Consider the following 115,343-nt stretch of genomic DNA (forward strand, 5'->3'; position numbering starts at 1 on the left):
GCGCGCGTCCTGCTCCGCAGGAACGACGCGCCGACGCTACGCGTCGGTTCAGCCCCCGCTCCGCGGGGGCTGGGCTCGGTCCCTCCGGGACCGGATCCGCTCCGCGGATCGAGTTGGGTCGTCGGTGCGGTGTCCCGATCGCTCCGCGATCGTGCCTCCTCCCCGACTTGCCTTCGCTTTCAAGTCCAACTTGACTGAGGTACAGGTTAATTCGGCTAGCAGTAGGGCCGGCGGTCGCCGGTTCTGCCCGACTGGGTGCTTGGTGACGGCTCGTCAGTTACGACCAGAACGCCGTGCCGTGCCAATCCTGTGTGCCGCTGCTTCCTTGTCTCCAAAACTTTGGAGTATTGGAGTTCTGCCACTCCCCCGCATTACAGGAGATGGGACCCGGGGCGCCGCGAAACGAGGCTGCCGCCGCACTGAGCTCAGCGGCCAAACCTCAGCCGTTTGATGGCCCGACGGTCCCGGGAGCACGGACCAGATCGATGCCGTGCTCGGCAAGGGTGGCGGACACCAACTCTTTTTGCTCTGAGGGAAGTTGATCAGCGTTCAGCTTAGTGCGGACCTTGGCGAGCCAGGGACCGATCATGACACGGTCGCCGTCCACCTCGATCCATTCTCGGGCGCCGGGAGTGCGTCCCCATCGTGCCACGAAGAGCCCGAGGATCTCGGCGGTTTGCGCGAACGTGCGCCGCCGCGGTGTGCCCGGCCGGCCCGCGGCGTGCCCCTGGTCCAGGAGGGCGCGGTCGGGGCTGATTCCGATGCGGGCGAGCAGGTCGCGCTGGCCGGGGTCGAGGTCGGGCCAGCTGGTGAACTGGCGATGCAGCCAGCTGCCCGCCTTCACCCCATGGATGACTGTGTCGCGGCGCAGCGTGCTGGGGTGGTTGCCGGCTTCCAGGTGGCGGCGCAGCAGATGGTACTTGCGATGCCAGTCGGGGCCGTAGGGGAGTTTCCAGTCTGGGTCGAGGGCGGTGAGTTGGTTGTCGCGGTCGAGGGTGAGGCGGTCCTTTCGGGCCAGGGAGCGCTGGTCGGCAAGGAACTGGCCGCCGGGTTGTTGGGTGGGGATGGCAAGGTGGCCGTGTTCGGCGTGGAAGGCCTCTACGGTGGCCAGGTGGCCTTGCCAGGTGGCCTCGTGGTCGTCCCAGATCATGCCGAGATCCTCGAGCTCGGCGATCCATGCTGGATGGAGGGCGCCTGCCTGGTAGGCGGTGCGCTGGCTGGTGATGAATTGCCCCAGCCGGTAGCCGTAAGCGTCCTCGTAGTCGGCGCTCACGCGCAGGTGGCTGTGTTCGCTTTGGTAGCGGATGGCGGCGGCAAGGCCGGCGCGGCGGGGGGCGGACAGGACGGCGCCGTGGGAGGGCCAGACGAGCAGGTCCAGAGCGCGGGCGATCGCGGTGGGGTCGAGGGTGTGGTCGAAGCGGAAGCGGCGGGTGATGTAGGTGTGGGAGTCGCGGGCGGGATGCTGGTTCTTGGCCCGGGGGGCGCGGGCGGCGATGGTTTGGTCGTGGTGGCGCAGGGCAGAGGTGACCAGCCAGAGGGCTTCGTAGGGGGTGCCGAGGAGGTCGGTGGGGTCGGCACCGGGCGGGATGTAGGCGGGGACGACGAGGCTGGCCGTCTTCGTCGTGGCGGTGGGTGGTTTGCGCAGGGCGCGGCCGAGGGCCTGGACGATGCGGCGGACGCTGGCGGTGCGGTCGGCGAAAACGACGGCGTCGACGGCCGGCAGGTCGACCCCTTCGCCAAGGACCTTGGCGTTGGCCAGCACGGCCCGGTCGGCGTCGCTGAAGCGGGCAATGATGTCGGCGCGCCGGCGGGGGCTGTGGGTGCCGTCGATGGACTGCACGACGACGTCGTCCGCCCAGTCGGGGCGCAGTTCGTCGGGGAGGGTGCGCAGGGTGTGGGCGAACTGGCGAGCAAAGTCGGCGGCGTCGGCGATCTGCTGGAAGTAGACGAACACGTGCCGCAGGTCCTGCTCGCGCATGGCTTTGAGGATGGCCACGTGCAGGGCGGTGGTGCGGCGCGCGGTGGGCCCGGCTTCCGGATCGGTGAGCGCGGTGTGCAGTTCAGTGTCGGTGACGGTGGGGACGACGAGCTGGTAGTCGGCTAGGACGTCGTCATCGATGGCGTCGGCGTGGGAGTAGGTGTGCAGGCGGGGGCCGAAGATCTGCGGCTGGTCCATGGTGGCCAGCAGGGCCGGGTCGTCCCAGGCCGGTGCTGTGGCGGCGGTGCGCTTGGGCTGCGCCCTGGTGGTGGGCAGCTCGGTCAGGCGTGGGGCTTCCCACACATACGGGGTGGCGGTGAGGTAGAGGCGGCGATCGGCAGGGATGCGTTCGTTGTCGTGCAGCGCGGTCCAGTTCTTCTCCCAGGTGCCAGCCGTGGCGTGTGCTTCATCCACGATCAGCAGGCCGAAGACGGGGGCGGGGAAGATCGCGGAGTGTTGGGCTTCTTCGATCTTGGATAGCGAGTCGTAGGTGAAGAAGACCGTTGCTTTGGGGTGGCGGGCGAGCCAGTAGGCCAGGTACTCCCCCGCGTTGGCCGATTCGACCTTGGCCTCTGCGAGGAGCGGGTGTGATTCGGCGCGTAGCGAGGAGACGGTGATCATCGACTCCTGGCGGCCGTCCGCGCGAGCCGCTGCCGCCCACTGCGCGACCAGGTCCAGGCTGGGCACTGCCACTGCCAGGTGTCGCACGCCGAGTTCTTCGGCGACGCGCAGTGCGAAGAGGGTCTTGCCGGTGCCGCAGGCCGAGACGACGTGTCCGCGGGTGCGCGGGCGGCGCAGGTGGCGGATTGTGTTGGCGAGGCCCTCTTGTTGGTCGGTGCGCAGGGCCAGACGCCCGGTGTGTTTTGTTGCGGTGGGACTGGCGGTCATCGCGCGTTTCCTCGGCATGCGTGAGGGGCTGACTCGCGTTCATTCTCGCGTACGGAGGGGGTGTGGCGCAGTGTCTCTTGGTTGCCGGGGGCGCGCTGTGGGCCACGCGCGCCCCGTGATCTGCGTCGTCGGTTGTGGGTCACGGGCGATGATGGCGGCTAGGTTGCGCCGAGAAGAGCGCGAGTTGATCGCCGTGGGGCCCAGAGAGGGCCGGTCTTCCTCTTCTTGATTGCGGGCGTTCCGATTGGTTGTGTTTTGTGAGGGTGAGTTCTCTCCCTCTTGATTTCATGCGGCCCGGCGGAGGGCTGTCTTGCGAGCCGTAGGCAGCCGCAGAAGGTCTTGGAGGGGCGTGCCGTGTTCGGCCCATCGGCGCAGTCGGTCCCGGTCGACCCAGTGCACCTGGTGGCGTTCGCCCCATGTTTTGGCGTCCCGGGTGAAGGAGCCGTTGGTGACCACGACTGCGGTGTCGGCTCCGTGCACGGGGCCTGCGGTGCCTTTGACCTGGTACATCACTGATGAGCCGACTTTGCCGGCGACGGTGGTGTGCTTGGCCTCAGAACGATTTTGCCGAGTTGGCGGTCCTCGCCGATGACGTCTGCGGCCTGGTCTCCTTGTCGGCCGACCTGTCGTGCGTTCCAGCCGTCTCGGAGGAGCAGGTCACGCAGGGCGAATTCGAAGGCCCGGTCGTCCATGGCGTCGAGCTGTGCGAGCGTGATCCGCAGCCGGGCCAGCGTCTGGGCCCGCACCTTCTGGGCCCGTACCTCGCGCATGAACTTCCAGGCTGCGTACCCCAGGGCGAGAGCTGCAAGCAGGGCGAGCAACGGCCAGATGCGGACGGCTGCCTGCCATGTGGCTGTGGCGATCTTGGCCAGCAGCCAGAGTGCGGCGCAGGCGACGGCCGCGGCGGCGGCCTGTTCCCTGCCGCCGCGGGGTGGGCGCAGCCGGGGCGAGCGGCGGGGCATCAGTGGCCCACGCTCGATGAAACTGATGGGGTAGGGGTTTGCGGTGTTGTCGGGGAGGCTTCTCCGAAGCCGATGAGCTGGCTCCATAGCCACACCACCGCGATCAGCCCTGCGATCGACCAGCCGCTCAGTTTCTTCGCGCTGGGGCGGGGTTTGCGCCGGTAATGACTTCGCACCTTGTAGTAGCCCTCGGGCGGCTTCGCCACTGCTTCCTCCTCCGTGTCGTCAGGCCGTCAACTGCGGTCTGACCTCTGGGAATTGGTGTAGCAGCGGGCACTGACAAATCCGCCGGTTTGATCAGTGGAGGCCTTGGCAGTGCCTCGAAAACGCGCCGTGATGCGGTCATGGGTCCGGCAGTGTTCGAACATGCGGGACAGTGGTGCTCGGGTCTGCGGAAATTCCTGTCATGCGGACTGGACTGGCGTGTTCTGGTACGGCTGTGGTGGCCGATGCAGGTGCTCATGCACCGCAGTTCTCTGTTTCCGTCACTTCGATCACATGCAGAAATGGCATGAAGCAGTACGTGTTCGATGCGCTCCTTATGGGAGGCCGGTCGGGTGCCTTCAGAGATGGGGGCGGCTTCGACGCGGGGGCGCTGTGGGGCTGCCTTTCTCGGCGGGGCCGAGAGGGGTACGGGCAGCCCCGGCGGTTGTGGCTATACCTTGGGCCGACGGCGGGTTGCAGATCGGTGAGTGTGCGCGGCCTGGGGCTTGCGTTTCGTCGGCGAGGGCGGGTCGGGCGTCCGTCGTGGGGTCATTCGGCCGCTTCGGTGAGGTGTGTGAGGGTGGAGCCGTCGATGTTCTTGGAGATGTGCAGGCGTTGGGTGATGCGGCGGCGCAGTTCGGGGACGTGGCTGATGAGTCCGACGGTGCGGTCGTGGGCGCGTAGGGAGTCCAGGACGTCGAGGACTTGGTGGAGGGTGTCTTCGTCGAGGGTGCCGAAGCCTTCGTCGATGAAGAGGGTGTCCAGTGCCTGGCCGCCGGCTTCGGCGGTGACGATGTCGGCCAGGCCCAGGGCGAGGGCCAGGGAGACGTAGAAGGATTCGCCGCCGGAGAGGGTGTCGGTGTGGCGTTTGTGTCCGCTCCAGGCATCGAGGACTTTGAGGTCCAGGCCTGATTTGGCGCCTCGGGCGGCTCTGTCGTCGGAGTGGACGAGGGTGAAGCGGTGGTGGGACATGCGTGACAGGCAGGTGTTGGCGGCGTCGACGACGTCTTCGAGACGGGCTGCCAGTACGTAGGACTCCAGTTGCATGCGGAGCTGGTTGCTGGGTGAGCCGCCGCTGATGAGGCCGTGGAGGTGATCGACGGTGCGGTAAGTGTCCTCGAGGGGTTCCAGGCGCTGGATGTGGGTGTCGAGCTGAGCGGTGAGGGTGGCCAGGGCGGTTGCGCGGTCGGCGGCCTGGGTGGCGAAGGCTGCCGTGCGGGAGTGGGTTGCGGTGGCGGTATTCAGTTCGGTGACGGCGTGCTCGAGGTCAGCCGGAGGCTGGGCGATGGCTGCCTGCAGTTCGGGTTCGGCGAGCCGGGCGGTCAATACAAGGCACTGTTCACGCCAGTGGGTGATTTGGCTCTCGATCGCGGTGAGTTCGTCGTCGGGCAGGAGGGCGGCCGAGGCTTCGGCCGGGGAAGTGAAGCCTGCCGCGTGCGCTGCCTGCTCCGCGAGAGCGGCGGCGCTGTGGCGGCTTGCGGCGGTTGCTGTCACGGTGGCCGCGCACGCGGCGGCGGCCTCGAGGCGGCCGGCGTGCTGGGTGAGGTCGGTGATGCGGTCGGCGAGTGTGGCGTGCCCGTTGAGGGCGGTCGCGAGGCGGTGGGTGAGCTCTTCGCGCTGCGTGTGCAGGCTGTCGTAGGTGGCGTCGGCGGCGCCCAGGCGTGCGGTTGCGGTGTTGCGGGTGTGCTCGGTGTCAGCCTGTTCCTTTTCCAGGAGGGCGAGTTGTTCGCCGGCCGGTCCGGCATCGGATGCCTGGGCAAGGGCGTCAGCGAGGTGTTGTTCGAGGGTCGTGCGGTGGGCGGTGAGGTCAGCAAGGGGGGTGTCCCCGCCGGCCTCACCGCGGGCCGTGGCGGCCTGTTCGTTCAGCTGGGCCAGGGCCTCTTTGGCCTTGTTCTCGTTCTGCTGGGCGCGGGTGTGGGCGGCTTCGGCGGCCTGTTCGTCGGCGGCGGTGGGCTGGCCTGGCTGGGCGGTGGCGGGTGCGGGGTGGGTGGGGGAACCGCATACGGGGCAGTCTTCACCGTCGACGAGCCGGCCAGCGAGCTCGGCGACGATGCCGTCCGTGCGACGGCGCCGGATGTCGATGTACGTTTTCGCGGCTTGCTCGGAGTCCTTCTCGGCCTGGCTGAGGACTTTGTGGGCGGCGCTGATCTGCTGGTCGAGGGCGTCACGGCGTCTGGCGGCTTCCAGCTGCTTTTCGACGAGGTTGAGGGTGGGGGTGAGTTCGCGGCTGGTCTCCTGTGCCCTGCGGGCGTCTTCCAGGCGTGCGGCAAGGTCGGCGCGGCGTTGGGGAAGGTTGTTGAGCCGTTCCTGGGCGTCGGTGAGGGTTTCGGTGAGTTGCTGGCGCTCGCGGTCGAGTGCGTCCAGTGCTGCCGTGTGGCGCTGGAGGGTGGCCTCGTCGGGCAGGAGCGCTTGGACGGCGCCGGTGTCGGCGTGCAGTTGCTGCGCGGCGTGAGTGAGGGCGGCGGCGTCGAGGGGTGCGTGTTCGGGCAGTAGAAGGGCGCGGGCGCGGCTGTCGTCGTCCAGGGCACGGGTGTGCTTGAGGTCGGCGGTGTGTGCGGTCTCCAGGACGGATTGCAGTTGCTGGGCTTTCACGGCGCGCTCGCGGCGGTCGGCGAGGCGGTCGTGGTGGGCGGTCTGCTCGTGGAGCAGGCTGAGGTCGTGTGCGGTGGTGCGGTGGGTCTGCTGGAGACGGTGGAGGTCGCGGACGGCCTGTTCTGCGATGCGGGCGTGCGCCAGCTGCTGCTCGGCGGTCTCGGTGGCGGTGGTTGCGGCGTCTTGGAGGGTGAGGGCCTGGCGGTGCAGGGCGCTGGCCCAGGCGCGGGCGGGTGCGGTGAGGGTGGCGGGGTCGTCGGCCCGGGGGGCGTCTTGGGCGGGTTCGAGGTCGTCGCCGGCTGCCTGCTGGATGCGTTCGGCCAGGCGCAGGACGTCGGCGCGGGCCTCGTCGCGCATCTTGGCGGTGAGGGTTTTGCGGGTGGCGAGGAATTCTTCGATGAGGCCGAAGCGGCGGGTGCCGAAGAGGGTGCCGAGCAGGATGCGGCGTTCGGATGCGTCGGCGCGCAGGAACTTGGTGAACTCGTTCTGCGGGAGCAGGACGACCTGGCAGAACTGCTGCCGGGTCAGGCGCAGGAGGGACTTGATCTCTTCTGCGGCTTCCTTGTGGGACTTGGTGATGCCTTCCCACTGGCCGTGTCCGTGTTCGTCGAGGACCCACTGGTGCAGGTGGGTTTCGGCCTTCTGGTCGACGAGTTCTGCGCTGTTGCGCAGGTGGGGTCGCTTCTGGGCGGGGATTCTGCGGATCTGCAGGCGCTTGCCGGCGAGGGTTACTTCCAGGGTCACTTCGGTCAGCAGGTTGGCGGGCGCGTGATCGCTGCGCAGCCGCATGTTGCGTTCGTGAGGCGGCAGGCCGTAGAGGGCGAAGCAGATGGCGGCGAACAAGGTGCTCTTGCCGGCGCCGGTGTCGCCGTGCAGGAGGAACAGGCCGTCGGCGGACAGGGCGTCGAAGTCGACGGTGTGCCGGCGGGCGAAGGGGCCGAAGGCCTGCAGGCGCAGGGAGTGCAGACGCATGTCAGACGGTTTCCTTCTCCTGGGCGCGCACGCGCATGTCGTCGACGGCTTCTTGCAGGAGGTCTGCCTCTGCGGTGGTGGGTGGGGTGCCGCGCACGGCGGTGATGAAGTCGTGGGCGATGTCGAGGTCGCCGCGGCCGCGTACCCGTTCGCGGTAGGTGGGGCTGTCGGTGGCCTGTGCCGGGATGCCGGCGGGTACGTGCCGCATGTCCAGCGTCTTGGAGAAGCGCTGTCTGAGTCGTGCCATCGCCTCGTACGGCAGGGCGGTGTCGGTGAGGGTGACCTGCAGCCAGGCTTCGCTGAGAGGTTCGTGTGCGGGGTCGGTCAGCAGGTCTTCGATGCGGCCGGTCAGCCGTGCCAGCGGCAGGTGGAGGCCGGCCGGGATGTCGTGGCGGGTGATCGTGGGGGCGCCGTCGGCCGGCAGGTCGGCCAGAGTAAGGGATTTGGTGTGGTTGGTCTCGGAGAAGGAGTAGGCCAGTGGGGAGCCGCTGTAGTGGATGCGGTCGTTGACGCTCTGCGGGCGGTGGAGATGGCCCAGGGCGGTGTAGTTGATGCCGTCGAAGAGGTCGGCGCCGGCGTGGGCGATGCCGCCGACGCTGATGTCGCGTTCGCTTTTGCTGGTGGTGGCGCCGGTGATGAAGGCGTGGGCGAGGACGACGGAGCGGGTGCCCGGTCGGGTGGCGAGGTCAGCGCGGATGCGGTCCAGTGCTGAGGTGAGAATGGCCTGGTGGGAGGCTGTCTCGGCGTCCAGCTGGGTGCGTGCCAGGGCGGGCTCGAGGTAGGGCACTCCGTAGACGGCGACGGGGCCGTGCTCGTCGTCGAGGAGGACGGGGCGGGCGGCGTCGGCGGGATCGGTGCGCAAGTGGACGCCGGCTTTGGCGTACAGGCCGGAGCCAGTACCGAGACGGTGGGCCGAGTCGTGGTTCCCGCTGATCATGACGGTGGGGATGCCGAGGTCGGCGAGCTGGTGCAGAGCCCGGTCGAACAGGCGTACCGCGTCCAGGCTCGGGATGGCACGGTCGTAGATGTCGCCCGCGATCAGCAGGGCGTCCACCTTCTGGGTGCGGGCGGTGGCGCAGATGTGGTCCAGGACCTTGCGCTGGTGGTCGATCAGATCTTCCCCGTGGAACCGGCGGCCGAGATGCCAGTCCGAGGTGTGCAGGAACCTCATGGGCACAGACCGTAACCAGAGTGGTGGGAGCTACGGGCGGTTTTCCCGATAAACGGTCTTGTTTTAGAGGCTTGGGGACACGTGAGGGAAAGGTTTCTTCGTCTGCGTGGCCGGGTGGCGGAGCCGGACACGGCTCGCAGGGTGATTGTCAGTGGCAGGAGGCAAGATAAGCAGTGGGGGAAGGAGGATGTGATGTCGTTATCGCGTTCTGCCAGGACCGAGCACACTGCGGCGCCCGGGGGCTGCCGGTGGTGCGGAATCGAAGCCCGCGCGCACGCGCGGCAATGGACTGCGGAGGCCGGATGGCACGCCTGGACGGCGCCGACCACTGAGCAGCGCAAGGAGCGCATGCTGCAGCGGCGAACGCAGCAGCAGATCAGCAGGCGAGGGCCTGCACCTCGGTGAAGATGTCCCGTAGCTGCTGGGGAACCTCTTCCGGGGTGGTGAGCATGGACACCAGTGCGTAGAGCATGTCGGCCTTGCCGTTGGGGCTGCTCTCTGCGGCCCGCTGTTTGATCATGTAGAGGATGCGTTCGCTGAACTTGCCGCCCCGGTGTTCGGTGAAGTCGTCGGCGCTCCACAGCTGGCCCTGGGGGCGGGGCCAGTGGGCGTTGGCGGCGGCCGCCCACTGGAGGTCGCTGAAGAGCTCCTCCAGCTCGTTGTAGCCGTCGCTCTCGCCGACGTAGGCGACCTGCTTGGTGAGGTCGAGGCCGGCTTTGATGAGTTTCTCGGTCTTGAAGTGCTTATTGGTGCGGCTGTCGGCGTCGACCATCAGCATGACGGTGCGGTGGTGCTTGACGAGGTAGCCCGCGAGGTGGAGTGCTCCTTCGTTGTTGTCGCAGGCCCACAGGGCGATGCCGGCCGCCTGCAGGGGCAGTCCCTGCGAGAGGCGGAAGAGCAGGGGCACGCACTGCTGCTCGGTGGGGCCTTCGACTGCCAGGAAGCAGCGTTCGTGCAGCAGGACGGAGTTGCGCAGTCCCACCGCGGCGGCGATCTGTCCGAGGTGGAAGTCGATGCCGTCGTGGGTGTCGTCGTCGAGGCGCTCGACGAGGGTGCGGCCGCTGTCGCTGAGCTTGAGGTGGACGACGTCGGCGATGTCGACGCCGTCGATGAGGTTCATCGAGTGGGTGGCGACGATGACGCTGACGTGGGGCAGGGCGCACTGTTTGCGGATGATGTCCATGACGGTGCGCTGGTGGCGGTAGTCGAGGTGGGTGTCGGGCTCGTCGTAGACGACGATGGTCTGCGTGGGCTGCGGCTCGTCCTGCTCGCCCGTCGCTGCGAGTTCGCTGCTCTCGAGGAGGCTGCTGGTCCACTCCCACACGGCGAGGGCGATGCGCCGGGTGCTGCCCTGGCCCGAGCGGGTCAGGTCCACGGGCTCGCCGTCGGCCCTGGAGACCTCCAGCGGCGCTCTCTTGAAGCCGCCCTTGAAGGAGACCTCGGGCTTGACCTCCACGCCGACGAACTCACGGCAGTGTTGGCGGATGTGCCGGCACAGGGAGTCCGCTTCTTTCTCCAGCCGCTGCGTGATCTCCTTCTCGATCTCCCGGACCTGTCCCTGGAGGGTCTCGTCCTCCAAGTGGGTCTCATAGCAGCTGTTCAAGGCGGTGCGCACCGCGTCGTCCGGGCTCTCGTCCTTGCCGCCGAACGCCAGCAGCCGTGGCAGACGTGCCTCGAGGTCTTTCGGCAGCGGCTGCCACTGGTCGGTCTGCGGGACGGTCGTGGCGTGCGCGGTGAGCGCGGCCAGCAGGTCTTCCTTCAGCATGCCCGACGGGATGAGCCCGAACTCGGCGACCAGTTCGGCCAGGTCCTTCTTCATCAGCCGGCCCAGGCCCTGCAGACGGCTGTCGGCGGGCTGCGATCCGAAGAACTCCCAGCACGCCGCCTCGCCGGCCCGTGAGCGACGCCGGATGCGCAGTTCGGCCGGTAAGGGGGCGGCTGCGGCCTGCTCGGCCGTGTCCAGGCGGAAGACGCCCTCCACCCATGTTTCCGCGCAGCGCTGCCCCTTGACGCCCTCGTCCTGCTGATAGGTGCGGTCCTCGTCCGTCAGACGGTGCTCGCCCAGCAAGAAGCCCAGCGCGGCCAGGACCGCGCTCTTGCCGCCGTCGTTGCGGCCGGCCAGGATCGTCGGGCTGCTGACCGGGATGTCCTGCACATGGGTCAGCGAGCGGAACCCGCACGCCGAGAAGCGGATGAGGTGCACGGTCGAGCTGCTCCGTATCTCCCCGCTCCGCCGGGCGACGGACAGGGGTGTGGCGTGCGGGCGTTACGCGTGCGGATGAGACGTCTGAGCACTCATCGCAGGCAGTCATCCTAGAGGGACGCAAAGCAACAGCTCCCCTTTTTACGCCAGTTAGCGTCTCCCTGCTGTGAGGCTCACGGTCGGGCGATCACTGTGCGTACAGGCTGGGCGCATGCCACACGGTGGTCATCTCACGGGGCAAGTCATCAGGACCACACCGTACGGCTGGACGGGCGTGACCTATGGTGGCCGAGGGAGAGGGGGCCGGGTGGGGAACGACAACGCCTACTGGGACTGGCGCGATGAGCAACTGAAGGCCAGCGAGCGCGCCAAGGGCGGAGAACCGTGTCAAGTCTGCGGGGAGCCGGTCCCGGCCAGGGCGCACTGGAAGCACCGCGACCGGCACGTGTGCTCGCCCCGCTGCAATCTGACTCTCAATCGGCGCTTCAACCGCCGCATCGAGCGCGGGGAAATCACCCGGCCGCCCGTGTTCTCACCCGATCCTCAAGGCGCCCGGCCTGCGCGGGCGTTTCGCACTCTGCCTGCTGACTCGCTCTTTCCGTATGAGATCCAGGGCTACTCGCCCAAGCCGGGCGACGTGGTGGAACGGCACGGCTCCGTCGTCGCCGTCCACCGCGCCGTCGATCTGCCGGATTACGCCATCCCCTGGCAGGTGAGACCGCACAGGGGCAGCAGCTGGCAGCTGGAGCAGGTGGCGCTGTCCGTCCACGTGCAGACCGGCGCGGCGTTCTACTACGTCACCGACCACACGTGGACCCCGACGTCTTTGATCCTGGGGGCCTTCCTGGGCCTGAAGCCACTGGATGACACCTTCGGGCCCTTCGAGGCAGAGGGCGGGACGTGGCGTTGGTACACGGAAATCATCCGTGATGTGGACGAGGCGGACCAGGAGTACACCTGGACAGCCTTCGTATGCGGCAAGGAGTCCGTGCCTCGGCTGTGGACACCCGCCTACGCAGCCCGGTCCGAGCGCCTGCAGCGCGTGTCGCGTGCGGCCAGCAGCTACGCCGCCCGGATGCGCGAGCTGGGCCTGGAAGCCACCGTCGAGCGTCTGGATCCTCTCGCAATGTACGAACGCGACGGCTGGATCTGCCAGATATGCAAGACGGCCGTCGAGCGTGAACGGGCCTGGCCCGACATGTGGTGCGCAACCCTCGATCACCGCATCCCGCTCACCGCAGGGGGCGAGCACACGCTGCTCAACGTCCAGCTCGCCCACTGGATCTGCAATCTCCACAAAGGCGACTACTTTCCAGTGGACTTGTAGTCCGTCTGCCGGACGGCAGTCGGCCGGGCACGGCCAAGGAGGCCGACCAGCTCGCCTGGCGGCGACCGGAGCGGATCGCCTACCAGCCTCGTTCGCAGAGGTCCGAACTGTACGACAATCAGTGCCGGGCCTCTCGTGCAGCCCATCGAGTTGCGGACGGCGCTGGAGGTCGTGCCGACGCACAGTCCGCGCACCTGCCCCTCCCCGAAGCTGCCACGCCGACCACACCCCACCGCCTTCTTCACTGTGTGCAGGGCTGGGCGGCCGCTGAGGGGATGTCACGCCCCCCCGACACGCCCGCGTATCCATGGTGACCTGTGCCGACACGGCGACGGCGCCAGGCGGGAGAAAACAGATGGCGCGGTGAGTATCGTCCAGGGAACGCGAAAGAGCCCGGATCGTGTAGATCCGGGCTTCTTCGGCAGTAGCGGGGACAGGATTTGAACCTGCGACCTCTGGGTTATGAGCCCAGCGAGCTACCGAGCTGCTCCACCCCGCGTCGGTGTCCCCTACCATACGCCATCCCAGCAGGCGCCGAAGACCACGTTTCGGCGCGGGCTCTATGCGGCGAAGCCGACATTAGTGACGTACTCGTACTGGCCCCACTGCGAGCCGAGGTCGACGATCGTGTCCTGCCACGCGGCGTCGAGGCCCTGATGGTCGCCGGCCGCCCAGGAGCCGACGATGCGGTCCCAGCGGCGCACGTTCATCGTCCGGTACTCCACCACGCGCTGCAGCTGCTGCGGCACCTGGGACTGGTTGAGCGGGTGGATCTCCACCCGGGTGCCGCGTCCGTCGCGGTTGAGGCGTCTGAGGAGATGGCGGGCGACGTTGTGACGGCGCACCGTCCGGTACGCCTGGTCGATGCGTTCCAGGCTGGTCTTGGAGGGGCGGCGTTTGCCCTCCAGCCAGGCCTTCAGCGTCCGGCGGGTCACGGTGAGTCCGGCGTCCTGCGCGGCCTTCAGGGTCTGGGTCGACTTCGTCAGGTAGTGCAGGCGCGCCATCCAGCCGCGCTTGGCGGTCACGGGAGTGGCGATGCCGCCCGCGAGTTCATCGAGTTTGCGAGCGACGGCGTCGCTGCCCTTGATGCCCTGGGCGCCGAACCGTCCGAAGTCGATGTTCTTCTGCGGCACTACTCCCCCTCGCCTGCGTGCTCACCAGCGTCGGTTCCGGCGGTGTACGTGTCCTTGACCTTGACCTCGGTAACAGCTCGGCCTTCGGGGAAGACACGGCGCCAGTCACCGATGACGTGGAGTTCGTCGGTGCCCATCGCCCGGACGACGGCCAGGCCCTCGTCATGGGCCTTGAGTGCCTTGAGCCAGAGGTTGGCGAAGGCCTGGCTTCGGATGAGGTGCATCCAGTCCGGGCGGTAGAGCTCCCGGTTGTAGTTCGATTCCCCCATGGTGGAGACGAACTTCGAGTACATCGCCTTCACGTACTCCAGCGTCACCGTGTCGCCCTGCTCGATCGCCGTGTCGCGGGCGTCCTTCAGGGCGATACGGAACTTCTCCAGCAGGTTCTCCGTGGCCCCGGAGGTGTACGACTCGTGGATCTGAGGAGGCTCGCACAGCTGGTGCCTGGGGCCGGACAGGCGCAGCAGGAGGCGGAGCGTCGGCTCGGTGACCCACAGGGGACCGGGCTCGTCCCGCTGGCCGATCGGATTGGGCAGCACCGCCTCGTGCTCCCACTCGGGCGGGGTGATCAGGTGGACTCCGGAGCGGCGGCGGTCGTGGGCGAGGCCGGTGGAGTGCTCGAGCTGGCCCAGAGGGAGGTGCGTCTTGAGGGCGGAGAGGTAGGCGCCGTTGATGTCGAGCGCGGTCACCTGATGCCGGCCGGGCGGGAGTTCGTGCCGGGTCCACTTGGGGCGGGCTTCCCAGATCTGGTCCGCGCCGCGCGCGGTCTGCTTCTTGAGGATGTCGGGGATCCAGGGGTGCGCGATCACGTCGTAGCGGGCGCCCTTACGAGTCTCGTCCAGCAGTCGCATCGCGTCCGGGATGGCCCGCTTCACCAGCGCCGCCGTGGCTGCGTCGACGTCGCCCCGGTGCTCGGCAAGCGCACCCTGCACGGCCTCGCGGATCAGGTCGACCGGGCCGGACGTCTCCTGGAACGCGTGGCGGGCCGGGCCCTTGGAACGCTCCGCCGCACGTGCCGGACGTGGCGTGCGCAGCGGCGCTTTCAAGGTGTGCGTAGTGGGCTGTCCGGCTGGCGGGGCAGCTGGGGCCCCGGTGGCGGTGGGCCGGCAGTCGGCCGGGGTCAGGTGCTGAGCGAACCCCGCCACGCGTTGTCCGGCGGGATGGCCGCACAGCACACAGGGCTCGGGGGCGACGAGCAGCTCCACGTCGTCCCCGTCCTCGTCCTGGCCGAGGTCAGGCGAAGACAAGGAAATGGCGGTCGGGGCCGTGCCTGACGTAACGGGCTGCTCCGCAGCCGGTGCCGCCTCGGTCTCGGTCTCGGGCTCGGTCTCGGTGGCGAGCTTGGCGTTCAGTCCGTCCAGCAGATAGGCGTATTTGGTGCGGATCTCGCCGGCCGGGTCCCGGCCGCTTTCCCATCCGCTGAGGGTTGAGGGGCTCACGCCGAGCGCGCGTGCCACCTGTGCCTTGGACAGCCGGGCCCGCTCCCGCAGCTCGCGGCGCACATGGGAGGGCGGGAGTTCGGCCTGGGGGCCGACGGTGTCAAGCAGCGAGTCGATCGCGTCGAAGTCGCTCACCGGTCCGTCCCCCTCGCTTCGGTCCGCCCGGTACGGCGCCTGTCGGCGGGCAGCGCCTCGCACGCTCTGGTCGGACCCGCCAGGAGATCCAGCGCGCTGATGCCGTAGTGCTCGGCCAGGACGTCGACGTCGCGCAGGCTCCAGGAGATGGCGCCCGACTGCCGGCGCGACACCTGTGTCTGCGTCAGCCCCAGCACCCCCGCGACCGACCGCTGCGATTCACCCGTTACCTGCATCAACGCGGCCACCGTCAGCCGCAGCGACTCCTCCAAGTGCAATCCCATGCCACCATCTTACCCGAATCTATGCAACTTCCGCACCGAAATCAGCTTTTCACTATCGCCAATGCAGAAAAGCTTTCAGTGTTCTGAGGGAGCTGAAGATTCTCGGGCACCCGGTGTGTCAGCGATCCACGCCGCCGGGATCACGCGGAAGCCGTCGGGCCGCGCGCCGGGCTTCCCGATTTGCCTGGCGCGCCTGTTCCACCGCACGATCGGACAGGCACCGCGGGCACACGAGATCCACGACACGGCGGCGCAGGGCCCGGCGCAGCCGGAGCCCGGGCGGTGGCGGCCACCCACGGCAGTGGCGGCGCACCGTACGCACTCCAGTGCCCAAGAGCGCGGCGACCAGGGAGGCGTTGCCGGCGTAGCGGGCCAGGAGGAACGCCATCTGCGCCTGGTGGCCGGCCGGGAACCGGGCCGCGAACTCGGTGCGCTCCTCGGGCTGGAGAAGGGCATCGTGGCGTTCGCAGCGCGGCGTCTTCTTGTTGTGCCGGGCGATACCCGGCGAGCTGATGTCCATAGCTCAAGAAGCCTGCCGGGGCCTCCTGTGGACAGCGGGCGGCCATTGAGCAGTGTGCATCGTGAAGTTGCTGGTCACGGGTCTGGTGTGTGCGGGGTTCGGGATGCTCGTGGTGGTCGTGGGTGGATGACTTCGGTGAAGATCGTCGGTCACCGGGAAACTTCGCGGTTTGTGAGGACGCGCAGGGACCTGACCAGGGCGGTCGCCCACGTCGGGTCGGTGCGGACCTTGCCGAGCACGCGCCAGTTCTTGAGGTGGGCGAAACCGTGCTCCACCGGTGCCCGGACCGCTGCCAGTGCGGTGTTCGACAGCTTCTGGCCGCGGGTCAGGGGCCGGTTCCGGGCGGCCTTGTAGCCGGTGATCACCGCCAGGTCGGCGTCGGGACTGCTGTCGTCGAGCCCGACGAAGCCCAGGTCGGCGATGGCGCCGAGGCCGGCCGCCCGCAGCTTGGCGGTGAGCTGGTCGTGGCGGCAGGCGGTGATCTCCGAGGTGCGTCCGGGCCGGGCCGCCGAGACCCAGAGCAGTCGGCCGCGGTCGTCGGTGAGCGAGATGACGAGCAGGCCATGGCATTTGCTCTTGCCGGAGTAGTTCTTCCGGTTCTCTTTACCGGTGCGCCGCCGGGTGCGATTCAGCGTGCCGTCCAACAGCACCACCCCGCCACCCTTGTGGGCGATCTTTTTGAGGGCGCGGTCCAGGCGCGGAGCGCGGGCGGCCAGCAGGCCGACGACTTCCCGCACCCACCTGGTCACGGTGGTGCGATGTATCCCGTTGCCACCGGCCAGGTCGCCCGACCGCTGGTCACAGCGCAGTACCGCGAGCACGATGGCGGCGATCTTCCCCGAGGGGCCCGCCACCGTGAACTGATCTTCTTGCAATGGCCGCGTATCAGATCTGCGAGCCAGTTCAGGGTGGCACTCGGCAGCAGCAGGCGGGCAATGTAGGCAAGGCCGTCAAGGCCCTCGACGGGATGGTTGTTTTTCTTCACACCAAACTCAACTGCCGTCGGCGGCAGGCGAGTTACGCCCCGCCGGCGCACGCCTCCCTACGCCTGCGCGCGTGCGGTGAACCTGCCGTCGGGACGCTTGTGCAGCCAGCCGCGGTCGGCGAGCTTGGTCATCTTCGCCCGCAGCGGCTCCAGCTTGCCGGACACCGAGGCGTCCAGGCCCAGCCGTTCGCCGACCGCCCTGACCTGCACCGGGCCGTCGGCCTCCCGCACGATCGCCAGGACCTTACGGTAGTCGCCGGGCAGCGCGCCCTCATCGGCCGCGTCGCTGCGGTGCGGGATGAGCAGAACCGCCCGCCCGGCCACCTGCGCCGCTACCGGAGCGACAGCCTGGCGTCGGCTTGGACCTGCTCAGCCAGGCGGTTCAACACCCGCTCCCCGATCGCCAGTTCGTCCCGCTCGACCTGGACTTCCTGAAGTTGCTTGGCCAACTCCTCGGCGAGGGCGTCCAGTTCGCTCCGGCGAGCGGTGATCCACTGCCGCTCCTGCATCCCGGGCCCTCCCGCGATCTCGTGGCGTGCCGACATGCCGACGGATCCTAGGCGGGAGCAAGCCGCGGGCGCAGCCGAACCAGGCATCCCACCGAAACCGGACCCACTCAATGATCTACACCAAGGCCATTGGCCGCCGACCGGCGCGAGTACCCCACTCGTATTCACACCAGACCCGCGACCTGCGGCTTCGCGATGTACACCGCTCATTGGTGATCAAGATCAGTCATACGCCCATGCTGGCGCCTTACTTCGTACCACTCCACTCCACCTTTCCAACTCCCCTACAGCGAAGCTAAGACAGAAATTGATCACTCAAGCAGCGGATGGACAAAGGTCACGATATGAGTGACCTCTCCACTCTCCGAAACCTCCTCAGAGAACACGAACCTACCGTGCATGCTGCCGTCCACTGCCAGCGATGATGGGGAGTCTTCCACCCTTGCCCCTCGATCGAATCCAGGGGCCTTCCGGGTAGCGATTTCATCAATCATCGCGCCGAGGTCCAAGGAGGGAGCACTGTCGACCCAGGTCTCAGTCCACCCTCCTTGAGGGAAGTCTCTCGGATCTCCAGAGCGTAGGTGCTGGCGCATCGACTCCAATACACAATCCTCGACAGTGCGAGCAGCCTCCCGATTCGGAACGAGGCACCGATCAATCAGGACGCCGCCCCGAGAGATGTGGGCAGCGACGCGGTCATACACCCTCGGCTCGCTATGCGTGATTCCGACCTTGATCAGCCCAAGGGGTAGAAAGTGGATCAGATATACCCAGTGAGGGAGATCCGGGTCGATGCCCTCTGCGCACCGCAAGCAAGGAGGGGCGCCAGCAGCCAGCGCGCAGATGGAGACCTTCCTGCTCGCACCACAGTCGGGCTCAGCACAGTGCGCAGAGACTGGATCCGATAGCTTCGCATACCCGTCGTGCTCTCGAATCAATCCGAACTTGCCATAGAACTCGTTTTGCCAACCAGCGAACTTTGACGTGAAACATGTATAGCAATGCGTCCATGGCTTACTCGAACTCGAAAGTATGTGGACGGCGTTGAAGGTGTTCGGGGCAGCACAGAGTAAGCACACGACATCGATCGACTCCCAAACTTCCCCGATACGGCTGACCATTTGACTCTCGGGAAGCGTCCTCCCAGACCCATCCACCATCTCAAAACCTGCTTCGCGGACCATTCGGGCCACGTCGCTCTGGTCCATCAGCCAGTGCTCTGGGTCCCGCGCCAGACCGTCCTCATACATGCGGCGACCGACGCACCAGTTGCAGAGTTCAACACTTCGCGATTGGATCTCCTTGTACGGAATCGCCCCTGGCCTGCCACAGGTCTGGCACCGGTAGTTCCTCGGGGCCCTAGGAGATACGAACGTCCCCTCTGGATCTACCTTAAGTGCACGGTAGATCGCATCGATACACTCAACACAGCGTCCTGGCTTGCCTTTGCGATTGGCACTCTCATTCTTGCCACACCTGGAACAGGGTCGGACTGTCATGGGGCCCCCTTCAGCACGATTGCCTCTACGAGGCTACGGGCGGGCACTGACAACGGGCCGGGGTAGCCATCCTCACCTCTCAGCGATCCCTTCACCGCGCGCGGTCAGCTCACAGGGGGCATCGCGGACGGATGACCTTGTCGGTGGACTACCGCCCCGGACCTACCCGAGCCTCCCGACGCCTACGCACACCAGGCCATCTGACGTGCATTTTTCATGATGCACAGGGCCCATTGAGGACTTTCTCGCATGCAGCGTCACCGACAGAGGCAGCCGCCCGTCCCTTGCGTTCCGTACCGCTGCTCCCCGTGCATCTTCCCGGCGTAGGCTCCGAACGCTCGGAACCGCCCTGGGCATCACCGCGGTGGCTGAGGACCGGCCGATGCTCCTTCCGTATGCTCGTTGATCCAGGCCAGGCCGCCGATGTCGAGGCGGTGCCGGGTACGGGTGACGGCTACGTAGGCCAAGCAGGCCTCCTTGTCGTCGATCCGGCGGACGGTTGCCTGCCCCGTGCGGTGCGGCGGCCCGTCGGAGGGTGGGGTGAAGTCGTCGGCGATCTTCACCTGTGCCCATTCCCGGCCTTTGGCCTTGTGCGCGGTGGAGACGGTTACCTCGGCCTGGTCTTCGGGCGCGAGATGCGCCACGGCGGCCAGGATGGCGTCCGCGCCGTGGGTGTCGACCAGGTCGACCAGGGGTTGCAGATCGCGGCCGGCGGGGTCGTAGGCGGCGTAGTCCTGCAGATCGCCCCAGGTGGTGAACAGCACCAGTTCGGGGTGGGTGGTGCGGCGTCCTTCTTTGAGGTCGCGGGCTGCCAGGGCCAGAGCGCGCAGGCTGTCTCCTCCCCCGGCCAGCGCCACCCGGTGTCCGTCGGACAGCAGCTCCATGACCTGGGCCATGGCGCCGACGTTGGTACGGCACAGGACCGCGTCGGGCCGGGTGACGGGGCCGAGTTCGGTGGGCACGGCGTCGGCGCCGGTGAGACGGATGGGGGCGTCAGCCAGGTGCAGCCAGCGGTTGGCTTCCTCAGCGAGGCGGGGGCCGAAGCGGAAGGACCGGGACAGGGCGAGCTGGGTGCCGTCGAAGCCGGCCATGACGTCTTTGGCGCCGCGCCAGTGGTAGATGGCCTGGGCGGAGTCGCCGACCATGACCAGCTGGGCGTGGTCGCGTTGGGTGAGGAAGATCTTCTCGACGACGGGGTTGGTGTCCTGGGCCTCGTCCAGGAGCAGGAAGTCGGCGTCGATCTTCGGCTGGGTGAGGGCCCAGATCTTGAGGTAGTGGTCGTGGTCGAAGCGGACGGCGCCCTCGTCGGGGTGCTGCAGGTCCAGCCACGCCTTGCGGGCGAACGGGACGAGGTGGGCGGCGAGTTCTGCGTGCAGGCTGGGCTCTTCCAGGCCGCGCAGCTGGGGGACGTGGTGGCGGGTGATCGTCGCGTCGGCCGTGTGGCAGAAGCGGGCCACGGTGCGCAGGGTGACATAGGAGAGGGTCTTTTGGGACAGGTCGCGGTCGCCGACACGGATGGCTTTGGTGATGCCGAGGGCTTGGCCGGTCTGCCAGGCGGGGCGGCGGGGGGCGCCCAGGCGGCTGGTGTAGCGGTGGCCGACGGCGGCGTAGGCCAGTGCGTGGGCGGTCTTGCACAGGACGCTTTTGGGGAAGCGCCTGGTGGCGTCCTGGGCGATGGCCCGGTTGTAGGCGAGGTAGCGGCCGCGGCGCTGGGTGGCGTGGGCGAGCTGGGTCAGGGTGGTGGTCTTGCCGGTGCCCGCGCCGGCTTGCAGGGACAGGTGTTCGCCGGCATGGAAGGCGTCGGCTGCGGCGGCCTGTTCGTCGGTCGGGTTCAGCACGGCGCGGCTCCGGAGGTGCGGGTCAGGCAGTGCCCGACGGCCGCGATGAGATGGGCTGGGGTGGTGTGGGCAAGCAGGTGCTGCAGGGCTCGTTCGAGGCGGTCGGCCTCGGCGGCGGCGTGCTGGGCAAGGTCCTGGTGAACGGCCAGCTCCAGGAAGCGCTGGGGTGTTTGTGCTGCTCGGTCGGCCGCTGCCCTGAGGGCGGTGTGTGCGGCGGACGCGAAGGCCACGTTGAGGAGGATCTTGCCGCTTCGGTCGGGGTAGTGCGTGGTGATGACGTCGACGGGCAGCCGTGTGCCGATCTGGCGGCGCAGTCGGGTGATGGCCTTTCGAGGGGTCGTGGCGCGTACGACGGTCATGAGCCGGGTGGCGTCGCGGTCGGGGGCGAGCCGCATCGTGCGGGCGGCGTGTTGAAGTTCGGCCGTGGTGAGGGGCCGGGTCAGGGTGATTTCCAGGGCGTGGTGCGCCATCGTCACGCCTGGTCGCCGGGGGCATGCGGGAGGCGGGTGCGGATGTGGGCTGCGTGCAGGAGGGGGTCGAAGACCTGCCATCCGGCCAGGGCGAGGTCGGCGGCGTTCGGCGCTGCGGCATGGGCGGGGCAGTGCTGGGTGCGCCAGCGCAGCTGCTCGCCGTACGGCAGGCGGCTGAGGTCGTAGACGGCCATCGGTCCGGTGGGCAGGGTGAGTTGGCCGCGCTGGGGGCCGGCGGGCAGGAGCTTCCAGATCCCTTTGGGGGTGCCGGGAGCCAGTACGGGCAGCGGACAGCGGCGGCGGTGCCGGGTCTGGGCCACACACCGAATGTCCTCGATCGGCCGGTCGGCGAGATAGCGGCCCAGCAGCAGCTGTACGACGGGGCGGGCAGGCCGGGCGCTGCTGGCGTCCGGCTCGGGCGGGGGCGGCGCGGCCGGAGCGAAAACCCCTGAGTCGATCAGGCGGCGGGATCGGACGCCGAGTCGGCGGCGCATCTCCTCGACGTGGGAGGTCAGGCGGAGCGTCGGGATGCGGGCCGGGCAGAGCACGGCGTGCGGGATGCGGCACCAGGCGCTGCCGTCACCGTGCGGGTGGGCGATGCCGCAGCTCAGGTGCCAGCGGCAGGAAACGGGGACGAGGGCAGCGGCCAGTTCGGCGGGGTGCAGGGCGATGGGGCGCTGGTCTGTGCGCTGGTAGAAGTCGATGGGGTTGCCGCACGCGCGGCAGCGGCTGCTCTGGCCGGTGCGCAGCAGGCGGCTGGGGCTGGTGGCGGCCACGCGCAGCGGGCGTCGGGGCCGGGTGTCGCGGGGGCTGCCGTCCCAGCGGCATGCGGTGGAGGTGGAGTTGGGGCACATGGCGGTGAAGGTGCCAGGCGGCGCGCCGCCGCACCGGGACGGCTGCTCACGGTGTCCTGCGGATGGCGCAATCCCGGGGAACGCCCGCACGAGTGAGCGAACCTGCGATCGAGGACGGGTCGCCTGTTCAGGTGATGTCGCACCGGGGCGAGGGAGGCGCCTGACGGGCGGTTCACAGTTGCGGCGTGCCGGGTGGGGCGTGGTCTGCGCAGAGGGAGCCGAGGAGCTCGTCGATGGGGACGCCGAGGGCGTGGGCGAGGGCGTGCCAGGTGGTGACGCTGCCGGTGGTGCGGCCGTGTTCCAGGTCGATGAGGGTGCGCCGGGCCAGACCGCTGCGGCGGGCGAGTTCGTCGAAGGTCCAGTTGCGCTCGACCCTCAGGCGCGCGAGCGTCACGCGCAGCGCGGCGAGGTCGGGGTCGAGCGGCAAGATCGTCACCCCACCATCCGACGGTGCAGAACCCTGCCCTGTCAGTGCAGACCTCTGCACTATTTGCTAGGGAAGGGGTGACGTCGGCGGTGCGGGGATCGGCGCTGCGGAGCGCTCAGCTCCCGGCCTCCGGCGTCTGTGACGCACCCGTTCGACGGCCCGCAGATCGGAGGACAGCGAGCCCGATGACGCTCTCCACGCACGAGACGGTGCAGCGCATCTGGACGGTTCAGCTGCACCCGCAGCCGGGCGGGCCGCTGCTGAGCTGCCCGCAATGCACGCTGCACGGCTACCGGCTGCAGGCCGCCTCAGCCCGTTCCGTCGCCCTGACGCACCTGGCCCGTCACGCCCGACGCGACGTGCTGCCCGGGCATTTGCGGACCTGTCAGTGCCGGGCCCGGAACTGCTCCTGGCACCCGCGCCACCGCGGCTGCGCCGGCCCCGTGCTCCTGGCGCTGACCTGCGACCGCAGCGGCCGCGTGTGGCGGCTGGCGGACGCATGCGCCGCCTGCGCGGCCGCCACCACCAACACCGCCGTCGTACCCGACACCTTGCTCGTCTCCACACGCCCGCGGCCGGCCGGTGCGGCAGCCCGGCGCACTCGTCCCCCGCACGGACCGGGCGAGCGGCAGCGTGTCCGGGAAATGCTCACCTACCTCGGGGTGGCGCTGCCCCGCTTCTCCTCCTCCGCCGCCCGGCTGCTGGCCCTGCAGTGCGCCCTGCGCGCCGACGGCCGAGGCCGCGTCCGGCTCCCCAGCGGTCTTCTGCGCAGCATGCGGCTGCACGGCCGTGCGGAACTGTGGAGCGAACTGGAACATGCCGGGTGGCTGCGCTGTTCCGTTCCGCGGCGTCCCCACGTGGAAGCGCGTCTGCTCGATGCGGACATGCAGACCCAGACATCCGGTCGCGGCGCCCGCGCCCGCGCGGCGCACTGGGCCCTGCACCCTGTTCCGCTGGTCGCGCCGCGCGGGATGTCTCCCGCGGTGCAGCTCACCGCTCTGATCCTGGCAGCTCACACGTCTGACAGCTTCGGCAGTGCGGAACTCGACGTGCTTGCCCGGCTGGGCGGTCAGTCCCCGCAGCAGGTGGAGGATCTCCTTGACCAACTGGTCCGCTGCCGTCTACTTGACGCCTGGCAGCACCTCAGGGAGCACGACGAGATCACCTGGCGTCTCCTCCCCGAACGCGGCGCAACGAACAGCGCCGCACCGGGAAGGTGAGCACCTGGCAACCTTCCCGTCCCTTCCGAAACGGCGCGGAAGGCGGCGCGGCCGAGCCGCGTCCCGCCATCGTCCGGTCCCGCCACGGCGGGACGAAGAGACATACGGCAGGTGGGCCGCACCTCCCGGTCCACGGCCGCAGGAGTCAGATTCGGTCATGTTGTTTCGAGGCAGAGTGAGACGCCATGAGACGCAGGGAGACACCGGCGGACACCCATGAACGCCAATGAACGACAACGACCGCCAACACTCCTGGCCAGGAGTGTCCGAGACGGGGCACCGGGTTGTTTCGGGCTCGAGGAGGAGAGCGACACTTGCCGGTATGCCGAGCTTTCAGCAGAGGAAGGCCGTGGGCGACGCACACGAAAGGCGCGTCGCCGAAGAACTCGCCCTGCGCGGATGGAACGTCAGCCCCTGGGGCCAGGGCGTGCTGACCGAGGCGGTGCGAGTCGCCCTGCGGGGCACCGAGAGTTCGCTGCGCTGGACACCCGATCTGGTGGCCGCCAAGGACCGTCAGGTGTTTCTGATCGACTGCAAGAGCCGCATGACCAGCCGCATCACCCACCGCCACGCGGTGGAGCGGGCCGCCGTCACAGCGCACCTCCAGCTCGCCGCATGGACGCAGCTGCCGATCTGCTACGTCTTCGACAACCTCGACGTCCTCACTCCCCTGGACGTCCTCATGCTGGGCCGCACAGGTCCGCAACCCGCCGCAGGCTCAGGCTCCCCCTACCACCTGGTACCCATGAGACGCTCCCTCGCATTCGACGAGGTGTTCGGAACCATGCAGCAGCGGCACGCCCCCCAACTCGGCGCCGCCTGACCCGGTCGGCATGCAGCTGCCAGCCAGGGCGCCCCGGTCTCCTGCGCCGTGCCCATCACACCCGAGCGGTTCACCACTCGGCCCGCCGCAGCAGACCAGATGGATCAGGCCGGCGAAGGCAGTGGGCCGCCTGGTGGTCAGGGAACGGCACGGGGCGGCAGCACCCAGCAGTTCCCAGCCCGGCCTGAGGCCCCCTCACAGCTGGACGGCCCCTTGCCTTGCTCTCCGCTCTCACCCACAAGGATTCGCGTGGTTCACGTGTCCAGAGGCGCGACAGGCTGGTCCCTGCTGTTGCTTGCACACACCGTGCCGGTCCACCGGCTCACCGCTCGCGCGGCTCATGGGAAATGTGGAACCAGTCGCATAATGACGACAATTGACCACGTGCGCACATGGTCGGGCAAAGATCGGTCCCTTCTCGTTCACAGTCGCCGGGCAGCGCCGTGCGGACGCTAACGTCCCCCGGAGTGCGCACTGCTGCGGGAGGCTGGCCGTCATAGTGGAAGCGACCCCGGAACTTCTCACCCTCAGAACGAACTACGCGGCCAAGATCGATGCCGACCTGGAGCTCGTCGAAAAAGACCGCGAGCGTGTCCGTACGGAAATCGACGCGTTGCAGGATCAGCTGCACACCCTGGAGGGCAACCACGCCCTGCTGCTGAGCATGCGGGAGGCCCTGTCCGGTCACTCCCCCGCCGCCTGCCCCGAACCAGGGCCGGACCGTGCAGCCACGACCGGCAGCGGTCCTGCCGCTGCGCCCGTGTCCGACGGTGTGCCGCACACGGACGACGGTGCCGCTCCTGGTGGTCGCCGGGATGCCGGGGCACCGGATGAAACGCCGGCGGCCGCGCAGCAGGCGCCGACGCTGCGGGATCTGGTGGCCGATGAGCTGAAACGGCGGGGCGAGCCCTGTTCGTCGCACGATGTCGCCACCGCGCTGGCCCGGGCGCACCCCGGCCGAAGGATCAAGGAGCCTGCGATGCGTCACGCGCTGGAGGCGCTGGTCGAGCAGGGGCGGGCGGCGCGGTCCAAGCGCGGCTCGCGCGTCTTCTACTTCGCGGCCGGCACGGGTAAAGGCTGACCTCCGGCCGCCCGGCGGAGCGTGGTCGCTGGTTCAGGCAACTGCGTCGCGAAATGGCTGTGCGGGCGGCAGGAAGATGGGCATCGTCTCGAAGCCGAGAGCTGCCAGGCCCGCTTGCTGGCGGGGGGTCATCTGGGCGCTGTCCCTGCGCCGCCGCGCCAGCCAGGCACCGAGGTGCACGGGGTAGTCGCCGAAAACCTCTTCGGTGTGGTCCTTGGGCATGTCGAGGTGCCCGTGGCGTTGGTGGTACTGGCGTGCCGCGCGCAGGCCGCGGTTGAAGGCCCGCTCGCGCAGGCCGGTGGGACGGGTCAGCAGCATGGCGTGGGGGCGGGCGTCGGGGCAGGCGCCGACCAGGGCGGCCAGGAGATGCCTCTGCTGGGGATCGAGCAGGTGGAAGTGGGTGATCTGGCGGTCCAGCCAGCTGTCCCAGGCGGAGTCACGGCTGTCGTGGCGGTGGTAGGTGCACCGCCAGGTGGTGGTGGTCAGACGGCGTCTGATCTGCGCGTAGGTGTACTGCCAGCGCAGGCTCCAGGGCGGGTTCCAGAAGGGGTCGACGGCGTTGAGGGAGGCGATGCGGGCAGGGGCGAGCTGGCCGGTGTCGGCGCGGCGGCGCATGGTCTCCAGCCAGGCGGCCAGGCGGCGGTCGCCGCCGTGGGCGTTCTTGCCCAGGGCGAGGGTGCCGTGGCGGGCGGCGCAGGCGGTGATCTGGGCCAGGTGGTGTTCGAAGCTTTCGGGGGGATGCGGCCAGGACAGTCCCATGCTGGTGAGGGCGGCGATGCGGTCGGCCGGCAGGGCGTCTGCGGCGTAGAGAGAGCGTTGCTGGCCGATCCACTGGCCCAGGGCCAAGCCGTCGCTGGTGACGTGTTCGCTGGGGATGTTCAGGTGATGGTGGCGGGTGCGGAAGGCCTGGGCTGCCTGCAGGCCGTCGTTCCAGAAGGCGTTGTTGGGGGCCTTGTGGGTGCGCAGTTTCAGGGTGCGGGTGATCTCGCGGGCACGGTGCGGGCGAGGTGCAAGGGGTTGTGGCCGCGCTTTCAAAAAGGGGCCGAAGCGCTGGTACGCCTTGGTGTCGTAGACGGCGAGGCCGTTGAAGAAGCGCCAGAAGTCCGAGAAGGAGGAGGATTCCATGGCCTGCCGGGTGGACTGGCCGGGTGCGATGTAGACGGGGATGAAGATGGAGGCGCACTTGGCCTGGCCCGGGGGTTTGCGCAGGGCCCGGCCGATGCTCTGGGCGATGTGGTTGGGGCTGCGGCGCGGATCGGCGATCAGGATGCCGTCGGTGTCGGGGGCGTCGACGCCTTCGCTCAGCACGCGGACGCTGGCGAGTACGGCGCAGTCGTGGCTGCCGGCGGTGCTCCCTGGGCTGTGGGCGGAGAAGTGCTCGAACTCGTGGAAGATCTGCTGGCGTCGCCAGGGCGCCTGGTGGCAGTGCAGGGCGTGTGCCCAGGGGTTGCGGATGCCGGTGCGGTCGGCGAGCACGTCGGCGGTCTCGGGCAGAGAGGCGACGAAGCCGCGGGCGGCGGCGATCCGGCCGTGGAAGGACAGTACCCGGCGCGCGTCGTGCTCGGCCATGGACATCAGCAGGGCCGCCTGCATCGCGGCCAGACGTAGCCCGTCCTGATGGGGGGTGGGCAGGGGGTCGTGGAGGATGTCGCGCAGCATCCTGTCGTGGACTTCCGGCACGATGAGCTGGTAGTCGGCGAGGATGCCGCGTTCGATCGCCTCGGCCAGGTCCAGGCGGTAGACGACGGGGCCGTAGATGGTGGGGTCGTCCATCGAGGCGAGTCGTTCGATCCGGGTGCGCGCCTTCGGGTTGGGTGTGGTGCGCCAGTTGCGGGGCGTGGCGGTCATGTAGAGGCGGTGCGCGGCCGGGATGGCGCGGTCGTCGTGGATGAGCGCCCAGCGCTTGTCCCAGTCGCCGCTGGTGCGGTGGGCTTCGTCGGCCAGGGCGAAGGCCCAGGGCGGCAGGCGTTCGCCGCGGTGGGCCTCGGCGATGGTGGGCAGGGAGGCGTAGGTGGCGAAGACGGCGATGCGTCCTCCCTCGGAGACGCGGCGGGCCAGGACCCGGGCGTCTGCGGTGAGCAGCAGACGGCCGCGCAGGCTGCGGTCGTGAACGCCGGGCAGTGAGCACACGCCGATGAGCTGGTCGAAGCCGCCGTCGGCCAGCCAGCGGGCCGCGGTCTGGGTCAGGAGTTCAAGAGTCGGGACGAGGACGAGGACGGGGCCCCGCGCAGCGAAGTGCTCGGCGACGCGCTTGCCGATGAGGGTCTTGCCGGTGCCGCAGGCGGCAATGATGGTCGCGGCCGCGTGTCGCGTGCCGCTCAGGGCGTCCACTCCCGCAGCGACGGCTTCTCTTTGGTGGGGGCGCAGCTGAACACGGCCGGACATGTGACGCGCTGACTCCCTTGCCGCGGAACTCCGTGCCCGCAGGGCACCTTCACCAGCCTTTTTGCAGTGGAGAGCCTGGCAGCTTTCCTGCAAGGTCCGGCCGACGCTGATCGAAGCTGCTCTTTGTTTTCTTCGCGTGTGCGTAAGGGGTCGCCTCTGGGACCGGGTGTAGGCCAGGTGGGACCGTTTCGTGAGCCTGGGCTGCCTGCCGGGGCGGCGGCAGTTAGATGAAGCCGCGGCCGGACATCCCGGAAGGAGCGCCGTCGTGGTGGAGAAGCGGGACCAATGGCTCGGGCGGCGCCGGATGCATCTGCGGCTGCGGTTTCTGCAGGGCGAGTCCACCGGCTCGTACGTGACGCGGCTGGCTGCCCGTAACAACCGCCCTACGGAAGAGGTGCTGCGGAGCATGGGCACCGGCCCGGTGCCCGTCGATCCCCAGTACACCGAGATGTATGTCAGCCGCTATGCGCGCGAGCGGCTGGCCACCCTGGCCGGCCACACCGTCGCCGAGATGCAGGAGCGTCTGATCGGGCTGCGCGACGAATTCCTCATGCCCAAGAACGCCAAGGACGACTGGGAATGGCCCTGGGACGCGCGGGCCGGCTACATCGTGCAGGCCTGCTCCCTGTGTGCGGCGCGCCGCAGCACCCGCTCGCCCGCCTGGCTGATCCTTCCCGACCCTTGGCAGGTGTGCCTGCGCCACCAGCGCTGGACGGACAACTCCCGCAGCACCGACCCCCCCTACGTCGATCTGAGCGAGCTCGCGGAGGTCGTGCGCGCGCAGCAGCGCCTGAACCGGGTGCGCAAACGCCTGGGCCCTGCCGGACGGTGGGTGTTCGCGGACGCCTGTTCCATCCTCGTGCGCTCCGGGTATCTAGAGGACCCCGCGCAGACGAAGCAGTGGGGTGTCCTTGCGGCGCAGCTGGGCGAGCAGCGGGTGCGGCCCCTGGCGCAGTTCAGCCGGCTTTCGCTGCTGACCCGGGACCTGGCCTGGCTCGAGGTGCGCCGCCTGAACGGCGTACTGCGCAGCACCGAGTACCAGGACTGGCTGCCGCGGACAACGCACCGGCACGGCTACCGGTTTATCGAGCCACTGACCGTCTGGCACCGTCAGCACCGGCCTCTGCAGCGGGGCATTCCGCAGCTTTCCAGCGGGGAAGTGCCCGCAAGCGTCGACGTCCGAAGGGCGACAGGTCATGCCCTGCCCTCCCCTTTGGCGCCGGTGGAGGAACTGACATGCTTGCCGTGGGTGCGCATGCCCAACTCGATGGACCGGCTGTTTCTGTAGTCGTCCGCGCCACGTACGCCTGCTGTGGCATTGCCTGATCAGCGCCCAGCGGCTATCCAGCAGCAGGCAAACGCCGTCAAGGAAGCAAGGGCATCTGCATCCTTTCGGGTGAACCACTGCGGCTGTGTCCCACGAGGCCGCAGGAGGCCCGGAGCCTGGTGGACATCTGCCGCGCAGCACGGCACGGCGCGGCACGAGGGGAGCAGCTCGTGGACTTACAGGTGCGCTACCGCGACGACATGGGCCGCGAGCGCCTCGGCACTCCACGGGCGCTGCGCGGACTTCCGGTGGAGGAATGGCCGGTGCTGCACGAGCAGCGCGCCTACCGGGGACGGAAGTCGAAGGTGCGCCAATGGTGGTCGTCCACCACAAAGAAGGACGTCAGCTGCCGGTCCCGGGAACACGCGTATGCGGCCATGTTCCTCGACCGCGATCCGTGCATCATCTACCTGGCTGCACCGTCGCTGCAGGTCGAATGGCGCGAGGGTGAGCGTGCGGGGGTGGTGAACCCGGCGTTCATGGCACGCACCGTCGAGGGGCAGCAGATCATCTATCTGCACTCCCCCGACGGGAGGGAGCCGGACGATCAGGAATGGTCGGTGGCCCAGGCAGCCGCCGCGCAGGCGGGATGGCAGGTGGATGTCGCCCGCGCCCCGGGCGGCCAGCTGCGCCGCAATGTGTACATCGTCTCGCAGTTCCGTCACGACGAGTTCGCCGACGCCAGCGCCAGGGCCGTCCTGCTGGAGGCATTCGCCCGCCCTCTGCCGCTGAGCAGGGGCGCCGACGCGGTGGATCTTCCTCCGGGACAGGGCCGTGCCAGCAGCTGGAACTTGCTGTGGACGCAGGACCTGACGACGCACTGGGATGAGCCCCTGACCCCCGACAGCCTGGTGTGGGCGGCCGGAGCGGCAGCATGAGCGCCGTCCTTTCCCTGCCAGTCGACGCCCCGGACGCGCCGGCCGGGACGCTCCGGCCGGGAATGACGGTCCAATGGAAGACAGGCCGCTATCTGGTGGGCGCCTTGCAGGGTTCCACCGTGCACCTGGCGGCGATGGACGACGGCGGCCAGGACGCGCTGGTGGTGGTCTGCGTCCTTGTATCCGCCCCGGACTTCGCCGTGTTGAAGGCCGACGGGATGGCGCAGGAGCCGGGAGCGGTGCCGGACCTGTCCGTACTGGAGCGGCTGGATGAAGAACAGCTGAAGGACGTGCGCCGCTGGGAGGAGCACGTCCGGGAGGTGCTGACCGGCCGCCCTGTCGGCGCCCGGGACGGCGCCTTCACTGCGCGGCGCGGCTACGATCTGGCGACCACCACCCGCACCGCCCGCTACGCCCTGAAGGCGGCCGAGCTGAAGGCGGCCGGCCTGACCGGGTCGGTCGCTACCGTGCAGCGCAAATGCCTGGCCTACGAAGCACACGGGCTGCTCGGTCTGGTCGACAAGCGGTGGCTGCGCACGAGCACCGTCCACGGCAACGTCGACGAGCGGGTGGTGGCGCTGATCCAGCAGGAGGACAAAGCCCAGCGCGGCGCGTCGGCGGGCACCTTCTCCCGGCTGTACAAACGGATGCGCGCGACGCTGCGACGCGCGCATCCGGATGAGTACCGCGACCTGATGCCGGCCCGTACCACCTTCTACGACCTGCTCAAGCGGCTGGGGATCTCGGCGGAGTCGCTGAAGGCGGCGCCCGGGCGGGGCAGTGATGCCACCGCCCCGCCCGAGCCTCCCTACCATCCGGCGCCGGTGTCGTTGCTGGGCGAGCGCGTGGAGATCGACGGCACCGGGCTGGACGTCCTGGCACTCGGCGACGACGGGCGTCCCGTGGCAGTGGAGTTGACCTATGCCTTGGACGTTCTGAGCCGCAGCTTCATCGCCGGGATGATCGTTCCCAAGGCTTCGGGCCGGAAGAAGGGGCCGGGCAGCCGGCGCCGCGGCGGCCGCGGCACCAAGTCGCTGGATGCCGCGCTGCTGCTGGGTCAGGCGATGGCGCCGCTCGCGGCGCGCCCCGGCTGGTCGCCGCAGGCGCTGGCCGCCAACTCGGACCCGCCCTACGCCAAGATGCTGGCCGGCGATCCGCGGATGGCCGGTGCCGCGGCGCGGCCGGTGATCCGCCCGAAGACGGTGGTCGTCGACAACGCCAAGATCTTCAAGGCCCGGCACTTCAAGGACGTGTGCAGCATGCTGGGCATCGAGGTGGAGTCCGCCCGGGAGCGCACCCCCACCGACAAGGCGGTCATCGAACGCACCAACGCCTCGGTCAAGAGCATGTTCTCCCAGTTCGTCGCCGGCTACACCGGCAACAGCCTGGCCACGCGCGGCGACGACGTCGACAAGGAGCGGTTGTGGACACTGAACGAGCTGCAGGATTTGTGGCACGAGTGGGTGGTCACCGAATGGCAGCGGCGGCCGCACGAAGGACTGCGCTCCCCCTTCCTTCCTTCTCTGGTCCTCACCCCGAACCAGATGTATGCGGCGGCGGTCGCCGTGGAAGGCGCCGTGCCGCGGCCGGTCACACCGGATGAGAGCCGCAAGCTGCTCCTCCAGGCGAAGCGGACCGTGACCCGCGACGGCATCAAGATCGGCAACCGTACGTATGTCAGCCATCGCATCCGGGAGTTCAAGAACCGGCACACCGGCATCAAGGGACAGGGCCGGCGCTGGCCGGTCTACTACAACCCCTACGAGCCCAGCCGGGTGTGGCTGTACGACCACACGGTCGAAAAGGACCCCGCCCGCAGTCCGTGGGTGCCCTTCGATTTCAAGTGCCAGCACCTGATCCGCGACTCGTGGACCCAGTACCTGTGGGAGAAGGCCGCCGACCTCGTCGCCGGCCTCGTCGGCCGGGAAGGCGGCGAGGAAGAAATCGCCCGGGCCGTGGACGATCTCCTGGCCCGCGCACGGCGCGGCCCCTCCCCCACCTCCACCTCCGTCAAGCCGGTGGCCGCGTTCGTTCCGCAGCCCCTGGAGATCGCCGAAACACCGGCCAACCCGTATGCAGGGATCACCCGGGCCGAACCCGGCAGCGTGACGCCCGCACCGTCCCTCAACGTCGATGCCAAGGACCTCTTCCCGGGCCGCCGTGCCGCGCTGCCGGCCGCTGTGCTCGAACCCGCCGCCCCGCCGACGTCGCCGGGCCGGCCCCGGCCCCCGCGGCGCCGTCCCGCTCCGGCGGGAGCGCACAGCCTGGGCGGATCAGCCGGCGACATCTTCCGGGAACTGGCAGCGGATCCGTCCGAGCGGCCTGCGCCGCGGCCCCATCAGGACCCGCCCCCACCCAGCCAAGACCCGCAGGAGACGTGATGGACGCTGCGCGCACCGCCCCGAAACCAGCCGCCCCCGCAGCTCTCGCTGCACGGTGGTCGCCGCTGGATCCCGAACTGCTCACAGTGCGGGAGGGGTTCATGGACTTCGTGCACCGCAAACTCGAGCCGCCGGACTTGCAGGACTGCGCCCCCAAAGGCACGAAGGTCACCGACACCGACCCGCGGATGATCTACCACGGAGAGATGATCCCCGTCTCCACCCCCGATGTGACCCAGGGGCTGAAGGACGCGCGGCGCACCCTGCGTACCAACCGATTCCGCCCCACCGGAAAACGCATGAGCATGATCATCGATGGATGTGCCGGCAAGACCACGCTGCTGCTCCAGATCGGACGCGCCTACCAGGGACTACTGGAAACCGAGCGCAGGCCGGACAGCGAGTGGACCCCCGTCGTCTACATCAACGTCCCTCCGCGCCATGAAAGCAACATGGACTGGTCCCTGCCGCTCGCGGACTTCTTCGGCATGGACCACACCGTCAACATCGACAAGCGGACCTACCGCAGCACCGACATGACCGAACCGGTCATCCACGCCATGCGCGAAAGCCGTACCTCCCTGCTCCTCATCGACGGAATCGACCGCATCCACGACAGCGACCTGGCCGGTGCCTTCGACTACTTCGACTGCCTCCAGGCCCGCCTGCGCCTCTCGGTCATCTACAGCGGTCGCGGCGCCACCGACATCGTCAACGAGGGCCTGCACAACCGCCGCCGCACCGAACGGCCCCGCACCTCCGAGCAGTTCCGCAGCAGCCTGCCTGTCATACGGATCAACCCCATCCCCTTCCACGCGGGGCAGGAGGAGGGATGGCGCACCGTGCTGCGGGCCTACGACTCCAACCTCCGGCTCTACGGCCACGAGCCCGGCTCGCTCCTGGACCTCGAGGAAGAACTCCACGAGCGCACCGGCGGCTATATGGACACCCTCGACCAGCTCATCTGCCAGACCGCCCAGCAAGCCATCGAAGACGAGACCGAAGCCATCACCAAAGAAGCCCTCGACGACATGTTCGTCGGCCGCAATGACCCCGACGACGACTGACACCGCGCCGGTAAGGCGCGCCGTCCTGTGCAGCGTGCACGACCGGCCCGGCTGCTGCGGGCAGCCTGTTGCTTCGGCGTCGAACCATCGGGGCGTTGGGCGGCCCCGCATCCGTGGCGCCGCCCGACGGCCGGGATGCCGATGGTGAGAGCCCTGCCGCAGAGGCAGCCGTCGCCTGAGAGCTCTACGGTGCGGCTGGCCAGCCACCGGTGAACGGTGACGTGCTCTGGCGCCCCCGTTCTGAGCACCCGAGCTTCTTTCGGCGTCTCATCCGACAGAGCGGAAGAGCTGCAGCTGCACCGGCTCGATGCGGCCGAGGCGGCATGCCCAGGCTGCGCCCTCCCAACGGCCTGCCCGGGGAGCGAAGATCACCGCAATGACGCTGTGGAAGCCCAGTTCCGGATCGTTGAGAAGTTTCCTGTAGGTGGCGGCGTCGCGAGCGCTGGGGATGGGGCGGCTGGCGGGGTGGGTGTGCCATTCGCCGACCCAGACGCTGCCGTCACTCGCGAATGCCTCGTCGGCCAGTGCCTGGGCGTGTGCCAGGTCGCGGAGGAAGTAGGTAGGGGTGCGCACGGCGGCAGGTCCGGGGGTTCCGGCGTGGTGGACGGTGACGATGTCGTGGGTGTGGTGGCCCAGCAGGATGCCTCCGGTCTCCGTGGTGTGGTCGGCCGTGCGCAGTTCGGTGGTGACGATTCGTGTGGCCGGGGCGGTGAGGTGCACGGCGGTGACGGGCTGCTGGGTCATGGGGCTTCGCAGGTGGGGCAGCCGGATCTCGGTGGTGTGGCGGGAAGCCAGCGCAGCTCGGCGGTGTGGCCGAGGTCGAAGGGTGGGGCCCAGTCGGGTTGGCGACGCAGGCCGAGCAGGGCATGCTCTCCCGGCAGTCGCTGGTCGGGGTGTCCGGCACGTTGGAGGACGGTGGCGACGGCGGTTTTGGCTGCAAGCTGGGCCACCAGATGCAGGTCGGAGCCGACGGCGGTCATCGGCCGGTGGCGGGTGCCGGTGCCGTACCCGGCGTCCAGGGCGGGCTCGGGGTCGAGGCCACCTGCCTCGGCGAGGGTCCGGCGTCTGCAGGTGAGGCAGCCGTGCTGGGGCCAGGGGCGCAGTCGCAGGATTTCGCCGAGGGCGCCGTCCTGCAGGACGCACGCGAACACTGCGGTGAGGCCGGCGCGGCGGGCCAAGTGGCCGGTGACGCGGCGCGGGGCTACTCCGTCTGCCATGCATACGACGAGGTGGGTGTCCGCGAGGAGGGCCCGGATGTGGTCGGCGTGCTCGATGACGTCGAGGGCAAGAGCGCTGACGGTGGTGTCGGGGCGCAGTGCGGCGAGTTCCTCGGCGAGGGCGGTGACTTTGTGCCGGCCGATGTGTCGGCGGGCGCTGGTGTGCCGGACGAGGTTGTGCCAGTCGAGGCGGTCGGGGTCGACGAGGGTGAGATGGCCGACGCCGTAGCCGGCCAGAGCGTGGGCGGTGGCCGAGCCGATGCTCCCCGCTCCGACCAGCATGATGCGGGTGTTCTGCAGTTCCTTTACGGGCCAGTGACCGCCGAGTTGCCGAATCCCGGTGGTTTCGGGCTCAGCCGACGCCTCGATGGGCTGGAAGCCCGCGCGGGTGACGTGCCAGGCGACGAGGTCGGGCAGACCGCTTTCGGGGAAGGCGTCCTTCACGCCGGGGGCGTGGGTGATGGCCACATAGCCGCCGTCGCCCGGCGTCTTGAAACCGCTGGGCACCGCGTCCTTGAACGCGTCCAGCTTCATGGATGTGCCCCGCCGTGCCCGCAGGAGGTACCAGAGCGCATGCAGTTCACTGTTGGCCTGGTACCAGTAGCCGGTAGGACGGGAGTCGCAGCCAGCGAGCAGGCGAGGGGCAGGGGGCGGCGGGTCGACCGAGATGATGGAGCCGCCGCCCTCGGAGATGCCGCCCACCACCGCTAGGTCGTCCGGATGGCTGATACGCAACGACAGTCGGCCCCACGCGCCCGAGGCGCGGAGTGTGGTCGCGGCGTCCTGTGGGATGAGGATCAGCACGAGGGACCGTCCTGTCCGCCGGTGTCCAGCTCAGGGTGGTCAGTGGTGTCCTCGGGTGACGGGGGCTGGGCCAGGAAGTGGTCGAGGCGATCGTCGGTGACGATGCCGCTGCCGGTCATCTGCTCGATCGTCTGGTGTTTCATCAACGCGTACTCGATCCGCCAGCCGGCGGCCTTCAGCAACAGATCGACAACCGACTCGCGGCCCGTCCATACGTCGTCCCGCAGAAGGCACAGGCTGGCGTCGCCGTTGACGTGCCAGCGGTGCTGGGTCCATTCAAACGGTTCGGGCAGTGGATCCACGGGAACGAGCCGGGGCGCCACCATGGGGTAGGCCTGGCTGTACTCCAGACGCACAAGGAGCCCTTCCTCGCCGATCCAGGCGGTGAGATGCTCGGGCTCGGGCCTCTCGAAAGGCCAGCGGGGCAGCCTGCCCTCCCAACTCCCTGCTCCGGCCTCGTTCCAGACGAGGCCGGGGAACTGAGCGGTGATCTCCGCATGGTCACGGTGCAGTCGGCGCGGTTCGCACGTCCACCAGGTGTGGTGCGTGCGGCCGTTGGGCGTGTGTGCGGTCGTCATCCCTGAGGTGCGTCCTTGATGGGCCGCGGAGTGATGAGCGCGGGTGTCCCGGTGATCAGTGAGGCTGGCTTGGCCGGAGCGGCAGGGGCCGGGAAGTCGTCGCCGAAGATCTTTTGCCACAGCCGCAGCGCGTTGTCGGTGTCTCCCTCGGCAGCAGCAACGCAGGCCCGCTCCGCGAGGTCTGCTGCGTCGGCGAAGGCATCGGACAGACCTGCATGGTCCAGGTCCGGCTGGATCTGACCACACAGCCCCGCCGGGTCCCACACGCCCTCGTGGACGCGGACCGCGGCGGCGGTGAAGAACGTCTTCAGTGCCTGGGAGCGGTTGCCGGACCTGGGCATGCAGTTGAGGGCGAGGACCTCCATGACGAGAGACTTGATGCCTCCCTGGACCGGGGCGGTGAGCCGCCACTGTTTGAGGACCCTGACCAGAGGCCGGAAGTGCGGCCAGTCCCGCTGGTGATCGGCGACTTGGCCGATGAGGTATTCCGGGTTGGCCGGCACCCACCGGGTGTTCAGCTTTTCGGGGATGAGCAGCGAGCCGTCCTCCTGGCGCAGGGCGGCCATGACGTCGACGGTGAAGGCCTCCGGGTCCTCGGGGTCGTCCAGGAAGCACTTGACTGCGTGATTGCGCACGAGAGTGTGCCGGACCTCGTTGGCGTGGGTGCCGTTGGTCTGGCTCAGCAGCCGGTTGACCTGGGTGCGGACGTGCTCGAGAGCGTCCTGGGCGCTCGGGCCGTCGTTCCCCCACTCGGGGTGCTCGTCGGGGTCGTAGACGATCACGACATCGACGTCGTGGATGGGCTTGAGCTGCGTGCTGCGGCTCAGAGAACCCGAGCCGAACGTCTCCACGACGTCCGGCTCGCTCAACAGCGCGGTTTTGAACAGGTCCCTGCGCTCGCGGGCCAGTCTGGTTTTGTCTATGTCTTCGTTGACGGTCTTCTGGAACGCGTCGAATGCGTCGTCGATCCCCATGCGGTGTGCCTCCTCGGGCGCGTCGTCCAGCCCGGGTGCACGCCGCGGCCGCCGACCCCGGGCTGGGGCGCGGCGGCCACAAACAGGCATCTATGGCTGCTCGTTCACCACAGTAAGACCCACCACTGACAAACCCTCCTGCACCAGGACTAGTTGATCATTTACGGCAGCGGCCATCCGCATCGGAGCCGCGTGCTTGATGCAGGTGAGAGGGACCGTCTGAGCTGCTGCCTCGCATCGAGGACCCGCCGGGCCGGGCCCAGGACCGATGCAAACCTCGGCTAACGGCAGGGGGACGAGACAGCCGGCCAGGGAAGACACACTCCTCGCATCGCCGGCGGGCATACCCCGAAGGGACAGCCCGGGGGGCGGGCTCAGCGTCTGGGCGGGACCGCTGCGGTGGAGGGGCTGTTGTTCTTCCACGGCCCGCTGCCGGTCGCCGTCGCGCTGGGCTGGCTCACGGCCCGCGACCGCCTCGCCCGGCTCCACCATGACATGCGCTTGGCACGCGCCACCACGACGCCTCCGGCGGCGGGACCGTAGGGGCTTAGCGAGCCCTCATGCGTCGATGACGAAGGCCTTCTCATACACCTGCTGTGCGTTGACGTCCTCGTACACGGTGGTGGGGCGCAGCCGGTTCCACCGGTTGCCCAGCAGCAGGGCCAGGCCCATGGGGCCGGCCTGGAAGAGGTGGATCGCGGGATGTGCGCGGCAGGCACGGCGCAGCAGGTCCCGGATACCGACGGCCAACGCGCTGGCCGTCGCGGCATCCGGGATGGAGTTGTCCTTCGCCCCTCCGGGCGGGCGCAAGACCAGCAGCCGGGAGACGGGCACCCGATGCTCGCGCAAAAAGTCCAGCACGTCCTGCGTGGGGTCCGTGGCGACCGCGACGGCCACGGCGAGATCCGTTCCAAGGTCAAGGGTGTGCTCATCGACGGCTGGCGTCAGCGGAGAGTCGTACGCTGCGGTGGATGACCACAGCTGTTCACGCTGAGCCACGGCAAGGTCGGAGCCGGCCACCATGCGGAAGGCGGCACCGACCACGAAAGCGGGTGCCAGACGCAGGCTGCCGGTGACAGCGACCGTGGTGGTGCCCGGCGGCATCCGGTACGGCGCGGCCTCAATGTCCGCCTGCAACTGCGCCCAGGTGGCCGGGGCCAGCGGACGCCGCTTCACATACGGTGAGGCTCCCTCAAAGCGATCCACCCAGTCCAATGCGTAATCGGCGTCCTCCGCCATGGGATCCGGCTTCAGGGTGGCGATGGACAGCACCGGACGCGATGAGCCGGCTTCCAGGCCCAGGGCCCGGATCGCCTCCCTGATATCCGCCAGGGACAGGCGGCGCTGCCCGTCGGCGGCTTGACGGGCCACCCAGTCCGCGCCGGAGTGCATGGCCTCCTCGCTGAACCGCAGCCCTGCGGCGAACATCAGCATCTGCAAGTGCTCATGCAGATGCATCACGTCTCGTGCCAGGTCGAAGCGCAGCACTTTCAGCAAGTCCAGCAGCCTGTCCTCACTCAGCCCGGCACCATCGGCCCAACGCCTGCGTGCCTGACCCTTCTTCGAGCCCGGGCCCTGTTGCGCCGCCTTCGGAACCAGAAGCTGAGTGCGGGAGTCCCTCAGCGAGATCAGCGGGTCTTCCGCATCCGGGGACCGGTTGCTCAGCAACGCGAGATCGACCGGAGTGCCGCCCTCGGTGAGCTTCTCCCAGGCTTGCGCCATCTTCCGCAGGATCGACGGGCCGCCGCGATCGCTGAGCTTGAGCAGGTAGTCACCGTTGACCGGGGTAGAGCTGTCCGCGGCGTACTTGACCTGCATGTAGGTGTGCGGCGGCACCTGCCGGTACAAGACGACATCGTCCAAGTTCCCCGCGTCGTCGACCTCGACGCCCACCGCCACCACCGGGTTGGACGCACGCAGCGCCGCATCCCGGACAGCGGCGACACACCCCTGCCACGCAGCCAGCCACTGATAGCGGTCACCAGCAATACGGACACCCGTCGAGCTCGGGGCAGGCAGGTCTCGCACTGAAACGAACTCCCAGGCGTCGGGCCGCCGCGCTTACGGCCATCGGCATGCTCAGCCGATCATCGCCGCAAGCAAGGCCAAGTGGGAAGCCCTCGCACCCACCGGCAGTCGGGCGGGGCCACAAGCTCTCGCCCGCCCACCGGCATACCGCCCAGGACCCCGAAAGCCTTCTCGGTCGCTGCTTCATACCGCGTCCGAGAGCAGTTGATGTGTGTCCGGATCAAGTTGCGGCGTGCCAGGTCAGAGGACCTCAAATCAGAGAAGCAGCGGGTCAGACGTTTCAGAGAGTCGTCCGGCCCTAGTCGAGATCCCGCAGGCCAAAGGCTCTCAAGTCGTCGACGCAGGCCTCACCTCTGACTGGTCGTGACAACGATGGGCGGGTGCCGGCGCTGCGTCGGTTGTACATGACGGCGACGCCGCGGTTGTGGGAGGTGGCAGATCGGGAGGATCCGCAGGGCGGTGAGCTGGTTGCGTCGATGGACGACGAGGCGGTGTTCGGGCCGGTGGTGTATCGGCTATCGCTGTCGGAGGCGATCGAGCGGGGGCTGATCGCTCGTTACCAGGTGGTGTGTGTGGACATCGCGGATCCTGGGTTGCCCGTGGTCGATCTGGCGGGAAGTGCGGGCAGGAGTGCGCGGGTGCGAGGGGCGCGGCTGGCAGCTTTGCAGACGGCGGTGATGAAGGTTGCCGCGGAGCGGCGGCTGAGGCGGTTGCTGACGTTTCATTACCGCACGGATGAGGCGGAGGCGTTCTCCAGTGGCCTGGGTGGGGTGGCGAAGGAGCTGTACGAGAGCGATCCGGGATTTTACCCAGGGGCGGACGGGGTGTGGGCTGACTGGTTGTGCGGGGAGCATAAGCCGGGGTACAGGGGTCGGGTGCTGGAGGAGTTCGCGTCGGATCCGGAGGTTGATCCGGGGGCGGCGTGGGCGCGGGTGCTGTCCTCGGTGCGGGTGCTGGGTGAGGGGGTTGATACCAAGGAGTGCGACGCGGTCGTCTTCGCGGACGTGCGGGGGTCGGCGGTCGACATCGTCCAGGCGGTGGGGCGGGCGCTTCGCATGCAGCCGGGCGAGGGCAAAGTGGCTTCTCTGGTCGTTCCTGTCTTCCTCGGCCCGGGTGAGCAGCCCGACGAGATGCTGGTCTCGGGGGCTTACGGGGAGCTGGTGAAGGTGCTGATGGCTCTTCGGGCGCACGACGCCCAGGCCGTGGAGCAGCTGGCTGCTCCTCAGGTGGCCGGCGGCCGGTCGGGCGGCGGGCTGGTGGAGGGGCCGGGCGAGGTGGGCAAGGTGGCTGCGGAGCTGTTGTCGTTCTCCCGGCCTCGGGATCCCGCGCAACTGGCCGCGTTCATCAGTCTGCGGGTTCTGCAGCCCGAGAAGCAGTTCTGGAGGCGAGGTCTGGCGGCCGCGCTGGCCTATCGCAGTGACCATGGTGATCTAGCGGTTCCGTACGAGTATCGGACCGCGGACGAGTTCGCTCTGGGTGTGTGGGTCGCCCGACAGCGCAGTGCGCGTACCCGTGGGGAGCTGAGCCAGGAGCGAGTGGGGCAGCTCGAGGAGCTCGGCATGATCTGGTCGCATACCGAGGTCGCCTTCGCCGAAGGGCTGTCAGCCGCGCGCGGGTGGGCCCTAGAGCACGGGCACCTGCTGGCGCCAACAGACGCCATGTGGGAGGGCTACGCGGTCGGCGTGTGGCTGAAGAACCAGCGGGCGGCCGCGCGGCAGGACAGGGGCGGGCAGGAGGCGGGTGGGCTGAGTACAGCTCGGCGGCGGGCCTTGGAGGACATCGACCCGTCGTGGTGCCCTGCCTGGTCGGTTGCGTGGCAGCGGTGCTTCCACCTTGCTCGTCTGCATGTCCAGGACGGGCAAGTGCTGCCCGAGCAGCCAGGACAGGTGGTGGTCCAGGGAGAGGACCTGGGGCGGTGGGCCGGCGGCCAGCGGTATGGCTGGGACAGCTTCGGGACGGTGCAGCAATGGCTGCTGAAGGAAACGCTCGGGCTCGGGCCCTTGAAGGCCGGCGAGCGGTCCGGGCCAGCGCCGCGGCGTACACGGGCTGAGGTGTGGGCGGCGAATGTGGCGGCCGCCAGTCAGTACCGGGAACGGGAGGGGCATCTGGAGGTGCCGCACCGGCATGTCGAAAAGGTCGGCGGGGATGAGTGCGCGCTGGGGGTGTTCATCGCCAACAGCCGGTCCCGTCGAACGCGGCTGGCTCCCGAGCGGATCGCAGAGCTGTCCGAACTCGGCATGCGCTGGGGGTGAGGCAAGCCCGAGGGGGTTCTCGTGCGAGTACGGCAACAGTCTCTCGTTAGCTGCGGCGGCACCAACTGGGGCTGCGGTGGAATCGAGAGGGTGGCAAGGGTTTCGAGGGAGGACGGGTCACCTGCTGCCTCTTGCTGGACGGCGGTCTCGCAGCCAATGAGCAGGAGGGGCCCAGGAGGGGCGACCTGATTCGGACATGCTTGGCCGTTCAGCGGCGAAGAGGGAACGTCACCAGAAGACTGGTGAGACTGTCCGTCTGCCGCGATGGGAGATGTGGAGCTGTGGCGCAGCAGCGCAAGGGGTACTACCGGGCACGTCATTATGTGCAGCCTTCGTCGGCTTCTGCCAGCCGGTGGAAGAAGCCGTCCACCGGCGTCATCCTGGTTGCCGGTCTTCTGGCGATCGCCGGGTGGAACACTCTGTTCGGGAGCGACTCCGGCGACACGGGGCAGAGCCCTCAGCCCCGTCCTTCCGGGGCTTCTGCGCCGGCTGATCCCGGCCGGTGACCGCGGCCACGCCATAAGGCGGAGAACCTCCGCCATGTCCTCCCCTGCTCAGCGGTGCCGCTCTGGGGTGTAGCGGCACACGGCTCTTGTGCCGCCATGGCGTTGTTGCGCAGTTCCTGCCAAGTTCTGTGCCATTGCTGGATCTGGTCGTCAGGGACGCCGCATGCGGCGAGGTAGACGGCTGCGGTGTTCCAGGTGGCGGGGAGGGTGTCGCGGTTGGTCAGCCTGCTGATGGTGCCTGTGGAGATGCGTCTGGCAGAGCGGTGGCTGACCTCCTGCTGGGTCAGTCCGCTGATTTCCCGGACCGCCGCGAGGTTCGTGAGGAAGCCGGTGATCGTGCGGATCGAGGTTGGGTCGGGCCACAGTCGGTGGTCCGGCTCTCCGCCGGCTTCGGTGGTGACGGGTGTGGTGGGGAGGTCTGCGTGGTTGCGTCCCAGCGCCAGTCGGGCTCCGGTGTTGCGGTTCCTGGCCTGGGGAACAGGATGCGCCCGGGCTTCCAGGGTCAGGCGTAGGTGCCGGTAGATGGTCTCCAGGTCGAGCAGGGGTGGGCCGCCGGGGATGCCGTGGCGCAGCGTTTCCAGGAGGGCTCCCGTGAACGCCGTGTGGGCGTCGCCGACCGGGGCCAGGGCGGTGCGCGTCTCGGCGGAGGCGGCGAGGAGGAAGGTGCCTTCCACTGCGGCCTGGTCGGCGAGGCCCTGGGATGCGCTCATCCTGCCGAGGGCGCGGCCGCTGTAACAGCAGTCGAGGAGGACGATGTGCCGCTGAGCTGGGGAGTCCAGGAGGATCTGGCGCAGCCAGTCGTAGGTAAGGCTGGTCTCGACCCGGCCGGGCTGTGTGTGTGGCAGGGCCAGGGAGAGGGCGTCATGGGGGTCGATGAGACCGTGGCCGGCGTAGTAGACGATTAGCGTGTCGGTGGCCTCTGCCGCTGCCTGGCGCAGTGGATCCATCACGGTGGCCGGGTCTGGCGGATTCTCGACGACGGTCACGTGCGAGGTGGGCATCCGCAGGGACAGCGGGCCGATCAGGAGGTCGGCAAGGGCGGTCAGGTTGTTCGAGACGGCCGGCAACTGCTCGAGATGGTCGTAGCGGCTCGTACCGATCAGTACCGCGCGTGAGGCTCCCGGGTCGGGCAGGACACTCACGTGTCGCACTCCTCGTTCCCGGCGGGGTCCAGTGCTCGGGTTGCTCGTTCGATCTCCTCGGGTGAGCAGTCGGTGAGGACGATGACCGTGTCGCCGCGGTGGATCTCTACCCGCGGTCCCTGCGGCCGGGACTGCCTCCACGCCACCAAAGCCAGCACGAACGACGCCGCACTCCACCCGTTCCCTGTCACCAACTGCAGCACGTCGAGCGCGGCGCCCATCTCTCCCGGCCGGGGAGCGCTCCCCCGCACGTCGGTCACAGCCGTCCTGCGCACGTCGGGGTCCGAACGAAGCCAGCTCTGCAACGAGCGCAGTCCCCCCGCGCCCGACTCCAGGTGCACCTCTAACCGCACTCATGCCTCCAGTAATCGGTTCTGGGCGCCGCCCCCGTTGACGGCGTTCTGTGCACATCGTCGTGCACCGGACCGGTGCCTTGCCTCGTACTCCGAAAATCTTCCTCCTTAGCCGAGGGCCGACACACGCGAACGTGGTTGCTGCTGGCACCGGGGAGGGCGCCACTTGGCTGCTGCTGTGCCGGATGGCTGTGAGTGCTGCCAGTCGTATGCCGATGCCCGGCAGCGGGTGGAGGGGAGGGCCCTCTGGTCTCGAGTAATGGTCTGCGTGGCAGGTATAGGGCCGGGGGCCCAGGGGCGCTGGATCGGGTGGGCAACGTTCGTGTGTTGCCCACCCGATGCGGTGGCGTGAGGGGGTCTCCCGGCTCCCTGAGTGGGAGTGACGCGTTGGACGTCTCGCCGGTGCGGCCAGAGAAACCGAGGGAAACGCGATGGCAAGGGACTTGTTCTGTGAGCGGCTCGTGCTCACCTCGGTCGGCGGGGTGCGGGAGGTCGACCTCGCCTACCCGGTGGTATGTGTCTTCGGGCCGATCGACACAGGCAAGACCACGTTGGTCGACTGCATCCAGTACGCGCTCGGCCTGCCGGTGGCCTGGCGGGAGGTGCCGGAGAAGCGTCTGCAGACGGTGACGCTGTTCGTGCGGATCGAGGGGATGCGGATCGGGCTGCGCCGTTCCCTGGTGGGAGACACGAAGGGCGTCGAGCTGCTGGACGGGGCCAGTGGTCAGGTCGAGGAGATCCTCGACGTGGAGGCGCGGGAGGGCAGTGATCGGCGCATCGTGGGCGAGGTGCTGCTGGACCTGCTCGGCCTCGCCGAGATGTTCGCGCCGCCGTCGGCGGTGGCACTTCTGGGAGCCGGGGCGCGGCTGACGTTCGAGCAGCTGTATGCGATGTGCTATCTCACTCAGGATCTGGTGGACGGCAGCGAGTCGGTGAGGGGCAAGGCGAATACCGCCCAGTCCTACCGGACGGTCGTCGAGCTGTTGCTGGGGCTGACCGACGGACCGATGCGGGTGCTGACAGCCCGAAAGGACGAGCTGTCCCGTACCCTCGGTGAGCTGCGCGGGCGGGCGGGCACAATCGGCGGGTTCTTGACCGGCAGCGCCGCCGAGCTCGAAACGGAGCTGGCACGCTCGCAGAGCGGGGAACAAGACGCTCTGCGGTCGCTTGAGGAGTTCAAGGGCCGGATGCGGGCCGCCACCGCGCACGCGGATCCCTTCCGGCGCCGTGTGCAGGAGCTCGAGCAGGTCCTGGAGCAGTGCCGGCGGGCGGCCCTAGACGCCGAGTACGCCCAGGTACGAGAACGCCGACGGGTCCGGCTCCTTACCGAGCAGCGGCATCACGGTCCCCAGCCGGTCTCCCCCTGCCCTGCGTGTACCGCCGATCTGAGCGATCGGCCAGTTCCGGACGGGGACTGTCCTCTGTGTCTGAGCAAGCTGGACCCCGAGGCTCTGGCGCGGGCGCTGCGGACAGCGCAGGCCTCCCTCGCCGCTGTGGAGCAGCGCTCAGTGGAGCGGGCCAAGGCACTGGGTGAGGCGCAGACAGCGTGGGAGCAGGCCAGGGCCGAGCTCGATGAGCGCACACGGGAGGACATCAGCCCACTGGCAGCGCAGATCGAACAGCTGGCCGCAGCCCATGCGACGGCCCGCATACGGACGACGATGCTGGAGCGGGAGCTGGATCCTCACCGTCGGCTGGCCGAGCTGCACCGGGCCGTCCAGGCCGCCGAGGAGGAGCTGAAGGGGGTACGGGAGGACATCCGTACCCGCAAAAACCTGCTGGCCGGGCGGAAGGTCACGCTCGGGGAGTTCGAGGAGCACTTCACCGGGCTCATCGACGCGGTCGGCCTGCCGGGCGATCCGGGGGCCCGGATCAACCACAGCTCGCTGCTGCCGCAGGTGAGGGCGGGCAACCTCACCAAGGTCGGGCACGGCGTGCGTAGCGCGATCAACGTCGTGTACCGGATGACGTTCCTGAGCTACGCGCTGGTGACCGGGGCGACCGATCTGCCGTCGCTGCTGATCGTCGACTCGCCCCGCAAGAACGTGGGGTACGGGCAAGACGACCAGGAACTCATCGGCCGGCTGTACGCGCACTTCCTCGACCACATCGCGGGTGTCCGCAGCGGCGCTACCCGTACCCGGCCGCACCAGATCATCATCGTCGACAACGACCTGCCCAGGCTCCCCAAGCGGCTGCTGGACCAGATGCACACCATCGAACTGACCCGAGAGGCCCCCCTCATCCCCTGAGCGGCTGGGTGTCGATAGCGACGAGCGAGGCACTCGTGGGTGCCTCGCTTCGCGATGTGTCCGCCTTGGGTTACGAAGCGTCGGTGGCGTTGCTGGTCGCCCACGGCACCTTTGCGCTCTCGCCCACGTATCTGTGGCCGGCGGCCATGCTGGTGTAGGTGCCCTGGTAGCCGCGTAAGTGCTCAGGGCGATGAGGACCTGGTAAAGGAGACGGTAACGGGTTCCTTTGACTCCCTCCTCGAGGTCTTGTCCCGGTTCCATGAAAACGGGGACGACGATGGTGGAGATCTTGTCGTCGCCGGGGTTCTGGCGCAGTGCGCGGCCAACTGCCTGGGTGATGTCGAGGGAGCTTTGTTTGGAGTCGGCGAAGAGGATCGAGTCGATACTGGGGACGTCGATGCCTTCGCCCAGGCAGCGACAGTTGGTCAGGACCGCTCGGTGCGGGGCGATGCCGGGGCTGGTGCTGTTGATGGGGACGGAGCCGAAATCCACGAGTGATCGTCGGCGGACAGGGGGGCTCTGCTTAGCGTTGACGGTGCCGACGAGAAGAGGGGCATGCATCTCGGGGGGCATGAGTGCTGCTGTTTCGTGGAGGGTTTCGGCGAAGATGCCGGCGGAGGCGATGAGGCGGTGGAAGGTCAGGGTCCGCCGCAGGTCGTAGAGCTTATGGGCACGCAGCAGGGCGATCTGGGCGGCTGCCACGCGCAGGCCTTCGGCGCCGGCCGATGCGATGGAGGCGTATCTCAGGACGCGGTGCAATTCGGCGTCGCTGATCTCGACGGCGACGATGCGGTAGTCCGCCAGCAGCCCCTGGTCGATCGCTTCGGCGAGGGAGATGCGGTAGACGACGGGGCCGTAGAGGCTGTGGTCGTCCATGGAGGCCACTTCGCAGCCGATCGCAACGTGCGCGCCGGATTTCTCGTCGAAGATGAGCGGGGTGGCGGTCATGTAGAGGCGGTGACGGGCGGGCAGGAGGTCGTTGTCGTGGATGACGCCCCAAGCTTTGTGGCGGTTGCCAGCGGTGCGGTGGGCTTCGTCGGCGATGACGATGTCCCAGCGCGGCAGGTGGTGACCGCGGTGGGCCCGGGCCAGCAACCGGAAGCTGCTGCTGCCGGCCTGGGTGACGGTCACCGACAAGGGCTTCGACATCGAAAACCGCACCTACCAGAACGAGGCCGGTGAGCTGAGGCTCATGGCCGGGCTGCACTCCGGGCTGGCCGGCCCGGGCAAAGGCGGCCGGTGGGAAGCACGCTTCAACCCCTACCGCCCCGATGTCGCCTGGCTGTACGACCACCGCGGCCCGGGACGGTGGATCAAGGCGGACTTCATCCACCGGCGGCTGCTCACCGACGTCCACTGGACCGTGGATCACTGGGAGGAGGCCACCGCCGCGGTCCTGGCCGACGGCGGGCGCAAGGAACACCAGGCTCAGGTCGCCCTCGCCGTGAAGGAACGGCGCCGTCGCACCCGCACCGCTCCCCCGCGCCATACCCGCACCGGGCCGTGGATCCCCTTCCAGGGCCCCGAGCTGGACGTCGAGGAGCCTGCGGTCAACCCGTACGCCGGCATCGGTGAGATCGATCTGGACTCGATCACTCCGTACGAATCCCTGCCGATCCCGGCGCGACCGACCGCCCAACCGGTCGGCGCCGTCTCCCTGCCGTCTGACAGGGACGGGCTGGCTTCCCTGTTCGGGGACACCGCGCCTGACGACGACCTCGGTGAGGCCCCGGACCCCGCATGCGGCCTGGGCCTGCCAGGAAGCACCGAAAGCGTTGAAGGAGAGATGTGAAGGCGACCACGGCGCTCCAGAAGCAGCAGGAGGAACGGGCCCTGCAGCGGGCGCAGCTGGCGCCGATGCGCCCGGAATGGATCTACCGCCGGCAGGGGTGGAACAGCTTCACGCGCGAAGACATCGCCCAGCCCGGCCTGGCCGAGCATCCCCCGCTGGCGACGGAGGATGAACGCCTCAGCGACCCCCGCCTGGCCTACCACGCCCACCTGAAGCTGGTGTCCCACCGGGGCTACGACGAGGTCTTGATGGCATCGTTCCGGGTCGTGATGGTCAACAGTGAGCGGCGGGAGGGGATCCTGGACCGGGTGATCGACGGCATGAGCGGCACCGGCAAGTCCCTGCTGCTGCGGGCTATCGGCCGCACGGTCCAGCGCGACATCGAAGACCGCAGCGGAGGCGAGCTGGGCGCGCACATCCCGGTCGTCCACATCCTCGCGCCGGCCGACACCGACAGCAAGATCAACTGGGTGTGGGAGATCGCCTGCTTCCTCGGCCTCAACCCCGAGCCCCTCAACGAGAACGACCTCCTGCGCTGGCGCAGCTATCCCGACCTGTCAGTGCCGGTCAACTACGTCCTGGAGAACGCCCTCACGCGGCTGCTGCTCGTCGACGACATCCAGCGCGTGCAGCCCCACCAGCTCGCCCCGGTCCTGCACTACTTTGACTACCTGCGCAACCGGCTCGGCATCACCACGATCTTCTGCGGCACCGGCGCCGCCGACATCGTCTACGAGGCCCGCGCGATCGCCGACCGGCATGAAGTCGCCGTGCAAAGGCACCTCACACGCCGCGCAGCGCACAGGCCCAGCCAGCAGGACACTCCGCACAAGGAGCAGGCGCCTTCTTTGCTGCCCATCACCTGGCTCGACCCGATCCCGTTCAACGCTCAGGACAAGGACTCATGGCTGCAGGTCCTGGCTGGGTACGAGAAGCATCTCAGCCTGCACAACCTGAGCAAGCATGCCCTGACCGAGCACCACGAGTACCTCCATAACCGCACCGGCGGTTACTTCCTCGCTCTGTCCCAGCTGATCTGCCAGGCAGCCACCCTCGCGATCCTGACCGGAACCGAGAACATCACCCGCGCCGAGCTCGACGCCATCGACATCGGCCGCAGGCACTGACGCAGAGACGCCCCCCGCTGCGCTGGAGTGCGCGTGCTGGGACGAGTTCCGGCGGTGGGGCCGGGAACCGTTGGCCCCTGGGCGTCGCTGGTGCATCGCCAGGCAGGCTCACCGCGACTCCCCTACCAGCGGCTGCGGAGTTGCCCGTGTCTCCTGCGCAGCCAGCTGGGATCGTGCAGACTTCGGCGCCGAAACCGAGATCCGGGACTGATGCCGGGGTTAGCGCTCGGTGAGGTCCCGGACGTCCCGGCCCGCTCCCGCCGCCGCTGGCTCGCCGGCCGCTTCGCGGGGGCAGCTGTCTGAGACTGTTGCGCAGGCAGTGGCCCAAAGCGCACGTCTGCCAGCGATGAGGTGTGATGAGGTTGCCTCATGGGGTCCCGACCTAAGCGCCACAAGATGCGCAACAAGAAGCTGCGGCATCGTTCCAGTTCCGCGCCGCCGGTGACCGACCCGCACGTACAGATGCTGGTGAATTCCGTGGCGGAGTTGACTGCGCTCATGGCCGCCCTTGATGGAGAAGATCCTGCAGCGGCTGCCGATGCGGCATTCACCACGGCGGTCGAGGGGTTCGTCGAGAAGGTGGCGCGGTTCGACGCGATCCGGCTGATCGAGGTGGCTCGCCAGCGGTTCCTGCCGTTCATGGCTGCGGGAGACGTTCCGAACCCTGTTGAGGCGAACACCGCGCATCTGGAACTACTGACACTGGTTGCCTACGCCCTCCAGCAGGATGCTGAGGCACGCGTACCGGCTCCATCCGAGTTCCAGGAGATGAGCCGGTACATCGCCGGGGCGGCAGCTGAGCTCGACAAGATCCTGCATCTCGCCCAGTTGCGATCGTTTGCTGCCACCGACCCGGCCGACCAGCTGGCTTCGGTGTCGCTGCTCATTCGCAGCGCCGAGGTATGGATGCGCAACTCGTCCTACCCCGAGATGGTCACGACAACGAACCTCGCGCTTCTTGATGGCAACCCAAGCGTCCGCGCTGCGTTGAAGGAGCATCTCGGATTTGACGCTCACGATGCCCTGGCTGTCCTCAGCGCCTGCAATGACCTGCAAATGGATGCCCTGAACCAGCGGCTGCGGACCATGGGCGACATCGTGACGGGTGCCATGGCCGCGACGCAGAAGGGCCGACTCGACGATGAGGTGAAGGAGTCGGCCAGGTCCAGCCTTCAGTCCGTATTCGAACCCAGCGCCGACCAGGCCACCGTCTCCGTCGATGACATCACCGCACGCACGGGCGTCCCCGCGACACGTGTCAGGGCCGTCGTCGAGCAGTTCCGGCTCGCCCTGAAAGCCGATACCGCGGCGGACGTCATCGATGCCTTCACCACCGGCAGCAACCCCCTGCGCGCCCGGCCGCTCCTAGTCACCGGCAACGGGCGGCTCATGCTGCCGCATCCAGCGCTGCACGTGTTCGCGGTCCGGGAGAACCTGGAGGAGTACCTGAAGACGCTTGCGCCGGTGTGGAGTCAGTACGCCAAGCACCGCGGGGAACTTCTCGAGTCCCGCACCCGCCGTGCACTGGACCGGGTGTTCCCCGGCGCCCGATTCCGCGACGCGTTCGAGTACTACGTGCCCGCCAACGACGACGAGGCCCAGGCCGCAGATCCGGCGAAGTACACCAAGCGCGTCGAGGGCGACCACCTCATCGTCCTCGACGATGTCGCCGTCATCGTCGAGGACAAGGCCGTCGCGCTCAGCGCACTGTCCCGCGGAGGGAAGAAGACACGCATCCGCACCGATCTGACCGGCATCATCACGAAGGCAGCCGAACAATCCGGCCGCATGCGCGACGCGATCGAACGAGACGGCGGCCTGCGTGTCGAAAAGAAGGCTGGGTCGACCTCAGCGGCATCCGCGAGATCCACACCATAGCCGTCAGTCTCGACGACATCTCCACCGTCCTGACCGCCACCGCGGAACTCGTACGTGCCGGGCTGCTGAGCATCGACAACATTCCCTGGACGGTGTCCCTGCACGACCTCGAGCTCATCACCGAGCTCGTCGCGCACCCCGCACAGTTCCTGCTCTACCTGCGCCGGCGCCGCGACCCCGACGTCACCGTCATGTTCCACGCCTCGGACGAACTCGACCTCTTCCTCTACTTCTTCGAAGCCGGCCTGTTCGTCGAACCCGACCCGGTCCAAGTATGCGCGGCGTTCCCGTTCCTCCCCGAGCCGACCGCCGCCGATCTCCGCAGGTACAGCGCACAAACGCCTGCGCTTGTGACCAGCCGGACCGACGCGCTCGACGCCTGGTTTCACGCCAGAAGGCATGGCAGCTCGGGAGCCGGCACCGCGCCCAAACCCGCGATGGCGCCCGCGCCGCTGCTGCCTCTCGCCGAAGAACTGCGAACACGAGACGTCCAAGGCTGGCTCAGTATCGGAGCGACGCTACTGGCCTTGGAGTCGACCACGCAGCGCAAGGTGGCGCGGTACGGCGACACCCTCCTCAACAACCCGAACCCCTCGGGACAGGGCCGCAGCCTAGCGATGCCGCTCACCCCCGGCGCCGACCCAGCCGAGGGATGGCTGCTGGCATGGGCTACCCGACCAGCCGGGCACGACCCCGGCGCTGTTGAGAAGCACGCCCGCGGCTACCTGCGCGCCAAGAAACACCAGCTCGGCCTGCCGCGAGGCGTCATCTTCCTCTACGACAAAGCGACACGTGAACTCGCCGGGGCTTTCTACGACGGCCACATCGGCCCGCTCAACGCAGCCACCGCCACCGTGCAGACCCTGCGCCCCGCAACGGATCTGCGAACGCTGCATCCCAACGCCAAGCGGCCACCACGACGGGGCAAAGCTCCAGGCAGGCCGACGAAGTAGGTGGCTCAAACCGCTGCATGGCTTGTGACGGCCGGCAACCTCACCGTCTGCAGCAGCCGATAGCCGGGGCGAGCAGCGCCGCGCAGAACCCCCGGGGTCTGCGCGGCGCACCGGACACCACGCCAGGCCGACTGCAGCTGAGCGGCGTGCCTGCCACCCTCAGCCGGTGTACCGGACTTCGGGATAGGCGACACGGCCCGGATCGTCGTGGGAGAGCAGTCCAGCCGGGTCGATCAGAGGCACCACTGCTTCGTAGAGGTCGTCGCCTGCGGGGTTCGACTGGCCGTCGTGCCGCTCAGCCACGGCGAATCCTGCGCCTGAGACCAGGTCCGCAAGCTGAAGCGAGGGGTGATCCGTGGATTTCCCCCTCACAAGCTCCCCCAGGTGGACTCCGTAGGAGAGATAGCGAAACTCGGGAAGCGTACGGCCGCGTGCTTCGTCTTCGATGCGGTCTAGGTTGGTGTCGGTCATGGCTCGCTGATCATCGAGCAGGAAATTGACCCGCCCCAGCTTCTTGGACCAGTTCGCGATGATCGCAGCGGTCGCAGGGATGAGGGGTTCAAGCGACTGCCCAAGGACTGCATCAGGGCCGTGAGCCTCCTTAAGGTACTCCGCGGATTCTTCCTTCGTCGCGCGCAGGGCGGCAAGAGCGTCGGTGACCTTGCGTCGCCGGGACTGTGCCCATGCCTCCTCTACGAGGTGGTGGAAGTCCTCGACAGTGACGCTATGGTCATGGTTCTTCGCCGCCGCGAAGGCAACGGTGGTGGACAGCAGGCACCCGAAGAGCTCCGGCCCCAGAGCTCGGGGGCCTTCCGCGAAGAGGCTGCGTGCCATCTGACGAGCACGGTCTGTGTTGCGGATATCGCGCCCTTGCTTGGCTTCTTTCTCTTCAATGAACAGGTCGATCAGCTTCCCCACGATGAAGTAGTGCTTGTCGACCAGATACACCGATGCCCGCTCATGCAGAACCCCTCCGGGTGCGAGCATCCTGGCCAGCACTGAGCGGCGCGGGCTGTTGCGCGGCCCGGTGAACGCCTTGGAGAATTTCACCTCGGCTGCCTGAAGACGCGTCGCCGTGCGTATCTCCTCCACGATCGGTGCCGCCTCGTCGTCGCTGATGGCGACTGTACCGATGGACAGATACCGGCTGCGCCGCTGACCGTAGAGCTGATCACCGTCCCAGCCCGATTCGTCCAAGGCCACCCACTGCCCGAGGTCCTTGGTTTCGTCGGTCGGACGGAGCCGGTTGCGGCGGGCGAAGTTCGGCCCGAGCAGACCTGTGCCAGGGTTCGGCTGGCGAGAGGGATCGTTCACTGCGCCATCGTCTGACAGCTCGTTCGTTGTCGGCAACGAGTTTGGCCGGGCCGACAAACCGTGCTTGGCGCGCCTCGGACTGACATCCCGAACCAAGCTGGCGGCGCTACGCCGATGACCGCCACGGGTCCACCTCGCACCTGCCCCTGGGAAGAACACGTCGCGTACGGGCATGGCCGGCTTCCGGGGAGGAGGAGCGCCACTACCTGAACAGTAGACTCGAGTATCCCCCACTACCCCTTTGACCTGCACAAACAGGAAGGCGATCCCATGGGATTCTCGCGATACTTACGCGAATCCCATTCATTCGACGGAGCTGCAGCTCACACACCCTCGGCTGCAGACACCGCTCAAGATCCCCTGGTCAGGCGCGTTCCCTCGTCCCTTTGCCGGGTTGGGGCTGGCTGACCCGGAGTCAGGGGCGAGGCCGAGGAAGACCAGAGTAGAAGGCAGGCCCCGGTGCATCAGGCTGATGCACATGTAGCTTTGGCGGAACGGGGCAACACCCCCAAGGGCTGTCCCACAAAGATCTTGAAGTCGCCTCGGGCAAGCGGGCCGCCGTCGCAGGGTAGCTCTTATTTCAATAATTGACGCGATAACCACGCGCGCCACTGAAGCGCCCGGACGCTCCTCTAACCCGCGACCCAGGATGCGCGAATTGAATACTCGACCTAGACTTTTATGCAACTAGATGCCGCGCTCTCTGAGCCACGGTGAACGCCGGGTCGACTCTGCGACGTCACCGACCGGCCGCCAAGACGCAGCCCGGAGGCACAGGGATCGGATGATCAGATAGGTCACCTCAAGTGCCGTCAATTATTGGACTGCTGCGCGGCAACACGGAATCTGGCAGGTCTTTGGAGGTCGCCATGCGAACCCACCGAGCAATCATATTCGCTGCGGCAGTGCTGGCACTGACCGGAAGTGTACCTATGGCGTCAGCATCCACCGTGGGGCTCGCGGAGACTACAGCGTCTGTTAATGCAGGTCCGCACCTCATCCCCACGCTGGGGATCAACGGTGCCAGAATCACGAGCACTAACTACAGCAGCCGCTCCGGCTGGAATTTCGCCGTCGATTGGAATGTGAACTTCTCCCAATTCGACAGAACCTCCGGAGCCCGATTCGAAACATGGTGTGACATGTGGGAGCAGGACAGCGATGATGACGACCTCATCAAGCGCGGTAGGCACGGTGCCATTTCTCCTGTTGACGGGCCATTCAACGTAAAGTTCAGTAGTTCTAGTTCCAGCCTAGACACCGAATTGGGAGCCGAAGAGATCTACTTCCGATGCTTCGTTAGAAACACGGACACCGGTCAACAACTATCGAGTTACAGTCCGCGCATTCAACTCGGAGTCTGAACATCAGGGACAGCCTCAGCCCGAGGAGGGCCGGGGTTGTCACGGCCCACTCGATGAACTCCGCGATCGCGGCCACCGGCACCAGCCAGTCCAGGGCGAGCGTGGACACGGGTGGTTCTCCTTCAGTCAGGGGCGCTCCGGGTGAGCGCGGGGGTCACAGTCCGGCGTGGCGGGCGGTTGATCCAGTTCTCGCGAATCCGTTCACCGCCCCACGGGGGCAGGGCTTGGAGGGGATTCGCGGACGCTTGACGGACGCCGGGGACACGGGCTGCCAGGCCGGTGAGAGCACCTTGCGACGCGGCACAGCTAGGCCCGCAACCCCCGATCACGACGGGCACGACGAAGGCCGCATTCAATACCTGACCTGGGGTTTCCCGGGCGGTCGGGGTATTGAATGCGGCTCTCAGGAACTGTTACGAGCAGTGCCGATCGAGCGTGCCTACGACTTAGTTGTGTGGGGGTGCGGCCGAGATGTTCGGGCAGCACCCTGGTGACCTGCGTCATAGATACGAAACGGGGCGGGGTTGCCCTACAAGTTGCCTCCAGGTTCTCGGGCCGGGAGGCGGCGCGGCGCTGTGGCCTGCGAGTCAAGGGGTCCTGGCGGGCGGGTGGTGGCGCCGACTACTTCTGTACAGGACCCCGTTCAGGGCCTACAGAAGCCGCCCTGAGGAAACCGTCACCTTGCACGGTGGCGCCGCCAGTTCACACACCCACGGCGGCGACGGCCTGCTGATCGCACACGGCGAGGAAGATCATTCTTGCCCAACTGGGCAAGTGTTCCTCGCCCTGGTGCCGGGGCACAGCGAGAAGTTGGGGCGGCCCGGCGGTACTGCCCCCAGAGCGCATCGGCGGTCCAGTCGCCGGCGGCGGCATGCTCGGCAGCCGTCATCGCCTGCGGATCCCGGACAGGCGGCTCGGGCAGATCAGTGCGGCCGGCCCCCGGGCACGGCGTCGTGCGGTGCTCACCGCACCGGCACCACGCCAACCGGCCCTGTAACCGGTAACCGCGGCTGCGGCCCCGCCCCGGGCGCCGGCCCGTGCCCGGTCCTCACCGACACCTCTTGTTCCGGCTATTGCGGAGAAAGACACCTTGTGCAGTTAAGCCGTCAAGAGCAGCTCGGAGCAAGGACGGTTTCCGCGTGTTCCGGGGCGGTCATGCAGCGACTCCGCCAAGTGGCCTGACCTGGCTAATAACGCCGAACGCTCTCCGGGACGGTGGGGGCATCACCCCAGCCACATCATTCGCAACCGCTGACGCACGGCGGGACGGACACGGACGGGAACGTTCAACTGCTCTGCCGTCCGTGCCGCAAGCAAATGATCGTCAGGACTTCAGGGTCGCTGGTCCACCGTTCTCAGGCTCGTACTACTGGTGCGCCCACCACGTGGCGGCGGTTCCTGCGGCTGTCGCTGCTAGCGACACAGCCACACGGGCACGCGCTGAATCGTCAAATGCAACCCCCACAACGTAGTTCTAGTGCTGGTTGTGGTGGGGTGCCCGCGTTGTGGCTCATGTCGGAGTCCTCACGTCGGGCTGTGCTCGGCTTGGGCTGCATGTCCTGTCGCTCCTGTCGCGCGCCATTGCGTGACGTAGGTGAAGGAAGGAATGACACAGCGCCACCGCGAAGCGTGTTTGATCGCCACCGACGCTAGGGCTGAACGAAGTCTGGGGCGAACTCCCTTCCCAGGTCATGTATTCAGCCTAGGACCCCGGGCCCCCTCGACGTCATGCACAAATCCGGGCGCGGCATTTGACACCCCGTACTCTTCTGCATTTGCGCAACTCGCTGACCTGCAATCGGACGTGCGCTGCGCCCAACGTTGACCTGAACCGGGCCCCGGCGGTGTGCAGGTAGTAGCGCTGGAGGTGTCCCCGCTTGGCACCGACTTCCACGGTGTGCACTCGGCAAGGGGTAGTCGAAGGCGGCGACGCGCCGGCGTGTCCAGTGAGCAGGGGGCTTCGATGCCCCTACAAACTATCGCGCTGATCACGACATCGGCCTATCACGCTGGTCCAGTCATCGCGGCGGACAACAACCTGCGGGTGGATCACGATGTGGATGCCGCGGCCCTGGCGGGCAGCTCGTTCGTCACGGAGGCCCACGAGGAGCGGCATACGTCGGTGACCACCTCGACCACGGAGTGGCTGGAGGTCCAGCCGTTCTCCTCCACCGTGGGAGTGTGCACCCGCACGGTGGCCGTACACCCCGGGCCCTGCCCTTTACTCAGTACCGGGCGGGGTCAGGCGGACGTAGACACGCACGCACCATGCTTCCGCGGTGCGCCTGACAGCGATCGACAAACCCGCCGCCGGTACCTCGCCCCCCTGCTCAGCGGCCAACTAGAACGCTCGATGGCCAACTAAAGCGCTAAGACCGTGCCCTATGTGGTGAGGCGTCGTTGACCTCGGCATGGGGCGGGGTACGTGGAGTTGGATTGTTCCGGACGGCTCGGGCGCCGCAGGTGGGTCATCGAGCGGACCATGTCCTGGCTGACCGGATACCGCCGCCTCAACCACCGCTACGAGCGCAATCCCCGTAACTACCTGGCTTTTCTCGGCCTTGCCGCAGCCCTCTGCTGCTACAAACGACTCCTCCGCCTCACCACATAGGACACGGCCTTAGCGCATCAACGGAGGCGGCGTGCGTCGTGAGGACCGTGCACGACATCGGTCAGGCGGGGCGAGACTTCGGGAGACAACTCCACCGGCTCTCACGCACCTCCCCTGCCGACGCTTCACTGTGCCGACGGCTTCTGCCTGCCGGGGGCGTCGCGTACCTCTTCGGTGGTGTCCCGGCCGACCTGACGCAAATCATTGGCGGTTTCCTCGCCGGCGCTCTGGGCGTGGTCCGTCGTGGTGGCGACGGCTTCCTGCGCGGTGGACTTCACCGACTCCACGGCTTGGGCGGCCGGCTCCCGCAGCTCTTCCCGGACCTGCTGGGCCGCGTGTACGGCCGTTTGCTTGACCGGTTCCAGCAGCTCCTCGGAGTGCTCCCGCAGTTGCTGTCCCGCGCGCTCCTCGGCCTCAGTGGTCGGCAGGAGGGCGGAGGCGAGCATGCCGACGCCGAAGGCGATCAGCCCTGCGGCCAGTGGACTGCCCTGGGTCTGCCGCTTGATCTGCGACGGTGCCTGCTGAACGGCCTCTCGCACGTTGCCGCCGGCTTCCTTCGCCGTATCCGCGATGCTGTCCGAGGCCTGGTTGAGGCTCCCCGCCGTTCCGTGCGCCGTATCCTGTGCCGTGCCCATCACACGCTCCTTGACCCCGCTCACCTGGTGACGCATCGAACTCACCTTGCGGCGGGCGACCTTGCGCGGGGTCATCCTGTCCGCCAGGAGGTCGACGTTGCGCGCCAGATGAGCGCGCCGGTATTCCACGTCGTTCCTCAGCTCGTCGGGTGTCGTGCCCATCGGGCGTCCTCCTTCAGGGTCTCCATGGTCTGTTCGGGCTTCAGATTGACGGCGCGCAGGCGCTTGCGGCCCATGACGTACAGAACCGCGCCCACAGCCGCCCACACGGCGGTGACGATCAGAGCCGCCCAGGCGAGATCCATCACGTTGGCCAAGGCGAACACGACAGTCAGACTGCCGAGCAGCAGCACCAGATGTCCGGCGTAGCCGGCGCCACCCAGCATTCCGACCGCCTTGCCCGCCTTGGCGGATTCCTGTTTGATCTCGGCCTTCGCCAGTTCGATCTCGTCCCTGACGAGTTGGGACAGGTCCTGGCCGATCTCGCCGATCAGGTCACCGATCGACGGATCGGAAGGCGCTGAGGAGGCTTCTGGAGCAGACGGAGCGGGCCGCTCTTGGAAGGAAAGAGCCATGGTCACACTCCTCCGTACCGCTGCGAGCTCGCGGGCGGATAGGACGGCGGGGCGGGAGTCACGTGCGGAGGTTGGGACTGGCCATAGGTGTCGAGCGGGTCCTCGTAACCCTCCGGAATGCCGCTACGGCCGGGAGCGGGGGGCCCGGCAGAGCCGGGTTCACCGGATGGGCCGGCCGCCGGCGTGGCACCGCTGTCCCCCGAGGCGGTGTCCGAGGAGGCGGCCGCGCTGATGCCCTTTCCCGCGCGGGCGACGACGAATCCGGCCAGCGCGGCGCCCGCCAGAAAGACCCCCGGGCGGCGACGCGCGAAGTTCTGCAGATCGCTGACCAGCCCGTCCGGGCCCCGCTTTTCCACATGGTCCGCCATCTGCTGGCCGCTGTCAGCCACCTGCCGGGCCATGCTCGCCACGGTCGAGTCCGGCTTGCCGCCCTCGCTCAGCTCGCGCAGCTCCTGCGACAGCCGACGTACGTTCTCCGCCAGGCGCTGTGTCTGAGTCTCGGCCTGTCCTGTCAGCTGGGTGCGCAGCTCCCCGACAAGGTCCCGGGCCTGCGTAGTGGCCTCGCCGACGACGTTGGCCGTCTGCTCCTTGGCCGTACCACCCACCTCGGCGGCCTTGGCACCGACCAGGGTGGCACCCTCGCCCGCCTTGTCCTTAACGGTGTGCGCTACTGCCGTCTTGGTGTCTTCCTGCTGACGGCTCACATCCTGGAAGTCACTCAAGGCTCCTCCTCGGTCGATCGATGGGTCTGACCGTTCCATCGGGGCGCCTGCCCACGTTTACGCCAACCATCCCCGCAGGGCGCGTGTACCTGCGAACGAGGAAGAGCAGTCACACGGAAGGGCGCGGCGGCGGTGCGCAGGGCGGCGGTCGTAACGTCAGTCCTGCCCGTTGCGCCACTCGCCTTCACGGCTCGGATAGAGGGACGTGAGCTTGTTCAAGTAGTGCTCGAGCTGTGCGTCGGTGTCGCGCAGTGCCGGGTCGAGGAGCGGGGCGTATTATTCGGCCACTCGCGCGGCAGTTTTCGGTGCTGTCCGACGCCAGGGTGCCCTTGCGGCGCCCGCTCCGTGCTGGGCGTCACGCGCCGAACGAGCTGCCCACCATCGGGCCGCCAGGATGGTGGTGGCGAGAGCTGTGGCGGTGATCGCGTGCAGTCCTGAATGCGCAGCCACGGGTTCCTCCCACTGATGCGGGTTACGAGGCAGTGTCTTCAATTGATCACCGCTGGTGGATCATGGTGTCGTGATACGTCGCCATGAACTGTCCGACGCCGAGTGGGAGTTCGTCCGGCCGTTGCTGCCCGAGTCGTTGCGGGGACAGAAGAGGCTGGACGACCGCCGGGTCCTGAACGGGATCGTGTGGAAGTTGCGCACCGGTGTCGCCTGGCGGGACGTGCCCGAGCGATACGGGCCGTGGGCCACGCTCCACACTCGTTTTCGCAGGTGGGCGGCGGACGGAACGTTCGACCGGATGCTGCGGGCCGCGCAGGCCAAGGCGGACGCGGCGGGCGACATCGACTGGCTGGTGTCCGTCGACTCCACCATCGTCCGGGCCCACCAGTATGCGGCCGGGGCTCGAAAAAGGGGCTCCGCGACCCGGCCCTCGGCCGCTCCAGAGGCGGCCTGACCAGCAAAATCCACCTGCCCTGCGACGGACGGGGCCGCCCGCTCGGCTTCGTCGTCACGGGCGGCAGCACCAACGACTGCACCCGGTTCACCGCCGTGATGGAAGCGATCCGGGTGCCCCGGATCGGACCCGGGCGGCGCCGGGTCCGGCCCGATCACGTCCTGGGCGACAAGGGCTACAGCTCGAAGGCGATCCGCGCGTGGCTCCGCCGCCGGGGTATCACCCACACGATCCCCGAGCGGGCCGACCACGTCCGCAACCGAGCCCGGCGGCAGCCGAGCCCGGCGGCAGCCGAGGCGGCCGCCCGTCGGCCTTCGACCGCGAGGCCTACAAGCACCGGAACGTCGTCGAACGGGGCTTCAACCGCCTGAAGCAGTGGCGCGGCATCGCTACCCGCTACGACAAGACCGCCCAGTCCTACGAAGCGGCCGTCACCCTCGCCTCACTCCTGATGTGGGCGTGACATTTGACGACAGAACCTAGTGCCATGACCGCCCTGACCTCGACCCCGGTAGGCCACTGGGCCTTGTGACGATCGGCCGCCTGCCATGTCACGCCCGCGTCGCCACGGGAGTGACCCATAGGGCCGACCTTGTTCAGGTCGACGCGATGCCGGAAGTCGACACGCCGCGGCTTGCCCGTGTCGGCGTGCGAAACGCGCCGACGAGACCGCCACGGCCCGAGGTCCTGAGCTACTGCCGCAGGGCGAGGTGCTTGCTGATCAGATCGGCCCGGCGAAGGCGTTCTCGTCACCCCACACGACGAGGCGTTGCTGCCGTGGGCCCTGACGGACACGACGATGAAGCCGCGACTGGCCGGCTCCTCGCCGAGATGGTCGTAGCCGCGATCGTTGGCGATGGGACGGATGCCGGGGCGCAGGGCCGGCTGAACAGTTTGCGGTTCGCGGCCTCGAACGCGTCCCAGTCCTGGGAGAGCTCGGTGGCGGACCGGGCTGCCGCCGCTGCCCCGTCCCGCACAGGTCTCGTGCCAGCCGTGCAGCTGGACGACGAGGGGCCATGGCGTGCTGCGGAGATGTCTCGGGTAGTGCACGGAGGCGGCGATCTCCACCGGCTCCCCGGTTCCCGGCAACCGATAGGCCTGGTCCCGCAGGTCGTAGGTGACGGCAGCGACCCGCCGCGGCCCCTCGGGGGTCGAAGCCTCGGCGGACGCGGGACTCCCCGCGAGGGCCTGCGGTACGAAGATGGCCACCGTGGCCGCGGCGAGTGCGCGGACTCGAAGGGGGCGGCGGCGGGCTGCCGAGGGCCAGTTGTCGTGAGTAAAGAGACGGTCTCCACCAGCGGTGAACCATGCGGCACCCGGCGACAGCTCCCGGCGCCGCACGAGGGCCTCCCTCCGAAAGACGTCCGTCGGGTCCCGCGGTTGCTCGGCCACCCTCGCAATCCGCACCGGGCGTTCGCTGGGTCCGGCGTCGCCGATCCCTGGAGCAGGCGCCACGCCGGTCGGAGAATGCCTCCGTTCGACGGCCGTAGGGGTCAGGCGTCGTGACTGAGGGTCTTCCGGATCCAGTCCGCGTAGGCGGACACGTTGGTGGTGAGGCCCGGCCCGGCCGAGCAGGCGACCCCCGGGACGCCAGGACCCGACGTGGCTCCGACGAGCTCCCATCGCCCGTGCCGGCCCCTCTGGAGCTGCGGCCCGCCGGAGTCCCCGAAGCACGCCATGGCCTGGGGCACCTGGCTGATCGTGCACAACCGGGTCCGGTCCGCGTAGCCAGGAGCGCACTCACCGTCGGCACCCGTACGGGCCTCAAGTTGCTGCAACCGCTCCGCGAACCTCAGCTCGGTGTCGAGGGTGGTGCCGAATCCCAGGAGCCGGGTCAGGGTACCGGGCCGTCCGGCCTGCTCCGCGATAGGGACCGGCTTCTCGTCGACCGGGCGGTCGAGGCGGACCAGCGCGATGTCGTTCCTGTTGGCGGCCTTCCCCTGACCGCTCACGAAGCCGGGGTGAACGACGGTCCGCTCGATGCCCCGGACCGTTCCACCGGACTTCCGCTCCACACTGCCGATCCGGACGATGCCGTCCAGCACCAGACCGTCGCCCCGCACACAGTGGGCCGCCGTCACCACCCACTGCGGATCGATCAGCGACGCACCGCAGGAACCGTCGTGCATCCCGTGCTCCGGGGCCGACTCCGGGACCGACGCCATGAACGGGTAGCGCTCCGCGGCCTCGGTCCCGTTGACGATGGCTCCCGCACTGCCGGTGATCAGGGTGGCGCAAGTCGCGACAGCGAGAGCGCCAACGGCAGTGACGCGCGCCGCGCGGCGGCCCACCGACTTCAGGCTGGACACAGGGCGTTCCTTCCCTCGTGGATCGGAGTGTGTCCGTCCACCCTGCGTGATCGCTATCCACCGGACCATCCCGGTAGCGGGCCGGGTGCGGTGGGGGTGTCCCCCGGAGGAAGTCGGTGGGGGACCCCAGCGCGGTCCGTGCCACGGGACGCCAAGATCACTTGGACGCACTCGAACGGCCCGGAGGCCCCCAGCGCAAGGAGCGGTCAGCATGCACGGAAACAGAAGGTCGATCGGCCGGCGAGCGGGGGTCTCCCTCATGGGCGTGCTTCTCGCCACGACGCCGGCCGCCCTTGCCACGCCACCGGCCGCGCGAGCGGCCTCGACCGCGTCGACAGTGTCTACCGCGTGGGGTGCATCGGGCGGGTCGACCGCATCGGGCGTGTCCGCCGGCTCCGGCGCGGCGAACCGGGAAACGGCCGTCATACGGTCCCTGGAGCGGTCCGCTCACCCACTGTGTTCCACCGAGCCCGGCGGCCGGACGGCGGACCTCCGGGCGCTGAGCGCCATGGTCGGCGACGCGAGAGTGGTGGGTCTCGGCGAGGCCACGCACGGCTCGCACGAGTTCTTCGCCATGAAGGAACGCGTCTTCCGACACCTCGTCGAGCAGCGCGGCTTCACCACCTTCGCCCTGGAGATGAGCTGGTCGGCGGGGCTCAGGATCGACGAGTACCTCCAGGGCGGTCCCGGTGACCCGCGGACGATCGCGAAGGAGACTCTGGCCGGATCACCTTGGGAGCGTGCGGAGTTCGTCAGCCTGATCGCCTGGATGCGCGAGCACAATCGTCGCCACCCGGACCACCGGGTCCACTTCATGGGAGACGACCTCGGTGCGCCCGGACTCGGCGACCACATCTTCCAACGTGTGCTGTCGTCCGTCGGCAGGACACGGCCCGAGGCGCTCCCCCGGCTCACCGAGCTCTACGCCGGGCTGCGCCCCTTCGACGACGTCTTCGGCTACCTGCGCAAACCGGTCGCGGAACGCAAGGAGAACGCCACGCGCGCCCAGGAGGCACTCGACCTGGTCGCGAAGCTCCAGACGGCCGGCGACGACTACGGGTGGACGGTGCAGCACGCCCGGAACATCGCGCAGACCTTCGCGTTCGCCACCGTCGACCTCGCCGACCCGGCCTCGGTCACCACCGCCGAGGGCCTGCGCGACCGGGCCATGGCCGACAACGTGCTGTGGTGGCAGCGCCACACCGGCCACAGGATGCTGCTGTCGGCCCACAACGGCCACGTCGGGTACCTCTCCAGCCATCCCGACATGTACCCCAGGACCCAGGGCGCCGTGCTGCGCGACCGGCTGGGCGGCGGCTACGTCGCGATCGGCTTCAGCTTCGCGGGCGGCTCCTTCCTCACCAAGGAAGCCTCACTCGACGGGGACTGGAAACCGGTCACCGTCCCGGCGGCGCGTCCGGGCATGAACGAGCACGTCCTGGACAGGGTCGGCTACCGCGACTTCTACCTCGACCTGAGGACCGCGCCCGCGCCGGCCCGCGCCTGGCTCGACCGCGCCCGGCCGGTCTACGACGCCGGCTCGACCTTCACCCCCGACCCCTTGCCCGTCCTTTCCCTCGGCCGGGCCTACGACGCCCTCATCCACCTCCACCGGGTCCGGGCGGCCGACCGGCTCTGACCCGAGGGTGCGGCCGTCACGCCCTCCGCGACGGACCGAAGGGCGGGGCCGCGGGACCGCGGGACCGCCCCGTCGCGGCCGTTCGTTGACGAGGCCGCGACCAGTCGGCCCCGTGCCCCGCGCACAGGCCCGTCAGGCGCCGACGCCAACGGCCCGCTGCGCGGCATGAAGCGCAACCTGTACGAGGGCGGAGTGCGCGTCGCGCTCAACGCCTGGCAGCCGGGTAAGGTGCGGGTGGGCACCACCGACCGCCCCACCCCGCCGACCGACCTGCTACGACGAGACCGGCCGGTCCTACGAAGCAGCCGTCATCCTCGCCGCACTCGTGATGTGGGCGTGACATTTGACGACAGAACCTAGCCCCACCGCCCGGTGTGCCACCGCCTCCACCTGGACTGTGGTCGTAGCCGGCCCGGCTCCCGCCTCGGCTACCGTGTTCCTCTACGGGGTGCCATAACGGATGTGACGCCCCCCACCGGAGGTAGTCAGCATATGAGTTCAAAGCGCAGCAAGAATCCAGCCCTGCCCGTACTTGACGACGCATTCCGACTCGCGTCGGTCAAGGACGCCGAAGAGTCCACCCGTGACTTGGCCGCACGGCTGGCCACCACCGAGCTGCGCCGCGTTTCCCACCCGGGCCGGGTCACCTGGGAGCCCACCGATCAGGCCGAGCCCGTACCGGTCCCGCCGACTGTGGTCGACGGTGACGGGGACCTGTGGCTGCGGGACCGGGGCACTGGCACCTGGACCATGCCCGAGTTCAACCCTAAGGAGTTCCCGGCCCGCTGTGGCGAGGTTCTAACGTGGAACCAGCTTGCCTGCGAGTTCGGCCCGCTGACCGCACTGGCCGACGACCGCCGCATCGGCGGCGGCCGGCGTCGCTGACCGCGCAACCTGCTGGGATGACCGCGCCCCTGAAGCGCCCGGGCTGGCCGCGGACCGGGCCCGCAGCGCGGCCGCACGGCCCGCCGAACGCGAGGCCGAATTCGCCGTCGGACTCGGCTACGCACGTTCCTATCACTCCACACACGGCACCCTCGCCACCGCGATCAGCACCGTCCACGACGGGTTCGAGCTGGGGCGGTGGCTACACCGACAACGCCAGCACGCCCGAACCGATGCCGACAAGGGCGCGCCTGAGTGCGCCGCGATGAAAGCGCTAACTGCGATGTGCCGCCTGCATGACAGTGAGCCGCCTGGGGATGTACCGCGGCATGTCAGCCACCAGAGCACAAGGCACCGCCTCGTCTCAGCGACCAACCATCGCCATAGGTCAGGACCTGCAAGAATATGCAGCTCCTGACCAACCGTCACTGCCATGACCTCACCGCCATGAAGCCGACACATCGCAGTGAGGCATCCGAGTGGGGGGACCGGGAGTCCGTGGCCGAGTGGCTGGTACGGCGCGCGGACGCTAGCGCGGCCGAGACGCGCGAGCGCAGCCGTGCCGAACGGAGCCGCGCGGCCGGCACTTCCACGGTCGCCCTGGAGGCGGTGGGGGCCCGCCCGGGGCCGGGGGGCCGCGGGGAGGGGGGTCGGTCTGGGAGAACGGCAAGCGCCGCGCGGCCGTCGACCAGATCTCCCTGTCTCACGCCGTAGGCGTGCTCATCGAGGCCTACGCGGAGGGCCTGGTGGACCCAGCCACCCTCACGGCACAGCTCGACGCCCTGCACGCCGAGAAGGACGCGGGAAAGCGCTAGCCATATGCACGTATGGGCCTGTCGTTCACGGCGGGCCCCACTGCTTTCTTCGGAAATGGAACGCAAGTCTTGGGTGTCGACCGAAAGCTGAAATCCAGAGCGATTCTTTCTTAAGTCGGAATGTTCAAGGGTTGGGTCAGCGCAACAATTTTCGAAGAAAAAATTTCATCCTTCAAGCCTAGCGCGCGGCGCATTTCCTCGTAATCGGCCACTCCCTTAACTTTAAGAGAGTCCCGCAGCATCCGCGTTAGTTCCGCCTCCATCTCGTCCAACTCCTCAAATCTTGCGGACAGGATCCTTTCCTTATGAACACTGTCTGCAGAATTTCTGAGCCTCTCGACATCTCGCCTCGCATAACGGATCTTCGCCCCTATCTCGCCCCCAAAGTCCTGGAGCAGGTAAATCATATCCTTAAGAATCTCACTTAGGGGTACTTCGGGTTCTCCACTCCTTTCTACTCCCTTCAGGTAAGCGGCTACACGAAAGAGCTTTTCGCGTCTTTCTTTCGACATATAGTGCTCCTTGCCTTTAAGACTGGTTCCCATGATAAATCGATTATTTCTCACGGGAGGCACAGCCGGAGGAGGGAGGACCAGGGGCGGCGGTTGGACATCGTGATCGGCAGGGGCAGCGGACGCGTCCATGGCCTCGGCGGCGGTCTCCCACAGAGCGTGGAAGCGCTCGGACTCTGCGTCGGGGTCGGCTCGCGGAATCCGCTCAGACAGTGCGGTGACGAGGGCTTCCACCAGGCCCCAGGCCGGAAGTCGCGGCTTGGTGAAGGCGTCGTGGATGCGGCTGGAGCTTGCCACGCCGTTGCCGAGTGCGCGGGCGAGGTCTCGGACGGAGGGCCATCCGGCGCGGCGGTGCAGCCGGTGAAGTTCCTCGCTGAGGGTCTGCCGGGGGCCCGGCGGCAGTGATGGCGGTGTCAGCTTGGGCACGTGCTCTCCGGTGGCTGTCCGATGGTGTCCAGATCTGTCCTACGGGGACGGTACAGCGTCCTAACACGTGGGCTCGCGTCCCGAGTTGTGCGCTGTCGTCGGGAACCGTCAGGGCGGCTTTTCGCGGCTTGAGCCTGGAGGGGTCCGATCGGAACTCACCTGGGAGAACGGCATGCTCGACACGGCTACGGTGCTCGACCTGATCGCGCAGGGACTGCTGAGCGAACTTCCCTCCGCCCTGATCACGGCGGCGGTCACCGCCCTCGTGGTCTGGGCGGTCCGCCGCCACCGCAAGGGCGGTGACGGCGGAGACGGCACGAGCCGGCTCTGAGACCGGCGGAGCCCCGGGGCGCACCTGCCCCGGGGCTCCGCCGGTGTCCGGGCCGAGGCCTCGAGGAAATCGAACGAAGTGGCTCCAATTGGAGCCACTTCGTTTTCGCGTGCCTGGTCAGGAGCGTGTGAGGGCGCGGCTACAACTCGAACTGGATCTGTTCGATGTCGGTGAGCTCCACGAGGAGGTCGTGGGCGCGGTGGCCGCCGTCGCGGAAGTAGACCTCTCCGAGTGCGTCGGCAGTGGCCCGCTGGAGGTCGCGGTCGGTGACGCCGGCGTCCTGGGCGTCGAGAAGGCGGGCGGCGTGGTGGGGCGGAAGGGCGAGGGTGAGGTGGCGCATGCGGGCGTCGTCGGTCGTTCCCGGGGCGGCGGTGAAACCGAAGCGGGCGCGAACGTCGATGATGAGCCCGGCTGAGGTGGCCGCGGCCCACCCACGCAGCGGTACGGCCGACTGTGCCGACGCGTCGCCGGCCTGCCGGCAGCCGCGTTCGCCGTCTGGACAGGCGTCCTGATCGTCCTATGCCCCCCTGAGCCGCCTGCGCGGGAGACGTGCGTGAGCAATGGCTGCGGGTCACGCCGAGTCGATGGGCGTGACCCGGGTAGGCGGCAGGCATGGATACGCACCGCACCCGGCGTCGGCTGCACCGGACGGGTTCGGGAAGCCGAACCGGCGGACAGGTGCACGTACTCCCCGACCGGTGTGCGCACAGGACGGGCCCCCGGTCGGAGCTGCCCAGCGCAGTGCGTGGCGCATGGTCGCGGTCATCCACTCCATCGCCTCGGCGTCGATGGGTTGGGTCATGCGGAAGGTGGCGCTGATCGAGCGCATGCCGCCGTTGTGGTGGGAGGTGCGGGTCAGGTACTCCCAGACGTAGACGCGCGGTTCTTCGCAACGCCGGTGCCGGCGGTGGCTCGGGTGGGATCTGCTGCTGGACCCAGTCGCGGTCCTGCTCGCCTTGGCCGTTGCAGGCGCGCAGCAGGACGTCGTTCCAGTCGCCGAGGCCGGGGTGGGGCAGGAACTCGAGGACTGCGTCTCGGAACCATCCGGTGAGGAGCGCGTCGGCGGCGGCGATGCGGTCCTGGCCGCCGCTGTCGACGTGGCGGCCGACCAGCTGACCGAGCCGGGCGACCGGCTCCAGGTCTCCGCTCCACCGGTAGTCGACGGCTTCGAAGACCCTCCAGGCTGTTCGGTCCAGTGGCCGTCGTCGCACGGCTCGCTGCTGAAGCCCCGGCCCGTACCGAGCCGGAAGGCCTGCCACGTCTGCATGCCCTTGTTGCTGACGAACTTCCTGCCGGTGATGCGCGCCAGGCGGTGCGGGACGTTGGGGGTGCGCGAGCGGTGAAAGCCGAGCTCGGGCGACCAGCACCACGGGTCGCGCTTGTAAAGGAGCGGGAGCCTCGCGGTCGGCCCGCACCGCGTCGATCTCGTCCTGTCCTCGCAGCGCTGGGGCCCCTGCGGGCTGGCCCGGCGCACCGTCTGGGCCGAACTCGGGGAGATCGCCGTCTTCCCGCTGCCCGGACACGCCAGCCTCCGGAACTGGTCCGAGGCACTCCGCAGCCCGCCGAAAGGAGGTCAGGCCCTACGTGAAAGAAGGTCAGGCGATCCAGCCGCCGGTCAGGGAGAGGACGGCCGAGCCGTCGCGGTCGGCGAGCTTGGTGCCGGTGAAGTCACGGGCCCACTGGGACGTCTGGATACGGAAGGCGGGGCGGTCGGCGGTGAGCGCCTCCACCACGGACTCGGCGGCCTCGGCCGCGGTCTGCGCACCGGTGGAAAGGCGGGGGACGGCGCCGTGGATGTACGTCCGGAGGGCCGGGGCATACACGCCGGCGGTGGCGATCTCGGCCTCCAGGTCGAGACCGATGTTGCTGACAAACTCGGTGGCCACACCCCCGGGTTCGACCACGGACACGGTCACACCGACGGAGGCAGCCACCGGTGCCAGGCTCTCCATGTAGCCCTCGACGGCGAACTTCGCCGCGCAGTAGGCCTCGTTGAAAGGCTGGCCGACAACGCCGCCGACACTGCTAACGGTGATCAGCCGGCCGCCGGTGGCGCGCAGGTGGGGAAAGGCGGCCTTGGAGACGTTGAGGACACCGAAGAAGTTGACCTCCATCACCTGACGGACGTCCGCGACCGATTCGTTCTCGAGCGTGCCGAGGTGTCCAGCTCCCGCATTGTTGATCACGGCGTCGAGCCGGCCGTAGTCGGCCGTCACACCCTCGATCGCCGTGGCAACGGAGGTCTCGTCGGTGACGTCGAGTTGCCGGATGTCGAGTTCGACCCCGGCTTCGGCAGCGGCCTTGCGCAGAGCGTCGGCACGGCCGGGGTTGCGCAGGGTGGCGATCGTGCGCCAACCGGCCTCGGCGGCGGCGACGGCAGCGGCGAGGCCGATGCCGGAGGACGTGCCGGTGATCAGAACAACCTTGGATGACATGAGGGGCTCCAGCTATTCGAAATTAAGTGCGTGTACACACACTACAGCATTGTGTGTGCATACACGCAAGCGGCTATGATTCCCGCATGGCGACGAGGAAGCTCACCCCGGTGGAGATGCCCGAAGCGGACTACGCCTTCTACGGCCTGGTATGGGCAGGCACCGTGCTCACCGAACGCGTGGACCGCGCCCTGGTCAAGGCCCATGACCTGCCCGTCTCCTGGTTCGAGGTGCTGCTCTGGCTCGCCCACAGCCCCGAGCCGGTCCCTGCGTCCGTCCTCGGCAACAGCACAATGCTCAGCCGCAGCCAGGTTTCCCGTGTCCTGGACACGCTTCAGGCACGTGGCGTGGTTACCCGTACGCCGTCCGTCAAGGACGCCCGGTCCGTCGAGGTCACCCTCACCCCGGAGGGCCGCCACCTCTTCGACGAAGCCGACGCAACGCGGCGCGCCTGCCTGGGCCCCGTCTTCACGGACGTCCTCGACCAGCAGGACCTCCAAGCCCTCAGCGCGGTATGGCGCAAACTCAAGGCCCACAAAGACACCTGACCCGCTGATCCAGGTCACCAGCGGAATCGGCCTGGGAACGCCTACGGCCGCTGCCGGTAGCGAGCCCCGGCGGGCGCGGCAGGAACAGCAGAGGCTGGTGCGGGGTGAAGTCGAAGTGACCGACACGGGCTGCGGGAACGTCATCGAACAGCTGCGGCTCGGTCCAAAGGCCGACGCTGACCACCATCCAGGTATGCGGGCGGTCCGGGTGGTTGCACAGCCACAGGTCGAACGTGCCGACCCACAGGTGCTCCTCCCACCCCCAGACCTTCGCCTGCGGATCAAGCTCGGCGGCCCCGTCGACGCGCAGCGGCATCAGCGCCTGCTCGAAGGGGTTGATCACATCGGCGTAGGCAGTCCGCATGGCCATGTTGGCGGCGTGATCGACGGTTCGCTCCCGGTCGGGAGAGAGGTGCCAGGGCAGTTGGTCGGGTAGGAGCGTGGCCAGGTACTGGCGCAGCGTGTGGATGACCAGGATGCCGTCCTTGCCGCGCCGGTTGTGCTCGGCCTGGGGTACGCGGATCCACCAGGCGTAGTACGGGTCATCGTCGCTGCCGTAGGTGTCGTCGTCGCAGCAGTCCTCGTAGACGCAGCCGAGCGAGGCGGCGAGCTCGGTCATCGGCCGCCCGGTGCGTTCAGCCGTCCGGCCGCTGGTCGGGATGTTCCCATGAGGACACGAGGCGGTTTTCCAGGTCGTCGACAGTGACCTGCCACACGACCCAGTCGAAGCAGGAGGAGGCCGCCAAGCGGCGCCGCCAGGAACTGGAGGAGCAGCAGCGGGCACAGACGGCTGAGGAGGCCGAGCGTCGACGCCTGCGGCGAGAAGAAGAGGTGTGTCTGCGCTTGGAGGACGCACGGCACCGGTAGGCGAGGCGATGCCCCAGACGTTTGCTGTATTCGGCAAGCTTTATCAGCCGTTTACGTAGCAGACATGGGGTAGTGGGGGGCTGGGAGCGTTGATCTTGACGCGGCGCTTCCGCGTGCATGAGGTGCTTCGCACGTACTGGATGGATGTATCGCCATGAACATCGGAACCCCGGCCGGCAACCCGAACGACCTGCTGGCACCGGCTCTGTCGCGCACCGTCCCCGTCGTCTGTCGACCGAGACGAAGTCGGCTTCTGAAGACGACCGAATTCTTCATCTACCTCGCCTCCGTGGTCGCTGTCCTGATCGCTTCCATGGTCGTGGGCACCGAAGACGGGCACGCCGACTACTTCCGCGCCGACAAGGCATGGCTGTACATCGTGATCCTGACTACGTGATCAGCCGCGGCTGGCCAGTCCGGCAGCCGCGACCCCTACGACGAGTCCCACTGACCCGGCGGGGAAAGGCAGCATCCGGTGTGCTGTACGCCGCGGCCCGACGGGTAGCGCCTGGCGGAGCGGATGAGCGCGCGTCGCGACCAGTAAGTTGGTCGCGGCGCGCGCTTGGTCATGCCCCGTGCCCTGCGGAAGGACAGGCCGGTCCGTGCAGTGCTGGCCAGCTGTTGGTGCCGCCCCGGCGAGCGAGAGGCTTCAGGCGGTGGTGCGGTTGCCTTGGCGTGCGGCAAGCGCGGCGTCGGCGCTGGGATAGGTGGGCAGGAAGGTGTCCATTCCGGTGACGCTGAGCAGGCGGCCCAGCCGGTCGGGGATGGCCGCCAGGGTCAGAGAGCCGTCGGCTTCCTTGGCGCAGCGCCAGATGCCGACGAGGGCTCCCAGCCCTGAGGAGTCGCAGAAGGTGACGCCTGAGAGGTCGGCGACCAGGTCGGGGTGGCCGTCGGAGATGAGGTCCAGGGCGCGGGTTCGCACGGCGGGTGCGGTGGTGATGTCGAATTCACCGGACAGTGCGATCACGGCCAGGGTGCCGTCGGTGTGCGGGACGTCGATGTGGAGTGCGTCGGTCATGGGCGTCGGTTCTCCTGCCCGACGGAGGCGTCGGCGATCGGGGCGGCGGCGCTGTGAGCGGTGGTGGTGATGCCCGCGGGAGCGGCATCGGGGGTGGGGACGGACAGGGCCAGCAGGGCCACGTCGTCGCGTTCGGTGTCGGGGAGGGTGTCCAGGAGCGCGACGGTGTCGTCGATCAGGCGTCCGGCACTGACCGGCGTCGGCTGCCGGGCGAGGAAGTCGGTCAGGCCCGTGTCGTCGAGCATGTGGCCGTCGGCGGTGCGGGCCTCGGTCAGACCGTCGGTGTACAGCAGCAGGCCCTGGCCGGGTGCCAGGTGCAGGGTGCGTGAGGCGAAGGTGGCTTCGGCGATGGCGCCGACCAGCATGCCGCCCTTGGCCCGGACCGCCTCAACCTGCACGCCGCCGCCCTCGGCGGGGCTGAGGTGGTAGGCGGGCGGGTGGCCGCCGGTGGCCAGTGTGACGGTGAAACCGCCGTCCCGGGCGGGATCGAGCAGGCCGAAGACGGCGGTGCAGAAGCGGGTACCCACCGCCGCGTCCAGCAGCAGCGCCGTGTTCAGGGCATTCAGCGCGGCCGTCGGGTCCGCGTCGACGAGGGCCGCGGCCCGCAGCGTGTAGCGGGTCAGTGAGGTGACCGAGGCGGCTTCGGCGCCCTTGCCGCACACATCGCCCAGGAAGAACGCCCACCGGCCTGCGCCGATGGGGAAGACATCGTAGAAGTCGCCGCCCACTTCCTGCGGGGAGGCGGTCTTGTAGTGGCAGGCCAGCTCCAGCCCGGGTACCGCGGGCAGGACGGGAGGCACCAGGGTGCGCTGCAGGGTGGAGGCGAACGCGGCGATGGCCGCCTTGTCCCGCTCCGCGCGCCGCCGGGCCTCTTCCTCCGCCTGGCGCTTCTCCTGCTCGACCTTGCGGCGCTCCTGCTCGGCGCGCACCGCGCGCAGAGCCGACAGCCGCAGCTCCAGCTGGTCACGCACCATTGCCGCCAGGTCCGCGAGCGTGGCCGAATCCGCCTCGCTGATCTCACGGGGGCGGGTATCGAGGACGTTGACCGTGCCGAGCCGGTACCCGTCGGCGGTGATGATCGGAGCGGCGGCGTAGAACCGCACCCCCATCGGGCCGGCGACCAGCGGATTGGAGCAGGCGACCGGATCGAGCAGGGTGTCGGGGATGACGGTGGTGTCATCGGTCAGGACCGCCGAGGCGCACAGACCCGGATCGCGGCCGATCTCGGTGACACCCTCCAGCCCGTGCGTGGCCTTGAACCAGATCCGGTCCTCGTCCACGATCGTCACCGTCGCCACCGGCACCTCGAACAGACGCGCCGCCAGCGCCGCGACCCGGTCGTAGGCGCCGTCCGGAGGGGTGTCGAGAATGTCATAACGGCGCACCGCCGCCATCCGTGCCGCCTCGACCGACGCGGCCAGAGGTTCCTTCGGTGTTATCGCAGGCGGACTCGCTTGCTCCGGCATAACCCTCGTCTCGCTCATCCCCCCCAGGAAGGCACCGACCAGACAGTCAGCACCCCAGCACTGTACCGAAATGCCTCAGCGCACCTGACCCGACGACGAGCTTCGCGGAAACAGCCGCAACTGAGCGCAGTGATCACAAACAGGCGAACCGTGACGGCCGTCGTGGCCCGGCGGTTCGTCGACCGCAGCCTGGTGGTCGACCTGAGCGCGAACCTCCATCGACGCGGTCCCCCGCACACCCGGAGGTCGACTGGGAGCCCTCCAGGCCCCCTGGACGTGCTCACAGGCTAGGCAGACCCACCGTGTGATCGCACGGGGGCGGCCGCCGTGTGCGGCGGGGGTTTCGGAGGCGGGATCGAACGGCCGAGCGACTTCCAGGAATGTGAAGATCGGCCTGTCTGCCGGTGCGCTATGGCTCCGGGACACGCAGGTAGGAGCGGGCGATTCGGGTGGCCGGCTCGACGATCGGGGCCGCTTCCTCGGCGTCCCCGAGCTCCTCCGCGCGCTCCTGGAACGCGGCTGTGGCCTCCAGCCAGACGGCGAGCGCCACTGCTGTCTGCGGGTCCAGCGCGGCCGTGTGCGATGCCGCTGCAAGGGCGTGGGCCGCGCGCTGGGGGTTGCTCGGGTAGGCGGCGTAGCTGGCGATGATTGCCCCGCTCACCGTGCCGTCCAGGGCTACGTCCTCCGGTACGGCCCGAATGGCTCCTCCCCCTGCTCCGGCAGCGCCAGCACGCCTTCGAGCAGCACCGAGCACAGATCCGGTTCCCGCATCCCGCATGTCCGTCCATTGATGGAACCGAAACGATCGAGCGCCCTTCGACACGCCGCCTCGAAACCTCACGTTCAGGGCAGTGGGAACTGCGCGGCGTGACCGAAGGCGATCGCGGGGACGAAGTGGTGGGCATCGAGGGTCCCGAACTCGGGGACGGTCTTCTCGTGACCCGGCGCCTTGACGTCTCCCTCCAGGGCCGGGTCGGAGAAGTGCACCCAGGTCACCCGCCCGTCCGCGGTGTGACCCTCCTCCGCGTAGACGCCTTTCACGGGGACGCGCGGCAGCCGGGTGACCCGGCCCTGCGGGACCAGCCCGTTGTCCGTGCGGTGGTAAGTGGTCTGCGAGTGGTAGGCGCGCAGGGTGCGTTTGGTGCTCCCCGACAACCACTGGCGAAACGTCTGCACCATGTGCTCCCATCCCGAATCGTCCACCCCGTCGATGTCCCACAGCTCACGCCAGGAGCTCATCAGGGTTTCGGGAGGCGCGTGGAAGAACGCCGGCGGGTAGAGGCGCTCGTCGAGCCGGCGGCCCGTACAGAGGTTCACCACGGCGTTGATCCCGGCGCTGAAGCCCGAGACGGTGGTGGTGAAGGAACGCGGCACCTGCTCGTCTCCGCGCCGGCCCACCTGGGGGAACAGTGAGGTTCGTCCGTTGGGCATGCGTACCTTCACCAGTGGTGCGGTCCTGCTGGAGACGAGTTGGTTGGCGTAGAGGAAGCGCACGACCTCCTTGAGGAGGCGGCCGAGGCCCGGTTGTGTATCCAGCGGGCCCCAGTTCGTACTCGGCTGGACGGGCATGACCACGATGGGGTTCCGGCCGGCGGCCAGCAGCTGGTAGACGATCTTGTACCCGCTCACCAGATAGTTGACCGCGAGCCCCACGTAGGGCTGCGTCACGTCCTTCGCGGCCTTCTCCTTGGTGATGCCGTACGGGTACTCGCCGAGGAACGGGTAGGCGTCCGCGGGATAGCCCCGGTTGACGAACGTAGGCGGCGTGTAGAAGACCACCACCTCCGGAGTCGCCGCCAACGGTTTGAACGGCACCCACGTTCCGATCAGGAAGCGGGGCAGCCGGGCGCTGGAGAGTTCATGGGGCCCGAACTCCAGCAGGACGAACCGGCCGTGCCTGGCCAGCTCGACCAGCACCCGCGAATGGTTGAAGCGTTTCCACTCCATCCCGGCGAGGTCTCCGAAGATCGGCTCGTCGAGGCGGCGCATTGTCTCGGCGTTGTGGAAGGCACCGCGATAAATCCACTCCTCCCCGCCGGCATGGTCGACGAGCGCGGCTCGGGGGTTTCCCGACAACTCCGCTTCCGGCCGCACAGTGACGGTCGGAGCCAGGCGTACGGTGCCGATCGTGGTGGAGATGTCGAGCGCCCCGCCGCGCAGCACCGCGCTGCCGGCCGGGTTGGACGACAGCCAGCCGGAGGCGCCGATCGCGGAGATGAGGAACAGCTCGTCTGCGAAGCCGTCCATCGACACGTAGATCTCGAGTTGGTTCAGCGCCAGTGAGGCGTCCACCTGCTGCCCCGGCCTCGGGTTGAGGGTGACGGGTTCGGGACCGCTCGGGGACGTGAAGACGAGCCGGATGCGGGCATTCGGCAAGGATGCGCCGGTGACGTCCGTGACGCCGATGGTGATGAGCATGTCGCTGGGTCCTGATCCTCAGGTCGCGTCGGCTTCCCTGGAGATTGTCACCACGGCTTCGACACGGACGCTGAAGACCTTCTTGCCGTCGGCGGTCGTAAAGTCGACGAAGTCCCCGTGGACGGTGTAGTCGTCGGCCTTGAGCCTGCGTTCCCTCAGGGGCGGTTCTTTCGGCGCCGCGTACTCGACGGTGTACACGTTCACGGCGGCCTCCTGTGCCGTCACAGCTGCTGTCCGGTCTTCGGGTCGTACTGCACGGCCACCGCGGCCACCTGGTCGGTCGGGAGGACCTCGGTCCACTGGTCGAACACCTCGTACGGCTGTGCCGGCCGGAATCCGTCGGCCAGAGGGTCGAAGCCGGTCTCGAAGATCTTCTCCGAGGCCTGGGTGACCTTGTAGTCGGTGTTGGCCGTCTTCAGTTGCGCGGCGACCGAGGAGAGTACCTGTCCGATCTTCTTGCCCTGGAACGAGTCGGGGTCGCCGTCCTGGCGAACGTATGTGACGTCGAGCCCGGCTTCCCCCTCGACGCTGGTCAGCCAGTCCAGAGCGGCCTGCTCCTGCCCTGGCCGGACGGGCAGGACGGCTTTGACCCAGGCGGCGTTGAGGAACTCGTTGCGCCGCTCGTCGCCGTCGATCTGGATGAGCCAGCCCAGAGAACTTCCGAGCGGCGCGGGCTGGGTCTGCTCCGTGATGAGGTAGTTCACCCGCCATTCCGGCGACGACGACTGCGCGTCGACCGCCCGGTACTTCTCGGCTCGGGAGTACCAGCCGGCCACGGTCTGCCCCTGGAGGGGAAGGGCTGTGGCCCCGGAGGGCGTCGTCTCGTCCTCCGAAGGCAGCGGATACCGGCCCGTGCTGTTCATCGTGACGGCGGGGGAAGGCACCGGGCCGGGGCGCCAGTAGTCCGGGGCGACGAAGTACAGCATCTCCTCCACGTCGAAGAGGTGCTGGATGCCCTCAGCCTCGGGGAAGGGCAGATGCGCCGGGTTGCGGGGGTACTGGTCGGCCTGCTCCAGCCGACGGATGAGGTTGCGGAAGACCACCCGGCGTTCTTCGCTGCGCAGTTCCTCGGGAGTGCGGGCGCGCATGGTGCTCACCAGGCGCAACCTTTCGCGGACTGCTTTGCCGTAGGCCTCGTGTTGCAGGCGGGCGACTTCCTTCTTGTATGCGGCTTCGGCCTCGTTGTTAGCCTTCTCGATCGCCTCTTTGGTCTCCGTTTTGGGCATGTACGTGATGGCCGCGCTGAAGGGAAGGGACTTGTTGCCCTGAAAGTTGGCGTACGTCAGCCGCAGTCCGAGGCTGTTCTTGGCCACTTCGGGGTTCTCCGGCAGGCCCAGGACGGCGGGGTCGAGAGTGAACTGGACCTGGGCTCCGTGGAAGTCGACCTCCGGGGCGACACCCTTTTTGATCTCGAAGCCGTCCGGTGGCGCAGGCAGCGGGAAGTCGAACCGGAACTTGATGAGATCGTTCTTGCCCACGTCGGGTTCGAAGATGCCGACGTTGGGGTCGGTGTCGGGCTTGTAGGTGTTCTCGGCGTCGTGGTCCGCGCCATGGGTCAGGACGAATGGCAGCGACAGCTGGTGGGTGACCTTCTGGTCCTGCGGGACGGCTCTCTTCTCCGGCTTCTGGATCGCGGTCAGGTCGGGCGCTTCGACGACGTGGACCATGTCCCCCAGCCCGAGCTCGCTGCCCGGCTCGCCGATGAACACCTGCCAGCACAGCCGCGTGCCGATGTGCTGGAGCTGCACCCCGACCTTCCGCATCTTGCGGCGGATCTCGTAGTTCACCAAGTCGGTCGTGTTGTTCTGCAGGACGTACCGGCGGCTGGATGTGTCCGTCGACTCGGTCACCGTCTTGAAGGTGGTCTTGAAGTTCCGCTTGATCTCACTGGTGGCCTTGGCCGTCTGGGTGCGGGTGTGCTTGTGGGTGGCTTCGGATCCCCGCTTTACAGTGTTCTGGGTACTGAAGCTGGCACTGGCGTCGGCGTGGTAGATCTTCGCGTTCACTCCGCCGGTGGCGCTGACGCCGAGCTTCGTGTCCGTGGAGTTGTCCTCCTTGACGGCGTCGGCGATGTCGTCCTGCTCGGTCAGGCTCTCCTCGGTCTTCCGGGAGATCTCCTCGGACACCTCGGTGAACTTCTCGACCAACGTACGCCTGGTGCTGGTCTCGACGACCTCGACGCTGCCACCCGGGCTGACCCAGATGTGTCCTGCCGGCGTGCCGAGGAAGGTGTCGAACTCGAAGAAGTACTCCCGGAAGAGATTCACCATTCCCACCGGTGACAGGCCGGAGAGTTCCGCCGCGTCGTAGTGCTGCGCGAGCGCGGCGAGCGCCGGATCGGTCATCGTGCGCGCCTCCGCGCCGCGGAAACGCGCGAGCGTCGTCAGACTGGCGAAGGGGGAGGAAGGGTGGGCTGTGGCGGCGGCCATGGAGGAGTAGGCGCCGAACCATCCGGTCAGCGGGTGGTAGACGCCGAACAGTTCAGTCGCGTACGGCAGTGAACCCGTGAAGTCCGCCAGCGGCCGTCCCGCGAACGTCGGCTGGCCCGGAGCCGGCACGGTGATGCGCTGCGAATGACTCGTGGACCCGTTCGCCACGACGGCGAAGGCAACCGAGACGAACGGGTTTCCGGAGGTGGACTTCATCAGGAGGACGTCGCCGCTGACGGCGCGGGCCGGGGCCACGAACGCGATTGTCTGGGGCCCGGATCCGCTGATCACCCGGCCCACGTACTGGCGCGGGTCTGCCGCGTCCTTCTGGAGGAACATCTGGTCCAGGCCGGGCACTCCTGGGACGGTGGTGGGATCCAGTACGTTGATGTCGGTGGACAGCGCGAGCGAGATCCGGTTCCCAGTGGGGAGCTCCTGCTGGTTGCCTTCGACCTTGTAGGTCCAGAGCTTGTACGAGGAGCCGACTGCGCTGCTCAGGACGGTCGTTGCGCCGACGAACGTGACGACCAGCGTCATGTCGGATAACCCTTCACTCGGTCAGTACATGCTTTCCAGGTCCCATGGCGGGACTGAATCCTCACCGCATCGGCTGCCCGACCACCCGACTGGGCCAGGCGGTGTCCCTGCATGGCCCTGCCAGGACAGCTCTCTGTACCACCGGCTCACGCCCGCGCACTCGGCGCCGTGATCCGGCCCGAAACGGGAGCCCCCCGAGGTCGCCCACGACGATGTCCTTTCTCGCTGGACCCGGGCCCGGGTGCCATGCAGCAGGCTGCCGAGGAGCATCGGCGAAACCGCCGGATCCAGGAGCCGGTGACACGCATGACCAGTGCTGGTCGCCCTGAGCATCACGGCGCTGATGAGGACTCAGTCCGGGCCGTGATGGACGGTCTCCAGCAGCGGTGGGCCACCTCGGGCTTCGCACCGGTGTGGCGCACGCCGGGTGAGCCTGGCGTGCGGGCGCGGGTGTACGCGGAGAGCCGGCGTTCCGGCAGCCGGTGACCCGAGATCGTCCCGTTCGTATGGCCTCCGAGCAGTTCCTGGTCGATCTTCACAGTTTTCTCCATCCCCGGCAGTTCCGGGTGCGATGATCGCGCTCCTCGGACCCCGCCCCCCCTTTCCCGAGAAAGGTCTTTGAGGACCCGCACCGTACGTATCGCCGCGCTCGCTACCGCCGCACTTGGCGTGACCGACGCCGACGACGTCCGTACCCTCGCCCGCAACGTGGTTGAAAAAGTTCGGTCTCCTCGACGTCCTCGTCAACAACGCCGCCATCAACTACGACACCACCCGGCGTGCCGTCTTCGCCGACCTCGACGAGGTCGTCGCACCCTGGAGACCAACCTCCTCGGTGCTTGGTGAACCGCACAGGCGTTCCTGCCACTGCTGCGCCGCTCACCCCGCCCTTACCTGGAGAACGTCTCCAGCGAGTCCGGCTCCCTCAAGCACGTGTCCGGCGGAACCCCCGCCTATGGAGTCTCAAAGGCGGCCCTCAACCCCCTCACCCGCAAGCTCGCTGACGAACTGCTTGCCGAGCGAATCCTGGTCAACGCCGTCTGTCCGGGTTGGATCGCCACCGACATGGGCGGCCCGGGCGGCGGACCCGTCGAGCAGGGCGCCGCCAGCGTCGTCTGGGCTGCCACCCTGCCCGATTCCAGCCCTACCTGCGGCTTCTTCCGGAAAGGGGAACCCTTGGCCTGGTAGGCGGCCCTTCCTCGACTGTCGCTTACCGCGCTGAACCGGCTCTTTCGACAGGACCCACAACCACGCACATCGTGCAGACCGCACGGTCCCCGCGCCTGCCGCAAGCATCCGAAGCAGCACCGTCAGAGTGTCGGAGTCATGATCCGGCTGCGCAACGATGTCAAGCGCCTCCTCGCACTGGACGCCGAGCGCGGCGGGCACAACCTGGAGCAGGCCGCCCTCGCCGGGGCCGACGAAGCGCTCCACCTGCAGCAGTCCGCCACCCAGCGCGTGCGGCAGCGCCTGTACGCGCTCGCCGCCGATTTCACCGCCACGGCGGCGTGGTCGCCGATCGACGCCGGTCGGCTCGACGGCGCCGGCCGTCCCTGGACCGGGCCCTGGCCCTGGCCGGCCTGGCGCAGGGATCCGAAGTGGTGCTGCAGGTGTGGAACCTGCGCGATGCTCGCCCGGCAGCGCGGCGACTATCCCGAGGCGGTGGCGTCGAGGACCCCGACGTCCTGCCTGACGCCGGCCCCACGACCAGCGTGCGGCGTGACCTACCCCAGCCCCTTTGTGCCAGCGGTCTGAGCACCGTCGAGACTCGCGCCAGCGAGATTCGCTCCGGTCAGGTCCGCCCCTGTCAGGTCGGCTTGATCCAGTGCGGCGTTTGACAAGTCCACGCCTCTGAGATCGGCGCCGGCCAGGTTGGCTCCGCGAAGGTCTGCTTGCCGCAGGGTGGCGCAGCCGATCTGTTGAACGTCTCCGTTCGGCAGAATCATCTTGTCGTGGTCGCAGAACGTCACCTCCCGCAGATCGGCATAGGTGAACTCCGCTCTCGTCAGGACAGCACCCGAAAAGTTCGTTCCGTGCATCTCGGCACAGTCGCCGAATCCTTCCGTGCACATCGAGGCACCCGTGAGGTTGGCCTTCGCAAAGTACGTGCTGTTCAGCCGGGCGCGCTGCAGGCTGGCATTGGTGAGGTCGGTCGCAACCATCTGTGCATCGGCTAGGTTCGCGCCCTGCAGATAGGCGTCGCGGAGGTCCGAAAAGTTGATTGCCGCCTCGCGCAGGTCCGCCTCTTCGAAGCTCGTCCCCTGCAAGTGCGCCCCGGCTCCAGGTTGGGCGCCTAACCCCGGTCCCCAAGCTTTCAGATCCGTGTGGCCGAGATTTAACGCCTGCCCTCCGTCGTGCTCAGTGCTGCGTCGTGCCAGGACGTCCATGGCGGCGTACACGTCGGCTGTCGGCGTGGCCTTTCTCGGCAGCGGCGCGTGCTGGCGCACGTACGCGCAGAGCACGGACACGATGGTGGGCTGGTCTGCGGGAGAATCCTTCATGATGCGCTCGAGCGCGAAGATCCCACCCATACGTACGTCGACCGAGTCGGAGGACAAGTTGCCGACTGCCGCGTTGAAGCGGGTCGTGATCTGCTGATCCTCGACGATCTGCAGTTCCTTGCCCGACTGGGTGACCTGCAGCCACGTGAAGAGCAGTGCGGCGACGGCAGCCAATCCGGGCAAGCTGAGCAGAAGCAATGACAGCCGTGAAGTCTGTTGGGCGGTGCTGGCTGCCCGGCGCCGACGCCTCGCCAGACGGCGCCGGGCATCGCGCCGCTGCTGGCTCTGGCGGATCCTCCGGAGGGGCGCGAACCGGGTCACTCAACTATTGCCGCACGCCAGGGTGCGTGTGCGGGGGACGCCACACCGCCGTTGCCTCATTAAGCCCCCGTGCGGCCAAGAGCCATCGGGTGGGTGGTCCACTCTGTGCCGCCGCCCGCAGGCCTCAGCCAGGCCGCCAGCGCGGGCTCGTCCCCTTCCGGAGCGATGCCGTGACGCCGCCCCTGGCCACCCGGAGTGCCCCATCACCCACGGCCAGGACCGGCGCACGCATGCCGCGTCGGCGGCAGTCCCGCAGCAGGTCGGTCCATGACTCCGTCGCTTCGTGGTAGCCGTCCGCGAGGGCGAGCAGTTCCTTGGTGCCGTCTGCGCGGACTCCGATGACCACGAGGATGCAGAGCCGGTCCTCGCCCAGACCGACGTTGAAGTGAACGCCGTCGGGCCCATCGCGGATCCGCGAGGCTCCCTCCGTCCAGCTTCTGCTGATTGCAGGAGGCGCCGTGAGCGGCTGCTGACAGTTGGGTCTGGTCGTGCCTGCGGAAGCGGGAGAGCCAGATTCCGCAGGCCTTCTACTCGGGCGGAGCCTGCCTCCTGTTCCTGGTGCCGGGACCTGACCGTCCAGCTCTGATCGATCCAGGACTGCTCCCCCGCCGAACAGCTCTGGACGACGTGGGCGCCAGCACCCGGACGCCCCTGGTCGGCAATGGCTCTCGGCCCGCGGGAACGTCGCTGCGCGCCGCCCAGCATGAAGCCGGTATGCGGCCGGCGTGCGGAAGGGCCGGGGTCTGGCCACGCGCTCGACCTGGCGGCCGCCGAATTGCTCCTGGGGGAGGCGGGCACCCGGACGTCGTAGGCAGCCCACTCCCCCGGCGCGTATCCCTGCCGTTCCTCGTACTTGGCGGTCAGGACGGGCAGCGCGTCCTCGATCTGCTGACGGCGGGGCGACCGCGTGCGGTGGAGCCCACCTCCGTCACCGGGCGCCGCAGCTCCACGCCGGTCAAGACGATGGTCGGCCGCTCCGGGCGGCCGACCGTGAGCGTGAGCCCGAATGAGATCATGGACGGATGTCCACTGCCTTACGCCGCACCGCCGCTGTCATCGTCCTGCTCGCCGGAACAGCCCTCGGTTTCTGGGTGGTCTTCGGGCCCCCGCACGATTGGCTGGGCGGCATGCGGCTGGTGAAGCTGGCCCTCGGACTGACGTCCATGGGCATGATCAGCGCCAGTGCCTGGCTGATGTTCCCCGGCTCCCCGGGCGATGACGACGACGACTCACCGCCCGCTCCTACGACGGGCCCGCTGGACGCCCTGTAGGCCGGCCGCCGGCGCCGCCGTCGCCGCCTCAGCGGGTGCCGCGGGTGCGGTGGGCGCCGCCCCGGGCCCTACCCCGGAACGGCGCTAAGCCGTCGGCATCGTCCGTGACCAGGCCGATAGGCGGACCGTTCAGGTTCGGCGCGGACGGGCTTGTTGCAGCGGAAGCAGGTACCTTCCACGCTGGTCTGGTCGAGGCGGGTAACTCGGGTTTCTGCGCTGCCGCATCGCATGCAGAACGCTTCCTGGGTCATCAGGATGATGGTGTACATCGGCTTCGTGCCATCGTTCCCCCTGCTCCGCCCCAGGGTGCGTTCAACGGGGCGGTGACCCGTCAGAGCAGGGCCGCGCGTTCGTCTCGGCCGGTAAGCAGCCGGAAACGGGCGTCACGCAGGGTCTCCTGCTTCTCCAGCCGGTCGGCTATCGGCATCTCCACAACAGCCACCTACTCACGCCACCCCGGCACCCACCGAGCCAGCGGCGTCCGGCTGGGCCTTCGGATGCTGCTTCAGCTCCATACGGGCCTTCACCAGCCCCGCATCCCTCTCCAGGGTGTCCCAAGTACGGATGCGTCGACACGGCGATCGACAGCTCCCGCACGAGGCCCCACAGGCGCTTCTCCTCAGCCTCCTGATCCGGCGTGTAGCCGACCTCTTAGCCAGCTACTCTGCCGGAACCAGCTACATCGACGACGTCCCTGCGCCCCCCTGACTGCCCCAGCAGCGACACGCAAGGCCACAGCGGGCCTCGTATGCCGCGGGTGCGGAGCCCCGTCTCGCAGCCGCGCTGCCTGTGGACCGATCGGCTTCCCGTCGACCGGGCATTCGGTCCACGGCGACGCCGGTGGGGTACCGCTTGTCTCGCGCGGGCTGCGGACCATACTGGTCGGGCCCTGATCGCCCACCGAACGGTTCCATGACCAAGAACAGCGCTTCATCGACCACCGTCCCCGACACCGCCTGGCTCGGGCGTGGGCGTCACCTCGGGCCCGAACCCGAGCGGGACGTCCGGCGCAACCTGCTCGCTCTCAAGGCGGCCCGGGTGATCGACGACTTCCTGGACCTCGACCCCGTCGAGGCGGCGCGTTCCACCGACCTGTACCCCCGGGACGAGTCCGCCGACCCCGGTCCGTCCGCCCGCCGCCTCTTCGAGGCCCGCTGGCGCGTGGCCGACGGCGTCACGGTGCGCGCGCAGCTGACCACGTACGAGCCCGAGTCCCGCCGCATGAAAGGCGAGGGTGTCACCTGGGTCATCGCCGCCGAGGCCGGGCGGGCGTGGGAAGCGAGCTGGCCCTCACCAGCCACCATGTTCTGGCCCGACAGCGACCAGGTCGCATGGGACCACGAGATGGTGCCGGACGTGCGCCTGCGGACGACGAACCACCTGCCGAAGGACGACGACGAGATGCGCCGCCTGCTGCGGGCCTGCACCCGGCAGAGCTGGTTCATCCATGTCGTGGTGCACGAGGCGATGACGCCGGACGCCCTGGGACGCCGGCCGATCACGGCGTTCCTGCCACCGAGCCTGCGGCACCGGGTGGTCGAACACCGGGCCACGCCGGACCAGGCGCTGACCGCCGACTTCGTGATGAAGCGTGAGCTGGGCGTGGGAATACCGCGCGGCGGCGCCGTCATCCTGCCCCCGACACCGCAGCCCTCCGATTACGACGCGGAGCACTTCACGGTACGCAACGTCTTCCTGGACGGCACGGAACCCACCGAACTCCTCGACAAGCTCAAGGAGTTCGCCTCGCTGTCCCAGCCACTGCCAGCCGACGCCGAACAGGTCCTGACACGGCTGCGCCAAGGCTGGCACCTGCTCACCCCCGCCGAGGAACTGGCCCACGCACAGGCCATGGTCACCAGGTACGCCAAGGCACTCGAAGCCATGACAGCCTCCTGCGACCTGTACCGGCAGGCCGCCGAGTCGGCGCTCGACGCCCTCGCCGAGGCGAACAGCGGCGACGGCGCCCTCCGGGCGGCATCGCCGGCGACGTCCAAGGAGGATCCGTCACCCTGGAAGACCCTCACCAAGACACTCGCCCGCTTCCGGGGCCCTGCCCCCCCCCAGACGCCGGACACGGGGGTCCAGCAGCGTCCGCACGACCAGTGAGGTGTGCGGGAAGACGGACCGATCGCACTGTGGCCTCCTCGTGGTCCGCGACCCACGGGGATTGCTCATGACGACCGGGCCCGCCTTGGGGGGCCGGCCCGGCAGATACCGCGGGGATCGCTCTGGGGTCAGTTCGCGTTCACGAGGTCGTGGCGGGGACGGGGGCGATCCGCCGGCCGGGAGTGCCGCCGAGGGCTGGTGATGGCGTGGCCAGCGCGCTGCTTGCGCATGATCGGCAGGACGGCGCGGGTGGCGTTCATCGGGCCGAAGAGGTTGGTCTCGAACTGTCTGCGCATCTGCACGGGCAAGATCTCCTCGAAGTAGCCGGCGAAAAAGTTCCCGGCGTTGTTGATCAGGACGTCGATGCGGCCGAAGCGGTCGACAGCTGCCTGCGCGGCGCCGGCACCACCCGCCCGCCACGCCGCCGCCCGGCCCAGCAGCGTGTACGGCCACGGTGCAGCGCATCCGGAACTCAATGGCCGGCACACCCGCGTTCATCCTCAGCGGACGCGGGGACATCCTGGCCGCCAACCACCCCGGGCGCGCCCTGTTCTCCCCCGTCTACGCCGACCCGGCACGGCCGCCGAACAACGCCCGGTTCGTCTTTCTCAGCCCGCACGCGACCGAGTTCTTCCGCCACTGGCATGAAGTCGCCAACGACACGGTCGCCATGCTGCGCGCCGAGGCCGGCCGCGATCTTTACGACCGGCGGCTGACGAACCTGATCGGGGAGCTGTCCACCCGCAGCGAGGAATTCCGTCGCCGCTGGGCGGCCCACAACGTCCGCATGCACACCACGGGCGTGAAGCTCCTCCACCACCCGGTCGTCGGCGACCTGCCCTTCGAAACCTTCCCGCTCCCCGACGGCCCCAGCCAGCTCCTCCTCACCTACACCGCCGAGCCCCACTCACCCTCGCAGGACGCCCTGAACCTGCTGGCCAGCTGGGCCTCGACCGACGACGGCATCGAGCGGTCCGCGCCGGCCAACGACTCCCAGCCCGCCGAATCGGGCGAGACACCGGACTGAATGACGGGCCACGCGAGGCGACATGCCCGCCCGCGAACACGGCAATCGACCACCCGGACGGCACCACCCGAAACGCATCGGGTGGGCGACGGTGGCACTCGGTTTACATGGACGCGGCCGAGGCCCCTCGGGATCCGGCCCGGCCCAGGCCCGAGATGTTCATGCCGGTGGCGGTCAGTCGGCGCCCTGCTCCGCAGGCGAGCCGACGTTCTGGGTGGCGGCCCAGGAGGCGAGGAGGCGCAGACCCTCTTCGTTGGGTGAGCCGGGTTCGGCGGTATAGATGGTGAGGGTGAGACCGGGTGCGGCGGCCATCTCGAGCCCTTCGTAGGCGAGGGTGAGGTCGCCAACGGCCTGGTGGTAGAAGCGTTTGGTGCCAGTGCCGTGGTGGCGGACGTTGTGGGCACCCCAACGGGTGCGGAAGGCGTCGCTGCGGGTGGACAGCTCGCCGACGAGATCGTGCAGGTCCTTGTCGTGCGGGTTGCGGCCGGCTTCGGTGCGCAGGATGGCGACGGCGATGTCGGCGGCGAGGTCCCAGTCGGGGTAGAAGCGGCGCGAGGCGGGGTCGAGGAACTGGAAGCGGGCCAGGTTCGCCTGGTTGCCGGCCGAGGCGTAGACGTCTGTGTAGAAGGCGCGGGCGAGCTCGTTGGTGGCGAGCAGGTCCATGCGGCCATTGCGTACGAAGGCGGGGCCGGCGGTGACGGCGTCCAGGACCCACTGCAGGCTCCGGTGCGCCTCCCACTGCGCGGTGCGGCGCCGGGGGCGGGTGAGGGCGTCGGAGCCGTCGGCGGCGTGGGCGAGGTTGAGCAGGTGGGCGCGCTCGGCGTCGTCGAGCTGGAGCGCGCGGGCGACGGCTTCGAGGACGGCCGGGGAGACGCCAGCGAGGTTGCCGCGTTCCAGTTTGGCGTAGTACTCCACGCTCACATCGGCGAGCGCGGCGACCTCGCTGCGGCGCAGGCCCGGTACCCGTCGGCGGCTCCCGGGAGGCAGGCCGGCCTGCTCGGGGGTGATCTGGGCTCGCCGCGAGGTGAGGAACTCGCGGACCTCTGCTTGGTTGTCCACGCCTTCGACGGTACGTCCCGCCCGCGTCCATAGGGATGTACTGGTGGTACACCCCTTGATGGTGTCTCGCTCCCCGCGCGAAGAGCGGGTTACCTGGGTGACGTGGTGCTTTTCACCCGGTCGTCACGACGGAATCTTGCACCTGGCCCTGCACTCGGTGACGGCCACGACATCTGGGATCGCCCGCCCCCGGTAGGCGAAGGAAGCTCTCTCATGCGCGGCGCAGTCATCCACGCCCCCCGTGACGTCCGTTTCGAGTCCCTGGAGGACCCGAAGCTGCTTCACCCCACCGACGCGATCCTCCGCACGGCTGTCACCTGCGTGTGCGGCTCCGACCTGTGGCCCTACCGCGGTGCCGAGCCGATCGGCGACCCGCACCCGATGGGCCACGAGTACGTCGGCTTTGTCGAGGAGGTCGGCTCCGAGGTCACCACGGTGAAGCCGCGGCAGTTCGTCCTCGGCTCGTTTGCTACCTCGGACAACACCTGCGCGAACTGCTCCAACGGCTTCCAGTCGAACTGCCTGCACCGTGAGTTCATGTCCACCTGCCAGGCCGAGTACGTGCGCATCCCCAACGCCCAGGGCACCCTCGTGGCTCTCGACGAGACCCCGGACGAGCAGCTCTGGCCGGGCCTGTTGGCGCTGTCCGACGTGATGGGCACTGGCTGGTGGGCCGCGGACGCGGCCGAGGTACGGCCCGGCTCGACCGTCGTGGTCGTCGGCGACGGCGCCGTCGGCCTGTCCGGAGTGATCGCGGCCAAGGAGCTGGGCGCCGAACGGATCATCGCCATGTCCCGCCACGAATCCCGCCAGAAGCTTGCCCGGGAGTTCGGCGCCACCGACATCGTCACCGAGCGCGGCGTCGAGGGTGTCGCCCGGATCAAGGAGCTGACCGGCGGGATCGGCGCCGACAGCGTGCTGGAATGCGTCGGCACCGCCGAAGCCATGCAGCAGGCACTGCGCTCCACCCGGCCCGGCGGCAACGTCGGCTTCGTCGGCGTCCCCCACGACGTCGCCGTCGACGGCCAGGAGCTGTTCTTCTCCCACGTCGGCCTGCGCGGCGGCCCCGCCCCCGTACGCCGCTACCTCCCCGGACCTCATCGACTGCGTCCTGACCGGCCGCATCGACCCGGGCAAGGTCTTCGACCTCACCCTGCCCCTGGAGCAGGTCGCCGAAGGCTACAAGGCGATGGACGAGCGCCGCGCCATCAAGGCCCTCCTCACCCCCTGACCTCTCCACCGGACAAGGAGTAATCGTGGAGATCACCCGCAGTTCGCTCGACACCGTCAAGGGCCCGGCCGACTGGTTCACCGGTGACGTCTACATCGACCCGGTCGCCGCCGCACCGGCCCCCTCCCGGGTCACCGCCTCCCTGGTGCACTTCATGCCCGGCGCACGCACCCACTGGCACCGCCACCCGCTCGGGCAGCTTGGGGCGGCCCAGCGACCCGGAGGGGGACCGCTTCCCGCGCGCTCGTCTTCGCCCGACCGGTCGACGCTTGCTGACACCAAGTCCGCATGCGACGATTACGCAAAAAATGGGGTTAAGGAGCTTTTTATGGCAAATGCTCTGCTGGTCAATGTCGACAACTTCGTGCGCGCTGAGACTGACAGAATGTTCAGCGACCTTCAGCGGGCCGCCGGCGGCGTGAACGTCTGGTCACACAACCGCACCCCGACCCCCGTCGAGCAACAGCCCGTCATCCGGATGAACCGCGACACTCTGTACAGTTTCGCGGTCGTCGACATCAGTCGCGGTGCGAGATTGGGCATCCCGGACGCCGGCGGGCGCTACTTCTCGGTGATGGTGGTGAACCAGGACCACTACGTCAATCGCATCTTCTGCGAGCCCGGTGAGTACGAACTTACTCCCGAGGAGTTCGACACCCCGTTCGTCGTCGTGGCCCTGCGCGTACTCGTCGACCCGACTGACCCCGAGGACCTTGCGGCGGTGGGGGAACTGCAGGACAAGTTCGCGCTCACGGCCGTCTCCGGCCGCGCGTTCGAACCAACCGATTACGACGAGGAAAGCCTCAACGCCACGCGTCACGCGCTCCTCGAACTCGCCAAGGGCCTGGGTGGAGTCGAACGCGCCTTCGGCACGCGCGACGCCGTGGACCCCGTACGCCACCTCATCGGAACGGCCGCCGGATGGGGCGGGCTGCCCGAGACGGAGGCGTCCTACATCACCGTCGACCCGGGCCTGCCGGTAGGAGAGTACGAACTGACGGTGCGTGACGTCCCGGTAAGTGCCTTCTGGTCGATCTCGCTGTACAACGCCGAGGGATTCTTCCAGGCCAATGACCATGACGCGTACAGCGTCAACAGCGTTACCGGGGTGCCCAACAGCGACGGGTCGATCACCGTCCGATTCGGAGGCTGCACCGAGGGCCGCGGCAATTGTCTGCCCATCATGGAGGGCTGGAACTACCTGATCCGGCTCTACCGCCCACGGAAAGAAATCCTTGACGGCTCCTGGAGCTTCCCCGCCATCGCCGCCTGAGCGCAGCTCCGAGCTCCGCGTCTGTCGTTCGTTTCGCCGAGCGCTCGCGCGTGGCCGTGGGCTGGGCTCTGCTGGCATTGAACCCACAGGACGAGAGGGTCAAGCCATGCCGAACGACGGATCGGCTTGGCAGGTAGACGCCCGCGGGGGCTCTGCGGCTACCAGGCGAATCCGAACTACCGGCCTCGGGCGGCAGGGCAGTAGCCCGTATCGGACGAGGCGGTACGGCCGTTTCATTCCGGTCGTCGGCCGTTGGTCTGGCCGGGCCGTCGACTGACTCGCAGTGGGCGCAGATCGAGCCCTTACTCCCGGATCGGACGACGCGGCGGGGTGGCCGGTGGCGGGACCACCGAGAGGTGATCGACGCGATCGCCTGGAAGTTCCAGACCGGATCGCAGGGGGCCCACCTCCCGGAGAAGCACGGCAACTGGAGAGGCGTCTACAACCGGCTGCTGATGTGGGCCATCGACGGCACCTGGGAGCGGGTCTTCACTACGCTCATCGCGCAGGCCGACGCCGAGGAGGACCTCAACTGGGCTGTCTCGGTGGACTCCACCATCGTGCGCGCACACCAGCACGCGGCCGGGGCCCGCAAAAAGGGGCGCCGGCTGGCGACCGGAAGACCACGCCATCGGCCGGTCCCGCGGCGGGCTGACCACGAAGATCCATTTCCCGTCCGATGCCCACTGCCAGCCCCTGACCCTGAATGGGGCCGAGCAGGAGAAGCCGCCTGGCGGCGTGGTCTGCGAGCCGGATGATCACAGGCTGAGCCGGTCGCGGGGCGGGTTCACCACGAAGATCCATATTGCGCGGCGGGCAGGACCACAAGCCCCTGTCGCTGCTGGTGACTGCGGGGCAGCGGGGCAGCAGGGCAGCAGGGTGACGGTCCGCAGTTCGTGCCGGTGCTGGAGGCGATCAGGGCGCCTCGACTGGGCCTGGGCCGGCCCCGTCGGACTCCGGGCGCGGGCCGGCAAGGCGTATTCCACCGCGTGGCGGGCCGTGTGGTCCTGGCGCCGAATCCGGTGCTCCATCGCCGATCTGGTCGACCAGGTTCCGCAACCGCGAGCGTCGGGGAAGCTTCGGCGGTGGGCCACCGGACTTCGAACGCCAGGACTACACGGCCCGCCCTGCGGTGGAGTGCGGCATCAGCCGTCTCGAGCAGCACCGGGCCGTGGCCACGCGGTACGAGCCATGGCCACCCGGTACGAGAAGGTGGCCTGCCGTTTCGAGGCGGCGGTCTAGGGTCTGTTGCAAAAGTGGATCTTGTTCGTCGATGATCACCTGTCGTGGGACGTGGTGATCTGACGAACGGCCAGTGGGCCCGGCTTGAGCCCTTGCTGCCGACGGGCATCAAGCCGGGACGTCCGCAGGTGTGGACGCGGCGGCAGCTGATAGACGGCATACGGTGGCGGACCCGGACCGGTGCGCCTTGCGGGACGTCCCCGAACGCTACGGGCCGTGAGACCGGGTCTACGACCTCTTCCGCCGCTGGCAGCAGGATGGGACCTGGGCCCGGATCCTCACCCAGCTCCAGGCCGAAGCCGATGCGAAAGGCCTGATCAACTGGGAGGTCAACGTCGACTCCACCGTCTGCCGGGCCCACCAGCACGCCGCCGGGGCAGCGAAAAAGGGGACCTCCAGAAGGAGCCGCCCGGCGGTGTCTTCGTCGAGCCGGCCGACCACGGCCTCGGACGCTCCCGCGGTGGGCTGACCAGCAAAATCCACCTCGCGGTCGAGCAGGGACAGAAGCCCCTGTCCGTGGTGATCACGGCCGGACAGCGCGGCGATTCCCCGCAGTTCGAGCCGGTCCTGGAGGCGATCCGGGTGCCCCGGGTCGGGCTCGGCAGGCCGCGCAAGCGTCCGGATCGGGTACGGGCCGACAAGGCGTACGACTCCCGGAGCAACCGCTCCTAACTACGCAGACGCGGAATCAAGGCAACGATTCCGGTGCCTGCGGACCGCGTGCGCAACCGGCTGAAGCGCGGCTCGCGCGGCGGCCGCCCGCCGAAGTTCGACAAGGACGACTACAAGCAGCGGCACGCGGTCGAGTGCGGGATCAACCGGCTCAAGCGGCACAGGGCCGTCGCCACGCCGTACGACAAACTTGCCGTCCGCTACGAAGCGACCGTACTGGTCGCAGCCATCAACGAATGGCTGTGACCAGCACTTTCACAACACGCCCTAAGCGGGTGTACCTCAAGCGGGTGGCGAAGGGCAGCACGGACAACCCGCACGCCGCCTCGCGCCAGAAGGCGACGGGCTAGCAGGACGACGGCCCGGGCCACCTCGTACGCGGCTGCGCGGCGAACGCCGGCGACCAGCTCAAGGCCTGCACCGGCTGGCACTGACCATGTGACGCAGCCCCAACGGCAACCAACTCCGTGACAGCTGAGCCGCCGTTGACCGGGCATGACTTCCCCTGTCTGCCTGCCTGCCCGCCTCCACTGCCGCCGAGCGGCAGCCCCTACCGAACACGGCCCCTTCCACTCCGATCCCCTTGATCTCGTCGCCGAGCCGGAGGAGGACGAGCCATGGCCGGGGAAAGGCAGGCACTCGGGGAGGTGGGGCCCCTCGGCTGGCAGGCAACGGAGTGGATTTCCGCCCTGCTCCTGTCACAAGGGCCTGGATCGGCGGCCCGCTCGCGGACGCCGTGGAAGAGGCCGCGAACAGCCTTGATCCGGCGGACTGCGACCACACCATGCGGTGGGCAAGGAGGAGGCGTGTCAGAGTCGGCCCGCGAGCGATTGGCCGGACGCACCCACGACTCCGCCGACATGACTCCCCCCGCGCTGCGGTCCACCGCGTCGCGCTGGTCGCCGTCGTCCGCGTCGTCCACGGCATTCCAGGGCCCTCGCCCACGACCTACGACCAGTGCGCAGGCGCGATCTCGCCATCCTGAGCTCGATCATCGACAGCGCCATCGGTACGGCGCTCAGTGACTCACGCCGACGCCCCTGAGCACAGGCGTCGGGAAGACGTGTGTGACGCTATCGAGCGAGGTGACCGGCGCCTGTGAGGAGCCGGTGCGGCCGGCGGAGGGGGGCCGCCCACCGGCTGTTCCTTCACGCTGGCGGACATGGACGCCTCCAACCCCCGCTTCCTGCCCTTGCCGCTATCCCTCCACGACGCCGTCCTTGTCCAGGCCGCAGCCTGAGGAGCGCTACGCGAGCCCGCCGCTGCGCCGCACCACCCCGCGGGCCGGCCCGCCCCCCCGAGGCGATCCGACCCGCGAGCCGGACCATCCCGAGGGTCGAGGCCGTCCGGGCCTCGGAGGCACAGCGCCCGCCCGTCCTCGTCGCTCGTCTGTGGACCACCTCGCATCGCACGGGACGGCCGAGAGCGGGCCGGCCGGCCCCGGTCCGTCGGTGAACCGTCCTTCGACGGAGTTCGGAGGTCAGGCATCGGAGCCGTGCGCAGTGGACGATCACCACTCGGGATGGACGTCGTGGCTGTCGTAACGGGAACCGGTCTCGGTGATCCAGGGTCGGAAACGTCCGGGCCCGGAAGCCTGGTGCGCGTAGGTCACCGGTTCCTGCGTCTCGTCGGTCACGATGACGGCTCCCGCCTTCTGCGCACAGCGCAGGGCGTGCGTCCAGTGTCGGCCACGATGATCGGTGCGGTAGTCGGGGATCTTGCATTGGGTCATCGCTCTCACCGCCATGCCATGAGGTCAGCCGCCCGCCCGCAAGGAACGGGCGAGCGTCCGGCTGGCGCCGAACATGCGGAAATACCCTATTTGTGTATTTTTTGAACATCCCGGCTCCCGGACTGGCTCGGCAGGCACCGGCTCCAGTCCGCCACCCCCGATCACCGCAGCATGGAGAAGCAATGGCGTCGAGCGTCTCGGTCCTCCTCTACAGCAGCCACGCCGACACCCGGGCGCAGGTCCGCCTGGCCGTCGGGCGCAGCCCGGCCTCCGATGTCCCGCCCGTCACGTTCGTCGAGTGCGCGACCTTTCCCGCGGTTCTGCGGACCCTGGACACGGTTCACATCGACGCCTGCGTGCTGGACGGCGAGGCGGCCCCCCTGGGGGGCATGGGCGTGTGCCGACAGATCAAGAACGAGGTCTTCCGGTGCCCGCCGGTCCTGCTCCTGATCGGAAGACCACAGGACGCCTGGCTGGCCACCTGGAGCCGCGCCGACGCCGTGACCACCCTGCCGGTGGAGCCGATGGAATTCACCGCGGCCCTCGCCGTACTGCTGCGCGCGCCGCGCTGACGAGCTCGTGCACGGTAAGCGGTGAGATGTCGGGCCTTGGATGGTTGATCATGGTCGGGTGGTGGGGAACGCATCTCGTGCGGTGATCATCGGCAACCGCCGGATCACGGACCTGTCGGCCGATGTGATCACTGAACTCATCGCTGAGGTGGATCCGTTGTGGCGTGAGCGTCACCAGACCAGACCAGACCAGACCAGACCGGCCTCGCCGGACCGGGCCGGGGCCTGGATCGCCAAGGTGCCGACCCACGAGCAGGCCCTGCGCCCGGTGCAAGAGCGCCCGCCCAGGGCCCTGAGTGAGTTCTTCCGCACTAGAGGCAGAACCAGCCGGTCGTCTGTTGTTTCTCCTGACTCTTCACCCACGACGGCGAGGGAGTCAGCCATGCTCGTGCGTGCGCCGGGGTGCCGGACCGTCGGACGCACACCAGCAGGACGAGGGTCCGGGGCGTGCGGGGCGGCCGGGCAGTGAGGACGGCGCGGGCGGACTCCTCGATCGCGAGGCCACCGTGCCAGTCCGTAGCGGCGATCCTTGTCCCCGAGGAGCTGCCTGCTCCTTCGCCTGGTTCGCCCGAGTGGGGGCGCGGTGAGCGGCATGGTCGCGTTTTGTGGTGTGCCATGGCCATGTGCAGAGGAAATGGGATCTGGGCCGGCTGAGGATCCTCGCCCGGCGCCGTCCAGCAGCCGAGCCGACGGACGCCGCTGCAGCCGGGCCGGAATCGGGCGCGGGATCAGGCGGCCGTACGGAACGGGGACCGGGACCGGAACAGGGCTCAAGGGCCGGCGGGAACCGGTACCAGGGCTGGGCCCTGGCTGCCTCCGCGTTGCCGGGCCTCGCCGCGCTCGCCGCCGTGTTGTTCACCTGGATGCAGGTCGGCCAGGCGAGCAAGGAACTACGCATTGCCGAGGCCGGACAGATCACCGACCGGTTCAACACCGCGGTCGACAATCTGGGGTCGGCGTCGCTGCACGTCAGGCTCGGAGGCATCTACGCCCTCGGACGTATCGTGCAGGACTCCCCGCGCGACGACCCCGCCGTCACCTCCGTCCTGGCCGCCTACATCCGCGACCGGGCGCCGCTTCCCGCGAAGAAGCCCGCGTCGGCCGCCAGGACGCACACCCCGCCCGCCGACGTGGCCGCAGCACTGACCGTCCTGGCCAACCGGCAGGAGCCGGCCCGGCCCTTGACGATCGACCTCAAGCAGGTCGACCTCCGCGGACTGGAGGGCGACGCGGTACCGCTCTTCGATGATCCCCTGACCTCCAAGCGGAACTTCCAGTACGCGAATCTGGCGGGCGCCGATCTCACTGACGCCAACATCTCCTGGTACGACTTCCGCAGATCGTTCTTCGAAGAAGCGAACCTGACCGACGCGCAGCTCACCGAGTCGGACCTACGCGAGACCACGTTCAACCTCGCGAACATGACGCGGGCGACTCTCGTCGGCGCCGACCTCACCCAAGCGCAGCTCACCGGTGCCGACCTGACGGAGGCGGTTCTCAGCCATGCCGACGAGAGCACCGGCAGCACGAAGGACGCCATCCTCGTCGAAGCGGATGTGTCGGACACGAAACTGGTCGGCGCCGATCTGAGAGGCGTGAAACTGGTCAGGTCGTTCCTGGCCGGGTCCGATCTGAGCCGCGCCGACTTCGGCGGCGCCGACCTGAGCGGTGCGACCCTCAGCAAGGTCGGTGCCTCTTTCATCAGCGCGGACGTGAAGCTGGCGGGGACTTCTTTCAGGTCCGCCGACCTCCGCGGCGCCGATCTGCGGGACGTCGACTTCACGGGCGCCGATCTGCGGGGCGCGGACCTGCGTGGTGCGCGGCTGTCCGGGGCCCGCCTGGCGGGTGCGAAGGTCGACGCGAAGACAAAGGGGCTTTTCGACACACCGCGGTGAGGCTTCCACGGGATGTTCGCCGGAACCAGGTTCGTGGCGACGGAAAAGGGCGGGACCGGTCCCTGCGCTGCGCTGATTGCCGCGGCAGCGCTCATGGGACTGATGGCGTGTACGGGGTGCACACCATCGGTGCGTTCTGTCGATACAGGCCCCTCCCGCGCTTCGACCGCCTTCCCGCGCAACACCAGGAGTCGATCCTGGGCGTGGCACGCCGCCACTTCGCCGACCACGGCACGGAGACCGCCTCCTACAGCAAGATCATCGAGGCCGCAGGGTTCTCGAAGACTGCCGCCCACCACTACTTCGACGGTCGGGAGGACCTGCTCGCAGCCGTACTCGACGGCGTGCTGGGGCGGGCGGCTGCCCGGGGACCTGGGGCCGTGGCTCGCAGCACGCGACGAGCCGGAGTTCGGGGACCGACTCGGCGCCGGAGCCGGCGTGCCCGCGGCCCACCTGCGGGACCACCCCGACGATCTGGCGCTCGCCGACCCGTCCATCGGGGGGACGGGTGCGTGAAGGAGACGGGCCGTGGCTGGAGTGGTCCGACGCGATGGTCTCGAACGGGCAGGCGCTGGGAATGATCCGAAGCCACGTGGACCACGGACTCCTGGTGACGGGGACGGTGACGGTGACGGCGACCGTGGCGGTCGTCAGGGCCGCTGACGCCTGGGCTCTCGCCCGTATGCAGGCCTTGTCTGTGTCCGCGCGTGGACTCCGGAATTCATCGGTGTACGGCCCGACACCGCGGGCCGCGGCGCCGGACGGTACCTCCTGGACCATGTGCCGGCGGCCACTCCCGCCCAAGCGGGCTTCTTCCTGACAACGGCCGATCCCGTGAACGTACCCCCCTATCGCCGCTTCGGCTTCGCCGGCCTGCGGCGGACGCCGCCGGGACCGCTCGGCGTCGGAGCGATGGTGAAACCAGGTCCTGGCTGGCCGGCACGAGCTCACGGAAGTTGCCCCGGAGGACGACGGCGATGAGCCGTACGGCAGTCCGCCCTCGTCCGTCGCGTGGGCGGGGTGGCCGTGCCGGGTGGTTGCTCCCCGCTCGCGCGGGGATGCCTCCCAGGACCTGATCGCGGGGAGGATCGTGCTTTCGTCCCGGTCGGCGCGCGGCCGGGACCCGCGCGTCCGCGAGCCCCGGCCCGGGCACCCCTCAGGCGAAGGTGAACCAGTTGACGTTGACGAAGTCGGCGGGCTGCCCGCTGTCGAAGGCCAGGTAGACGTCGTGGGTGCCGGTGGTGCGGCCGATGTCGGCGGGGACGGTGCGCCAGGCCTGCCAGCCGCCGGTGTTGGCGACGGCGAAGCTGCCGACCGGGGTTGCCGTGGGGCTGCCGAGGCGGACCTGGACCAGGCCGCTGACGCCGGCGGCGGCCCCGGACGCGACGCGGGCGCTGAAGCGGGTGGCGCCGGTGGCGCCGAAGGCGACGGACGAGAACCTGATCCAGTCGCCGTTGGACAGGTGGCCGACGTCGGAGCCGCCGCCGCTGTCGGAGCACGCTTCGACCTGGGCTCCCGACTGGGCGTTGAACGCTTCGGCCTGGATCGTGGCGAAGGCGCTGACCCCGCCGCCGGTGGCGGTGGCGGTCGGCGTCGGGCTCGGCGTACCACCGCCGCCGGCCATTCCGCCGACGGTGATGGTCCAGCGACCGGGGCTGCCGGACTGCACCTTGCCCTCGAAGTCGACGCCGGCCGGGTGCACGTCGTCGTACGGGAAGGCGTACCCGAGGTGGTCGGGGGTGGTGTTGTGCAGGATGCGGGCGTAGTGGTTGGTGCGCGGCCGGGTGTAGAAGGCCGCCGGGTTCTCGGCGGTCGGCTGGTGGGGGTTGTCCAGCAGGGTGGTGCGGTTGAACGCGGCGGCGAGCCGTGCGCTGAGGTTGCCCATCAGGTCGTTGCCCGTGGTGAAGGGCGCGTCGCTGCAGGAGAAGATCGACAGGGTCGACGGCTTGGCGAAGCTGCCGGCCCCGGGGAACGTGAGGATGTCGCCGTTGACCCGCCCGGTGAGGGTTCCCCAGGTGAACTGGGTGTCGATGCGCAGGTCGGTGGAGCGGTACTTGTTCCACACCTCGTCGACGTAACTGTCGAAGTAGCCGCGGAACAGGGCGTTGTTGCCGCGGATCGCCAGGTTGGGGCTGAGTACGCGCAGGTCGCCCCCGCCCTTGGTGACGATGAGCCGGCTCCAGTCGCTGCCGTCGGCGGCGGACTGGGCGCGGAGGGCCGCGGCGACCCGGGACAGCCCGTCGGAAGGCAGCCCGCGCACCGTCTGGGTGCCCTGGCCGGTCTCCAGTTGGAAGGCGATCGGCAGCGAGACCATGTCGACGAACGTGATGTTCGCGTACAACTGGTCCGCGTTGAAGGTGAATTCGCAGAAGTCGTGGTGGACGTTCGCGTTGGGGTCGGTGGGGTTGCTCACCGACGGCAGGGCGAGCCCACCGCCGCGGTTCATCAGGAAGGTGAGCTTCGCGCCGACGGAGAAGTAGATGCGGCCGCTGTACAGCCGCGGGAGCGTCACCCGGCGGGCACCGGCGCCGGACGCGTTGAGCACGATCGCGCAGTCGGCCCCGAGCGGGGTCTGGTCGTTGGCCGGGGCCGGCGGGTGGTACAGGGTGGAGCCGTTGGCCTGGATGAAGGCCCAGTTGCCGCCGGCCGCCGGGTCGCGGCCGAGGACGTAGGCGTACACCGTGTTGTTGCCGGTGGTGTTGACCAGGTCGAGGGGGAGCGTGGGCGTGGTGGCCGCATTGGCGCCGGCCTCGAGCCAGGTGGCCACGGCGGGGACCGCCACGGCCAGGCCGGCGGTCGCGGCGAGGAGCTTTCTGCGGGACATCGTTCGCTGGTGGCGTGCCGTCACGGTGGGGGTCCGTTCTTCGTGAGGTCGGGTGGGGAGCGATCGGATGCGGGTGATCAGGAGGGAGGGGAGAGGCGGGGAGGGGAAGAGGTTCGGAGGGGAGGGCTCGTGCGGTGGCGTGGGGCGGTCAGCCGACCGTCCACTTCTGGTTGGCGGCGCCGGTGCAGGTCCAGGTCTGGAGCCGGGTCCCGTCGGCCGAGGAGTTGCCCTTGGCGTCCAGGCACTTGTTCGCGCCGATGTTGGTGAAGTCGTGGGCAGCGGTGTACGTCCACTTCTGGGCGTTGGTGCCGTTGCAGGTGTAGAGCTGGACGACCGCGCCGTCCGCGGTGGAACCACCGGCCACGTCCAGGCACTTGCCGAGTGCGCGGACGGTGCCGTCGCCGCCGATGGTCCATTGCTGGGCCGCGCTGCCCGTGCAGTTGTGCAGCTGGATGGGGGTGCCGTCGGCACTGGAGGCGCCGGCGACGTCGACGCACATGCCGCCGATGCCGCGGATCGGGCGTGCGGCGGGGGCGCTGCCGGACGAGGAGGCACGGACGTAGTCGACGGTCATCGTCTGCGGGAAGGCCGTGGAGCCGTCCGGGCTGCCGGGCCAGTCGCCGCCGACCGCGAGGTTGAGGATGATGAAGAACGGGTGGTCGAAGACCCACTTGTTGCCGCCGGTGTCGGCCGGGGTGAGGGTCTTGTACGCGGTGCCGTCCACCGACCAGACGATGGAGTTCGGACTCCAGTCGACGGCGAACACGTGGAAGTCGTCCGCGAAGGCGCGCCCGCCGGGCAGGCTGTACGCGGAGCCGAGACCGCCCGCTCCCGAGTAGCCGGGGCCGTGCACCGTGCCGTGCACGGTGTTGGGCTCGCGACCGATGTTCTCCATGATGTCGATCTCGCCGCTGTTGGGCCAGCCCACGGTGCCGAGGTCGTTGCCGAGCATCCAGAACGCCGGCCAGATGCCCTGCCCGCGCGGGATCTTGATACGGGCCTCGAAGCGGCCGTACGCCTGGGTGAAGGTCCGGGCGGTGTTCAGCCGGGCCGAGGTGTACTGACACTGCCCGTACCAGCAGCCGAGCCCGGCGTCGGTGTTCTTCCTCGCCGTGATGACCAGGTGGCCCTGACCGTCGAGCGCCGCGTTCGAGGTGCTGTTCGTGTAGTACTGCAGCTCGTGGTTGCCGAAGCCCGAACCACCGGTCTCCAGGGTCCACTTGGCGGCATCGGGGGCACGGCCCGCCGCGCCGTCGAACTCGTCGGACCAGGTCTGCGCGGTAACCGCGGCACCGGCCCGTGGGGCGACCGAGCCGCTGAAGGAGATGAGGACCGCCGCGACGAGAGCGGCGGTGATTACGAGCACCACGCCGCCGAAGGACCAGCGTCGTGCGCGATGAGCAGCAGCCATGAATGTGCTCCCTTGTCTGGGGATGGAGAACGAGGGCGACAGGTCAGGTCGAACCGTGTGGCTCTCGCCTGAGAGCGCTCTCAGTCGTGACGCGAGGTCATCTGAGGGCAGTGAGTATTACGGAGGGGTAACTGTCATGGCAACGTCGGAGACCACTCCTTACGCGCCTTTGAACTGCGGTTTTCTCCGGCGGCCGGTAACTTAACGCTCCCTTAAGGCTGGCTTGAGGGAGCGCGGGAGACGGAAATGGGGCCTCTCGGGCGGTCGGGCGGTCCTACGGTCCCGGCCCGACATGGCCGACCCTCCTTCTGCCGGAGCGTCACCCCGGCATCGGCGGTGACCAATGACGCGGCCCGACTGGCTGTTCCTGAACGGATAGTGGGAGTTCCTCCCCACCCACCCGCCCGTCGACGGCGCCGACAACGTCGACCACAACGGCACGCCCCCGCTCGGCCAGAGCCTGCCCGAGCGCATCCTCGTCCCGTACCCCGTGGAGTCCGCGCTGCCCGAGATCATGCGCGACGACAACCGAGACCTGACGCTCTACCGCCGCACCTTCACCGTGCCGCAGAACTGATCCGGCCGCCGGGTCGAAGCTGCACTTCGGCGCCGTCGACCACGAATTCACCGTCTGGGCCAACGGTGCCCGTGTCCCCGGCCACCGCGGTGGCTACGACCGCTTCGAGGTCGACATCACCCCGCAGCTGCGCGCCGGAGCCGACGAACTGGTCGTGCGCACAGCTGGTGACGGCGTCGACGGGTCGACGGCGGCGCCCGAGGCGTCGGGGAGCCGCACCGCGGGATCTTCCGAGCGCTCGCGCCCGGAAGGCCCCGTTCGGCGTCGCGGGCTCAGGCGGTGTGCAGCCGCAGGCCGTACCGGCCGAGGATCTCGTTGATCGGCTGGAACCACGTCTCGCCGCCGGAGGAGCAGTTGCCCCAGCCGCCGGAGGTGACGCCCTGGGCCTGGTCACCGCTGAGGAACGAGCCGCCGGAGTCGCCGCCCTCGGCGCAGACGCTGGTCTTGGTCATCTGGTACACGGCGCCTTGGCTGTAGTTGACCGTCTCGTTCTTGGCCAGGACCGTGCCGCAGCGCCAGTGCGTGGTCGAGCCGGAGCGGCAGATCGAGGAGCCCACCGGCGCCTCGGCCGAGCCGCGGACGAGCTGGTCGGGGATGGTGCCCCAGCCGAGCACCACGGGCACGGTCCACCAGCCGCTGTGGATCGAGACGTACGCGTAGTCGTCGCCCGGGAACGACGAACCCTGGAAAGTGCCCATCGCGGAGCCGTCCCAGCCGCGCACCGCCGCGCCGGCCCGACCGCAGTGCCCGGCCGTCACGAAGCCCCCGTACACGGAGAAGCCGATCGAGCAGCGGACGTTGCCCGTGTAGTACGGGTCGCCGCCGACCGTGCCGGCCGCGTACGTACGGGGGGCCTGCGCCGTCTCGGCGACGGTGACGGGGCCGCCGGCCCGGGCCCGGTCCACGAAGGACCGCACGGCGGGGGTCTGCCGCTCGGAGCGCACGACGTCGACCACGACGCTGTTGGTCCTCGGGTCCACGTGCCAGCCGGCCACTCCGGCGGGTGCGCGCAGCGCGTCCAGGCGGGCCTTGGCGCGGTCCAGCGCGGCCGCGCTGTGCCGGACGAGCCGCGTGTCGGCGCCCAGCGCGCGGACCTCCGCCTCCTGGGCGCGGTCGGTCACGGCGACGACCAGCCGGCCGCTCGCCGGATCGAACCACGAACCGCCGTAAGCGGCGCCGGCGCTCCGACGGGCGGCCTTCTCCACCGCGACGGCGGCCTTCTCGGCGCTCAGCCGTTCCTCGGCCTCGGCGGCGGTGAGTCCGAGGTCCCGGCTCATGGCGTCGAGCAGCCCGGCCGAGGCGTACGGCGCAGCCGAGGGCTCCGGAAGCGGGGCCGCGCCCGCCATGCCGGCCTGGGCGGCGCCCAGACCGACCGTCAGAAGCAGGGCGGCTATGGCGGCGCGCAGGGGGGTGGTGCGTTTCACGGTACCTCCTGATGGGTGGGGGGTTTTGAGAGCGCTCTCAGTGAGGCGTCGCCGTCACGCTAATCGATTGCGCTTGTCAGGTCCATACCAAGTTTCGGTCGTCGTGACGGCTGGCCCGCCCCTACCGACGGGTGCCGACGAAGTCCCGGACTGCGGTCCCGTGCCCGCGGTTCGGTGGTCTTGGGGTCGCACGGTCATCCCGCGCGGCGCCGTGGACATCGCCCCACGGATTCTCGGCTGCGTGCGGCGCGGCCACCTCCTCGGCAGGAAGTGTCTCGTCGAAAGCGTGCGCCCCGTCTACGGGGCCTCCTGGAAGGACCTTTCCCGCCGCCCCACTTGGCGCGGCCGAAGGTGAACGGACCGGCGCTCACGCCACCCGGTCCCCGAACCGCCCTGGCTCCATGGCTTCTCCTCGCGACATCCATCTCCGCGCAGTCGGGAACCACGGCGAGGGCGCACAAGTCTGGCACTGGCAGAGGGGGCAGACCGTACAACAGTGCGGTCGAGGACCCCCGAGGACGGCTGGGAGACCGCACCGAGAGCTGGGGGGGGGCGACAGGTGGACTGGTGGCTGACCGACAGCGAGGGGATCGTGGCGCTCTGGCTGCTGATCTTCGCGGTGTGCAACGGACTGCGCGGTGCCTACTGCCGGCTCCGCGACAAGGGGGAGCGGCGGGTGGTGGAGAACCTGCTCGCCTCCCGACTCCATCCGGTAAGGGCTTCGTTCCACCTCGGGGGAATGGCCGAAGCAGCCGAGACCGCGCTCTGCATGCTCGTCGCCGACGGCGTCGTGAAGGTGTCCTCCACCGGCGAGTTACGCCCCACCCACCGCGGGAGGAAACAAGCGGACCAAGCCCTGCGCGCCCTGGCGGAAGCGATCCGCGCCACGCCGAAGGGCACGACCACCAAACTGCACGAGATCCCGGCCGAGGCCCGCTTCACCTCCTTCCGAGAACGCGTCGAACGCGACGCGCCCGCAGTCCACCCGACCGTCTCGGGCAAGAGCCAGTCCCTCATGCTCGCGACCTCGATGCTGACCACATTCGCCATGGGCATCCACGCCGGAGGGGCCATGGCGCCGACCCCGTTCGTCCCCGAAGCCCACCGCATGTCCTGGCTCTACGTCTGCATGGCCGCCTGGGTGGCGCAGTGGGCAGCGGCATGCCTGTGGCCGTCCGAAAAGCGCCGCCGCTGGAAGGCCCTCGACACCTTCTGCAAGGACGTGACCGAGATCGCCCGCGCGGCCCTTCCCGGCCCCACACGACAGGCGATCGCCCGCACCAAGGAACGCCCCAAACCGCCACTCCCACCTTCGCAACCCGCCCGCCACCACACACCCAGCGACAGCGGCACATCCTGCGGCGCCGGCATCGACACCGACTCCGGCAGCACCTGCGGCGGTTGTGGGGGCTGCGGAGGAGAGTGACTCGGCTGGGCTGGGAAACCCCATGCCGCGCGAAGCCCGTCTCACCACAGCGGCGCCGTCACCCCACATACGGACGGCCCGTTTCACCAGCCGTCTGGGGCCCTCCGACAGGCCAGAACACGCAGCGCCCGGGTCATCCCGGAGCCCGGCTCGCCGGTGCAGACCTCCACCGCCCTCGGCGTCGCCGGGAACCTGGAGAAACTCCTGGGAAAAGTGCAGCCCGCCGACGACGGGACGGTAGCGCTTCGCCCCACAGGTACGACGCAGGGCACGCCTGGCGGGTTCACCATGGCGCATGGCGCCTGCTGTCGGATGCCGTACCCCGACCGTAGGGAACGGTGGGAGAGAGGGCTTGCGGGGGAGCGGTGTACGGACCGTGCGGGTGACTGGACAAGTCCTAGCCGGTCGTGCCGTCGAGCATCTCGCGCAGGATGTCCAGGTGGCCGTTGTGGCGGGCCGTCTCCTCGGTGAGGTGGAGGAGGATCCAACGCAGGTCGACGTGGAGGCCGTTGCGGATGGTTCCCTCGGCCCGCTTGTCCAGGTCGTTTCCGGCGACCAAATCGCGGTAGCGGGCGCTTTCTTCGGCGTACTCGTCGAGCAACTGCGTGAGCGGGAAGTCGACGGCGATACGCATCTCGCGGTCGGGGTCCTCCTCCGTCACGGGGGCCCGGTCTTCCTCGCCGAGGAAGACCACCGGGAACTAGTAGTACTCGACCCAGCGCAGGTGGTTGATCACTCCGCTCATGGTCATCAGCGGTGAGCCCGGCAGGAGCGGCCTGCGGGCGTTCTCCGCAGAGACGCCGGCGCACTTGGCGCGGGCGGTGTCACGTGCGTAGTCGAGGAACGTGGTGAGCTGGGTGCGCTCGTCCCATGCGGGAGGCGTGTCGTTGATTCTGGTCATCGCGCGAAGCGTCCCCGATCACCCTGCCCGCTCTCGAGGTGTTTATCGACGGACCCCACCTGCTCCACCCAGCGCCTTCTCCAGCGGCGCTACATCGATTCAGCGCCGACGGCCGCCCGGCATGATCCGCCGGACAGGCGCCTAGGCATGCCCTGTGGCGTGGAGGGAAGCGCGGTCGCCGTGGCGGCCTGCTCGACGGCGCCCAGTTGACGCTCGAGTCAAGCCCGGGCCACGCGTGCAGGCGATCTACCAAACGTGTGATCCGGACTCAAACAGGAGCTGGTCCCGCCAGGTTTGGCCGCACACACCAGTGGGCCGCGATCTCCCGCCGCTGCTCCCGGCGCTGACACCATCCCCCAGGGCAGGGCAGGGCAGGGCCAGTCGCGGTCCGCACGGTCCGCCTGCTCGCGGAGCCCCAGGGTGTCAGTCAAAGCAGCCGGTTTTCGCCCCATCCGTCTCGGAGCCGACCTCTATCTCGAATCCGGAGCCCGAATCGAACTCCGGCCCGGCGTCGTAGTCGTACTCAAACTTCAGGTCGCCGACCGTGATGAACTGCACGGTCAGCAGGAGGGCCTCTCCGTCCCCGCCTTTGGTGAAGCACAGTCCCGCCGTGGCTTCGGGGGTGTTCGGGTCCGAGGGGTTGTGCTGTAGGTGCCAGCCGTTCTCCTTGGCGGCGGTGCGGTAGAAGTCCACGACTTTCTGCGGGGTGCAGGGTGTCCTCGTCAAACTCTCCCGTGCACACGATCACGCGTATGTCGGCCTCGCCCGGCAGCACCGTCACCTGCTGCTGCTCCATCGGCACACTCCTGCCTGCGTTGGGCCTGGTCGCTTGTTCGTAGCTGGTGGCGTGCGGCCTCAAGTCGGCAGTTGTTCGGGCGCGGTTTACTCCTCAAGCGCGGCCGCGCTCCGGGCCAGGTTTTGCTCCAGTCGCTGCAGTACGTCCAGGGTTGTGGTGCGCTCGTCGGCGCTGAGGTCGCCGGTAGCGGCGGCTTCGAGTTCCGCCCAGGTCCGTTCGACTTCCCGGCGCAGGGCGAGGCTGGCGGCGGTGGGTTCGACGATGACGGCTCGCTTGTCGGTGGGCGAGGGGCTGCGGCGTACGAAGCCGGCGTTCTCGAGGCGCTGGACGGTGCGGGTCATGGTGGCGGCGTCGGAGTCGATCAGGCGAACCAGGTCGGTCTGTCGTTGGGGGCCGACTTCCCACAGCTGCATCATCACCAGCTCCTGGCCCGGATACAGCCCGACGCGGCGCAGGAGCTGCCCGGCGATCATGCGGTGCAGGCGGGCCACGCGGAAGATGGCGTGGCTGATCGGGCCCGTGTGGGCGGATGCCGGCACCGGCACGGTCGCCGCGCTCACCGTCGCCGGGCCTGCCGCCCGGGCGTCGACCTCATCAGAAGGCGGATGTGTCATGACTACGCACTCTTTCCAAGAACACTTGCCCGAGCAGTGACAGGGCCCAGTCTGCCATGGCAGAGCCCACGCTTCTGCGACACCTCGCTTACGTGTGCGTTCACAGTGTGATGGGTCACTACGACCTCGGGGAATCCTCGTGTCTATGTTTTAGTTGTTCGGACAGTAAATGCGCCACGGCTCGTGGATCGGCCGGACGCCCCCACTGGTGAAGGAACGACATGACTACTGCATTCGACCCGATCGACCTGGGATCCGTGCGACTGGCCAACCGGGTCGCCATGGCGCCGATGACCCGCAGCCGGGCCTACGGCCCGGGTGCTAGCGCGACGGCCGAGATGGAGACCTACTACGCGCAGCGGGCGGGCGCCGGGCTGATCATCACCGAGGGCACCCAGCCCTCGGCGGTGGGCCAGGGGTACCCCGACACTCCAGGCCTGCACTCCGAGGAGCAGGTGGCGGCCTGGCGGAAGGTGACCGAGGCGGTTCACCGTGAGAGCGGAGTGATCTTCGCCCAGTTGATGCACACCGGCCGCATCAGCCACCCCGCTCTGCTGCCCGACGAACTGCACCCCGTGGCCCCTTCGGCGGTGGCGGCCAAGGGACAGGTGTTCACCCACCAGGGTCCCAAGGACTTCGTCACTCCCAAGGAGCTCACTGAGGCCGAGATCAGCCAGACGATCGCCGACTTCGCGGCCGCGGCCCGCAACGCGATCGCCGCGGGCTTCGACGGGGTGGAGATCCACGGGGCCAACGGCTACCTGGTCCACCAGTTCCTCGCCCCCAACGCCAACCAGCGCACCGACGGCTGGGGAGGCTCCGTCGAGGACCGCATCCGCTTCGCAATCGAGGTCGCCGCCGCCGTGGCCGAGGCGATCGGAGGCGAAAGGGTCGGCTTCCGCATCTCACCCGGCAACCCCTACAACGACATCGCCGAGGACGACCTCGCCGCGACCTACACAGCGCTGGTCAAGCAGTTGGCCCCGCTGGGCCTGGCCTACCTGCACATACTCGAAGGCCCGCACCGCGACCTCACCCTCCAGCTGCGCAAGGAATGGCCGACCGCCTTCATCCTCAACCCCTTCACCCACCCCGACACCACCGGCCCCAACGCGCTGGAACTGATCGAGGACGGCACGGCAGACATAATCGCCTTCGGCGCGCTGTTCCTGGCCAACCCCGACCTGCCCGCCCGCCTCGCCGCGAACGGCCCCTACAACACCCCCGACCCCGCCACCTTCTACGGCGGCGACGAGCACGGCTACACCGACTACCCCACCCTCACCGCCTGACGTGTCAAACACACCGAGGAGTCCCTTCGGCTCCTAATGTGCTTTGCCAATCCACGGAAAGTCCCTGCCGGGCGTGCCGGGCTGGGATGCAGAGGAAGGTGCAACCCGATGGCACTGCCTGTCTTGTTCGGCGCCAACGTCGACCCCTTGTGGGCCGAGGTGGGCCGGCCGCTTCGGCTGGCGACGCAAGCGGAGCGTGACGGCCTGGACCTGATCACCGTCCAGGACCATCCGTACCAGAGTGCCCACTACGACACCTGGACCCTCATGTCGTTCCTCGCGGCGGCCACCGGGCGGGTGACACTCGTCCCCACGGTGACGAATCTGCCGCTGCGGCCGCCAGCGATGCTGGCAAAGGCCGCCGCGAGTTTCGACGTCCTCTCCGGGGGCCGCCTGCGGCTGGGACTGGGGGCAGGGGCCTTCTGGGAGGCGATCGCGGCAATGGGCGGACCACGTCGGGGCAAGGGGGAAGCCGTCGACGCTCTCGCGGAGGCCATCGAGGTCATCCGTGCGATGTGGAGCGGGCAGCGCTCGGCCAGAGCGGGCGGCACCTACTATCGCGTCGCGGGAGTGCACCCGGGCCCCACGCCGTCGCCGGCGCTGGACATCTGGCTGGGCTCCTACGGCCCTCGCATGCTGGCACTGACCGGCGCCAAGGCCGAGGGCTGGCTGCCTTCCCTGGCCTACCTGGGCCTGGAAGCCCTTGCGGATGCGACCGCCAGAATCGACGACGCCGCCCTCGGCGCCGGGCGCGATCCCGGCCACATCCGCAAGGTCTACAACCTCGGCGGCCTGATCACTGCCACCTCGCGCGGCGACTTCCACGGCCCCGTAGACCAGTGGATCGACCAGATCGTCTCCCTGGCCACGGAGCGGGGGATGAACGGCTTTGTGTATTGGCCCAGCGAGGACCACGAACGCCAGCTGGCCCTCTTCGCTCACGAAGTCGTCCCCGCCGCACGCTCAGCACTCTCCCCCTGACCGACAGGCCGCAAGTCAAGTGCCTCACCCTGCCGCAGGATTGAGGCCCCGGCCTGACGAACCGCCCCCCTTCGAAGTCCTCACCCGCGAGCACGGGGCCGGGACACACCGGGCCCGAACCGCAGTTCCTGCCGACACGGCGAAGCCCGAACCCTGGCGTGTGACGACGCCGCCGCCAGTTTCACACTTTCCGTCGAAAGGACGACCGATGAGCATGCCCTACCTCGCCCAGGCCGATCAGCAGGAGACTCTTGAATGGCTTCACGGCGGCACTTTCTCGGTCCTGCTCGACGGCCGCGCGACGGACGGTCAACTCACCGTGGGCCGCTTCCGCGTCACGAAGGGCGAGGCCCCGCCGTTCCACCTGCACACCCGAGAGGACGAGATCTTCCTGCTCATCCAGGGCTCCGCACTACTGTGGGCGGGCGATGAGCAGATGGAGCTTTCCGAAGGAGGCATCGTCTACCTGCCCCGAAATATTCCCCACGGCTACCGCATCACGTCCGACACCGCAGACCTCCTCATGATCACAACGCCGTCAGGAATCGAGGGCATGTTCCGCCACGCGGGACGTGACGTCACCACTGACCGGCCCAAAGGCTTCGAGATCCCGAACGCCGCCCTCGCCGAAGCCGCCGACCTCTACGGCCAGGTGATCGTCGGACCGCCACGCTGACGCCGTCGCGCGAAACTGCCAGGCGGCACCGCCCCACCATGAGGGGATCTGGTCAGGCCGTACTCCAGGGCCCGCGCGCACCAGGAGCGCCTGGTGGAGCAGCTCGCCTCCCGCGCCCGAAGCGGGTGCTCTCAGAGCCCGGCAGGGCAAAGCAGTCGATGCGTTCCGTCTCCGGCTTGCCGGTCATCGCGGAACTCCTCGAGTTGGAGCCGTGACTGAACCAGGCCGCAACCCGGTGCTGGGACCAGTGCGGTCCGGCGCAACCAGCGCGAAACCACCGCGGGCGTCGCTCGCCCGACGGTGAGCGCTTTTGCAGTGATGCCCTATCCCCTGAGGCCGTCGAGGTCACAGCGTGCCTGAGGCTCCCGAGCACGGCTGGGCCAGCCCTCTCGCTCTCGCGGGCCTCGCGCTCGGCTTCCTCGTTCTCATCTGCTTCGTCGGCTGGGAACGCAGGCAGCGCCACCCGCTGCTGGATCCTCGTCTGTTCCGCAACGCCCGCTTTGCGGCCGGCACACTCTCCGTCTCGTTGCAGTTCTTCGCCTTCTTCGGGTTCATCTTCGTGATCATGCAGTACCTGCAGCTGGTCCGCGGAGACAACCCCCTCATGGCCGCGGTCAGCGTGCTTCCAATGGTCGCGGCGATGATGCCCAGTGTCCGCCTCACCCCGCGCCTCACCGCCCGATTCGGTACCCGCGGTCCCTGGACCGCCGGCGGCGGCCGGCCTGACCGTTCTCGCCCAGCTGGACGCGGACAGCTCCTACTGGCTCCTCGCCTGCGGACTTATGCCTCTAGGCGCGGGGATGGGCCGGGCGATGAGCCCCGCCACCACAGCGATCACCGACGCCTTGCCCCCAGCACTGCAAAACGTCGCCTCCGCCATGAACGACCTCTCCCGGGAACTGGGAGGCGCACTGGGAATCGCCGTGTTCGCCAGCATTCTCAACACCACCTACCGCGACCACCTCCAACTCCCCCCGATGCCGCCCGCCCTCGCCCACGCGGCGCAGTCCTCACTCGCCGCCGCCACCGCCATCGGCGAACCCGCCCTCCACCCGGCACGCGCCGCGTTCAGCGACGCCATGCACACCGCCCTGCTCAGCGGCGCCGCAGCCGCCCTCACCGCAGCAATCACCGTCCTCCTACTACTGCGCCACTCCCCCGAGAAAGCCAACAATCCAAGCGCCGACCCCACCGCGCTTCCGACGGGCCACCCCCACTCCTGATAGGAAACTGCAGCCACTGCGCTGGAGCCTCGCCCACAGGGCCCGGCCGAGAGGATCCGAATCGCAGCACGCCCGACGGAGCTACTGTGCACAGGGGGCCCTCGCTGTCGCCGGCATGAGCGAGGAGAAGCGGTCCTAGGCGATGCAGATCCCGGCATGCTTCGAGGGCAACCTCGAAGCACCAAAGTCCCGCGCCCTCGGTCCTGCCCCAAGCGTGAGCAGGCCCCGCGTCCTTCGGCAGGATCGCGGGGCCGCCGCCGAGGAAGGACCGGCCGGATTCTTTACGGCGTCTGCGGCCGACTCTTGCGGGCGCCACGCAGATCGCGCATGTAGAGCAGGGCGACGCAGGCGATGATCCACGCGGCCAGGACGGCGAGGCCGGACCACAGGCCGTCATTGTGGAAGTAGGACATCCCCTGGAGGGCGCGCACCCCGGCGCCGACGGGCAGCACGCCGGAGAACGGGTGCAGCCAGGCGGGCAGGTAGGAGGCGGGCATGACCCCGCCGCTGGTGGCGTTGCCGAGGATGAGCAGAACCACCGAGGCGATTGCGGCGCCGGCGGATCCGGTCCATTTCACGATGGCCATGGTTGCGCCGCCCGCTGCCATTGCCATCAGGGCGGTCACCACGGCGGTGCCGGCGAAGGAGCCGGGAAGGGCGCCGAAGCCGGTGTCGCCGGCCAGGAGGGCGACGATGATCCCTCCGAGGGCCCCGAAGAGGGTGAGGCTGGCGATGCGCTGGCGAAAGTGCAGGGCCGGTGCGGCCTGGTAGGTCATCATGCCGAACAGGTAGCCGGCCAGGACCAGGCCGAACGCGGCGTAGAAGACCGACAGGCCGCGGGTGTCGCCAGCGGACACCGCCAGGATGTCCTGGGCGAGCGGGGGCGGGCCGACCTCGGGTCCGGCCTGGGCGAAGGCTGCGGTGAGGGTGGCGGTCACGGAAGGGCCGTTGGCACCCGCGTACAGCAGCCGCCCGCCCCCCGGGCCGCGACCGGGAACGTAGGCGGCGTAGACCTCACGGTGCTCGACCGCCTCGCGGGCCGCCGCTTCGTCGCCGTAGGGCCGCATCTCGAACCCGCCGGATATGGCCCGCTCCAGGCCCGCTTCCACCCGGTCTGCCTCGGCGGCGGTGCCGACTACCGCGACGGGCAGGTCACGCGGGCGGGGGGCGTGGAACGCGGCGAGGTAGACGCTCACGAAGATCGTCCCGATGGCGAGCACCACTGCGACGGGCAGCAGGACACCCTTGAGACCGGAACGAGGATGTGGCACCGGGGCGGGGTCGGCTATGTCGCCGTGGGCGGTTGGCAAGACGTCGCCGGGGTGGAGTGGGGTCGGGGCTGGCATGTGGGAAGACCGTCCAGAAGTTATAAGCTGCCTGATAACTACAGCAGTAAAACATAAGTTGCCTTACAAGCCGAGGAGCCACGTGAACGAGAGGCCCATCCACACCGGCTACCTGGCCTGGCACTTCGCCCAGGCCATGGGCGCCCGCCTGGAGAAGGAACTGCGCACACTCGAGCTCAACCTCGCGCAGTACAACGCCCTCCAGCACGCCGATCGCCAACCCGGCATTTCCAGCGCCGACGCCGCCCGACACGCCGGCATCACCGCCCAGTCCATGGGGTCCGCCGTGGCCAGCCTCACCAACCGCGGGCTGCTCTCTCGCTCGCCCCACCCCACCAACCGCCGCATTCTGTGCCTGCACAGCACTCCCGACGGCTCCCGCCTCCTGGAGCAGGCACGAGATGTGGTCCGCCGGGTCAACGAAGAGGCACTGGCGGTTCTGGAACCCGAAGAGCGAACCGCGGTGCACCACCTCCTCCACCGTCTGGTCACGCACCTCAACCCCGACGCCCTACCCCCCACCGCCGGCCCCCCGGCAACGCCCGACCCGTGACATCAACCGCCGTACCTGCTCACAGCACCCGCGTGGGGGGAACTGAAGGATCTTCAGGCCAGACCCGCTGCCGCCCCTGCGTCGGCCCCGTCGGCTTGGCCGGCTGCCCCACGTATGCGTTGCCGCGGCCGCCGTCGTCGTGGTGATCGCCACCAGCGATCAGCTCGGCCACCGCAACGGGCTCGGTCTGGGCTACGGCATCCTCCTCGCGCTGGTCCAGGGCGGCATCCTGCTCGCTCTCGCCCACCCCGCGCACGCCTGGTGGCTGTCCCTGACGGGGGCCGGCATCGCCGCCGCGGTCAGCGCTCCTCATCTCCTTGAGAACACACCCTGGCCCTGGACCATCCCTGGCCTTGTCGCGTACGCCGCAGTCCTGCTGCTGCTCTCTCTGCGCGTCCGCACCCCCTCGGCGTGCGCGGCGCTCGCCGCCTCCGTCCTCATACCCTTCCTGATCGAACTCGCTGCGGACGCTGGCCCGTACCAGGGCAACAGCTTCCTCGCCCTGGTGCTGTTCACGCTCGCCGTCGTACTCGGTTCCACCGTGCGCGGCCGGCGCACAGCCCGGATCGATCTGGCCGAGCAGGCGGCGCTGACCACCGTGGAACGAGCGCAGCGCACGTTGCTGGAGGAACGCGGACGCATCGCCCGCGAACTGCACGACGTCGTCGCCCACCACATGTCGGTGATCTCCATCCAGGTCCAGGTCGCACCCCACCTCACCGGGAACCCGCCCGAGCTGGCGGCAATTTGACGGGCATCCGGCAGAACGCACTGGACGCCCTGACCGAACTGCGGCGCATCCTCGGAGTCCTGCGCTCCGATGACACCGACAACCCCCACGGCCCGCAGCCCACCCTGGACGACCTCGATGCGCTGCTGGCCAACGGGCGCGGAACCGGCCTGAACGTGACCACCGAGATACCAAACCGTCCTGTCCAGCCCCTCGATCTCGGCGCGCAGCTGGCCCTCTACCGCATCGCGCAAGAAGCGCTCAGCAACTGCCTGCGCCACGCCCCCGGCGCCCACGTTCACCTGCGCCTCGTCCACACCGACGACGCCCTCGAACTCGACATCACCAACACCGCCTCCACCACACCCGCTCCGCCCTCCCCCGGTTCCGGCCACGGACTCCTCGGCATGCGCGAACGCACCACCATGCTCGGCGGCCACCTCACCGCCGGCCCCGAAGAACCGGCGGCTACCGCGTCAGCGCGCGGATCCCGCTCAACGCGCTCTACACCACCTACTCCGATGACGACATGAGTACGGAGAAGAGCACCGCATGACACTTGTTCGCGCGGCGGGGCCGGCCACAGAAGGAACCGGGCCGTCACCCCTGCGGCGCGCACGGCCCCCAGGGCAGCCCCCTGGTGAACAGCGGCTGTTGCCGGAACAACGGACACAACGCGAGTGCGGACGCCATTCCCGCGGACTCCCGCACACCGCTCCACACCCGCCACGGCACCGGTGATCCCCCTGCCCTGCGCGAACGCGTCCACGAGACTCTGCTCGCAGAGATCACCGGCGGTACGCTGCCGCCTGGCGCGCCTCTCGACGAAGAGGACACTGCTCGGCGGCGGGAGGTCCTCCCGGTTCGTGTGCGGGAAGTCCTGCTGACGCCGGCATCACAGCGCCTGGTCGAGTACACGGGCCCTGACAGGGCACACGTCACCCACACCGGCACCGCCGAAGCCCGGCACACCGCGACCGTCCTGCACGGCCTCTATCGCACCGTCCTCCTCACCGTCTCCCTGGCCCATGACCGACGACCGCGTCCGAGCCGTGCGCAACTGCGCCGCGTGCACCCCCGCGACCCTTCCGCAGGCGATGGCGCCGAAGCTCTCGCCTGCGGACTGGCCCTGTGGGACCCATCCGCCACACCTGCGCCAACCCGCCGCTTTATGACGCCGTCAACCGCCTCAAACCCGTATGGCAACGAGCCCACGACCTCCGCCTGCCCGCATCAGGAGTCAGCTGCGCCCACTGGAACCCGTTCCTGACGGCGTGCGCGACCGGGCACCGCTCACAGGCCCTCCACCACCTCGACCACCACTGGCAACACCTCGACCACCGCCCCACCCACCCCGCCACCTGGGGCACCGGGCACCAGCAGACGTCACGCGTCAGACGTCAGACGTCACGAGCCGCACAGAGCGGATCCCGGCAAGGCGGTCAACGACGTGACGGCGCTGTCTCTTCGGCCAGCTGAGGAGGAACGAGCACCACGGCCAGGACGTCACCGCTTCCCTACGCCGCAGCGAGCCGCACTCCCGACCGGGGATGCCCAGGTCGGCGGCCGCCGGGTGTCGCCTCCGGGCTCGGCGGGACTCAGACCCGGCCGAGTGCGGCCTGCCCCGGTCCGACAACGCCGCCGCCACGAACACAGGCCCGGGCTGTCCGGCCACGGGTCGAGGCATCGATCGCCGCTTGCGCCCTGGGCGCCATGCCCTCGGGTAGCGCCGCCTGGCCGCCGGTTTCCTATTGCGCATTCCGTGTCGCGGCCAGGGCCAGGGTCGCCTCGATCTGCTCCAGGATCTGGACGGCCTCGGCCTGCCGTTCCTTGGGCAGTTGTCCGGCGGTACACCTCCAGCTCCGCCCAGACCTCGTCGACCTGGCGGCGCAGGGCCAGGCTGGCCCCGGTGGGCTCGATGATGGTCGCCCGCTTGTCGGTGGAGCTGAGGCGGCGGCGAACGAAGCCGGCGTGTTCGAGCCGCTAGACGGTGCGGGTCATGGTGGCCGCGTCCGAGCCGAGCAGTCGGACCAGGTCGATCTGGCGCTGCTGCCCGAGGTCCCACAACTGCATCATCATCAGTTCCTGGCCGGGGTGAAGGCCGACCCGGCGCAGGAGCTGCCCTGCGAGCACGCGATGCAGCCGGGCCACCCGGAAGATCGCATGGGCCATCGGCCCGGCCTGGACCGACGGCGGTAGCGGCATGCCGACCGCCTCAGCAGCGTCAGGTCCGGAAGCCTCAAGGTCGGCGCCGATCACGTGCAGCCGCGTCCTTCATCTAACTGCTCAAACAATTATATCCAGTCTATGGCTCCAGATCAGCCAGGCCCGAGCTCAGCTCGGAACGAAATCCACTCCTCTTGAGTCGAGTCGGGCGAGGCGGGAATGCCCAGGCGACTTTACTTGTTCGAACAGGTAAGGTCAGAATGTCAGCGGTCCTGCGAGGGGCCCGTACGAACGAGGAACGGCCACATGAACAAGGCTTTTGCCTCCTACGACCTGGCCGGCACGCGTCTGGCCAACCGCATCGTGATGGCGCCAATGACTCGCAGCCGGGCCTATGGGCGCGGCCTCTCCGCTACGGAGCTGATGGCCGCCTACTACGGCCAGCGCGCCGGTGCCGGCCCGATCGTCACCGAGGGCACCCAGCCGTCAGCGGTCGGTCAGGGCTACCCGGACACCCCCGGCATCCACTCCGGCGAGCAGATCGAGGCATGGAAGAAGGTCACCGGCGCCGTCCACGAGCACGGCGGGGTCATCTTCCTGCAGCTGATGCACACCGGGCGGGTAGGCCATCCGAGCCTGACGGGCCGCGCCCCCGTCGGGCCTTCTGCGGTCAAGGCCGCGGGCCAGGTATACACCGCCGAGGGTCCGCGGGACTTCGGCACCCCGCACGAGCTGACCGAGGCAGAGAGCGCCCAGACCATCGCCGACTACGCCACCGCCGCCCGCAATGCCGTCGAGGCCGGTTTGGACGGTGTGGAACTGCACGGCGCCAACGGCTACCTCATCCACCAGTTCCTCGCCCCGAACTCCAACACGCGTACCGATGCGTGGGGCGGTTCTCCGGAGCGCCGCATCCGGTTCGCGGTGGAGGCGGCGAAGGCCGTGGCCGAGGCGATCAGGCCGGAGAAGGTCGGTTTACGTATGTCGCCCGGCAACCCCCTCAACGACATTTCCGAGACCGACAAGGCCGACGTGAGGATGACGTACTCCCTCCTGGTCGAAGCCCTTGCCCCTCTGAAGCTGGCCTATCTGCACCAGATGGAGTCCGCCGGAGCACGTGAGCTGACGGTTCGGCTGCGCCGCCAGTGGCCGGGCACCTTCATCCTCAACCCATTCACAGGCACCGAGCCCACCGGTCCTGAGGAGCTGGACCTGATCGAGGACGGCACTGCCGACCTGATCGCCTACGGGGCCCTGTTCCTGGCCAACCCCGACCTGCCCGAGCGCCTCGGACGTGGCGGCCCCTTCAACACCCCCGACCGGGCCACCA

The 115,343-nt window shown here is 68.8% G+C and carries 95 protein-coding genes, 1 tRNA gene and 12 pseudogenes (1 of these 108 running past the window's edge); 51 read left to right on the plus strand and 57 right to left on the minus strand.

All coding sequences use genetic code 11. From position 1 onward, the window contains the following. Positions 1-439 precede the first annotated feature (439 nt). The 6 genes and pseudogenes from ACZ51I_RS29125 to ACZ51I_RS29150 form a co-directional block, all read right to left on the minus strand. A complete protein-coding gene (locus tag ACZ51I_RS29125; protein WP_468881711.1) occupies positions 440-2,866 on the minus strand; it encodes a helicase associated domain-containing protein in 2,427 nt (808 codons plus the stop codon). Positions 2,867-3,151: 285 nt separating this feature from the next. Continuing rightward, a pseudogene (locus ACZ51I_RS29130) lies at positions 3,152-3,828 on the minus strand (restriction endonuclease). Further along, positions 3,828-4,034 carry a hypothetical protein gene (locus ACZ51I_RS29135; RefSeq protein ID WP_468881714.1) on the minus strand — a complete coding sequence of 69 codons (207 nt, stop codon included), beginning with the start codon at positions 4,032-4,034 and terminating at the stop codon, positions 3,828-3,830. The pseudogene ACZ51I_RS29130 and the gene ACZ51I_RS29135 overlap by 1 nt, the downstream one beginning before the upstream one ends. Before the next feature lie 547 nt (positions 4,035-4,581). Further along, positions 4,582-7,596, minus strand: a complete 3,015-nt coding sequence (locus ACZ51I_RS29140; protein WP_468881716.1) for an AAA family ATPase — start codon at positions 7,594-7,596, stop codon at positions 4,582-4,584. Between the two features lies 1 nt (position 7,597). Continuing rightward, on the minus strand, positions 7,598-8,767 hold the full coding sequence (locus ACZ51I_RS29145) for an exonuclease SbcCD subunit D (RefSeq protein WP_468881717.1): 1,170 nt from the start codon (positions 8,765-8,767) through the stop codon (positions 7,598-7,600). Between the two features lie 376 nt (positions 8,768-9,143). After that, on the minus strand, positions 9,144-10,970 hold the full coding sequence (locus ACZ51I_RS29150) for an ATP-dependent nuclease (RefSeq protein ID WP_468881720.1): 1,827 nt from the start codon (positions 10,968-10,970) through the stop codon (positions 9,144-9,146). A 307-nt stretch (positions 10,971-11,277) separates the two neighbouring features. On the opposite strand from ACZ51I_RS29150, the gene ACZ51I_RS29155 reads away from it, so the two are divergent. Further along, positions 11,278-12,297 (plus strand): HNH endonuclease, encoded by a 1,020-nt coding sequence (locus ACZ51I_RS29155; RefSeq protein ID WP_468881723.1) that lies wholly within the window; start codon positions 11,278-11,280, stop codon positions 12,295-12,297. Positions 12,298-12,722: 425 nt separating this feature from the next. On the opposite strand, the gene ACZ51I_RS29160 is transcribed toward ACZ51I_RS29155, so the two are convergent. The 13 genes and pseudogenes from ACZ51I_RS29160 to ACZ51I_RS29220 all read right to left on the minus strand — a co-directional run bounded on the left by ACZ51I_RS29160 (position 12,723) and on the right by ACZ51I_RS29220 (position 22,399). After that, a tRNA-Met gene (locus tag ACZ51I_RS29160) sits at positions 12,723-12,796 on the minus strand. A gap of 61 nt (positions 12,797-12,857) precedes the next feature. Next, complete coding sequence (locus ACZ51I_RS29165) at positions 12,858-13,430, minus strand: transcriptional regulator (RefSeq protein ID WP_468881726.1); 573 nt, start codon at positions 13,428-13,430, stop codon at positions 12,858-12,860. Next, entirely contained in the window at positions 13,430-15,004 is a 1,575-nt protein-coding gene (locus ACZ51I_RS29170; protein WP_468881728.1) for a helix-turn-helix domain-containing protein, read from the minus strand. Before ACZ51I_RS29170 ends, ACZ51I_RS29165 begins: the two co-directional genes overlap by 1 nt. Next, on the minus strand, positions 15,001-15,288 hold the full coding sequence (locus ACZ51I_RS29175; protein ID WP_468881730.1) for a helix-turn-helix domain-containing protein: 288 nt from the start codon (positions 15,286-15,288) through the stop codon (positions 15,001-15,003). The genes ACZ51I_RS29170 and ACZ51I_RS29175 overlap by 4 nt, the downstream gene beginning before the upstream one ends. Positions 15,289-15,406: 118 nt before the next feature. After that, positions 15,407-15,808 carry a hypothetical protein gene (locus ACZ51I_RS29180; protein ID WP_468881733.1) on the minus strand — a complete coding sequence of 134 codons (402 nt, stop codon included), beginning with the start codon at positions 15,806-15,808 and terminating at the stop codon, positions 15,407-15,409. A gap of 149 nt (positions 15,809-15,957) precedes the next feature. Next, positions 15,958-16,793 (minus strand): annotated as a pseudogene (locus tag ACZ51I_RS29185) (transposase family protein). A 57-nt stretch (positions 16,794-16,850) separates the two neighbouring features. After that, positions 16,851-17,117, minus strand: coding sequence for a hypothetical protein (locus ACZ51I_RS29190; protein ID WP_468881735.1), 267 nt, complete (start codon positions 17,115-17,117; stop codon positions 16,851-16,853). Between the two features lie 8 nt (positions 17,118-17,125). After that, positions 17,126-17,338, minus strand: a complete 213-nt coding sequence (locus ACZ51I_RS29195) for a hypothetical protein (protein ID WP_468881737.1) — start codon at positions 17,336-17,338, stop codon at positions 17,126-17,128. 275 nt (positions 17,339-17,613) lie between these two features. Beyond that, positions 17,614-18,510 (minus strand): hypothetical protein, encoded by an 897-nt coding sequence (locus tag ACZ51I_RS29200; protein WP_468881740.1) that lies wholly within the window; start codon positions 18,508-18,510, stop codon positions 17,614-17,616. A 647-nt stretch (positions 18,511-19,157) separates the two neighbouring features. Next, a complete protein-coding gene (locus ACZ51I_RS29205) occupies positions 19,158-20,636 on the minus strand; it encodes a UvrD-helicase domain-containing protein (RefSeq protein ID WP_468881979.1) in 1,479 nt (492 codons plus the stop codon). After that, on the minus strand, positions 20,633-21,115 hold the full coding sequence (locus ACZ51I_RS29210; RefSeq protein WP_468881742.1) for a hypothetical protein: 483 nt from the start codon (positions 21,113-21,115) through the stop codon (positions 20,633-20,635). The genes ACZ51I_RS29205 and ACZ51I_RS29210 overlap by 4 nt, the downstream gene beginning before the upstream one ends. Next, positions 21,112-21,963, minus strand: a complete 852-nt coding sequence (locus tag ACZ51I_RS29215; RefSeq protein ID WP_468881744.1) for a DUF6083 domain-containing protein — start codon at positions 21,961-21,963, stop codon at positions 21,112-21,114. The genes ACZ51I_RS29210 and ACZ51I_RS29215 overlap by 4 nt, the downstream gene beginning before the upstream one ends. 172 nt (positions 21,964-22,135) lie before the next feature. After that, a complete protein-coding gene (locus ACZ51I_RS29220) occupies positions 22,136-22,399 on the minus strand; it encodes a helix-turn-helix transcriptional regulator (protein WP_468881747.1) in 264 nt (87 codons plus the stop codon). 176 nt (positions 22,400-22,575) lie between these two features. On the opposite strand from ACZ51I_RS29220, the gene ACZ51I_RS29225 reads away from it, so the two are divergent. The 3 genes from ACZ51I_RS29225 to ACZ51I_RS29235 all read left to right on the plus strand — a co-directional run bounded on the left by ACZ51I_RS29225 (position 22,576) and on the right by ACZ51I_RS29235 (position 25,514). Next, entirely contained in the window at positions 22,576-23,610 is a 1,035-nt protein-coding gene (locus ACZ51I_RS29225) for a hypothetical protein (RefSeq protein WP_468881750.1), read from the plus strand. A 349-nt stretch (positions 23,611-23,959) separates the two neighbouring features. Next, on the plus strand, positions 23,960-24,433 hold the full coding sequence (locus ACZ51I_RS29230) for a hypothetical protein (RefSeq protein WP_364710353.1): 474 nt from the start codon (positions 23,960-23,962) through the stop codon (positions 24,431-24,433). Positions 24,434-24,932: 499 nt separating this feature from the next. Continuing rightward, positions 24,933-25,514, plus strand: coding sequence for a hypothetical protein (locus tag ACZ51I_RS29235; protein WP_358484736.1), 582 nt, complete (start codon positions 24,933-24,935; stop codon positions 25,512-25,514). 33 nt (positions 25,515-25,547) lie between these two features. On the opposite strand, the gene ACZ51I_RS29240 is transcribed toward ACZ51I_RS29235, so the two are convergent. After that, positions 25,548-27,899, minus strand: coding sequence for a helicase associated domain-containing protein (locus ACZ51I_RS29240; protein WP_468881753.1), 2,352 nt, complete (start codon positions 27,897-27,899; stop codon positions 25,548-25,550). 265 nt (positions 27,900-28,164) lie between these two features. On the opposite strand from ACZ51I_RS29240, the gene ACZ51I_RS29245 reads away from it, so the two are divergent. The 4 genes from ACZ51I_RS29245 to ACZ51I_RS29260 all read left to right on the plus strand — a co-directional run bounded on the left by ACZ51I_RS29245 (position 28,165) and on the right by ACZ51I_RS29260 (position 33,552). Next, complete coding sequence (locus ACZ51I_RS29245; protein WP_468881755.1) at positions 28,165-29,187, plus strand: TniQ family protein; 1,023 nt, start codon at positions 28,165-28,167, stop codon at positions 29,185-29,187. Positions 29,188-29,396: 209 nt separating this feature from the next. Then, positions 29,397-30,104 (plus strand): hypothetical protein, encoded by a 708-nt coding sequence (locus tag ACZ51I_RS29250; protein WP_468881758.1) that lies wholly within the window; start codon positions 29,397-29,399, stop codon positions 30,102-30,104. Further along, positions 30,101-32,485: a Mu transposase C-terminal domain-containing protein gene (locus ACZ51I_RS29255; RefSeq protein ID WP_468881761.1), complete on the plus strand. Its 2,385-nt coding sequence runs from the start codon at positions 30,101-30,103 to the stop codon at positions 32,483-32,485. The genes ACZ51I_RS29250 and ACZ51I_RS29255 overlap by 4 nt, the downstream gene beginning before the upstream one ends. 101 nt (positions 32,486-32,586) lie before the next feature. Next, entirely contained in the window at positions 32,587-33,552 is a 966-nt protein-coding gene (locus ACZ51I_RS29260; RefSeq protein WP_277738966.1) for an ATP-binding protein, read from the plus strand. Positions 33,553-33,819: 267 nt separating this feature from the next. Here the strand turns inward: ACZ51I_RS29260 and ACZ51I_RS29265 are convergent, their stop codons facing one another. The 4 genes from ACZ51I_RS29265 to ACZ51I_RS29280 are packed head-to-tail and all read right to left on the minus strand — an operon-like array spanning position 33,820 to position 37,125. Continuing rightward, positions 33,820-34,296, minus strand: a complete 477-nt coding sequence (locus tag ACZ51I_RS29265; RefSeq protein WP_468881763.1) for a Mov34/MPN/PAD-1 family protein — start codon at positions 34,294-34,296, stop codon at positions 33,820-33,822. Next, positions 34,293-35,573 (minus strand): HesA/MoeB/ThiF family protein, encoded by a 1,281-nt coding sequence (locus ACZ51I_RS29270; RefSeq protein WP_468881766.1) that lies wholly within the window; start codon positions 35,571-35,573, stop codon positions 34,293-34,295. Before ACZ51I_RS29270 ends, ACZ51I_RS29265 begins: the two co-directional genes overlap by 4 nt. Further along, positions 35,567-36,151: a ubiquitin-conjugating enzyme family protein gene (locus ACZ51I_RS29275; RefSeq protein ID WP_361017946.1), complete on the minus strand. Its 585-nt coding sequence runs from the start codon at positions 36,149-36,151 to the stop codon at positions 35,567-35,569. Before ACZ51I_RS29275 ends, ACZ51I_RS29270 begins: the two co-directional genes overlap by 7 nt. Continuing rightward, positions 36,148-37,125: an SMODS domain-containing nucleotidyltransferase gene (locus tag ACZ51I_RS29280; protein WP_391718208.1), complete on the minus strand. Its 978-nt coding sequence runs from the start codon at positions 37,123-37,125 to the stop codon at positions 36,148-36,150. The genes ACZ51I_RS29275 and ACZ51I_RS29280 overlap by 4 nt, the downstream gene beginning before the upstream one ends. 399 nt (positions 37,126-37,524) lie before the next feature. Here ACZ51I_RS29280 and ACZ51I_RS29285 point away from each other — a divergent pair, with 399 nt between their 5' ends. After that, positions 37,525-37,668, plus strand: coding sequence for a hypothetical protein (locus ACZ51I_RS29285; RefSeq protein ID WP_468881768.1), 144 nt, complete (start codon positions 37,525-37,527; stop codon positions 37,666-37,668). Positions 37,669-37,683: 15 nt separating this feature from the next. Here ACZ51I_RS29285 and ACZ51I_RS29290 read toward each other — a convergent pair whose 3' ends face one another. Next, on the minus strand, positions 37,684-39,153 hold the full coding sequence (locus ACZ51I_RS29290) for an SAVED domain-containing protein (protein WP_468881770.1): 1,470 nt from the start codon (positions 39,151-39,153) through the stop codon (positions 37,684-37,686). A 380-nt stretch (positions 39,154-39,533) separates the two neighbouring features. Here ACZ51I_RS29290 and ACZ51I_RS29295 point away from each other — a divergent pair, with 380 nt between their 5' ends. Beyond that, on the plus strand, positions 39,534-41,405 hold the full coding sequence (locus ACZ51I_RS29295) for a helicase associated domain-containing protein (RefSeq protein WP_468881772.1): 1,872 nt from the start codon (positions 39,534-39,536) through the stop codon (positions 41,403-41,405). 457 nt (positions 41,406-41,862) lie between these two features. Here the strand turns inward: ACZ51I_RS29295 and ACZ51I_RS29300 are convergent, their stop codons facing one another. Beyond that, positions 41,863-43,053, minus strand: coding sequence for a caspase, EACC1-associated type (locus ACZ51I_RS29300; RefSeq protein WP_468881775.1), 1,191 nt, complete (start codon positions 43,051-43,053; stop codon positions 41,863-41,865). After that, complete coding sequence (locus tag ACZ51I_RS29305) at positions 43,050-43,406, minus strand: effector-associated constant component EACC1 (RefSeq protein WP_388903462.1); 357 nt, start codon at positions 43,404-43,406, stop codon at positions 43,050-43,052. Before ACZ51I_RS29305 ends, ACZ51I_RS29300 begins: the two co-directional genes overlap by 4 nt. A gap of 431 nt (positions 43,407-43,837) precedes the next feature. Between ACZ51I_RS29305 and ACZ51I_RS29310 the strand changes: the two genes are divergently transcribed. The 6 genes from ACZ51I_RS29310 (at position 43,838) to ACZ51I_RS29335 (ending at position 51,408) form a co-directional block, all read left to right on the plus strand. Continuing rightward, entirely contained in the window at positions 43,838-45,658 is a 1,821-nt protein-coding gene (locus ACZ51I_RS29310) for a hypothetical protein (protein WP_468881777.1), read from the plus strand. 555 nt (positions 45,659-46,213) lie between these two features. Next, the gene (locus ACZ51I_RS29315) at positions 46,214-46,840 is read left to right on the plus strand and encodes a hypothetical protein (RefSeq protein ID WP_468881779.1); all 627 of its coding nucleotides are present in this window, start codon (positions 46,214-46,216) and stop codon (positions 46,838-46,840) included. After that, positions 46,779-47,450 (plus strand): hypothetical protein, encoded by a 672-nt coding sequence (locus ACZ51I_RS29320; RefSeq protein WP_468881781.1) that lies wholly within the window; start codon positions 46,779-46,781, stop codon positions 47,448-47,450. Before ACZ51I_RS29315 ends, ACZ51I_RS29320 begins: the two co-directional genes overlap by 62 nt. Then, positions 47,447-48,577, plus strand: coding sequence for an ATP-binding protein (locus ACZ51I_RS29325; protein ID WP_468881782.1), 1,131 nt, complete (start codon positions 47,447-47,449; stop codon positions 48,575-48,577). The genes ACZ51I_RS29320 and ACZ51I_RS29325 overlap by 4 nt, the downstream gene beginning before the upstream one ends. A gap of 396 nt (positions 48,578-48,973) precedes the next feature. Then, entirely contained in the window at positions 48,974-50,455 is a 1,482-nt protein-coding gene (locus ACZ51I_RS29330) for a hypothetical protein (protein WP_468881785.1), read from the plus strand. A gap of 92 nt (positions 50,456-50,547) precedes the next feature. Further along, positions 50,548-51,408 carry a hypothetical protein gene (locus ACZ51I_RS29335; protein ID WP_468881787.1) on the plus strand — a complete coding sequence of 287 codons (861 nt, stop codon included), beginning with the start codon at positions 50,548-50,550 and terminating at the stop codon, positions 51,406-51,408. 159 nt (positions 51,409-51,567) lie between these two features. Here the strand turns inward: ACZ51I_RS29335 and ACZ51I_RS29340 are convergent, their stop codons facing one another. Both ACZ51I_RS29340 and ACZ51I_RS29345 read right to left on the minus strand, forming a co-directional pair. Beyond that, positions 51,568-52,722: a hypothetical protein gene (locus tag ACZ51I_RS29340; RefSeq protein ID WP_468881789.1), complete on the minus strand. Its 1,155-nt coding sequence runs from the start codon at positions 52,720-52,722 to the stop codon at positions 51,568-51,570. 1,299 nt (positions 52,723-54,021) lie between these two features. After that, the gene (locus ACZ51I_RS29345) at positions 54,022-54,195 is read right to left on the minus strand and encodes a hypothetical protein (RefSeq protein WP_468881792.1); all 174 of its coding nucleotides are present in this window, start codon (positions 54,193-54,195) and stop codon (positions 54,022-54,024) included. 1,106 nt (positions 54,196-55,301) lie between these two features. On the opposite strand from ACZ51I_RS29345, the gene ACZ51I_RS29350 reads away from it, so the two are divergent. After that, positions 55,302-55,739, plus strand: a complete 438-nt coding sequence (locus ACZ51I_RS29350) for an HNH endonuclease (protein WP_468881795.1) — start codon at positions 55,302-55,304, stop codon at positions 55,737-55,739. A gap of 367 nt (positions 55,740-56,106) precedes the next feature. Here ACZ51I_RS29350 and ACZ51I_RS29355 read toward each other — a convergent pair. After that, positions 56,107-56,297, minus strand: a pseudogene (locus ACZ51I_RS29355) (hypothetical protein); the annotation flags it as partial. Positions 56,298-56,517: 220 nt separating this feature from the next. Between ACZ51I_RS29355 and ACZ51I_RS29360 the strand changes: the two are divergent. Continuing rightward, positions 56,518-56,697 (plus strand): annotated as a pseudogene (locus ACZ51I_RS29360) (transposase); the annotation flags it as partial. Between the two features lie 125 nt (positions 56,698-56,822). Here ACZ51I_RS29360 and ACZ51I_RS29365 read toward each other — a convergent pair. Genes ACZ51I_RS29365 through ACZ51I_RS29375 form a run of 3 tightly spaced genes read right to left on the minus strand, consistent with a single transcriptional unit; the run spans position 56,823 to position 58,629 of the window. Continuing rightward, positions 56,823-57,494, minus strand: coding sequence for a DUF3618 domain-containing protein (locus tag ACZ51I_RS29365; RefSeq protein WP_468881798.1), 672 nt, complete (start codon positions 57,492-57,494; stop codon positions 56,823-56,825). Beyond that, a complete protein-coding gene (locus tag ACZ51I_RS29370; RefSeq protein WP_468881801.1) occupies positions 57,470-57,907 on the minus strand; it encodes a phage holin family protein in 438 nt (145 codons plus the stop codon). The genes ACZ51I_RS29365 and ACZ51I_RS29370 overlap by 25 nt, the downstream gene beginning before the upstream one ends. A 2-nt stretch (positions 57,908-57,909) precedes the next feature. After that, positions 57,910-58,629 (minus strand): hypothetical protein, encoded by a 720-nt coding sequence (locus ACZ51I_RS29375; RefSeq protein ID WP_468881804.1) that lies wholly within the window; start codon positions 58,627-58,629, stop codon positions 57,910-57,912. Between the two features lie 520 nt (positions 58,630-59,149). Here ACZ51I_RS29375 and ACZ51I_RS29380 point away from each other — a divergent pair. After that, a pseudogene (locus ACZ51I_RS29380) lies at positions 59,150-59,996 on the plus strand (IS5 family transposase). Positions 59,997-61,026: 1,030 nt separating this feature from the next. Here ACZ51I_RS29380 and ACZ51I_RS29385 read toward each other — a convergent pair. Then, entirely contained in the window at positions 61,027-61,842 is an 816-nt protein-coding gene (locus ACZ51I_RS29385; protein WP_468881807.1) for a S1 family peptidase, read from the minus strand. Between the two features lie 382 nt (positions 61,843-62,224). Between ACZ51I_RS29385 and ACZ51I_RS29390 the strand changes: the two genes are divergently transcribed. From ACZ51I_RS29390 to ACZ51I_RS29400, 3 genes are all read left to right on the plus strand, one after another. Next, positions 62,225-63,481 (plus strand): erythromycin esterase family protein, encoded by a 1,257-nt coding sequence (locus ACZ51I_RS29390; RefSeq protein WP_468881810.1) that lies wholly within the window; start codon positions 62,225-62,227, stop codon positions 63,479-63,481. A gap of 492 nt (positions 63,482-63,973) precedes the next feature. Beyond that, entirely contained in the window at positions 63,974-64,366 is a 393-nt protein-coding gene (locus ACZ51I_RS29395; RefSeq protein WP_033300540.1) for a hypothetical protein, read from the plus strand. 43 nt (positions 64,367-64,409) lie between these two features. Then, complete coding sequence (locus ACZ51I_RS29400) at positions 64,410-64,784, plus strand: helicase associated domain-containing protein (protein WP_468881981.1); 375 nt, start codon at positions 64,410-64,412, stop codon at positions 64,782-64,784. Between the two features lie 507 nt (positions 64,785-65,291). Here ACZ51I_RS29400 and ACZ51I_RS29405 read toward each other — a convergent pair. Continuing rightward, positions 65,292-66,119: a hypothetical protein gene (locus ACZ51I_RS29405; protein WP_468881814.1), complete on the minus strand. Its 828-nt coding sequence runs from the start codon at positions 66,117-66,119 to the stop codon at positions 65,292-65,294. Positions 66,120-66,291: 172 nt separating this feature from the next. On the opposite strand from ACZ51I_RS29405, the gene ACZ51I_RS29410 reads away from it, so the two are divergent. Next, entirely contained in the window at positions 66,292-66,450 is a 159-nt protein-coding gene (locus ACZ51I_RS29410) for a hypothetical protein (protein ID WP_468881817.1), read from the plus strand. A 139-nt stretch (positions 66,451-66,589) separates the two neighbouring features. Here ACZ51I_RS29410 and tpg read toward each other — a convergent pair. Further along, a pseudogene (gene tpg / locus ACZ51I_RS29415) lies at positions 66,590-66,874 on the minus strand (telomere-protecting terminal protein Tpg); the annotation flags it as partial. A 328-nt stretch (positions 66,875-67,202) separates the two neighbouring features. Between tpg and ACZ51I_RS29420 the strand changes: the two are divergent. Next, complete coding sequence (locus ACZ51I_RS29420; protein WP_468881820.1) at positions 67,203-67,325, plus strand: hypothetical protein; 123 nt, start codon at positions 67,203-67,205, stop codon at positions 67,323-67,325. An 81-nt stretch (positions 67,326-67,406) separates the two neighbouring features. After that, positions 67,407-67,793 (plus strand): hypothetical protein, encoded by a 387-nt coding sequence (locus ACZ51I_RS29425; protein WP_468881823.1) that lies wholly within the window; start codon positions 67,407-67,409, stop codon positions 67,791-67,793. 252 nt (positions 67,794-68,045) lie between these two features. Here the strand turns inward: ACZ51I_RS29425 and ACZ51I_RS29430 are convergent, their stop codons facing one another. Further along, positions 68,046-68,885 (minus strand): SDR family oxidoreductase, encoded by an 840-nt coding sequence (locus ACZ51I_RS29430; RefSeq protein ID WP_468881826.1) that lies wholly within the window; start codon positions 68,883-68,885, stop codon positions 68,046-68,048. Positions 68,886-68,971: 86 nt separating this feature from the next. Here ACZ51I_RS29430 and ACZ51I_RS29435 point away from each other — a divergent pair, with 86 nt between their 5' ends. Then, positions 68,972-69,433 (plus strand): MarR family winged helix-turn-helix transcriptional regulator, encoded by a 462-nt coding sequence (locus ACZ51I_RS29435; protein ID WP_468881829.1) that lies wholly within the window; start codon positions 68,972-68,974, stop codon positions 69,431-69,433. Here the strand turns inward: ACZ51I_RS29435 and ACZ51I_RS29440 are convergent. After that, positions 69,411-70,052 carry a hypothetical protein gene (locus ACZ51I_RS29440; RefSeq protein ID WP_468881832.1) on the minus strand — a complete coding sequence of 214 codons (642 nt, stop codon included), beginning with the start codon at positions 70,050-70,052 and terminating at the stop codon, positions 69,411-69,413. The two genes, ACZ51I_RS29435 and ACZ51I_RS29440, sit on opposite strands and share 23 nt — an antisense overlap. 83 nt (positions 70,053-70,135) lie before the next feature. On the opposite strand from ACZ51I_RS29440, the gene ACZ51I_RS29445 reads away from it, so the two are divergent. Next, complete coding sequence (locus tag ACZ51I_RS29445) at positions 70,136-70,300, plus strand: hypothetical protein (RefSeq protein ID WP_468881835.1); 165 nt, start codon at positions 70,136-70,138, stop codon at positions 70,298-70,300. A gap of 154 nt (positions 70,301-70,454) precedes the next feature. Further along, a complete protein-coding gene (locus tag ACZ51I_RS29450) occupies positions 70,455-70,697 on the plus strand; it encodes a hypothetical protein (protein ID WP_468881837.1) in 243 nt (80 codons plus the stop codon). 252 nt (positions 70,698-70,949) lie between these two features. Here ACZ51I_RS29450 and ACZ51I_RS29455 read toward each other — a convergent pair whose 3' ends face one another. From ACZ51I_RS29455 to ACZ51I_RS29480, 6 genes are all read right to left on the minus strand, one after another. Beyond that, a complete protein-coding gene (locus ACZ51I_RS29455) occupies positions 70,950-71,318 on the minus strand; it encodes an STAS domain-containing protein (RefSeq protein WP_468881839.1) in 369 nt (122 codons plus the stop codon). After that, positions 71,315-72,712: a PP2C family protein-serine/threonine phosphatase gene (locus ACZ51I_RS29460; protein ID WP_468881840.1), complete on the minus strand. Its 1,398-nt coding sequence runs from the start codon at positions 72,710-72,712 to the stop codon at positions 71,315-71,317. Before ACZ51I_RS29460 ends, ACZ51I_RS29455 begins: the two co-directional genes overlap by 4 nt. A 481-nt stretch (positions 72,713-73,193) precedes the next feature. Further along, a complete protein-coding gene (locus ACZ51I_RS29465; protein WP_468881843.1) occupies positions 73,194-73,445 on the minus strand; it encodes a hypothetical protein in 252 nt (83 codons plus the stop codon). Between the two features lie 182 nt (positions 73,446-73,627). Beyond that, positions 73,628-75,202, minus strand: a complete 1,575-nt coding sequence (locus ACZ51I_RS29470) for a hypothetical protein (protein ID WP_468881846.1) — start codon at positions 75,200-75,202, stop codon at positions 73,628-73,630. Between the two features lie 18 nt (positions 75,203-75,220). Continuing rightward, the gene (locus ACZ51I_RS29475) at positions 75,221-75,406 is read right to left on the minus strand and encodes a hypothetical protein (RefSeq protein WP_468881848.1); all 186 of its coding nucleotides are present in this window, start codon (positions 75,404-75,406) and stop codon (positions 75,221-75,223) included. 17 nt (positions 75,407-75,423) lie between these two features. Beyond that, the gene (locus ACZ51I_RS29480) at positions 75,424-78,168 is read right to left on the minus strand and encodes a hypothetical protein (RefSeq protein ID WP_468881851.1); all 2,745 of its coding nucleotides are present in this window, start codon (positions 78,166-78,168) and stop codon (positions 75,424-75,426) included. A 366-nt stretch (positions 78,169-78,534) separates the two neighbouring features. On the opposite strand from ACZ51I_RS29480, the gene ACZ51I_RS29485 reads away from it, so the two are divergent. From ACZ51I_RS29485 to ACZ51I_RS29495, 3 genes are all read left to right on the plus strand, one after another. After that, the gene (locus tag ACZ51I_RS29485) at positions 78,535-78,654 is read left to right on the plus strand and encodes a DUF6207 family protein (RefSeq protein WP_468881982.1); all 120 of its coding nucleotides are present in this window, start codon (positions 78,535-78,537) and stop codon (positions 78,652-78,654) included. Positions 78,655-79,062: 408 nt separating this feature from the next. Continuing rightward, positions 79,063-79,356 (plus strand): SDR family oxidoreductase, encoded by a 294-nt coding sequence (locus ACZ51I_RS29490; RefSeq protein WP_468881983.1) that lies wholly within the window; start codon positions 79,063-79,065, stop codon positions 79,354-79,356. 138 nt (positions 79,357-79,494) lie between these two features. After that, entirely contained in the window at positions 79,495-79,923 is a 429-nt protein-coding gene (locus ACZ51I_RS29495) for a hypothetical protein (protein ID WP_468881853.1), read from the plus strand. Here ACZ51I_RS29495 and ACZ51I_RS29500 read toward each other — a convergent pair. After that, positions 79,893-80,843, minus strand: a complete 951-nt coding sequence (locus ACZ51I_RS29500) for a pentapeptide repeat-containing protein (RefSeq protein WP_468881856.1) — start codon at positions 80,841-80,843, stop codon at positions 79,893-79,895. The genes ACZ51I_RS29495 and ACZ51I_RS29500 overlap by 31 nt on opposite strands. A 340-nt stretch (positions 80,844-81,183) precedes the next feature. Then, positions 81,184-81,387, minus strand: a pseudogene (locus tag ACZ51I_RS29505) (transposase); the annotation flags it as partial. A gap of 625 nt (positions 81,388-82,012) precedes the next feature. On the opposite strand from ACZ51I_RS29505, the gene ACZ51I_RS29510 reads away from it, so the two are divergent. Continuing rightward, a complete protein-coding gene (locus tag ACZ51I_RS29510; protein ID WP_468881859.1) occupies positions 82,013-82,261 on the plus strand; it encodes a hypothetical protein in 249 nt (82 codons plus the stop codon). Between the two features lie 912 nt (positions 82,262-83,173). Continuing rightward, complete coding sequence (locus ACZ51I_RS29515) at positions 83,174-84,370, plus strand: hypothetical protein (RefSeq protein WP_468881861.1); 1,197 nt, start codon at positions 83,174-83,176, stop codon at positions 84,368-84,370. A gap of 197 nt (positions 84,371-84,567) precedes the next feature. Here the strand turns inward: ACZ51I_RS29515 and ACZ51I_RS29520 are convergent. Then, positions 84,568-84,768 (minus strand): annotated as a pseudogene (locus ACZ51I_RS29520) (SDR family NAD(P)-dependent oxidoreductase); the annotation flags it as partial. A gap of 77 nt (positions 84,769-84,845) precedes the next feature. Here ACZ51I_RS29520 and ACZ51I_RS29525 point away from each other — a divergent pair. Beyond that, positions 84,846-85,397 carry an MmyB family transcriptional regulator gene (locus ACZ51I_RS29525; RefSeq protein WP_468881863.1) on the plus strand — a complete coding sequence of 184 codons (552 nt, stop codon included), beginning with the start codon at positions 84,846-84,848 and terminating at the stop codon, positions 85,395-85,397. 174 nt (positions 85,398-85,571) lie between these two features. On the opposite strand, the gene ACZ51I_RS29530 is transcribed toward ACZ51I_RS29525, so the two are convergent. Next, positions 85,572-86,456, minus strand: coding sequence for a helix-turn-helix transcriptional regulator (locus ACZ51I_RS29530; protein WP_468881866.1), 885 nt, complete (start codon positions 86,454-86,456; stop codon positions 85,572-85,574). A gap of 213 nt (positions 86,457-86,669) precedes the next feature. On the opposite strand from ACZ51I_RS29530, the pseudogene ACZ51I_RS29535 reads away from it, so the two are divergent. From ACZ51I_RS29535 to ACZ51I_RS29550, 4 genes and pseudogenes are all read left to right on the plus strand, one after another. Continuing rightward, positions 86,670-87,687: pseudogene (locus ACZ51I_RS29535) on the plus strand (zinc-dependent alcohol dehydrogenase family protein). 25 nt (positions 87,688-87,712) lie between these two features. After that, positions 87,713-88,960 carry a DUF1214 domain-containing protein gene (locus ACZ51I_RS29540; protein ID WP_468881869.1) on the plus strand — a complete coding sequence of 416 codons (1,248 nt, stop codon included), beginning with the start codon at positions 87,713-87,715 and terminating at the stop codon, positions 88,958-88,960. 257 nt (positions 88,961-89,217) lie between these two features. Continuing rightward, positions 89,218-89,718: a transposase gene (locus ACZ51I_RS29545; protein ID WP_468881985.1), complete on the plus strand. Its 501-nt coding sequence runs from the start codon at positions 89,218-89,220 to the stop codon at positions 89,716-89,718. Positions 89,719-90,246: 528 nt separating this feature from the next. After that, positions 90,247-91,120 (plus strand): annotated as a pseudogene (locus ACZ51I_RS29550) (IS5 family transposase). Positions 91,121-92,384: 1,264 nt separating this feature from the next. On the opposite strand, the gene ACZ51I_RS29555 reads toward ACZ51I_RS29550, so the two are convergent. Beyond that, a complete protein-coding gene (locus tag ACZ51I_RS29555) occupies positions 92,385-92,606 on the minus strand; it encodes a hypothetical protein (RefSeq protein WP_468881871.1) in 222 nt (73 codons plus the stop codon). 182 nt (positions 92,607-92,788) lie between these two features. On the opposite strand from ACZ51I_RS29555, the gene ACZ51I_RS29560 reads away from it, so the two are divergent. From ACZ51I_RS29560 to ACZ51I_RS29570, 3 genes are all read left to right on the plus strand, one after another. Further along, entirely contained in the window at positions 92,789-93,178 is a 390-nt protein-coding gene (locus ACZ51I_RS29560) for a response regulator transcription factor (protein ID WP_468881873.1), read from the plus strand. 821 nt (positions 93,179-93,999) lie between these two features. Then, positions 94,000-95,073 (plus strand): pentapeptide repeat-containing protein, encoded by a 1,074-nt coding sequence (locus ACZ51I_RS29565; RefSeq protein WP_468881876.1) that lies wholly within the window; start codon positions 94,000-94,002, stop codon positions 95,071-95,073. A 203-nt stretch (positions 95,074-95,276) separates the two neighbouring features. Further along, on the plus strand, positions 95,277-95,654 hold the full coding sequence (locus tag ACZ51I_RS29570; protein ID WP_468881878.1) for a TetR/AcrR family transcriptional regulator: 378 nt from the start codon (positions 95,277-95,279) through the stop codon (positions 95,652-95,654). Between the two features lie 575 nt (positions 95,655-96,229). Here ACZ51I_RS29570 and ACZ51I_RS29575 read toward each other — a convergent pair. Continuing rightward, on the minus strand, positions 96,230-97,897 hold the full coding sequence (locus ACZ51I_RS29575; RefSeq protein WP_468881880.1) for a glycoside hydrolase family 64 protein: 1,668 nt from the start codon (positions 97,895-97,897) through the stop codon (positions 96,230-96,232). 148 nt (positions 97,898-98,045) lie between these two features. Beyond that, positions 98,046-99,308, minus strand: a complete 1,263-nt coding sequence (locus tag ACZ51I_RS29580; RefSeq protein WP_468881882.1) for a family 16 glycosylhydrolase — start codon at positions 99,306-99,308, stop codon at positions 98,046-98,048. Between the two features lie 596 nt (positions 99,309-99,904). Here ACZ51I_RS29580 and ACZ51I_RS29585 point away from each other — a divergent pair. Further along, entirely contained in the window at positions 99,905-100,204 is a 300-nt protein-coding gene (locus ACZ51I_RS29585; RefSeq protein ID WP_468881987.1) for a sugar-binding domain-containing protein, read from the plus strand. Here the strand turns inward: ACZ51I_RS29585 and ACZ51I_RS29590 are convergent. Further along, entirely contained in the window at positions 100,158-101,309 is a 1,152-nt protein-coding gene (locus ACZ51I_RS29590) for a S1 family peptidase (protein WP_468881885.1), read from the minus strand. The two genes, ACZ51I_RS29585 and ACZ51I_RS29590, sit on opposite strands and share 47 nt — an antisense overlap. Before the next feature lie 559 nt (positions 101,310-101,868). On the opposite strand from ACZ51I_RS29590, the gene ACZ51I_RS29595 reads away from it, so the two are divergent. After that, entirely contained in the window at positions 101,869-102,735 is an 867-nt protein-coding gene (locus ACZ51I_RS29595; protein ID WP_468881888.1) for a hypothetical protein, read from the plus strand. A 397-nt stretch (positions 102,736-103,132) separates the two neighbouring features. Here ACZ51I_RS29595 and ACZ51I_RS29600 read toward each other — a convergent pair. The 3 genes and pseudogenes from ACZ51I_RS29600 to ACZ51I_RS29610 all read right to left on the minus strand — a co-directional run bounded on the left by ACZ51I_RS29600 (position 103,133) and on the right by ACZ51I_RS29610 (position 105,046). Further along, positions 103,133-103,636, minus strand: a pseudogene (locus ACZ51I_RS29600) (DinB family protein). A gap of 423 nt (positions 103,637-104,059) precedes the next feature. Beyond that, positions 104,060-104,329: a hypothetical protein gene (locus ACZ51I_RS29605; protein WP_468881891.1), complete on the minus strand. Its 270-nt coding sequence runs from the start codon at positions 104,327-104,329 to the stop codon at positions 104,060-104,062. Positions 104,330-104,518: 189 nt separating this feature from the next. After that, entirely contained in the window at positions 104,519-105,046 is a 528-nt protein-coding gene (locus ACZ51I_RS29610) for a MarR family winged helix-turn-helix transcriptional regulator (RefSeq protein WP_468881893.1), read from the minus strand. 221 nt (positions 105,047-105,267) lie between these two features. Here ACZ51I_RS29610 and ACZ51I_RS29615 point away from each other — a divergent pair, with 221 nt between their 5' ends. The 4 genes from ACZ51I_RS29615 (at position 105,268) to ACZ51I_RS29630 (ending at position 109,218) form a co-directional block, all read left to right on the plus strand. Continuing rightward, complete coding sequence (locus ACZ51I_RS29615) at positions 105,268-106,338, plus strand: alkene reductase (RefSeq protein ID WP_468881896.1); 1,071 nt, start codon at positions 105,268-105,270, stop codon at positions 106,336-106,338. A gap of 108 nt (positions 106,339-106,446) precedes the next feature. Further along, positions 106,447-107,319 carry an LLM class flavin-dependent oxidoreductase gene (locus ACZ51I_RS29620; protein ID WP_468881899.1) on the plus strand — a complete coding sequence of 291 codons (873 nt, stop codon included), beginning with the start codon at positions 106,447-106,449 and terminating at the stop codon, positions 107,317-107,319. Positions 107,320-107,527: 208 nt separating this feature from the next. Then, entirely contained in the window at positions 107,528-107,995 is a 468-nt protein-coding gene (locus ACZ51I_RS29625) for a cupin domain-containing protein (protein ID WP_468881901.1), read from the plus strand. Positions 107,996-108,918: 923 nt separating this feature from the next. Beyond that, a complete protein-coding gene (locus tag ACZ51I_RS29630; protein ID WP_468881903.1) occupies positions 108,919-109,218 on the plus strand; it encodes a hypothetical protein in 300 nt (99 codons plus the stop codon). Between the two features lie 281 nt (positions 109,219-109,499). Here ACZ51I_RS29630 and ACZ51I_RS29635 read toward each other — a convergent pair whose 3' ends face one another. Further along, positions 109,500-110,489 (minus strand): ABC transporter permease, encoded by a 990-nt coding sequence (locus tag ACZ51I_RS29635; protein ID WP_468881905.1) that lies wholly within the window; start codon positions 110,487-110,489, stop codon positions 109,500-109,502. Between the two features lie 157 nt (positions 110,490-110,646). On the opposite strand from ACZ51I_RS29635, the gene ACZ51I_RS29640 reads away from it, so the two are divergent. The 3 genes from ACZ51I_RS29640 to ACZ51I_RS29650 all read left to right on the plus strand — a co-directional run bounded on the left by ACZ51I_RS29640 (position 110,647) and on the right by ACZ51I_RS29650 (position 112,380). Then, positions 110,647-111,117 carry a MarR family winged helix-turn-helix transcriptional regulator gene (locus ACZ51I_RS29640; RefSeq protein WP_468881907.1) on the plus strand — a complete coding sequence of 157 codons (471 nt, stop codon included), beginning with the start codon at positions 110,647-110,649 and terminating at the stop codon, positions 111,115-111,117. A gap of 142 nt (positions 111,118-111,259) precedes the next feature. After that, positions 111,260-111,868 (plus strand): histidine kinase, encoded by a 609-nt coding sequence (locus ACZ51I_RS29645; protein ID WP_468881910.1) that lies wholly within the window; start codon positions 111,260-111,262, stop codon positions 111,866-111,868. Further along, positions 111,865-112,380, plus strand: a complete 516-nt coding sequence (locus ACZ51I_RS29650) for a sensor histidine kinase (protein WP_468881912.1) — start codon at positions 111,865-111,867, stop codon at positions 112,378-112,380. Before ACZ51I_RS29645 ends, ACZ51I_RS29650 begins: the two co-directional genes overlap by 4 nt. 1,215 nt (positions 112,381-113,595) lie before the next feature. On the opposite strand, the pseudogene ACZ51I_RS29655 reads toward ACZ51I_RS29650, so the two are convergent. Further along, positions 113,596-114,052, minus strand: a pseudogene (locus ACZ51I_RS29655) (MarR family winged helix-turn-helix transcriptional regulator). 267 nt (positions 114,053-114,319) lie between these two features. On the opposite strand from ACZ51I_RS29655, the gene ACZ51I_RS29660 reads away from it, so the two are divergent. Further along, positions 114,320-115,343, plus strand: partial view of an alkene reductase gene (locus ACZ51I_RS29660; RefSeq protein WP_468881914.1) — the 5' portion only. The gene runs 50 nt beyond the window's last position; only the first 1,024 of its 1,074 coding nucleotides appear in the window; it begins with the start codon at positions 114,320-114,322; the stop codon falls past the right edge of the window.

It is taken from the genome of Streptomyces sp. NPDC034084, from assembly GCF_055575535.1.

Coding starts and splice junctions, on each gene's coding strand:
- ACZ51I_RS29125 (WP_468881711.1), bottom strand. CDS start 2,866: ATGACCGCCAGTCCCACCGCAACAAAACACACCGGGCGTCTGGCCCTG.
- ACZ51I_RS29140 (WP_468881716.1), bottom strand. CDS start 7,596: ATGCGTCTGCACTCCCTGCGCCTGCAGGCCTTCGGCCCCTTCGCCCGC.
- ACZ51I_RS29145 (WP_468881717.1), bottom strand. CDS start 8,767: ATGAGGTTCCTGCACACCTCGGACTGGCATCTCGGCCGCCGGTTCCAC.
- ACZ51I_RS29175 (WP_468881730.1), bottom strand. CDS start 15,288: ATGGGATTGCACTTGGAGGAGTCGCTGCGGCTGACGGTGGCCGCGTTG.
- ACZ51I_RS29180 (WP_468881733.1), bottom strand. CDS start 15,808: ATGGACATCAGCTCGCCGGGTATCGCCCGGCACAACAAGAAGACGCCG.
- ACZ51I_RS29195 (WP_468881737.1), bottom strand. CDS start 17,338: ATGTCGGCACGCCACGAGATCGCGGGAGGGCCCGGGATGCAGGAGCGG.
- ACZ51I_RS29200 (WP_468881740.1), bottom strand. CDS start 18,510: ATGGACCAGAGCGACGTGGCCCGAATGGTCCGCGAAGCAGGTTTTGAG.
- ACZ51I_RS29215 (WP_468881744.1), bottom strand. CDS start 21,963: ATGTGCCCCAACTCCACCTCCACCGCATGCCGCTGGGACGGCAGCCCC.
- ACZ51I_RS29225 (WP_468881750.1), top strand. CDS start 22,576: ATGACGCTCTCCACGCACGAGACGGTGCAGCGCATCTGGACGGTTCAG.
- ACZ51I_RS29240 (WP_468881753.1), bottom strand. CDS start 27,899: ATGTCCGGCCGTGTTCAGCTGCGCCCCCACCAAAGAGAAGCCGTCGCT.
- ACZ51I_RS29255 (WP_468881761.1), top strand. CDS start 30,101: ATGAGCGCCGTCCTTTCCCTGCCAGTCGACGCCCCGGACGCGCCGGCC.
- ACZ51I_RS29260 (WP_277738966.1), top strand. CDS start 32,587: ATGGACTTCGTGCACCGCAAACTCGAGCCGCCGGACTTGCAGGACTGC.
- ACZ51I_RS29265 (WP_468881763.1), bottom strand. CDS start 34,296: ATGACCCAGCAGCCCGTCACCGCCGTGCACCTCACCGCCCCGGCCACA.
- ACZ51I_RS29275 (WP_361017946.1), bottom strand. CDS start 36,151: ATGACGACCGCACACACGCCCAACGGCCGCACGCACCACACCTGGTGG.
- ACZ51I_RS29280 (WP_391718208.1), bottom strand. CDS start 37,125: ATGGGGATCGACGACGCATTCGACGCGTTCCAGAAGACCGTCAACGAA.
- ACZ51I_RS29310 (WP_468881777.1), top strand. CDS start 43,838: ATGGCAAGGGACTTGTTCTGTGAGCGGCTCGTGCTCACCTCGGTCGGC.
- ACZ51I_RS29315 (WP_468881779.1), top strand. CDS start 46,214: ATGCATCTCGGGGGGCATGAGTGCTGCTGTTTCGTGGAGGGTTTCGGC.
- ACZ51I_RS29330 (WP_468881785.1), top strand. CDS start 48,974: ATGCGCAACAAGAAGCTGCGGCATCGTTCCAGTTCCGCGCCGCCGGTG.
- ACZ51I_RS29365 (WP_468881798.1), bottom strand. CDS start 57,494: ATGGGCACGACACCCGACGAGCTGAGGAACGACGTGGAATACCGGCGC.
- ACZ51I_RS29370 (WP_468881801.1), bottom strand. CDS start 57,907: ATGGCTCTTTCCTTCCAAGAGCGGCCCGCTCCGTCTGCTCCAGAAGCC.
- ACZ51I_RS29395 (WP_033300540.1), top strand. CDS start 63,974: ATGAGTTCAAAGCGCAGCAAGAATCCAGCCCTGCCCGTACTTGACGAC.
- ACZ51I_RS29410 (WP_468881817.1), top strand. CDS start 66,292: ATGCTCGACACGGCTACGGTGCTCGACCTGATCGCGCAGGGACTGCTG.
- ACZ51I_RS29420 (WP_468881820.1), top strand. CDS start 67,203: ATGGTCGCGGTCATCCACTCCATCGCCTCGGCGTCGATGGGTTGGGTC.
- ACZ51I_RS29430 (WP_468881826.1), bottom strand. CDS start 68,885: ATGTCATCCAAGGTTGTTCTGATCACCGGCACGTCCTCCGGCATCGGC.
- ACZ51I_RS29435 (WP_468881829.1), top strand. CDS start 68,972: ATGGCGACGAGGAAGCTCACCCCGGTGGAGATGCCCGAAGCGGACTAC.
- ACZ51I_RS29440 (WP_468881832.1), bottom strand. CDS start 70,052: ATGACCGAGCTCGCCGCCTCGCTCGGCTGCGTCTACGAGGACTGCTGC.
- ACZ51I_RS29450 (WP_468881837.1), top strand. CDS start 70,455: ATGAACATCGGAACCCCGGCCGGCAACCCGAACGACCTGCTGGCACCG.
- ACZ51I_RS29455 (WP_468881839.1), bottom strand. CDS start 71,318: ATGACCGACGCACTCCACATCGACGTCCCGCACACCGACGGCACCCTG.
- ACZ51I_RS29460 (WP_468881840.1), bottom strand. CDS start 72,712: ATGGCGGCGGTGCGCCGTTATGACATTCTCGACACCCCTCCGGACGGC.
- ACZ51I_RS29470 (WP_468881846.1), bottom strand. CDS start 75,202: ATGCTCATCACCATCGGCGTCACGGACGTCACCGGCGCATCCTTGCCG.
- ACZ51I_RS29480 (WP_468881851.1), bottom strand. CDS start 78,168: ATGACGCTGGTCGTCACGTTCGTCGGCGCAACGACCGTCCTGAGCAGC.
- ACZ51I_RS29485 (WP_468881982.1), top strand. CDS start 78,535: ATGGACGGTCTCCAGCAGCGGTGGGCCACCTCGGGCTTCGCACCGGTG.
- ACZ51I_RS29495 (WP_468881853.1), top strand. CDS start 79,495: ATGATCCGGCTGCGCAACGATGTCAAGCGCCTCCTCGCACTGGACGCC.
- ACZ51I_RS29510 (WP_468881859.1), top strand. CDS start 82,013: ATGTCCACTGCCTTACGCCGCACCGCCGCTGTCATCGTCCTGCTCGCC.
- ACZ51I_RS29515 (WP_468881861.1), top strand. CDS start 83,174: ATGACCAAGAACAGCGCTTCATCGACCACCGTCCCCGACACCGCCTGG.
- ACZ51I_RS29525 (WP_468881863.1), top strand. CDS start 84,846: ATGGCCGGCACACCCGCGTTCATCCTCAGCGGACGCGGGGACATCCTG.
- ACZ51I_RS29555 (WP_468881871.1), bottom strand. CDS start 92,606: ATGACCCAATGCAAGATCCCCGACTACCGCACCGATCATCGTGGCCGA.
- ACZ51I_RS29560 (WP_468881873.1), top strand. CDS start 92,789: ATGGCGTCGAGCGTCTCGGTCCTCCTCTACAGCAGCCACGCCGACACC.
- ACZ51I_RS29575 (WP_468881880.1), bottom strand. CDS start 97,897: ATGTCCCGCAGAAAGCTCCTCGCCGCGACCGCCGGCCTGGCCGTGGCG.
- ACZ51I_RS29580 (WP_468881882.1), bottom strand. CDS start 99,308: ATGGCTGCTGCTCATCGCGCACGACGCTGGTCCTTCGGCGGCGTGGTG.
- ACZ51I_RS29610 (WP_468881893.1), bottom strand. CDS start 105,046: ATGACACATCCGCCTTCTGATGAGGTCGACGCCCGGGCGGCAGGCCCG.
- ACZ51I_RS29615 (WP_468881896.1), top strand. CDS start 105,268: ATGACTACTGCATTCGACCCGATCGACCTGGGATCCGTGCGACTGGCC.
- ACZ51I_RS29620 (WP_468881899.1), top strand. CDS start 106,447: ATGGCACTGCCTGTCTTGTTCGGCGCCAACGTCGACCCCTTGTGGGCC.
- ACZ51I_RS29625 (WP_468881901.1), top strand. CDS start 107,528: ATGAGCATGCCCTACCTCGCCCAGGCCGATCAGCAGGAGACTCTTGAA.